105 protein-coding genes, 1 tRNA gene and 2 riboswitches (1 of these 108 only partly in view) are annotated in these 114909 nt (G+C 56.1%); of the genes, 64 read left to right on the top strand and 42 right to left on the bottom strand.

The annotated features are described in order from the left end of the window. Positions 1-122: the 3' portion of a flavin monoamine oxidase family protein gene (locus AAC620_RS10465; protein ID WP_340244823.1), read on the top strand. Its footprint begins 1096 nt before the window's first position; 122 of the gene's 1218 nt are visible here — the last part of the coding sequence; its start codon lies beyond the left edge, outside the window; the stop codon is at positions 120-122. A gap of 2 nt (positions 123-124) precedes the next feature. On the opposite strand, the gene AAC620_RS10460 is transcribed toward AAC620_RS10465, so the two are convergent. Continuing rightward, on the bottom strand, positions 125-979 hold the full coding sequence (locus AAC620_RS10460; RefSeq protein ID WP_340244821.1) for a universal stress protein: 855 nt from the start codon (positions 977-979) through the stop codon (positions 125-127). A gap of 205 nt (positions 980-1184) precedes the next feature. On the opposite strand from AAC620_RS10460, the gene ccoN reads away from it, so the two are divergent. The 8 genes from ccoN (at position 1185) to ccoS (ending at position 9256) form a co-directional block, all read left to right on the top strand. After that, entirely contained in the window at positions 1185-2786 is a 1602-nt protein-coding gene (gene ccoN, locus AAC620_RS10455) for a cytochrome-c oxidase, cbb3-type subunit I (protein WP_340244819.1), read from the top strand. A gap of 14 nt (positions 2787-2800) precedes the next feature. Continuing rightward, on the top strand, positions 2801-3520 hold the full coding sequence (ccoO, locus tag AAC620_RS10450) for a cytochrome-c oxidase, cbb3-type subunit II (protein ID WP_340244818.1): 720 nt from the start codon (positions 2801-2803) through the stop codon (positions 3518-3520). A gap of 15 nt (positions 3521-3535) precedes the next feature. Continuing rightward, complete coding sequence (locus tag AAC620_RS10445) at positions 3536-3739, top strand: cbb3-type cytochrome c oxidase subunit 3 (RefSeq protein WP_317656522.1); 204 nt, start codon at positions 3536-3538, stop codon at positions 3737-3739. Further along, positions 3736-4632, top strand: a complete 897-nt coding sequence (gene ccoP / locus AAC620_RS10440) for a cytochrome-c oxidase, cbb3-type subunit III (RefSeq protein ID WP_340244815.1) — start codon at positions 3736-3738, stop codon at positions 4630-4632. The genes AAC620_RS10445 and ccoP overlap by 4 nt, the downstream gene beginning before the upstream one ends. Before the next feature lie 332 nt (positions 4633-4964). Continuing rightward, entirely contained in the window at positions 4965-6395 is a 1431-nt protein-coding gene (ccoG, locus tag AAC620_RS10435) for a cytochrome c oxidase accessory protein CcoG (protein ID WP_340244812.1), read from the top strand. Next, positions 6392-6883, top strand: a complete 492-nt coding sequence (locus AAC620_RS10430) for a FixH family protein (RefSeq protein ID WP_340244810.1) — start codon at positions 6392-6394, stop codon at positions 6881-6883. Before ccoG ends, AAC620_RS10430 begins: the two co-directional genes overlap by 4 nt. Positions 6884-6890: 7 nt before the next feature. After that, a complete protein-coding gene (locus AAC620_RS10425) occupies positions 6891-9089 on the top strand; it encodes a heavy metal translocating P-type ATPase (protein WP_340244809.1) in 2199 nt (732 codons plus the stop codon). Positions 9090-9097: 8 nt separating this feature from the next. Then, positions 9098-9256, top strand: a complete 159-nt coding sequence (gene ccoS, locus AAC620_RS10420) for a cbb3-type cytochrome oxidase assembly protein CcoS (RefSeq protein ID WP_340244808.1) — start codon at positions 9098-9100, stop codon at positions 9254-9256. A gap of 3 nt (positions 9257-9259) precedes the next feature. Here ccoS and AAC620_RS10415 read toward each other — a convergent pair whose 3' ends face one another. After that, positions 9260-10756 (bottom strand): D-alanyl-D-alanine carboxypeptidase family protein, encoded by a 1497-nt coding sequence (locus AAC620_RS10415; protein WP_340244806.1) that lies wholly within the window; start codon positions 10754-10756, stop codon positions 9260-9262. Positions 10757-11018: 262 nt separating this feature from the next. Here AAC620_RS10415 and hemF point away from each other — a divergent pair, with 262 nt between their 5' ends. Then, entirely contained in the window at positions 11019-11900 is an 882-nt protein-coding gene (hemF, locus tag AAC620_RS10410) for an oxygen-dependent coproporphyrinogen oxidase (RefSeq protein ID WP_340244804.1), read from the top strand. Here the strand turns inward: hemF and AAC620_RS10405 are convergent. Together AAC620_RS10405 and hemE are read right to left on the bottom strand one after the other, a co-directional pair. Beyond that, a complete protein-coding gene (locus AAC620_RS10405) occupies positions 11897-12955 on the bottom strand; it encodes a glycosyltransferase family 4 protein (protein ID WP_340244802.1) in 1059 nt (352 codons plus the stop codon). The two genes, hemF and AAC620_RS10405, sit on opposite strands and share 4 nt — an antisense overlap. A gap of 48 nt (positions 12956-13003) precedes the next feature. Beyond that, complete coding sequence (gene hemE / locus AAC620_RS10400) at positions 13004-14032, bottom strand: uroporphyrinogen decarboxylase (RefSeq protein ID WP_340244800.1); 1029 nt, start codon at positions 14030-14032, stop codon at positions 13004-13006. Positions 14033-14150: 118 nt separating this feature from the next. Between hemE and hemC the strand changes: the two genes are divergently transcribed. Further along, positions 14151-15107 carry a hydroxymethylbilane synthase gene (gene hemC, locus AAC620_RS10395; protein ID WP_340244798.1) on the top strand — a complete coding sequence of 319 codons (957 nt, stop codon included), beginning with the start codon at positions 14151-14153 and terminating at the stop codon, positions 15105-15107. Positions 15108-15185: 78 nt separating this feature from the next. Here the strand turns inward: hemC and AAC620_RS10390 are convergent, their stop codons facing one another. Further along, positions 15186-16655 (bottom strand): ABC transporter substrate-binding protein, encoded by a 1470-nt coding sequence (locus tag AAC620_RS10390; RefSeq protein WP_317656505.1) that lies wholly within the window; start codon positions 16653-16655, stop codon positions 15186-15188. A gap of 294 nt (positions 16656-16949) precedes the next feature. Between AAC620_RS10390 and AAC620_RS10385 the strand changes: the two genes are divergently transcribed. Next, positions 16950-17135, top strand: a complete 186-nt coding sequence (locus tag AAC620_RS10385; RefSeq protein ID WP_317656503.1) for a hypothetical protein — start codon at positions 16950-16952, stop codon at positions 17133-17135. On the opposite strand, the gene AAC620_RS10380 is transcribed toward AAC620_RS10385, so the two are convergent. Next, the gene (locus AAC620_RS10380; RefSeq protein ID WP_340244795.1) at positions 17132-18415 is read right to left on the bottom strand and encodes an acetylornithine deacetylase/succinyl-diaminopimelate desuccinylase family protein; all 1284 of its coding nucleotides are present in this window, start codon (positions 18413-18415) and stop codon (positions 17132-17134) included. The two genes, AAC620_RS10385 and AAC620_RS10380, sit on opposite strands and share 4 nt — an antisense overlap. 118 nt (positions 18416-18533) lie before the next feature. Here AAC620_RS10380 and AAC620_RS10375 point away from each other — a divergent pair, with 118 nt between their 5' ends. Genes AAC620_RS10375 through AAC620_RS10365 form a run of 3 tightly spaced genes read left to right on the top strand, consistent with a single transcriptional unit; the run spans position 18534 to position 20350 of the window. Next, positions 18534-18812, top strand: coding sequence for a hypothetical protein (locus AAC620_RS10375; protein ID WP_340244793.1), 279 nt, complete (start codon positions 18534-18536; stop codon positions 18810-18812). A 42-nt stretch (positions 18813-18854) separates the two neighbouring features. Further along, positions 18855-19457: a DUF1523 family protein gene (locus tag AAC620_RS10370; protein WP_340244790.1), complete on the top strand. Its 603-nt coding sequence runs from the start codon at positions 18855-18857 to the stop codon at positions 19455-19457. An 8-nt stretch (positions 19458-19465) separates the two neighbouring features. Then, a complete protein-coding gene (locus AAC620_RS10365) occupies positions 19466-20350 on the top strand; it encodes a LysR family transcriptional regulator (protein WP_340244788.1) in 885 nt (294 codons plus the stop codon). On the opposite strand, the gene AAC620_RS10360 is transcribed toward AAC620_RS10365, so the two are convergent. Then, complete coding sequence (locus tag AAC620_RS10360) at positions 20347-20691, bottom strand: ArsR/SmtB family transcription factor (protein ID WP_340244787.1); 345 nt, start codon at positions 20689-20691, stop codon at positions 20347-20349. The genes AAC620_RS10365 and AAC620_RS10360 overlap by 4 nt on opposite strands. A 244-nt stretch (positions 20692-20935) precedes the next feature. On the opposite strand from AAC620_RS10360, the gene AAC620_RS10355 reads away from it, so the two are divergent. The 7 genes from AAC620_RS10355 to dnaE all read left to right on the top strand — a co-directional run bounded on the left by AAC620_RS10355 (position 20936) and on the right by dnaE (position 29953). Further along, positions 20936-21274, top strand: coding sequence for an AtpZ/AtpI family protein (locus AAC620_RS10355; protein WP_340244786.1), 339 nt, complete (start codon positions 20936-20938; stop codon positions 21272-21274). Between the two features lie 83 nt (positions 21275-21357). Beyond that, complete coding sequence (locus tag AAC620_RS10350; protein WP_411567109.1) at positions 21358-22137, top strand: F0F1 ATP synthase subunit A; 780 nt, start codon at positions 21358-21360, stop codon at positions 22135-22137. Between the two features lie 56 nt (positions 22138-22193). Further along, positions 22194-22430 carry a F0F1 ATP synthase subunit C gene (locus tag AAC620_RS10345; protein ID WP_050928673.1) on the top strand — a complete coding sequence of 79 codons (237 nt, stop codon included), beginning with the start codon at positions 22194-22196 and terminating at the stop codon, positions 22428-22430. 89 nt (positions 22431-22519) lie between these two features. After that, positions 22520-23068 (top strand): F0F1 ATP synthase subunit B', encoded by a 549-nt coding sequence (locus AAC620_RS10340; protein WP_340244784.1) that lies wholly within the window; start codon positions 22520-22522, stop codon positions 23066-23068. 3 nt (positions 23069-23071) lie between these two features. Beyond that, positions 23072-23647 carry a F0F1 ATP synthase subunit B family protein gene (locus AAC620_RS10335; protein WP_340244782.1) on the top strand — a complete coding sequence of 192 codons (576 nt, stop codon included), beginning with the start codon at positions 23072-23074 and terminating at the stop codon, positions 23645-23647. Positions 23648-23831: 184 nt separating this feature from the next. Continuing rightward, positions 23832-26348, top strand: a complete 2517-nt coding sequence (locus AAC620_RS10330; protein WP_340244780.1) for a GcvT family protein — start codon at positions 23832-23834, stop codon at positions 26346-26348. Positions 26349-26458: 110 nt separating this feature from the next. After that, on the top strand, positions 26459-29953 hold the full coding sequence (gene dnaE, locus AAC620_RS10325; protein ID WP_340244778.1) for a DNA polymerase III subunit alpha: 3495 nt from the start codon (positions 26459-26461) through the stop codon (positions 29951-29953). Between the two features lie 4 nt (positions 29954-29957). Here dnaE and AAC620_RS10320 read toward each other — a convergent pair whose 3' ends face one another. Then, entirely contained in the window at positions 29958-30158 is a 201-nt protein-coding gene (locus AAC620_RS10320; RefSeq protein ID WP_340244776.1) for a SlyX family protein, read from the bottom strand. A gap of 137 nt (positions 30159-30295) precedes the next feature. Here AAC620_RS10320 and hisS point away from each other — a divergent pair, with 137 nt between their 5' ends. From hisS to hisG, 3 genes are read left to right on the top strand one after another with little or no spacing between them, the layout of a single operon-like run. Next, the gene (gene hisS, locus AAC620_RS10315) at positions 30296-31777 is read left to right on the top strand and encodes a histidine--tRNA ligase (RefSeq protein WP_340244774.1); all 1482 of its coding nucleotides are present in this window, start codon (positions 30296-30298) and stop codon (positions 31775-31777) included. Continuing rightward, complete coding sequence (locus AAC620_RS10310; RefSeq protein WP_340244772.1) at positions 31774-32886, top strand: ATP phosphoribosyltransferase regulatory subunit; 1113 nt, start codon at positions 31774-31776, stop codon at positions 32884-32886. The genes hisS and AAC620_RS10310 overlap by 4 nt, the downstream gene beginning before the upstream one ends. Continuing rightward, positions 32883-33572, top strand: a complete 690-nt coding sequence (hisG, locus tag AAC620_RS10305; protein WP_317656485.1) for an ATP phosphoribosyltransferase — start codon at positions 32883-32885, stop codon at positions 33570-33572. The genes AAC620_RS10310 and hisG overlap by 4 nt, the downstream gene beginning before the upstream one ends. Here hisG and AAC620_RS10300 read toward each other — a convergent pair. After that, entirely contained in the window at positions 33569-34000 is a 432-nt protein-coding gene (locus tag AAC620_RS10300; protein ID WP_340244768.1) for a DUF1489 family protein, read from the bottom strand. The two genes, hisG and AAC620_RS10300, sit on opposite strands and share 4 nt — an antisense overlap. 117 nt (positions 34001-34117) lie before the next feature. On the opposite strand from AAC620_RS10300, the gene AAC620_RS10295 reads away from it, so the two are divergent. The 7 genes from AAC620_RS10295 to yghU all read left to right on the top strand — a co-directional run bounded on the left by AAC620_RS10295 (position 34118) and on the right by yghU (position 44724). After that, a complete protein-coding gene (locus AAC620_RS10295) occupies positions 34118-36397 on the top strand; it encodes an adenosylcobalamin-dependent ribonucleoside-diphosphate reductase (RefSeq protein ID WP_340244766.1) in 2280 nt (759 codons plus the stop codon). 153 nt (positions 36398-36550) lie between these two features. Next, positions 36551-37477 carry a lipid A-modifier LpxR family protein gene (locus AAC620_RS10290; RefSeq protein WP_340244764.1) on the top strand — a complete coding sequence of 309 codons (927 nt, stop codon included), beginning with the start codon at positions 36551-36553 and terminating at the stop codon, positions 37475-37477. Between the two features lie 149 nt (positions 37478-37626). Beyond that, a complete protein-coding gene (locus tag AAC620_RS10285) occupies positions 37627-38718 on the top strand; it encodes a Hint domain-containing protein (protein ID WP_340244763.1) in 1092 nt (363 codons plus the stop codon). A 194-nt stretch (positions 38719-38912) separates the two neighbouring features. After that, a complete protein-coding gene (gene rpsD, locus AAC620_RS10280; protein ID WP_340244762.1) occupies positions 38913-39533 on the top strand; it encodes a 30S ribosomal protein S4 in 621 nt (206 codons plus the stop codon). Positions 39534-39664: 131 nt separating this feature from the next. Next, positions 39665-40654: a YcjF family protein gene (locus AAC620_RS10275; RefSeq protein ID WP_340244761.1), complete on the top strand. Its 990-nt coding sequence runs from the start codon at positions 39665-39667 to the stop codon at positions 40652-40654. Between the two features lie 212 nt (positions 40655-40866). After that, on the top strand, positions 40867-43782 hold the full coding sequence (ileS, locus tag AAC620_RS10270) for an isoleucine--tRNA ligase (protein ID WP_340244759.1): 2916 nt from the start codon (positions 40867-40869) through the stop codon (positions 43780-43782). 78 nt (positions 43783-43860) lie between these two features. After that, entirely contained in the window at positions 43861-44724 is an 864-nt protein-coding gene (gene yghU, locus AAC620_RS10265; RefSeq protein WP_340244758.1) for a glutathione-dependent disulfide-bond oxidoreductase, read from the top strand. Here yghU and ygfZ read toward each other — a convergent pair whose 3' ends face one another. Continuing rightward, complete coding sequence (gene ygfZ / locus AAC620_RS10260) at positions 44725-45486, bottom strand: CAF17-like 4Fe-4S cluster assembly/insertion protein YgfZ (RefSeq protein ID WP_340244757.1); 762 nt, start codon at positions 45484-45486, stop codon at positions 44725-44727. A gap of 137 nt (positions 45487-45623) precedes the next feature. Here ygfZ and AAC620_RS10255 point away from each other — a divergent pair, with 137 nt between their 5' ends. Continuing rightward, positions 45624-46829, top strand: coding sequence for a pyridoxal-phosphate-dependent aminotransferase family protein (locus AAC620_RS10255; protein ID WP_340244755.1), 1206 nt, complete (start codon positions 45624-45626; stop codon positions 46827-46829). 1 nt (position 46830) lies between these two features. Here AAC620_RS10255 and AAC620_RS10250 read toward each other — a convergent pair whose 3' ends face one another. From AAC620_RS10250 to deoC, 3 genes are read right to left on the bottom strand one after another with little or no spacing between them, the layout of a single operon-like run. Beyond that, positions 46831-47934, bottom strand: a complete 1104-nt coding sequence (locus tag AAC620_RS10250; RefSeq protein ID WP_340244753.1) for a pyridoxal phosphate-dependent aminotransferase — start codon at positions 47932-47934, stop codon at positions 46831-46833. 15 nt (positions 47935-47949) lie between these two features. Then, positions 47950-50313 carry an aldehyde dehydrogenase family protein gene (locus AAC620_RS10245; protein ID WP_340244751.1) on the bottom strand — a complete coding sequence of 788 codons (2364 nt, stop codon included), beginning with the start codon at positions 50311-50313 and terminating at the stop codon, positions 47950-47952. Positions 50314-50321: 8 nt separating this feature from the next. Then, entirely contained in the window at positions 50322-51335 is a 1014-nt protein-coding gene (gene deoC, locus AAC620_RS10240) for a deoxyribose-phosphate aldolase (protein ID WP_340244749.1), read from the bottom strand. A gap of 133 nt (positions 51336-51468) precedes the next feature. On the opposite strand from deoC, the gene rpe reads away from it, so the two are divergent. Beyond that, complete coding sequence (rpe, locus tag AAC620_RS10235; RefSeq protein WP_340244748.1) at positions 51469-52155, top strand: ribulose-phosphate 3-epimerase; 687 nt, start codon at positions 51469-51471, stop codon at positions 52153-52155. 51 nt (positions 52156-52206) lie between these two features. On the opposite strand, the gene ccrA is transcribed toward rpe, so the two are convergent. Continuing rightward, entirely contained in the window at positions 52207-53502 is a 1296-nt protein-coding gene (ccrA, locus tag AAC620_RS10230) for a crotonyl-CoA carboxylase/reductase (protein WP_340244747.1), read from the bottom strand. A gap of 348 nt (positions 53503-53850) precedes the next feature. On the opposite strand from ccrA, the gene AAC620_RS10225 reads away from it, so the two are divergent. Together AAC620_RS10225 and AAC620_RS10220 are read left to right on the top strand one after the other, a co-directional pair. Next, on the top strand, positions 53851-55818 hold the full coding sequence (locus AAC620_RS10225; protein ID WP_340244746.1) for a protein meaA: 1968 nt from the start codon (positions 53851-53853) through the stop codon (positions 55816-55818). A 122-nt stretch (positions 55819-55940) separates the two neighbouring features. After that, positions 55941-56249, top strand: coding sequence for an H-NS histone family protein (locus AAC620_RS10220; protein ID WP_340244745.1), 309 nt, complete (start codon positions 55941-55943; stop codon positions 56247-56249). A gap of 37 nt (positions 56250-56286) precedes the next feature. Here AAC620_RS10220 and AAC620_RS10215 read toward each other — a convergent pair whose 3' ends face one another. From AAC620_RS10215 to AAC620_RS10205, 3 genes are all read right to left on the bottom strand, one after another. Next, entirely contained in the window at positions 56287-57471 is a 1185-nt protein-coding gene (locus AAC620_RS10215) for a type III PLP-dependent enzyme (protein WP_340244744.1), read from the bottom strand. A gap of 178 nt (positions 57472-57649) precedes the next feature. Continuing rightward, on the bottom strand, positions 57650-58498 hold the full coding sequence (locus AAC620_RS10210; protein WP_340244743.1) for an urea carboxylase-associated family protein: 849 nt from the start codon (positions 58496-58498) through the stop codon (positions 57650-57652). Between the two features lie 95 nt (positions 58499-58593). Next, positions 58594-58725, bottom strand: coding sequence for a hypothetical protein (locus AAC620_RS10205; RefSeq protein ID WP_340244742.1), 132 nt, complete (start codon positions 58723-58725; stop codon positions 58594-58596). Between the two features lie 225 nt (positions 58726-58950). Here AAC620_RS10205 and AAC620_RS10200 point away from each other — a divergent pair, with 225 nt between their 5' ends. From AAC620_RS10200 to AAC620_RS10190, 3 genes are read left to right on the top strand one after another with little or no spacing between them, the layout of a single operon-like run. Continuing rightward, positions 58951-59502 (top strand): ImmA/IrrE family metallo-endopeptidase, encoded by a 552-nt coding sequence (locus AAC620_RS10200; protein WP_340244741.1) that lies wholly within the window; start codon positions 58951-58953, stop codon positions 59500-59502. Continuing rightward, positions 59502-59936, top strand: a complete 435-nt coding sequence (locus AAC620_RS10195; protein WP_340244740.1) for a hypothetical protein — start codon at positions 59502-59504, stop codon at positions 59934-59936. The genes AAC620_RS10200 and AAC620_RS10195 overlap by 1 nt, the downstream gene beginning before the upstream one ends. Beyond that, entirely contained in the window at positions 59891-60556 is a 666-nt protein-coding gene (locus AAC620_RS10190; protein WP_340244739.1) for a hypothetical protein, read from the top strand. Before AAC620_RS10195 ends, AAC620_RS10190 begins: the two co-directional genes overlap by 46 nt. 39 nt (positions 60557-60595) lie before the next feature. Here the strand turns inward: AAC620_RS10190 and AAC620_RS10185 are convergent, their stop codons facing one another. The 11 genes from AAC620_RS10185 to AAC620_RS10135 all read right to left on the bottom strand — a co-directional run bounded on the left by AAC620_RS10185 (position 60596) and on the right by AAC620_RS10135 (position 68891). Next, positions 60596-61375 (bottom strand): succinate dehydrogenase iron-sulfur subunit, encoded by a 780-nt coding sequence (locus tag AAC620_RS10185; RefSeq protein ID WP_317656450.1) that lies wholly within the window; start codon positions 61373-61375, stop codon positions 60596-60598. Positions 61376-61388: 13 nt separating this feature from the next. Beyond that, positions 61389-61688: a hypothetical protein gene (locus AAC620_RS10180; protein WP_340244738.1), complete on the bottom strand. Its 300-nt coding sequence runs from the start codon at positions 61686-61688 to the stop codon at positions 61389-61391. Next, positions 61685-62500: a sulfotransferase domain-containing protein gene (locus tag AAC620_RS10175; RefSeq protein WP_340244737.1), complete on the bottom strand. Its 816-nt coding sequence runs from the start codon at positions 62498-62500 to the stop codon at positions 61685-61687. Before AAC620_RS10175 ends, AAC620_RS10180 begins: the two co-directional genes overlap by 4 nt. A gap of 26 nt (positions 62501-62526) precedes the next feature. Continuing rightward, positions 62527-64335 carry a succinate dehydrogenase flavoprotein subunit gene (sdhA, locus tag AAC620_RS10170; protein ID WP_317656446.1) on the bottom strand — a complete coding sequence of 603 codons (1809 nt, stop codon included), beginning with the start codon at positions 64333-64335 and terminating at the stop codon, positions 62527-62529. Between the two features lie 25 nt (positions 64336-64360). Then, the gene (sdhD, locus tag AAC620_RS10165) at positions 64361-64732 is read right to left on the bottom strand and encodes a succinate dehydrogenase, hydrophobic membrane anchor protein (RefSeq protein ID WP_317656445.1); all 372 of its coding nucleotides are present in this window, start codon (positions 64730-64732) and stop codon (positions 64361-64363) included. A gap of 19 nt (positions 64733-64751) precedes the next feature. Continuing rightward, the gene (gene sdhC, locus AAC620_RS10160; RefSeq protein ID WP_340244735.1) at positions 64752-65135 is read right to left on the bottom strand and encodes a succinate dehydrogenase, cytochrome b556 subunit; all 384 of its coding nucleotides are present in this window, start codon (positions 65133-65135) and stop codon (positions 64752-64754) included. 193 nt (positions 65136-65328) lie between these two features. After that, positions 65329-66360 carry a MaoC family dehydratase gene (locus AAC620_RS10155; protein ID WP_340244734.1) on the bottom strand — a complete coding sequence of 344 codons (1032 nt, stop codon included), beginning with the start codon at positions 66358-66360 and terminating at the stop codon, positions 65329-65331. Between the two features lie 20 nt (positions 66361-66380). Further along, on the bottom strand, positions 66381-66596 hold the full coding sequence (locus AAC620_RS10150; RefSeq protein ID WP_340244732.1) for a DUF1737 domain-containing protein: 216 nt from the start codon (positions 66594-66596) through the stop codon (positions 66381-66383). Beyond that, positions 66589-67143 (bottom strand): NnrU family protein, encoded by a 555-nt coding sequence (locus AAC620_RS10145; RefSeq protein ID WP_340244730.1) that lies wholly within the window; start codon positions 67141-67143, stop codon positions 66589-66591. Before AAC620_RS10145 ends, AAC620_RS10150 begins: the two co-directional genes overlap by 8 nt. Further along, a complete protein-coding gene (locus tag AAC620_RS10140; protein WP_340244728.1) occupies positions 67143-68021 on the bottom strand; it encodes an HpcH/HpaI aldolase/citrate lyase family protein in 879 nt (292 codons plus the stop codon). Before AAC620_RS10140 ends, AAC620_RS10145 begins: the two co-directional genes overlap by 1 nt. A 117-nt stretch (positions 68022-68138) precedes the next feature. Beyond that, on the bottom strand, positions 68139-68891 hold the full coding sequence (locus AAC620_RS10135) for a sulfite exporter TauE/SafE family protein (protein ID WP_340244726.1): 753 nt from the start codon (positions 68889-68891) through the stop codon (positions 68139-68141). A gap of 182 nt (positions 68892-69073) precedes the next feature. Between AAC620_RS10135 and mdh the strand changes: the two genes are divergently transcribed. From mdh to odhB, 5 genes are all read left to right on the top strand, one after another. Beyond that, positions 69074-70036 carry a malate dehydrogenase gene (mdh, locus tag AAC620_RS10130; protein ID WP_317656436.1) on the top strand — a complete coding sequence of 321 codons (963 nt, stop codon included), beginning with the start codon at positions 69074-69076 and terminating at the stop codon, positions 70034-70036. 277 nt (positions 70037-70313) lie between these two features. Continuing rightward, a complete protein-coding gene (sucC, locus tag AAC620_RS10125; protein ID WP_340244722.1) occupies positions 70314-71507 on the top strand; it encodes an ADP-forming succinate--CoA ligase subunit beta in 1194 nt (397 codons plus the stop codon). A 4-nt stretch (positions 71508-71511) separates the two neighbouring features. Continuing rightward, positions 71512-72393, top strand: coding sequence for a succinate--CoA ligase subunit alpha (sucD, locus tag AAC620_RS10120; RefSeq protein ID WP_317656432.1), 882 nt, complete (start codon positions 71512-71514; stop codon positions 72391-72393). A 62-nt stretch (positions 72394-72455) separates the two neighbouring features. Further along, on the top strand, positions 72456-75416 hold the full coding sequence (locus AAC620_RS10115) for a 2-oxoglutarate dehydrogenase E1 component (protein ID WP_340244720.1): 2961 nt from the start codon (positions 72456-72458) through the stop codon (positions 75414-75416). Positions 75417-75421: 5 nt separating this feature from the next. Continuing rightward, a complete protein-coding gene (gene odhB, locus AAC620_RS10110) occupies positions 75422-76921 on the top strand; it encodes a 2-oxoglutarate dehydrogenase complex dihydrolipoyllysine-residue succinyltransferase (protein WP_340244718.1) in 1500 nt (499 codons plus the stop codon). Between the two features lie 74 nt (positions 76922-76995). Here the strand turns inward: odhB and AAC620_RS10105 are convergent, their stop codons facing one another. The 7 genes from AAC620_RS10105 to AAC620_RS10075 form a co-directional block, all read right to left on the bottom strand. Beyond that, a complete protein-coding gene (locus AAC620_RS10105) occupies positions 76996-77937 on the bottom strand; it encodes a 2-hydroxyacid dehydrogenase (protein WP_340244716.1) in 942 nt (313 codons plus the stop codon). A gap of 74 nt (positions 77938-78011) precedes the next feature. Then, positions 78012-79151, bottom strand: a complete 1140-nt coding sequence (gene rodA / locus AAC620_RS10100) for a rod shape-determining protein RodA (RefSeq protein WP_340244714.1) — start codon at positions 79149-79151, stop codon at positions 78012-78014. Further along, on the bottom strand, positions 79148-81115 hold the full coding sequence (gene mrdA / locus AAC620_RS10095) for a penicillin-binding protein 2 (RefSeq protein ID WP_340244713.1): 1968 nt from the start codon (positions 81113-81115) through the stop codon (positions 79148-79150). Before mrdA ends, rodA begins: the two co-directional genes overlap by 4 nt. 2 nt (positions 81116-81117) lie before the next feature. After that, positions 81118-81642 (bottom strand): hypothetical protein, encoded by a 525-nt coding sequence (locus AAC620_RS10090; RefSeq protein WP_340244711.1) that lies wholly within the window; start codon positions 81640-81642, stop codon positions 81118-81120. After that, positions 81639-82586: a rod shape-determining protein MreC gene (mreC, locus tag AAC620_RS10085; RefSeq protein WP_340244710.1), complete on the bottom strand. Its 948-nt coding sequence runs from the start codon at positions 82584-82586 to the stop codon at positions 81639-81641. The genes AAC620_RS10090 and mreC overlap by 4 nt, the downstream gene beginning before the upstream one ends. A 61-nt stretch (positions 82587-82647) precedes the next feature. Beyond that, positions 82648-83688 (bottom strand): rod shape-determining protein, encoded by a 1041-nt coding sequence (locus tag AAC620_RS10080; RefSeq protein WP_317656701.1) that lies wholly within the window; start codon positions 83686-83688, stop codon positions 82648-82650. Positions 83689-83873: 185 nt separating this feature from the next. Further along, the gene (locus tag AAC620_RS10075) at positions 83874-85439 is read right to left on the bottom strand and encodes a 2-isopropylmalate synthase (protein ID WP_340244707.1); all 1566 of its coding nucleotides are present in this window, start codon (positions 85437-85439) and stop codon (positions 83874-83876) included. Between the two features lie 323 nt (positions 85440-85762). Between AAC620_RS10075 and AAC620_RS10070 the strand changes: the two genes are divergently transcribed. The 10 genes from AAC620_RS10070 to gcvP all read left to right on the top strand — a co-directional run bounded on the left by AAC620_RS10070 (position 85763) and on the right by gcvP (position 97298). Next, the gene (locus AAC620_RS10070; protein WP_340244706.1) at positions 85763-86443 is read left to right on the top strand and encodes an SDR family NAD(P)-dependent oxidoreductase; all 681 of its coding nucleotides are present in this window, start codon (positions 85763-85765) and stop codon (positions 86441-86443) included. Beyond that, positions 86437-87966, top strand: coding sequence for a cryptochrome/photolyase family protein (locus AAC620_RS10065; protein ID WP_340244705.1), 1530 nt, complete (start codon positions 86437-86439; stop codon positions 87964-87966). Before AAC620_RS10070 ends, AAC620_RS10065 begins: the two co-directional genes overlap by 7 nt. A gap of 105 nt (positions 87967-88071) precedes the next feature. Next, positions 88072-88623 (top strand): 2OG-Fe(II) oxygenase, encoded by a 552-nt coding sequence (locus AAC620_RS10060; RefSeq protein ID WP_340244704.1) that lies wholly within the window; start codon positions 88072-88074, stop codon positions 88621-88623. A 90-nt stretch (positions 88624-88713) separates the two neighbouring features. Further along, a complete protein-coding gene (gene gltX, locus AAC620_RS10055) occupies positions 88714-90039 on the top strand; it encodes a glutamate--tRNA ligase (protein ID WP_340244703.1) in 1326 nt (441 codons plus the stop codon). A gap of 50 nt (positions 90040-90089) precedes the next feature. Next, positions 90090-90869 (top strand): 5-oxoprolinase subunit B family protein, encoded by a 780-nt coding sequence (locus AAC620_RS10050; protein WP_340244701.1) that lies wholly within the window; start codon positions 90090-90092, stop codon positions 90867-90869. Continuing rightward, the gene (locus AAC620_RS10045; RefSeq protein WP_340244699.1) at positions 90866-91882 is read left to right on the top strand and encodes a 5-oxoprolinase subunit C family protein; all 1017 of its coding nucleotides are present in this window, start codon (positions 90866-90868) and stop codon (positions 91880-91882) included. Before AAC620_RS10050 ends, AAC620_RS10045 begins: the two co-directional genes overlap by 4 nt. Then, on the top strand, positions 91879-92631 hold the full coding sequence (locus AAC620_RS10040; RefSeq protein WP_340244698.1) for a LamB/YcsF family protein: 753 nt from the start codon (positions 91879-91881) through the stop codon (positions 92629-92631). Before AAC620_RS10045 ends, AAC620_RS10040 begins: the two co-directional genes overlap by 4 nt. A gap of 93 nt (positions 92632-92724) precedes the next feature. Next, positions 92725-92816: riboswitch (glycine riboswitch) on the top strand. Between the two features lie 3 nt (positions 92817-92819). Next, positions 92820-92885, top strand: a riboswitch (glycine riboswitch). A gap of 66 nt (positions 92886-92951) precedes the next feature. Next, positions 92952-94055, top strand: coding sequence for a glycine cleavage system aminomethyltransferase GcvT (gene gcvT, locus AAC620_RS10035; protein WP_340244696.1), 1104 nt, complete (start codon positions 92952-92954; stop codon positions 94053-94055). Between the two features lie 17 nt (positions 94056-94072). Then, positions 94073-94435 (top strand): glycine cleavage system protein GcvH, encoded by a 363-nt coding sequence (gene gcvH / locus AAC620_RS10030; protein WP_340244695.1) that lies wholly within the window; start codon positions 94073-94075, stop codon positions 94433-94435. A gap of 22 nt (positions 94436-94457) precedes the next feature. Further along, positions 94458-97298, top strand: coding sequence for an aminomethyl-transferring glycine dehydrogenase (gene gcvP / locus AAC620_RS10025; RefSeq protein WP_340244693.1), 2841 nt, complete (start codon positions 94458-94460; stop codon positions 97296-97298). A 3-nt stretch (positions 97299-97301) separates the two neighbouring features. On the opposite strand, the gene AAC620_RS10020 is transcribed toward gcvP, so the two are convergent. Then, positions 97302-97835 carry a DUF4329 domain-containing protein gene (locus AAC620_RS10020; RefSeq protein WP_340244691.1) on the bottom strand — a complete coding sequence of 178 codons (534 nt, stop codon included), beginning with the start codon at positions 97833-97835 and terminating at the stop codon, positions 97302-97304. 296 nt (positions 97836-98131) lie between these two features. On the opposite strand from AAC620_RS10020, the gene AAC620_RS10015 reads away from it, so the two are divergent. Beyond that, positions 98132-98410, top strand: a complete 279-nt coding sequence (locus tag AAC620_RS10015) for a hypothetical protein (RefSeq protein ID WP_340244690.1) — start codon at positions 98132-98134, stop codon at positions 98408-98410. A gap of 44 nt (positions 98411-98454) precedes the next feature. Here the strand turns inward: AAC620_RS10015 and ettA are convergent, their stop codons facing one another. Next, the gene (gene ettA, locus AAC620_RS10010) at positions 98455-100110 is read right to left on the bottom strand and encodes an energy-dependent translational throttle protein EttA (RefSeq protein WP_317656403.1); all 1656 of its coding nucleotides are present in this window, start codon (positions 100108-100110) and stop codon (positions 98455-98457) included. A gap of 129 nt (positions 100111-100239) precedes the next feature. Between ettA and AAC620_RS10005 the strand changes: the two genes are divergently transcribed. Both AAC620_RS10005 and dacB read left to right on the top strand, forming a co-directional pair. Next, positions 100240-100860: a nicotinate-nucleotide adenylyltransferase gene (locus tag AAC620_RS10005; RefSeq protein WP_340244689.1), complete on the top strand. Its 621-nt coding sequence runs from the start codon at positions 100240-100242 to the stop codon at positions 100858-100860. 62 nt (positions 100861-100922) lie between these two features. Continuing rightward, complete coding sequence (gene dacB, locus AAC620_RS10000) at positions 100923-102404, top strand: D-alanyl-D-alanine carboxypeptidase/D-alanyl-D-alanine endopeptidase (protein WP_340244687.1); 1482 nt, start codon at positions 100923-100925, stop codon at positions 102402-102404. 3 nt (positions 102405-102407) lie between these two features. Here dacB and AAC620_RS09995 read toward each other — a convergent pair whose 3' ends face one another. Together AAC620_RS09995 and AAC620_RS09990 are read right to left on the bottom strand one after the other, a co-directional pair. Continuing rightward, complete coding sequence (locus tag AAC620_RS09995) at positions 102408-103673, bottom strand: SulP family inorganic anion transporter (protein ID WP_340244685.1); 1266 nt, start codon at positions 103671-103673, stop codon at positions 102408-102410. 35 nt (positions 103674-103708) lie between these two features. Further along, a complete protein-coding gene (locus tag AAC620_RS09990) occupies positions 103709-104128 on the bottom strand; it encodes a tellurite resistance TerB family protein (RefSeq protein ID WP_317656398.1) in 420 nt (139 codons plus the stop codon). Positions 104129-104244: 116 nt separating this feature from the next. Here AAC620_RS09990 and AAC620_RS09985 point away from each other — a divergent pair, with 116 nt between their 5' ends. From AAC620_RS09985 to AAC620_RS09975, 3 genes are all read left to right on the top strand, one after another. Next, positions 104245-105825, top strand: coding sequence for a lysine--tRNA ligase (locus AAC620_RS09985; RefSeq protein WP_340244682.1), 1581 nt, complete (start codon positions 104245-104247; stop codon positions 105823-105825). Between the two features lie 71 nt (positions 105826-105896). After that, positions 105897-106331, top strand: coding sequence for a DUF4864 domain-containing protein (locus tag AAC620_RS09980; RefSeq protein ID WP_340244681.1), 435 nt, complete (start codon positions 105897-105899; stop codon positions 106329-106331). Positions 106332-106483: 152 nt separating this feature from the next. Continuing rightward, entirely contained in the window at positions 106484-108778 is a 2295-nt protein-coding gene (locus AAC620_RS09975) for a glycosyl hydrolase family 28-related protein (protein ID WP_340244679.1), read from the top strand. Here AAC620_RS09975 and AAC620_RS09970 read toward each other — a convergent pair. Continuing rightward, positions 108775-109254 carry a pyridoxamine 5-phosphate oxidase gene (locus AAC620_RS09970; RefSeq protein ID WP_340244678.1) on the bottom strand — a complete coding sequence of 160 codons (480 nt, stop codon included), beginning with the start codon at positions 109252-109254 and terminating at the stop codon, positions 108775-108777. The two genes, AAC620_RS09975 and AAC620_RS09970, sit on opposite strands and share 4 nt — an antisense overlap. Positions 109255-109336: 82 nt before the next feature. On the opposite strand from AAC620_RS09970, the gene AAC620_RS09965 reads away from it, so the two are divergent. Next, positions 109337-109933: a carboxymuconolactone decarboxylase family protein gene (locus AAC620_RS09965; protein WP_340244677.1), complete on the top strand. Its 597-nt coding sequence runs from the start codon at positions 109337-109339 to the stop codon at positions 109931-109933. Further along, entirely contained in the window at positions 109926-110414 is a 489-nt protein-coding gene (locus AAC620_RS09960; RefSeq protein WP_340244675.1) for a tRNA (cytidine(34)-2'-O)-methyltransferase, read from the top strand. The genes AAC620_RS09965 and AAC620_RS09960 overlap by 8 nt, the downstream gene beginning before the upstream one ends. On the opposite strand, the gene AAC620_RS09955 is transcribed toward AAC620_RS09960, so the two are convergent. Together AAC620_RS09955 and uvrB are read right to left on the bottom strand one after the other, a co-directional pair. Continuing rightward, complete coding sequence (locus tag AAC620_RS09955) at positions 110406-111662, bottom strand: lytic murein transglycosylase (protein ID WP_340244673.1); 1257 nt, start codon at positions 111660-111662, stop codon at positions 110406-110408. The two genes, AAC620_RS09960 and AAC620_RS09955, sit on opposite strands and share 9 nt — an antisense overlap. A gap of 169 nt (positions 111663-111831) precedes the next feature. Beyond that, entirely contained in the window at positions 111832-114021 is a 2190-nt protein-coding gene (uvrB, locus tag AAC620_RS09950; protein WP_340244671.1) for an excinuclease ABC subunit UvrB, read from the bottom strand. A gap of 443 nt (positions 114022-114464) precedes the next feature. Here uvrB and AAC620_RS09945 point away from each other — a divergent pair, with 443 nt between their 5' ends. Together AAC620_RS09945 and AAC620_RS09940 are read left to right on the top strand one after the other, a co-directional pair. Beyond that, positions 114465-114776: an ETC complex I subunit gene (locus AAC620_RS09945; RefSeq protein ID WP_340244950.1), complete on the top strand. Its 312-nt coding sequence runs from the start codon at positions 114465-114467 to the stop codon at positions 114774-114776. Positions 114777-114836: 60 nt separating this feature from the next. Then, positions 114837-114909, top strand: a tRNA-Arg gene (locus AAC620_RS09940).

Below are 114909 nucleotides of genomic sequence, written 5' to 3'. Positions count from 1 at the left end.
TTACGGGTCAAGCCGCCCTAATGGCGCTCAATGGGGGGAATTATGCCCGCAGTCTTGCAGGCCTATCCACAGAGGTTTTGGGTCAAAGGGCAAGCGCGGCCTTAGCCGCGCTATACCCCTGATTTCAATGCGCCATGAGAATGGGCAGCTTGGCTTCGGCCAAAAGGTCACGGGTGGCCCCGCCCCAAATCGCCTCGCGCAGGCGTGAATGGCTGTAGGCCCCCATCACAAGGAGATCGGCGTTCGTGTCTGTCAGATGCCGTGCGATTTCATCGCTCACGCGGCCCAATCGGCGCGGCACAAGGCTGATATTGGCATGCACCCCGTGGCGGCTCAGCCATGTTGCCAAATCTGCGCCAGGTTCAGCGGGGCTCATGTGACCCCGCTCGGGATCAATGACGAGGATATCCACCTCATCCGCTGCCTTTAACAGCCCCAAAGCATGGCGCACCGCCGATAGCGCCTCGGCGCTGTTGTTCCACGCAATGACAATACGGCGGGCAGGGTTTGGAATATCCACCCCATTTGGCACAACCAAAACGGGTGCCGCCCCATCAAACAGGGCCGCTTCGGCAATCATCGGGGCTTCACTGCCCATATTCGGCCCGTAAGGGAGGGGAAGGATCACCAAATCTGCAAAATGGGCATTCGCGGAAATAACGCTGCCTAGTCCCGCGGATTGGGTGATGGTTGCCTCAACCTCAAAAGAGATATCAGCCTTTTCAAGTAGGGCCTCGGCCCGCGATTTGATTTCGAGCGCGTCTTCGCGTGCGAGTTGCAGGGTTTCATCGCTCATGATCGCCGCGGTGGCCCCCGCCACAAAATACCCTGCCTGAGTTGCGTCCACCCCAAGGCTGAGGGCGCGCAAATGCGCGCCAGTGGCGCGGGCGAAAGGTAAGATCGGGGCAAGGGTGCTGTCCACAGTTTCAGGCTGATCAAGAACGGTCATCACTGTGGGAAAACAGGTTTGGACGGACATGGCGCGTCTCCTTTTGGGATGAATCGTTACGGGCCGAGCTTAGGCCGCGCAGAGCGCATCAGCCTTTGACTTGAGTCAAAAGAAAGCGCGGAAACTCTTGACATGGATCAAGGAGGGATCGCCCCGCATGGGCGATTTGAGGAGCAATAGGAAACAGCTTTACGGGTGATTGATTCACCTCAAGAGCGATACGAAGGGACGATCTATGCTTGATTATGCAAAGCTATTGATCCTTGGTCTGGTTGCGGTTTTGGCCGCGATTGCTGCGCAATATGCCCGCGATGAAGCCTATATGGTGCATGCCGTTTTGGTCATGCTGGTCGCATCGGGGGTGTTTTTGTGGCAATTGCGCCGCACTGGCGAGCCACAGCTTGCTCCAGCCTTGGACGAATATAATGACGGGCCAGTGCGCGCCGCCACCATCGCCACAGTATTCTGGGGCGTGGTTGGTTTTCTCGCTGGCACATATATCGCGTTTCAACTTGCCTTTCCGCAGTTGAATTTCGATTGGGCTCAGCCCTTTGGTAACTTTGGCCGCTTGCGCCCCTTGCATACATCGGCGGTGATCTTCGCCTTTGGGGGTAACGCGCTTTTGGCCGCGTCATTTTACATTGTTCAACGCACCACGGCCGCACGGCTTTGGGGCGGCGGTCTGGCTTGGTTCGTGTTCTGGGGCTATCAGCTGTTCATCGTTCTGGCGGCGACAGGCTATCTGCTTGGCGCAACCCAAAGCCAAGAATATGCGGAACCTGAATGGTATGTTGACCTATGGTTGACCATCGTTTGGGTGGCGTTCTTGGCCGTGTATGTTGGCACGCTGATCCGCCGCCGTGAGCCGCATATTTATGTGGCCAACTGGTTCTTGCTGTCCTTTATCGTGACCGTGGCCATGTTGCATGTGGTCAATAACCTTGCGATCCCAGTGTCGATCTTTGGGTCGCGCTCGGTTCAGGTGTTCTCTGGCGTGCAAAACGCAATGACGCAATGGTGGTATGGCCACAATGCTGTGGGCTTCTTCCTAACGGCGGGCTTCTTGGGGATGATGTATTATTTCATTCCAAAACAGGCCGAGCGTCCTGTCTACTCGTATAAATTGTCGATCATCCACTTCTGGGCGCTGATCTTCCTTTATATCTGGGCAGGCCCTCACCATTTGCATTACACCGCGCTGCCTGACTGGGCGTCTACCCTTGGCATGGTGTTCTCAATCATTCTTTGGATGCCGTCTTGGGGTGGTATGATCAATGGCCTTATGACCTTGTCGGGTGCTTGGGACAAGCTGCGCACAGACCCTGTGTTGCGGATGATGGTCACCTCGGTTGCCTTCTACGGAATGTCCACATTCGAAGGCCCAATGATGTCGATCCGCGCGGTGAACTCGCTGTCGCATTACACGGACTGGACGATTGGTCACGTGCATTCTGGTGCCTTGGGGTGGAACGGGATGATCACCTTCGGGATGCTCTACTATCTCGTGCCCAAACTGTGGAACCGTCAGGCACTGTATTCCCTGCGGGCCGTGTCGTGGCACTATTGGTTGGCGACCATTGGGATCGTTCTCTACGCATCTTCGATGTGGGTCACGGGGATCATGGAAGGTCTGATGTGGCGTGAAGTTGATGCGCAAGGTTTCCTTGTGAACTCTTTCGCAGACACGGTTTCGGCCAAATTCCCAATGTATGTGGTGCGCGGCTTGGGTGGGGTCATGTATCTCACTGGGGCGGTCATCATGGCCTACAACCTCTGGATGACCGTGCGCAAAGGCGCTGCTACGCAGCAAGCCCCTGCCATGGCACCAGCAGAATAAGGAGGGCGTGAGAAATGGCTCTTGAAGGTCACAAGAAAATTGAAACCAATGCCACGCTTCTGCTGACGCTCAGCTTTCTGGTCGTCACCATCGGCGGTATCGTGGAAATCGCCCCCTTGTTCTATCTTGAGAACACAATCGAAGAAGTGGATGGGATGCGTCCCTACTCACCGCTCGAATTGACAGGTCGCGAAATCTATGTGCGTGAAGGCTGCTATGTCTGTCACAGCCAGATGATCCGTCCAATGCGCGATGAGGTGGAGCGTTATGGTCACTACAGCCTTGCGGCTGAATCCATGTATGACCATCCGTTCCAGTGGGGCTCTAAGCGCACGGGGCCAGATTTGGCCCGTGTGGGCGGCCGTTATTCGGATGCTTGGCATGTGGATCACTTGACCGATCCGCAATCGGTTGTGCCTGAATCCGTCATGCCCGCTTATGGGTTCCTATCTGATCGTGTCATCTCGCCTGAGCATGTTGTTGATCTGATGGAAACCCACCGCTTGGTCGGCGTGCCTTACACGGATGAGCAATTGGAAATGGCCCAGCTCGATTTCATCGAACAGGCTACGACCTATGGCGATGCGGGTGTTGTCGCCCGCTATCCGGGCGCGCAGCAGCGTGACTTTGATGGCAATCCCGCCGTGACCGAAATGGATGCTTTGGTCGCATATCTGCAAATGTTGGGCACATTGGTCGATTTCTCGACCTTCACGCCTGACGAAAGCCGCTAATGGAGGGCTGATTTGATGCTTGATGACAGCTACACCCTGATGCGGGTTTTTGCAGGCTCTTGGGGTGCTGTGTTTATGTTTGTCTCTTTCGTGGCGGTGGTGTTTTTCACCTTCCGTCCAGGAAGCCGCAAACTGCACGAAGACACGGCAAATATCCCCTTTCGCCATGATGACAAGCCCGCCGCACGCAGCCCTGCGACCAAGGAGGCACGGCAATGACCGACCATAAAAACGCACATCACGTTGACCCAACCTTGCAAGCGGGTGACCCTGAAACAACGGGCCATTCTTGGGATGGGATCAAGGAGTTCAACAACCCCCTGCCACGTTGGTGGTTGTGGACATTCTACGCCTGTATCGTTTGGGGCTTGGCCTATACTGTGGCCTATCCCGCATGGCCGCTGTTGAAAGAGGCAACGCCAGGTTTGCTTGGGTTCTCGACCCGCGCCAATGTGGTCGATGACATTGCGGAATTTGACGCGATGAATGCAGGTCTGCGTCAAGAGCTTGAGACAGTCGATCTTGCGGCCATCACCCCGCAGGCCACACCTGATCTTTATAATTACGCGATCCAAGGTGGCGCGGCGACCTTCCGCACATGGTGCGCGCAATGTCACGGATCGGGCGCAGCTGGCGTTCAGGCCGCAGGATACCCGAACCTGTTGGATGATGATTGGCTATGGGGCGGAAGTATTGACGATATCCACTACACTGTCACCCACGGCATCCGCAACGAGACAGACCCAGATGCGCGCTATTCAGCGATGACTGCTTTTGAAGGCATGCTCAGCGATGAAGAAATCGGTCAGGTCGTCAATCATGTTCTGGCAATCTCGAATCAAGAGCATGATGCGGGGCTTGCTGCCGCAGGACAGGAGGTGTTCCTCAATAACTGCGCTGCGTGCCACGGGGATCAAGGCCTTGGGGATCGTTTCATGGGCGCCCCCAATTTGACCGATGCAATCTGGCTCTATGGTGGCTCTGCTGAGAAGATCGAGGAGACTGTGCGCTATGCCCGATTTGGTGTGATGCCAAACTGGAATGAGCGCCTGTCCGAAGCCGAGATCCGTTCGGTTGCGCTTTATGTCCATTCGCTTGGGGGCGGTGAATAACCGCCGCCCTCGGGCACAAAGATCCACGTTTCCCTTGCGAAATGTGGTGCGGCGTCGGCCTCGGTCCTGTTCGCGCGTTTCCTACGAGGCCGACGTCTTCCTCCTCAAACCTCTCTCTGCGCAATGTGGAGAGAGGTTTTTTCATGAAAACAAGAAAGCGCGAAACGCGACCAAGTCAAGGATCGCAGCCCGATTTATGTGGCAGATGACAGCCGCCGACCCTTTGGCCCATTGTTTGATTCAAGTCAAAGAAGCACCGCCGTTTTGGCCGTAGTTTGGTTGCGCGAACAATGACCAGACCTATTATCGAATCATCCAAGGATGCGTCAGCTATGACCACCTCTTCAGAGCCGCCAAAGCTATATGCTGCGCGTGAGCCTGTCTTTCCCCGCCGTGTGAAAGGCAATTTCCGCAATTTGAAATGGGTGATTATGGCTATCACCTTGGCGATTTATTATGTCACGCCATGGATACGCTTTGATCGTGGCCCCTCCCTGCCCGATCAGGCGGTTTTGGTCGACTTGGCCAACCGCCGATTTTTCTTCTTCTGGATCGAGATTTGGCCCCATGAATTTTATTTCGTGGCGGGCCTTTTGATCATGGCGGGATTGGGGTTGTTCCTCTTTACCTCCGCCCTTGGTCGGGTTTGGTGCGGCTATTCCTGCCCGCAAACGGTCTGGACGGATTTGTTCTTCACTGTTGAGCGGTGGATTGAGGGCGATCGCAACGCACGCGTGCGTTTGTGGAATGCCAAATGGGATGCGTACAAAATCCGGCTCAGGTTGTTTAAATGGGCGGTTTGGTTGGCGATTGCGGTCGCAACGGGGGGGGCTTGGGTGTTCTATTTCACCGATGCACCGACCCTGCTTGGCGATTTGCTGACAGGGCAGGCCCATATCGTTGCCTATACAACCATCGCCGTTTTGACCGCGACAACCTTTGTGTTTGGCGGTTTCATGCGTGAGCAGGTCTGTATCTACATGTGCCCGTGGCCCCGTATTCAGGCCGCGATGATGGACGAGCATACAATCACGGTCGCTTATCGCGATTGGCGCGGCGAGCCGCGTGGTAAGCATCGCAAGGCAGAAGGCGCAGATCAGTTGGGCGATTGCATCGACTGTAATGCCTGCGTGAATGTCTGCCCTGTCGGGATCGATATCCGCGATGGTCAGCAGTTGGAATGCATCACCTGCGCGCTGTGCATTGATGCCTGCGATGATATGATGGCCAAGGTCGGCAAAGAGCGCGGTTTGATTGACTATATGGCCTTGACCGATGAAGAGAACGAGCGCGCTGGAAATAAAAAAGTTTCTGTGTGGAAACACATCTTTCGTCCGCGCACGATTATTTACACGATCCTGTGGTCGGGCATCGGTATCGGTTTGACTGTGGCCCTGTTTATGCGGGGCGAGATCGACATGACGGTCGCGCCCGTGCGCAACCCGCTTTATGTCACGCTGTCTGACGGAACGATCCGCAACACCTATGATATCCGACTGCGCAACATGACCCATGAGGATGCCGTGTTCGCTGTGAGCGTAGTCTCAGAGGCGGGCTTGGAGATCAGCCTTGAAGGTGAAGATAACACCACTGTCACTGTGCCCGCCGATGAAACCCATTTGCAGCGCGTCTATGTTTACGCAGCCCCCAACAGCCAAGCTGCGCAAACCGAGCGCACGGATATTCGGTTTTGGATTGAAAACCTCGCCACCAATGAGCGCAGTTCGCAAGACAGCAGCTTTGCAGGGAGAGATATGGAATGAGCATTCCGACAAGTAATAACCCCAGTAAAGGCCGCCTGACAGGGGGCAAGGTGTTGATGATTTTTGTGGGATTTTTCGGGGTCATGTTTGCCGTGAATATCTTTATGGCGTTTCAAGCCCTGTCCACTTTTCCTGGGCTGGAGGTCAGCTCCTCCTACGCCGACAGTCAGGATTTCAACATACGCCGCGATGCCCAAGAGGCTTTGCACTGGCAAGCGGCGGTTGAAACGCGGGGGAGTGGGGCAGGGGCGACTGTGATCTTGCATTTGACCGATGCGTCAGGCGCGCCCGTAATGCCCGCGCAGATGGAGGCGCTTTTGACCCGCCCCACGAACCAAACCCAAGATCAGCTTTTGGCCCTGCAGCTCATTGATGGCGCATGGCAGGCACCCGCAGATTTGGATCAAGGGCGGTGGCGTTTGCGCCTGACAGGGCGCGCGGATGACGGCACGGATTACCGCCATAACCTGACCTTTTGGGTGAACTAAACACATCATGGCCAGCACTGATTTCCATTACGAAGAACGGCCAAGACCTGCCGCCTGTCCCGCCTGCAGCGTGGCCCCTTTGGCCGAGCATTTGGCAGAATTGCCAAAAGATGCGGAAATCATGTTGTCCGTGCCCACAATCCATTGCGCGGCCTGTATTTCGGCAGTTGAGCGGGCGTTGAGCAAGATGCACGGCGTGACGGATGCACGGGTGAACCTCACCCTGCGCCGCGCGGCTGTGAAAACTGATGGCACAGTATCGGTCGATGATTTGATCGCGCGTCTGGCGGCTGTTGGTTACGAGGCGCACGAGCTTGATGCAGGTCGCCTGAGCAGCACGGCCGCACAAAGGCAGGGTCGCGATTTGCTGATGCGGCTGGGTGTGGCCTTCTTCGCCATGATGAATGTGATGCTGCTTTCGGTTGCGGTTTGGTCGGGGGCTGAGGGCGTGACCCGTGACATGATGCATTGGATATCAGCCGCCATTGCCATTCCTGCGGTGATTTTTGCGGGTCGTCCGTTTTATGTTTCGGCATGGTCTGCGTTGCGGGTGGGCCGGCTGAATATGGATGTGCCAATCACCCTCGCCATTCTATTGGCGCTTGTAACCTCGCTGTATGAGACAATGCATTCTGGGGCGCATGCGTATTTTGATGCGGCGGTGTCTTTGTGCTTTTTCCTCTTAGGCGGGCGGTATTTGGATTTCAAAACCCGCGCATCTGCGCGATCTGCGGCACAAGAGCTGTCCGCCCTTGAAGTGCCGCGCGCCTTGCGCGTGACGGCGACAGGCGAAGAGGTTGTCGCCGCTGCTGATCTGGCCATCGGTGATGTGATCCGCGTGCGTCCGGGGGGGCGGATCCCTGCGGATGGCGTGGTGACCCGCGGCACATCCGAACTTGATCGCGCGCTCATGACGGGGGAAAGCCTGCCTGCAGCCATTGGTGTGGGTGGGCAGGTCAGCGCGGGCGAGATCAATCTGACGGGCCCGCTAGACCTTCGGGTGACAGCGGCAGGTCGGGACAGTTCGCTTGCGCGTATCGCTGATCTGGTTGCAATGGCAGAAGCGGGGCGCAGCAATTACACCTCGCTTGCCGATCAGGCCGCCAAACTTTACGCGCCATTTGTGCATATCTTGTCCGCTTTAGCGGCTGTCGGGTGGTGGCTCTATACGCAAGACATTCGCGTCTCACTCAATATTGCCGCAGCGGTTTTGATCATCACCTGCCCGTGCGCGCTTGGTCTGGCGGTGCCTGCTGTGACAACCGCGGCTTCGGGTCGTTTGTTTCGGAAGGGCCTGCTGATCAAACATGCAACCGCGCTTGAGCGTCTGGCCGAAGTGGATTGCGTGGTCTTTGACAAAACAGGCACGCTTACCATGGGCGCGCCCGAGGCCATGGGGCTTGATGACTTAAGCGCCGCGCAAAAAGCCATCCTTGCGGGAATGGTCGCAGGGTCAGATCACCCGCTGTCACGCGCATTGGCGGAGGCCTTGGCCGATTTGAAGGTGAATCCCGCCCCGCTTGACGATTTACGCGAAAAGTTAGGGTTGGGGGTCGAAGGGCGCTATCAGGGTCAAATGATCCGATTGGGCCGTGCCGAATGGGTCGGCGCAGAGGCATTGGACGAAACGGCGACCTATCTGGCGATTGGCGATACGCCACCCGTTGCCCTGCGGTTTCGCGATCACATTCGCGATGGGGCAGAGGCTACAATCGCCGCGCTTAAGGCCAAGGGCGTTCGGATTTTGATGCTGTCTGGCGATCAAGAAGGGGCGGTTGCAAGCTTCGCTGCGCGACTTGGCATTGAAGACTACCGCGCCAATGCCAAACCCGAAGAAAAAGCTGCAATGCTGAAAGACCTCGCGGATCAGGGCCATAAGGTGTTGATGGTGGGGGATGGATTAAATGACACAGTTGCTCTGGCCTCGGCCCATGTGTCGATCTCTCCTGCAACCGCCTTGGACGCGGCCCGTGCGGCCTCGGATATGGTGCTGCTTGGGCGCGATTTGGCGCCGTTGCCCGATGCAATGGAGACTGCGAAACGCGCGCGAGCGCGGATCAAAGAAAATTTCACATTGGCTACGGCCTATAACGTGATTGCCGTGCCGATTGCAGTGGCGGGTTTTGCGACCCCCTTGGTGGCGGCCTTGGCCATGTCGGCCTCCTCCATCACAGTGTCCTTGAACGCGTTGCGGCTTAGGGGGTAGGGTGGTTTATGGATATTCTCGCACTTCTCATCCCCGCGTCCCTGTTTCTTGGGGCTGTTGGCTTGGCTGCTTTCTTTTGGTCGCTGAAAGGCGGGCAATATGATGACCCAGACGGGGACGCTGCGCGCATTTTGCGCAGTGATTTTGACGACAAGCCCAAAAGTTAAGTTTTACGGCCCGACCACCATGCAGGCGGTGTCGCGCGCCACAAGCCGTGCGCAGGCGCGAGTGGCCTCATCTTCTGTCATGCCCGCGAATTGCGCCTCAAAGCCACCTTGGCGTTGGGTCACATGGCGCAGGGCCTGTTGCAGCGAAGATTCCGACAAAGCCGTTTGCAGCAGCAAACGCTCGGCGGTGTTCTGGGTGGGGTAACGCCCCAAGGATATCGCATAAAGCCGCTCGCCGGTAGACGTAGCACGGGTCACGATTTCAGGCGCAGAAGGCAATGCGTTCTCAGAAAGTGCCGCCGCCAATTCGATTGGGCGTTGGCTTGGCAAAGGCGCCTCTTCTGGCGCAAGCGCGTCCTCATCTAAACTTGCAAGAGCAGGGCTTGGTGCGTCATCCACGATCACGGGTTGGGTGTCTGCCTCGCTGATGACAGAGGCCGCCCCTTCGGCACTGGGCGCTGCGGCTGTGAGCGCCTCCTCAACTGCCACATCAATCGCGGCGAGTAAGGTTTCACTTGGCGGTGTAATTGGAAGCGGGCGCGGTTGCGGCACTAGGCTGCGCGCAACAACCCCTGAGGGGCGGATCGTGCGCGCGACTGGCCCGCGCTCGTAATCGCTGGCAGGCCCGCTCCCGCCGCCGCCTGAGCCACCTGAATAGACGGGGAAGCCTGCCAATCTTAATTCGGCATGGGCAGGCGCGCGGGCAAAGCCCATATCCAATAACTCCGAGACGCGTTGGTTGCGCCATGCCGTAGATTGGCCGCCAAAGACAGTGGCAATGATGCGCACATCGCCGCGTTGGGCGGAGGCCACGAGGTTAAACCCTGCGGCGCGCGTATAGCCTGTCTTGATCCCATCGGCGCCACGGTAGGCCGACAAAAAGGCGCGGTTCGTATTGCGCACAGTCGCGACACCTGCATCAGTCGAAAGGCGCGAGAACAGGTTATAATATTCTGGGTAGTCATAAACCATGCGCCGCCCAAGCATTGTCATGTCATTGGCGGTCGACAAATGCCCCTCGGCAGTCAGGCCGTTCGCATTGCGAAATGTCGTGCGTGTCATCCCTAGGGCTTCTGCCGTGCGGTTCATGCGCCGTGCAAAAGCCGCCTCTGATCCCTCAATCGCTTCGCCAATGGCCGTTGCCGCGTCATTCGCCGAGCGCACCGCCGCCGCGCGCACCAAATAGCGTAGACGAATTTGCTGGCCCGCGCGCAAACCGAGTTTCGAGGGGGGTTCTGCGGCCGCGTTTTGTGAAACCGTAACCAAGGTGTCCATGGTAATTTCGCCAAGCCGCACCGCCTCAAAGGCGATGTAAAGCGTCATCATCTTGGTCAGAGAGGCGGGGTGCAGCCGTGTATCCGCATTGCGCGAATGCAAAACCTCGCCCGTTCGTGCGTCAATCACCATAGCCGCATAAGGCGCGGCCTTTACGGGTGTCGCAGCGAAAAAGACAACAATTAAAAGCCCCAAGAGGGCGGAAAAAAACCGATTATATGCCACGAGACCTGCTCACTCTGCCTCAATTAACCGTCTGACGCGGTTGTTATCCTCCGACAATACGGCAGAAGTTTGAAAAAATCCATGATAAACTATTGGAAGGTTTCAGCTTTCTTGATCACAAGAAATTTGTGGCGTGGTGCCGGCCCCATGCTTGCATCTGCAAGCGTATTTTTCATATTTCATTCGGATTTTTGCTTTCAGCGCGTGACCTTATGTCAAAGGTGGTGTTAGGTATGCGCAATACAACTGTAGGACGATTTGCATGACCGATCCCTTTGATGAGCGCAAAGCCCGCGCTGCCGCGTGGTTTAGGCAATTGCGCGATGATATCGTGGCTGCGTTTGAAGATTTGGAAGACCGCCACCAGAGCGCCGATGCCGCGGGACGATTTGATGTGTCGCAGACCAAACGTCATTCTGAGGATGGCAGCGATGCAGGGGGCGGCCTCATGAGCGTGATGCGCGGGGGCAGGGTCTTTGAGAAGGTCGGTGTCAATGTGTCCACTGTGCATGGCACATTGGGCGCGCGCGCCGTAGCGGCAATGTCTGCGCGCAAAGATATGGAAGGCCTGCGGGATGACCCGCGTTTTTGGGCTTCGGGTATCAGCTTGGTTGCGCATATGAACAACCCGCATGTCCCTGCGGTGCACATGAATACACGCATGTTCTGGACGCCGCACGGGTGGTGGTTCGGGGGTGGTTCCGACCTCAACCCTTGCATCGAATATGAGGAAGACACCGCGGATTTTCACGCTGTTCTCAAGGCGCATTGTGACAAGCATGGTGACGACATCTATCCCCGTTTCAAAGCATGGGCAGATGAGTATTTCTATGTGCCGCATCGTGGTCGTGCGCGTGGGGTTGGCGGGATTTTCTACGATGATCTGAACACGGGCGATTGGGAGGCGGATTTCGCCTTTACCCAAGATGTCGGTCGTGCCTTTCTGCCTGCATTTTTAGGCGTGGTCGAAAAGCGGCGCGAGATGGCATTTGACGAGGCGGATCGTGACGTTCAGTTGATCCATCGCGGTCTCTATGCCGAATATAATCTCGTTTATGATCGCGGCACAAAATTTGGCCTTGAGACAGGCCATGATGCAAATGCTGTTTTGATGAGCCTGCCGCCTTTGGCGAAATGGGTTTAAGTCTCGTTCAAGAGGCGCTGATAGACTGAGATGATCGCATCTGCTTCGCGTTCTAGCGAAAAGTGATCAACCATATGGGCGCGGGCAGCCGCGCCCATTTTGCTGCGCAACGGTGCATCCTGCAAAAAGTGGTTGATCTGCGTCTCTAGCGCTGCTTGATCTTCAATCCCGACCAAATATCCGGTTTCCCCATCGCGGATCAGTTCTTCGAATGCGCCTGCGCGGGTGGCGACAACTGGAACACCACAGGCCATTGCCTCGAGCGGGGTTAAGCCAAACCCTTCGTATCGCTGCGGGGCCACAAACAGATCCAGCGCCTGATAATAGGGAATAATCTCGTGGGTTGGAACTTCGGTTGGGAAATGAACCCGCCCTGTAAGACCCGCTGCGGCGATCTTTGCCTTTAGCGCTTTCAGATAGTCTTTATGCTGGTCGGTTGCGCGGCCCAAAATAACCGCCTCTGCCCCCTCATGTTGGGGCAGAAGGTTGATCATTGCATCCACAAACCGATCTGTCCCTTTTGAGGGGCGAATACGGCCATAACATCCGATCAATGGCCCTTTGCCAAAGCCAAGCTTGGCTTTCAGCGCGCCGTGATCGGGCGCAGGGCTGAACGCGTGAACATCAATTCCGTGTAAAATCACAGTTGCGGGTCGATCTAAGAAAGCCACCGTTTTCTGAGACGTAGCGATCACATGATCCATGTGGCCAATCAGCCATTTCGTGTAGCGTGTGTGGTTGCGTTGTGATGCGGAGGTGAACAGCAGTTTTAGCCGCTTTCCAAAAACATGCTTCAGCACGATCCCCGCCAACATTTCATTATTGCGCCTTGCGTGCCAGACGCGCGGGCCATGTGGCCCGTTTTTCGGCATTGTAAGCAGATCATTGAGCGGGATTTGTGGCAAGCTTGCGGGCAAGCCGCGCCCCACGGCGGCTATCGCCACCTTTTCAGCTTGATGCGGCACGAGGCGCACAATGGTCGCTGTCACCCCAGACAAGCGTTGCTTGAAATTGGGGGCGAGGATGTCGATTTGATCAATCCGTGGGTGCGCCATGCCCCGAGCGTTACCGCGCAAACGCGGCATGGGCAAGCGCCGCGCGACTTACGCGCGGCGAATTTCCTCAAGCAGAACGTGCACATTTTCAGGATCAGCTTCAGGTGTAATGCCATGGCCGAGGTTGAAAATATGAGGCCCGTTTTTCAACGCGTCCACAATGCGCCGCGCCTCTTGGCGCAAGGCATCACCGCCCGTGATCATCAGCTTGGGGTCAAGATTGCCCTGCACGCAGCCATCCTTTTGTAAATGCTGGGCTGCCCATGTCGCATCAACACTCGTGTCGAGGGCCAAACAATCCGCACCAACAGCCTTTGCGAAGCCAATATATTTGTCGCCCGCCTCACGCGGGAACGCGATGACGGGCAAGCCTGGAAAACGCTGCTTCATCTTTTGGGTTATCTTTTTCGCGGGCTCTAGCGCATATCGGTCAAAAGTCTCGCCTTTCAGCGAGCCTGCCCAACTGTCAAAGATTTTTACGACCTCTGCGCCTGCTTCGACCTGCTTTGAGAGATATTCGATGGTCGCATCAGTCAGCAGATTGATGAGCGCGTCAAAAGTTGCGGGATCTTCTTGGCGCAGTTTATGTGCGGGCGCTTGGTCGGGTGTGCCGCGCCCTGCGATCATATATGTGGCCACTGTCCATGGCGCGCCTGCAAAGCCAATGAGTGTGGTCTCGCTGGGCAATTCTTGCGACAAGATTTTAACGGTTTCATAAACAGGCGCGAGATGGTCGTGGATGTCGTCCTTGCCTTTTAAAGGTTTTAAGCCGTCTGGCCCAGTGATTGTAGAGAGGCGTGGGCCTTCACCCGTGACAAACCACAAATCCGCGCCAAGCGCATCGGGGATCAAGAGAATATCTGCGAAAAGAATTGCAGCATCGAACCCGTAGCGGCGGATTGGTTGCAAGGTGACTTCTGCCGCCAAATCGGGTGTGTAGCACAGCGAAAGAAAATCCCCAGCCTGCGCGCGTGTCGCGCGATATTCGGGCAAGTAGCGCCCCGCTTGGCGCATCAGCCAGACGGGTGGGGTGGGGAGGGTTTCACCGCTCAACGCGCGCAGAAGTGTTTTTGTCATGGTCGATCCGATTTTCTTGTGCCAAATTTCTTTGGATGTAGGCTCAATCCTGTCCTAACCTGCCCAAGCCATGCTGTCTATGGTTGTCATGTCAAGTTGACAGAGTTAGAAAGAACCCATGAAAAACGAACGACCAACTCCCGCCTCTCCGCTGCGCATTGGCACGCGTGGTTCTCCCCTTGCTTTGGCGCAAGCCTATGAGACGCGCGCGCGGCTTGCGGCGGCCTTTGAGCTGCCGCATGAGGCGTTTGAAATTGTGGTCATAAAAACCACAGGTGACAAGGTTTTAGACCGTCCCCTCAAGGAAATTGGCGGCAAGGGTCTGTTCACTCGCGAGATAGAAGAAGACCTGCTATCTGGGGCGATTGATATTGCGGTGCATTCCATGAAGGATATGCCCGTGTTGCAGCCTGAAGGTTTGCTGCTTGATTGCTACCTCCCGCGCGAGGATGTGCGCGATGCATTTGTGTCACTTGAATTTGACAGTCTCGATGCCTTACCTGCTGGCACGAAGGTTGGCTCATCTTCGCTGCGTAGGCGTGCGCAATTGACTGCGCGCCGTCCTGATCTCGAGGTGGTCGAGTTTCGTGGCAATGTGCAGACGCGAATGAAAAAACTGGAGGACGGGGTCGCAGGAGCCACGTTTTTGGCGCAGGCAGGTCTTAACCGATTGGGCATGGCCGATGTCGCGCGTTCTGCTATTTCACCCGAAGATATGCTGCCCGCTGTTGCACAAGGTGCCATCGGGATTGAGCGGCGCGCGAATGATCCCCGCACGGCCGAGATGTTGGCCGCTATTCATGATCGCGACACGGGCATCAGGCTTGCCGCTGAGCGCGCGTTTTTGGCGGGGCTTGATGGCTCATGCGAAACCCCGATTGCAGGTCTGGCCGAGATTGATGGCTCTATGTTGCGTCTGCGCGGCGAGATATTGCGCCCCGATGGCAGCGAGGTTTTAAGCGAGGATCGCAGCGCCCCCATTGCTGAGGCAGCCAAGCTTGGCGCGGATATGGCGCGGGATTTACGCGCGCGCGCAGGTGAAGGATTTTTTGACTGGATCACCGCCAAGGCTTGAGGCGCGCGTGACAAGAGATGAAAAAAGCCCCGCTTCGCAGATGCAAAGCGGGGCTTTTTTAACGGGGCATCGCGCGCCCTAGTCCCAAGAGACGCCTGTCAGATCATTGGCCTGTGTCGGCGAATTTTCCCAAAGACCACGGATACGCGCATCCGCAACCCCTGTTTTGGCCAACTGAAACAGGTAGCCGTTCACATAATCATCCGCGATCATGCGCTGCATTTGTCCGAGCAAGTCGCTACGCGCAGCAGGATCGCTTTCCAAGGTCAGCGCCTCGTTCAGCGCAACAAACTCGGGACGGGCATATTGGAAATAGTAATCCTCTCGCGCATAGATGCCGATATCCATCGGTTCGGTATGGCTGACGATGGTGAGGTCAAAATCGCGACCACGGAACACCTGCTCTAGCCACTGCGCCCATTCTAGATTGGTGATTTCTGTCTCAATGCCAATCTCACGCAGTTGGGCCGCAATGATCTCTCCACCACGGCGCGCATAGGCTGGCGGGGGCAGCATCAGACGCAATGTCACCCCGTCTAGCCCTGCCTCTTGCAGCAAAGCGCGTGCGCGTTCTGGGTCGTAATTCGATTGCGCGGTCAGATCGACATAGTCGGGATTATGCGGCGCGAAATGTGTGCCAATGGGTGTGCCATAGCCAAACATAGCCCCGTCAATAATGTCCTGCCGATTGATCGCGTGCGAAATCGCCTCTCTCAGGCGGATATCATCAAGCGGGCTTTGCTTGTTGTTCATCGCCAGAATTGTCTCGCCTTCGGTCGAGCCGACAATCACGTTAAAGCGTGGGTCTGCCTCGAATTGGGCCAAAGTTTCAGGCGCTGGGAAATTTGGGAAAGCATCGACATCACCTGCCATCAATGCGGCATAGGCGGCATTTGGATCCGTGATGAAGCGGAAGGTTGCGCTGTCGAGCGCGATGGGCGTGCCCCAATACGCGGCATTGCGGGCCAGTTCCACGCGATCCCCTTGCACCCAATCGACAAAGCGGAAGGGGCCTGTGCCAATGGGGTTGGTCGCATTTGTTTCTGCGCTTTCGGGGGCCACGATCACCGCATCCCCCCAAGCCATCTTGAACAAAAAGGCCCCATCAGGGGCGTTTAGCGTAACCACAACGGTGTCAGGGCTTTCTGCGACAACAGAGGCGATACCTGCAAAGAGGGCGGCCTGTGCGTTGGTGGTGCCCTCAGCGCGGGCCCGATCTAGGCTAAAGACCACATCATCCGCATTCATGTCGCTGCCATCGTGAAACTGCACATTTGGCGCGAGGGTGAAGCGATAGGTCAAACCATCGTCTGAAATTTCCCATGACCGCGCAAGCGCAGGTTGCACAGAGCCATCAGGGCCGAACCGCGTCAGGCCTTCAAAAACATTGGCATAGACCACCTCATCAATGGCCGCTGCTGCACCTGCTGTAGGGTCGAGATTTGGCGGCTCAAGCACCATGCCGATTTTGATGCTATTGCCTTGCGCAAAGGCGCATGTGGTGGAAATGATCAACGCCGTTGCGGCGGATGTTAGAAACCGAACCATGTGGCCCTCCCGCGAAAGTTCAGAGGGCCATCGTAGTGCCGCAAGGCTTGGTCTGGCAAGCGTTCTGGTTGTATTGCGGCCCGCTTGCTGTGCCTTTTGGGGGGAATTGCGATAGGCGGAAGGCTGCGCATACTGTCGCAGAACTGTCATTTCCGACTCGCCCGAATCGTAACGAGAGGTTAACGCTCTGAGTCGGATCGGCACTTGCTGGTTCTGATAAGCCCCTCGGCCATAGCGCGAGATACGCTTTGCGGCGACGCGCTGAGACGGGGGTCGAACTCGGGAGATACGCATATGGTATGCGATACAGCACAGACTATCCTCGCCCTGTCTGCCGAAGAGGTCAGTAATTTCGTAAAAGAGCAAGCCAGCAGCCGCAAACTTTCGGGGCTGATGAAGGCTTTGAACGATGCGGCCCTTAAGGGTGACAAGATCGCGCAACGCGCGATTGAGCATATGGGTTTTGTTCTTCAGCCCTAAGCTGTTGGCAGCAATTCTGCCAAGGTCAGCGCCATAACAAGCGCGCTGTCTGCCATGTCATCAACCCCAATCCATTCATCGGGTTGGTGGGCAAGCTCCAAAATACCTGGCCCGTAGGCGATGCAGTTTTTCAACCGACCAATGCGGTCGATATGTTTTTGGTCATAGGTGCCTGGGCTGACCACATATTCCGCTTTTTGGGCCAGCACGCGTTCGATGGCCTGGCCCACCGATTGCACAAGCGGGCTGCTTTCATCCGTCATGCTCGGTTGCACCTCGAACAGATCGGAAATCTCATAGTCAAATCGGGGACGGCTGGCTTTGATTTGCTCTAGCATATCGGTCAATTCCGCTTTGACCGCTGCGATGTCCTCTTCAATCAAAAAGCGGCGATCAATCACGATGCGGCAGCGATCTGCAACACATGGTGCGGGCAGGCCAGTGTAATCCTCAGCCTGTTCAGCCTCGCCCCCATGGATTGAATTGATATTCAGCGTGGATTGGCGCGCCTGCGGCGGCACGACTGGCATGGCAGTGGTTTTCCCTGCGAGGAGTGGCAAAAGATGCGTTTCTATTTCTGCGAGAACCGCGCCCATGTGAGAGATGGCGCTGTCGCCCAAGAATGGCATTGAGCCATGCGCGATGCGCCCCTTCGTTTCGACCTGTGCCCACCAAACGCCACGATGGCCAAGGCAGATGCGGTCTTTTTGCAAAGGTTCGGGGATAATAACATGCTGAACGCGGGCAGGGTCAAATCTGCCCTGCTCGGCCAGATAGGCAACGCCGCCAAAGCCACCTGACTCCTCATCTGCGGTGGCCGAGATTTCAATCGCACCTGCGAATCTTGGATAGGTGGCAATAAAGGCCTCAGCTGCGATGATTGAGGCTGCAAGCCCACCTTTCATATCGCACGCGCCGCGCCCGTAGATGCTGCCATCTTCGAGAACCCCACCAAAAGGCGGCTTCGTCCATCCATGCCCAACCTCCACGACATCGTGATGGCTGTTGAAATGAACGGTGTCCCCCGCTGCGCCGCCCTCATAGCGCGCCACGATGTTCCATCGTGGATATGTATCGCTATCGGCAAGCGCCCCTGTGGCGCGAATTAAGTCAACCGTGAACCCCGCTGCCTCCAAGCGCTGTTTGAGATAGTCGCAAATTTCGCGATAGTTTTGACCAGGCGGGTTGAGGGTGGGGATGCGGATCAAATCTTGGGTCAGTGCGATCAAGTCGTCCCGCCGTGCGGCAATCGCAGTTTCAAGCTGATCTTTGCTGTCCATTTTTGTCCTACCTTTTGTCTTTTTCAGCTTGCTGTGGGAATTTACGCATTGCAAGCCCGTGCAAATTTTTGCGCCGTGCCTATATCAAGGATGAGACACGGATCTGGGAGAACAGGGTGTGATTATTCGCATAGCCTTGCTGATGGCGGTGCTTTTGACAGTGGTCTTTGTATCGCTCTATTTTTATTTGCGTGCAGGCAAGCGTGAGGCCTTAATCGCGGAATGGCAAAAGCGGGATCCGTCTGATGCCGCGAATGAGCATCGTGAGGATTGGATCAATCGCCGTCTGGCAGGGTCTATGCGTAAAATCGCGTTGCGTTTGGCGGTGGTGGTTTATGCTTTGCCACTTGCGGCGCTGTTCCTTTATGTTGGGTTCACCGATCCGTTCGCGCCTTAGGGGGCGCAATGGGAAAATAAACGACAAAGGGGCAGGCGGCGCATGCGTTGGCCACGGATCATAGCATTACTGATATTGGGCGCGCTCCTTGTCGCGTTCTTCCACTATACGCTGCCGCAGCGTGATATTTTGCGGATCACGCAAACAGAAATCATCAGGCAAGATTTTTCAGGCCTCAACCGCATCTTCTACGCGCGCGGCGATACAGGCAGCGCACAACTCGCATCGCGCGATTTGCGTTTGATCAATACGGTCGATGCGCAGGGCGAGGTTCACGTGTTCCGCAATGAGGATACGGGCTTTGGGTGGCCTCCTTATTTCAAGTTGGACAGCTCAGACCTGCAGGCCGAAGCGGCAAACCTGATTTCGACTGCGGCTGACCCGATTTGGGTAGCGGTTACCCATTACGGATGGCGTTCGCGCATTTTGACGACCTATCCCAATGCTGTGGCCTTGCGTCAGGTGGCAGGGCCAGATGTGACGCTGATCCCATGGATGCCGATTACGATTCTCGTCCTTCTTTTGGTTGTCTTGTTAGCCCTATGGCGCTTGTGGGAGCGGTTTGAAGCCCGCATTCTTGATCCGCTTTATGACAGGGCGGCTGTGTTTTGGTCGAAAAGCCGTGATCGTTTGCGCGGCAAGTAAAGGGTGCGATGATGGATGCATGGGATGAGGTGCGCACAGCCTATCATGTGGCACGACTGGGCACGGTGTCTGGGGCCGCAGATTATCTATCGGTGCATCATGCTACAGTGATCCGGCATATAGACGCGCTTGAAGGGCGTCTTGGGGTGCGGTTGTTTCATCGTCATGCACGCGGCTACACCCCCACCGAGGCCGGGCAGGATTTGCTTGCGACTGCCGCTGAAACTGAAGCGCGGTTTTCACAACTGGCCTCGCGTATTGCAGGGCAGGGCGATACGCTGTCGGGGGAATTGGTGCTGACCGCGCTTGGCTTCGTGGCGCAGTTGTTGATGCCCGCATTGGCGGAATTGCAAAACGATCATCCAGATTTGCGCATTCGTTTGGTGACGGATGAGCGCGTCTTTCGGATGGAATTGGGCGAGGCGCATATTGCCATTCGTGCAGGGTCTGCCCCATCGGAGCCTGATAATGTCGTGCAGCCCTTTTTCACGCTCAGGGCGCGTCTTTGCGCAACCAAGTCCTATCTCGAACAGCATGGGCCATTCAGCCTAGAAACAGCGGCGCAGCATCGCTTTGTGGCAACCACTCAAGCCGATAGCCGCGCGCCGTTTTTAAGATGGCTCAAGGATCATGTGCCTGAAGATGCAATCGTGTTTCGGGCCTCCGATTTCGCGAGTGCGATTGAGGCCGTTCATGCGGGGATCGGCATAGGCTTTGCACCCGCCTTTGCCCTTGAGCAAAATGCAGACTTGGTTGAGGTGATGCCCTCACTGGACGAATGGAATTCTTCTGTCTGGTTGGTCACCCATGTCGATTTGCATCGCAGCCCGAAGGTGCAGCGTGTCTTGGCCTATCTTAAAGATAACGCCAAAAATATCGTAGGGACGGTTTAACCGCCCTGCGTATCAACCCCATCAAATTCGCGGGCGAGAAAGGCTTCGAACTCGTCTAGGTGGACGGGTTCGAATTGACCAAACCCCTGCATCCAAACACTTGCGGCGCGCAGCGCGTCAGGCTCGAGTTTGCACCACTTGACCCGTCCCCGCTTTTCTTGGGCAATCAGTCCCGCATGGGCAAGGATGGCGAGGTGCTTTGAGATCGCTGCCAGAGACATCTCAAAGGGTTCCGCCACATCGGTCACTGCCATGTCATCTTCGAGCAGCATCGACAAGATCGCGCGGCGGGTTGGGTCTGCCAAGGCAGCAAAGGTCAGATCTAGGGAACTGGCGCTCATATTGCCATCCTATCCTGCCTTCCGCGGCAATCGTCAACCATTTGGTTGAATATGGGAAATTGTCGAAATTTGCCGCAGACCTTCTGACGGGTGGATTTGACCAACTTGTCGCAGGTAATTTTATTACTTTATATTCAATAGCTTATGCGTTTCTCTGCGGGTGCAAAGTTTCGTTGACTCTGGCGCGGCCTGTTCTTAGGTTCCGCGCGACACCCGAGGGGCGTTTTCTGAAGGTGCTTTGCACATGACCGAGCCATCGCCAAATCCCGACCGCCTTAAGGCGTTGGAAGAAAAACTGGCAAACATTCGGTCGCGCGAAGCCGACAAGAAACCACCGATGGGGGAGCATTATTCCCAAGCGCAGCACGCGTGGCGGATGGTGATTGAACTGGTCAGCGGGTTGTTGATCGGTGTTGGCATAGGCTGGGGCTTGGATAGCCTCTTGGGCACGCGCCCTTGGCTGATGGTCGTTTTTACATTGCTGGGCTTTGTGGCTGGGGTCAAAACGATGATCCGATCTGCGCAAGAGCTTCAGAACCAAGCCCAAGCCCGCGAAAACGCGGATGAGGGCCACGCAAAATAAGGGGATACACCGTGGCTTCGGATGTAACGAATTCTGATCAGAACAAGCCCTCTAATTCGGGCAAGCCGATTGCATTTGTCCTTTTGGCCATCGCGGCTGTGCTTTTCGTCTTGGGTCTACTTGACGATTACGAAGGCGGCTTGGCGATCCACCCGATGGATCAATTCGTCATCTCCCCGTTGTTTGGTGACACGCTGAACTGGTACACGCCGACCAATTCCACGCTCTGGATGGCGCTCAGCGTTATCGCGATTGTGGCGTTGATGGTCATGGGCACGCGCGGTCGCGCCGTGGTTCCATCGCGCGGCCAGTCGGTTGCTGAGCTGATCTATGGCTTCGTGCGTAAGATGGTCGAAGATGTTGCAGGCAAAGATGCGCTGCCCTTCTTCCCCTATATTTTCGCCCTGTTTATGTTCATCTTGCTGTCGAACCTCTTGGGCCTGATCCCAATGAGCTTTACCACCACATCGCATATCGCGGTGACCGCGATTTTGGCGGCGGCGGTATTCCTGACAGTGACCTTGGTGGGTTTCATCAAGAACGGCGCAGGCTTCCTCAGCCTGTTCTGGGTCAGTTCCGCGCCATTGGCGTTGCGCCCGATCCTTGCCATCATCGAATTGATTTCTTACTTCGTGCGCCCCGTCAGCCACTCCATCCGTCTTGCGGGCAACTTGATGGCGGGCCACGCAGTTTTGAAAGTGTTTGCAGGTTTCGCCGGCGCGATGGGCGCCGCAGCCTTCGCCCCAATCTTGGGCATTGTCGCGATCTACGGGCTCGAAGTGCTCGTATCCGTGATCCAAGCCTATGTGTTCACCATCCTAACCTGCGTCTATCTGAAAGACGCGCTGCATCCGCACCACTAAGCGGATCACGGTTCAGGACATCTATTCAGCCAATTCCAACGTAAGGAGAAACGGAAATGGAAGGCAATATCGCAGAACTCGGTCAATTCATCGGTGCAGGCCTTGCCGCTATCGGCTCTGGCGCAGCAGCGATCGGTGTGGGCCATGTTGCAGGCAACTTCCTCGCAGGTGCTTTGCGTAACCCATCTGCAGCTGCAGGCCAGACCGCAACGCTCTTCATCGGTATCGCGTTCGCAGAAGCTTTGGGGATCTTCGCGTTCCTCGTTGCACTTCTGCTGATGTTCGCAGTCTAAGCCTTTAGCGAACCATCCTTACGGCTGGGTCGCTTTGCGCGCAGCGCGCCACAGCGGCCCAGTGTAATCACCGGTTCCAGGAGGACATGATGGCAGAGACTGCCCACAACGTTGCCAGTGCAGCCCATGGTGGTGAAGCCGCCTCGGGGGGTATGCCGCAACTCGACTTCTCCACCTTCCCGAACCAGATTTTCTGGCTCGTGGTTACACTGGTGGTCGTTTATTTGATCTTGAGCCGCGTGGCGTTGCCCCGCGTTGCATCCGTTTTGGCAGACCGCCAAGGCGCGATTGCAAAGGACATTGCCGCTGCTGAAGACCTCAAAGCCAAAGCTGCTGAAGCGGAAGAGGCCTATAACAAAGCCCTCGCAGATGCGCGCGCGCAAGCGCAAGACATCATCGCCCAGACCCGCAGCGAAATCGCGGCTGAATTGGCGGACGCAACTGCAAAAGCGGACGCGCAGATCGCTGCGAAGGCAAAAGAATCTGAAGCGCGTATCGGTGAGATCCGCGCAGGCGCTGTGAAAAACATTGAAGCGGTCGCAAAAGATGCGACAGCCGAGATTGTAACGGCTCTTGGTGGCGGCAAGCCCGATGCCAAGGCGCTGAAAGCGGCCATTGCAGAGCGGATGAAAGGATAAGCCATGACACTGCGTTACGCGACATTGGCAACATCTGCCCTCACCCTAATCGCGGCGCCTGCTTTTGCAGCAGGTGGTGATTACGGCTTTGCGTCTTTCTTCAACACCAATTACGTGGTGCTGATCGGCTTCATCTTGTTCTTGGCGCTGTTGTTCTATTTCAACGTGCCTGCGATGATCCTAAAGATGTTGGATGACCGTGCGGAAACCATCCGTTCCGAATTGGATGAGGCCCGCAACCTACGCGATGAAGCGCAAGCCGTTCTGGCGGCCTATGAGCGAAAAAGCCGCGAAGTGGCTGAACAATCTCAGCGCATTATCGACCACGCCCGCGAAGAGGCCCGTTTGGCTGCCGATGCTGCCAAAGAAGACCTCAAGCAATCCATCGCGCGCCGTCTCAAGGCAGCTGAGGAGCAGATCACGAGTGCCGAAGAAAAAGCGACCCGTGAATTGCGCAACCGTGCTGTCGATGTTGCAATTGCGGCTGCGGCAAAGATTTTGGCCGACAGCACCACTGCAACAGAAGCGAACAAGCGCATTGATGCGGCCATCGCTGAAGTGGAAAGCCGCCTGCACTAAGCAGGTATGCTTGAAAGGTAAAAGTTATGAAAAAGGCCCCCTGAAAGGGGCCTTTTTTTTGTTGATTATGTGGCCTGTGTCACAGATGTCGTTTTCTGTCTTTTTTCGGTCGGGCGGGCGAGGCCGCGCGGCTTGACCTCTGGCAAGAGGGGACAACCACAGATCACGCGCGGGAGCGGATATCATGAAGACACATGTCAAAGCCTTGGTTGTCGGCGGCGGTGCCGTTGGCGCATCTATTGCCTATCATCTTGCAAAAGCGGGATGGCAGGATGTGATGCTGTTGGAGAGGGATGAATTGACCTCTGGCTCGACATGGCACGCGGCCGGACTTTTGCCCTTGTTCAACATGAGCTACGCAACCAGCCATATTCACGACTATTCTGTGAAATTCTATAAGACGCTGGAAGAAGAGACAGGGCTCAACGCAGGGTTTGCTGTGGTCGGTAACTTGCGCATGGCGCAGACCGATGCACGAATGGACGAGTTCCGCCTTTATGCATCGACCGCTGAGACAGTTGGTATCCCCTACGAGTGGTTGACGCCTGCGCAGATTAAAGACCGCTACCCGCTTGTGCGCACAGAAGATCTCAAAGGGGCGCTGTTCCACCCGACTGACGGCTATATCAACCCTGCAGACGTGACCCAAGCCATGGCCAAGGGCGCGCGCCAGCGTGGCGTGATTATCGAGCGCAAGTGGCAAGTTGATGGCTATGAATGGACAGGCGAGGCATGGCGCGTCACTGTCACCAAGATGGTGGAAAAGGGCGGCAATTTGGTTCCGTCTGAGGAAACCCAAGTGATCACTGCCGAACATGTTGTGACCGCAACAGGAAACCATGCGCAGCGCACAGCGAAATTGTTGGGCATCAAAATCCCCGCCATCCCAGTCGAGCATCAATATATCGTCACGGAGCCTGATCCAGAATTGGTGGCCTTCCGTCAAAATGGCGCGCCCGAGCATCCCGTTTTGCGCGATGCAGATGCAAAATGGTATGTGCGCGAAGAACGCGGCGGATGGATCCTAGGGCCTTATGAAGAAGGCGCACCTGCCTGCTTCAAATATGCTGTGCCCGACAGTTTCCGCGCGGATCTCTTCCCGCTCGATCTGGAGCGGATCGAAGAAGAATATATGTCCATGATCCACCGCATCCCGTCCAGTGAGACAGTGGGTCTGAAGGATGATTACAATGGCCCGATCTGCTACACCCCCGATGGGAACCCATTGGTTGGCCCTGCGCCTGGCCTGCGGAACATGTGGTTGGCTGAAGGTTTCAGCTTCGGCATCACCGCGGCGGGTGGCACAGGCTATTATCTGGCGCAGATGATGGTCGAAGGTGAGGCGGAAATCGATATGGCGAGCCTTGATCCCAAGCGTTACGGCCAAGATTGGATGACGACCGAATATGCAGCGCGCAAAAATGAAGAATGCTATGCGCATGTCTATATCCTGCACCACCCTGACGAAGAGCGCGAAGCCTGCCGTCCTTTGCGCACAGGCCCTGCCTATGATCGTCAAAAGGCGCTTGGCGCGCAATTTGGCTGTGTAAACGGATTTGAACGTCCAAACTACTACGGCCCCAAAGATGCGCCGTCTCAATTTGACCATGATGCGCGCAGTTTCCGCCGCGGCGGATGGTGGAACTTTGCCCGCGAGGAAGCGGAAGCGATCCGCAAAACCGCTGGCCTGATTGATGCAACAGCCTTTGCCAAGCATCGTGTGTTCGGGCCTGGGGCGACTGCTTTCTTAGATTGGTTTACCTGTAACGCATTGCCCAAAGTGGGACGGATTAACCTGACCTATGCGCTGACCGATGCAGGCACGACCCGCACCGAATACACTATCATGCGGATTGCTGAGAATGATTACTACCTCGTCTCTGCAGGCGCGTGGGAGGCCTATGACGGCGATTATCTGCGCAAGGCCGAAGAAGATTTCTGGGCCAAAACCCAAAGCACAGGCAACTGGTTTGCGGTCGAGAATGTGACCACGAAATGGGGTGTCTTTGCCCTTGCGGGGCCAAATTCCCGCGCGATCTTGAACGAGCTTGTCCGTGACGCAGAGCCAGAAACACGCCTCTCGAACAAGCGTTCGCCGTGGCTGTCTGTGCGCGACATCGAGCTGGGAATGGTGCCTGTGCGCGCTGCGCGTGTGGCCTATACAGGTGAGTTGGGTTGGGAATTGCACCATCCGATTGAGATGCAAAATCACCTGTGGGATCAACTGATGGCTGCGGGCGAAAAGCATGGGCTCAAGCTGGTTGGTGCGCGTGCGCAGAACTGGCTGCGTCAGGAGAAATCCTATCGTGCCTTTGGCAATGAACTCGGACGTGATGCTACGCCATTGGAGGCGGGCCTAGATCGCTTTGTTGATCTCTCGAAGGAGTTCCATGGCAAGCAAGCAATGCTTGATAAGGGTATCCGCTCTAAATGTGTGACGCTGTTGATAGACGGGCCTCAGGATGCTGACCCATGGGGGCGCGAAGCCTTGTTTGATGGCGAAACCCGTGTTGGGCGTCTGACATCAGGTGGCTATTCCGTGCATTTCGGAAAACAGATCGGCATGGGCTATGTGAAACCTGACTATGCGCAGGTTGGGCAAAAGCTGAAGGTGATGATCATGGGCGCACTTTATGATGCGGAAATTACCGAAGACAGCCCTTATGATCCGAAGAACGTCACGATCCGCGTGGATGGCTGATCCAACCTGATCGAGACAGGGTTCCTCCCGTGAAGGCCGCCTGCATCCCTTTGGAGATGCAGGCGGCTTTTTTGCTTTTCTGCTCGGCGCGCATTTCATAGGTTGGGTTTATGTCAAAGCCTCGATTCATCCATTTGCGTGTGCATAGCGAATATTCGCTGCTTGAAGGGGCGATGCGGATCAAATCTTTGCCGCAATTGGTGGCCGATGCAGGCATGCCCGCTGTCGCAGTGACAGACACCAACAACATGTTCTGCGCGCTTGAGTTTTCCGAATATGCGGTCAAGGCAGGTGTGCAGCCGATTTTGGGGTGCCAGATTGATTTGGCCTATGAGGCAGCAGCGCAGGGCGAGAAACCGCGCCCCCCGCGCGGCATTGTTCTTTTGGTGAAATCGCGTCAGGGTTACTTGAACCTATTAAAGCTGAATTCGCATTTCTACTTGCGCGGCGATGGCCAGATTCCCCATGTCACCCTTGATGAATTGGCGGCGCATAATGAGGGGTTGATCTGTCTTTCTGGTGGCCCTGAGGGGCCGTTTGGCGCGCTTTTATCTGCGGGGCAAATTGCCAAAGCCGAAGGATTGATGGCGCGATTGGCTGAGATCTTTGGGGATAGGCTTTATGTTGAATTACAGCGTCACCCCATAGATCAGGGTCTGCCCGAGGCAGAGGCGCTGAGTGAGCCGCATTTGATTGATATGGCCTATAAGATGGGCCTGCCCCTTGTGGCGACCAATGACGTCTATTTCCCCAAACCAAAAATGTATGAGGCGCATGACGCGTTGATCTGCATCGCGCAAGGGGCCTATGTCGATCAACAAGAACCACGCCGTATCCTGACATCGCAGCATTATTTCAAAACCCCCGAAGAGATGGTGACACTCTTCGCTGATCTGCCCGAGGCGATTGAAAACACGGTCGAGATTGCACAGCGCTGCGCCTATCGCGCGCGCACCCACGACCCGATCTTGCCGCGCTTTGCCGAGAACGAGGTGGAAGAACTGCGCCGTCAGGCCAATGAAGGTTTGCAAGCGCGCCTTGCGGTGATCCCGCATGCGGCATCAGTTGAGGACTATCAAAAGCGCCTCGATTTCGAATTGGACATCATCGAGGGGATGGGCTTCCCAGGCTATTTCTTGATCGTGGCCGATTTCATCAAATGGGCCAAGGAGCATGACATCCCAGTCGGGCCTGGGCGCGGGTCGGGTGCAGGCAGCCTTGTGGCCTATGCCTTGACCATCACCGACCTTGATCCTCTGCGTTATAGCTTGCTGTTCGAGCGCTTCCTCAATCCTGAACGCGTCTCAATGCCCGATTTCGATATCGACTTCTGCATGGATCGCCGTGAGGAGGTGATCCAATATGTGCAGGAAAAATATGGTCGCGACCGCGTGGGGCAGATCATCACCTTTGGGGCGCTGTTGTCCAAGGCGGCCGTGCGCGATATCGGGCGGGTTTTGCAAATGCCCTATGGTCAGGTGGATCGCCTGTCAAAAATGATCCCTGTTGAGGGGGTCAAACCCGTGAGCATCGAAAAAGCCTTGGCCGATGAGCCGCGCTTGCGCGAAGAAGCGCAGGCCGAAGAAGTGGTCGCGCGGCTTTTGGATTATGGGCAACAGGTCGAGGGGCTTTTGCGCAATGCCTCAACCCACGCCGCGGGCGTGGTGATCGGTGACCGCCCGTTGGACGAGTTGGTGCCACTTTACCAAGACCCGCGCTCGGACATGCCTGCGACCCAGTTCAATATGAAATGGGTAGAACCTGCGGGCTTGGTGAAATTCGATTTTCTCGGCCTGAAAACCCTGACTGTGGTGCAAAATGCCATTGATCTGATCCATTCATCGGGCCGCGATTTGCATGTCGCACCAGATGGCCACGCGCTCTATCAACCGCCTGAGGGGGCAGAAAACCAGATCAACGCGATCCCGTTAGACGATGAAGCGACCTATGCGCTCTATGCTTCGGCAAAGACGGTTGCGGTGTTTCAGGTGGAAAGCTCGGGCATGATGGATGCCCTAAGGCGTATGCGCCCCACCTGCATTGAGGATATCGTGGCCCTTGTGGCGCTCTATCGCCCGGGCCCGATGGAGAATATCCCAACCTATTGCGAGGTGAAGAACGGGATCAAAGAGCGGGCCTCGATCCATCCCTTGATTGATCACATCCTCGAAGAGACGCAAGGCATCATCGTATATCAAGAACAGGTGATGCAAATTGCGCAGGTCATGGCAGGCTATAGCCTAGGCGGTGCGGATTTGCTGCGCCGCGCCATGGGGAAGAAGATCAAAGAGGCCATGGATGCCGAACGCCCCAAATTCGTGGAAGGGGCAAAGGCAAATGGGGTCGACAAGGCCAAGGCCGAAGAAGTGTTCGACCTGCTAGAAAAATTCGCCAATTACGGCTTCAACAAATCGCACGCGGCCGCTTACGCGGTTGTCAGTTATCAAACCGCTTGGCTTAAGGCGAACCATCCTGTCGAATTCATGGCTGCGGTGATGAATTGCGATATCCATCTGACGGATAAGCTGTCTATTTACAGCCAAGAGGTGGGTCGCCTTGGCATCGAGATCGTGCCGCCTTGCGTTAATCGCTCGCTTGCTACGTTCTCCGTGTCTGATGGGCGCGTGGTCTATGGTTTGGGTGGCTTGAAAAATGTCGGTGTCGATGCAATGCGCCTGATCGTTGAAGGGCGCGGAGATCAGCCCTTTGCATCGCTCTTTGATTTCGCTCGGCGGGTTGATTTGAAACGGGTGGGCAAGCGGCCGCTTGAGATGTTGGCGCGCGCAGGCGCCTTTGACGAGCTTGATGCGAACCGCCGCCGCGTGTTTGACAGTTTGGATGCGCTGGTCGCCTATTCTGCTGCAATTCATGATCAAAAATCGTCAAACCAGACCTCTCTGTTCGGGGAAGGGGGCGATGATTTGCCTGAGCCACGCCTGTCTAATCCGCCAGATTGGTTGCCGAATGAACGGCTTTCCCAAGAGCATCAGGCGGTTGGTTTCTATCTTTCTGGCCATCCTTTGGATGAATATATGCCAAGCTTGAAACGCTCGGGCTGCTTGTCGCTGCGTGAGGTTGAGGCGCGGGTGCAAGGGGGGGCTTTTGTCACCAAATTGGCAGGGGCGGTTGCGGTCAAGCAAGAGCGCAAAAGCCAGCGCGGCACCCGTTTTGCCTTTGTGGGTCTTTCTGATCCAACGGGACTTTACGAAGTCACAGTGTTCTCTGACCTGCTCGAGTCTGCGCGGCATCTGTTAGAGGCAGGCCAGAATGTGGTGTTGACCGTTGAGGCCACCTATGAAGCGGAGCAATTAAAACTCCTGGCGCGTGCAGTGCAGCCCATTGATGCGGTTGCCGCACAAGGTGGGGCTACAGGCTTGAGGGTGTTTGTCGAGGACGCGACTGCTTTGCCGCAATTGGCCAATGTGTTGGGCGAGGCCAAAAAGACCAATGCATCGCGGGTGACCGGCCTAATTCAATTATGCCTGACAGCCGCCGATCTTCCGGGTGAGGTCGAAGTCCTCTTGGGCGAGGATTACCCCGTCAATCCCGCCATAAAAGGGGCGCTGAAATCTTTGGGCGGTGTCATTGCGGTAGAAGAGGTCTAACCATTCACCAATGGGGCGGTTTTTGATTGGCGGCGGGCATATCGCCTGCGGCTTCACGATCTGCCTCACGCTGCATCAGCATCTCAACACAGGCCGTGAGACGGGTGATTTCCCGATCTTGGCGTGCGACCACCTCTGAGAGGTCATCGACTGTGCGGGTGATATGGGCCAAATGCATTTCCAAATCATCGCGAGAGGCGCTCATGGGGCCTATGATCCTTGTCTGGGATTGTGTCATTGCGTTCGGATGCAAACTAACCTTTGCAGGGGCCCCATGACCACCCCTCTCTTGCCCCTTTGACGCGAGGGCGCTACACCACGCGCGAGATTGAGGATATGGTTATGGCAAAAGAGAAAAAACAGCCCCGCCCTAAAGCAGAGACGCCGCGTGGATTTCGCGATTACTTCGGCGCGGAGGTGTTGGAGCGGCAAGAGATGCTTGCGAAAATTGCCGAAACCTATCAGCGCTATGGCTTCGACCCGCTTGAGACATCCGCCGTGGAAACCGTGGAGGCCTTGGGGAAATTCCTGCCTGACACGGATCGCCCCAATGAGGGCGTTTTTGCTTGGCAGGAGGAGGAAGACGGCGGTTGGGTCGCGCTCCGCTATGACATGACCGCCCCCTTGGCCCGCGTAGCGGCGCAATATCGCAATGATTTGCCAAGCCCCTATCGCCGCTACACCTTTGGCCCCGTTTGGCGCAATGAGAAGCCAGGGCCGGGGCGCTTCCGCCAATTCTACCAATGCGATGCCGATACGGTCGGTGCGGCCAGCGTTGCCGCAGATGCCGAGATTTGCGCGATGCTGTCAGACACGCTTGAGGCTGTGGGTATTCCGCGCGGCGATTATGTGGTGCGGGTGAATAATCGTAAGGTGTTGGATGGGGTTCTGGCGACCATTGGATTGTCCTCCGAGGATGAAACCACCCGCCAAGCTGTACTGCGCACGATTGATAAATTCGATAAAGTGGGCCGCGAAGGCGTGATCCAATTGCTGACCAAGGGCCGTTTGGATGAGTCTGGGGCTTATATCGATGGCGTGGGTCTTGATGCGGCAGCGGCCGATCAGATCGTGGCATTCCTCTTGGCGCGCGCAGACAGCAATGCCGAGACTTTGGTGACGCTGCGCAAACTGATTGGCACATCTGCGATTGGTGAGGCTGGGGTGGCCGAACTTGAAACCATTGCCACGCTGCTTGATGCGCAAGGCTATGGCCCCGACCGGATCGTGATTGATCCTTCGGTGGTGCGTGGCCTTGGCTATTATACGGGCCCCGTGTTCGAGGCGGAGTTGACCTTTGAGATTCTGGATGACAAAGGCCGCCCGCGTCAATTTGGGTCTGTTGCAGGCGGCGGACGTTATGACGATTTGGTCAAACGCTTCACAGGCCAAGATGTGCCTGCAACGGGTGTGTCCATCGGGGTTGATCGCCTCTTGGCCGCATTGCGCGCCAAAGGGCGGATCAGCGGCGCGATGCAGGGGCCTGTCGTGGTGACGGTCATGGATCGCGACCGCATGGCGGATTATCAAGCCATGGCGACTGAGTTGCGCAATGCGGGCATCCGCGCCGAGGTTTATTTGGGCAACCCTAAGAATTTCGGAAATCAGTTGAAATATGCAGATAAACGCGAAAGCCCTGTTGCGGTCATCCAAGGTTCGGACGAGGCCGCGCGCGGCGTGGTTCAGATCAAGGATTTGATCTTAGGGGCTAAGATTGCAGCCAATGCAAGCCTTGAGGAATGGAAGGCGCAACCTGCACAGCGCGAAGTGGCGCGCGGTGATCTGGTCGCCGAAATTCGCGCTATATTGGAGCGTCAGGGATGAGCCAAAAAGCGGCCATTCGTTCGGAGGCGGAGCGGTTTTTTGCGGCATTTCAAGCCGCGGGCGCCGTGGCTTTTGAAGCCGATCATTTGCTGCCTGCTGATACGCTGCTTGATCTCTATGGCGAAGATATCCGCGCGCGGGCCTATGTCACGTATGACCCCAATCGCGGCGAAATGATGCTGCGGCCCGATTTCACCGTGCCCGTGGTGCAGCGCCATATGTCGGACGGGGCGGAGCCTGCGCGTTACAGCTATATGGGCGAGGTTTTCCGCAAACAGGAGGCCAGTCCCGCCCGCGCGAGCGAATATCTGCAAGTTGGATATGAGCTGTTTGATCGTGATGATCCTGCGCGCGCGGATGCCGAAGTCTTTGCCCTTTTTACCACATTGCTTGCCCCATATGGCCTGCGTGCCGTCACTGGCGATATTGGCGTGGTTTTGGCCGCGATATCTGCCCTTGATACAACCGAGCGGCGCAAACGCGCCTTGCGGCGTCATGTGTGGCGCCCGCGCCGTTTTCGGCGCTTGCTAGATCGTTTTTCAGGCCGCAGCGATGCCCCTGCGACCCGTGCAGCATTGATTGCCCAAATGGCGGATTTGGGGCCTGAAGCCATGATTGATGCCACTGAAAATTGGAGTGGTCTACGCAGCCCCGCTGATGTCTTGCGCCGTATGCGCGCTTTGGCCGAGGATGATGATGCGCCCAGTATTTCGGCGGCGCAGGCCGAAGCCTTGGAGCGAGTTTTGTCTTTGCGCGAAACCCTGCCAAACGCAGTCGCACAATTGCGGGATTTGGCTGTGGATTTACCGCAGATCGACAGCGCCATTTCAGGCTTGGTGCGCCGTATTGAGGCGCTGTCCGCCGCAGGTGTCGCCGTAGATGACCTATGGTTCGAGGCCTCATATGGGCGGACGAATATGGAATATTATGATGGGTTTGTGTTCGGCTTTTTCAACGAGACTGACCCGCATATGCCCCCCGTTGCCACAGGTGGACGCTATGATGCGCTGACCAAAATCTTGGGCAATGGCCGTGAGATTGCCGCTGTGGGCGGGGTGATCCGTCCTGAATTGCTGCATGGCCTCTCGCGTCAGGAGGGTGGCATATGACGTTGCGTATTGCGGTGCCGTCTAAGGGGCGGTTGATGGAAAAGACCTTTGATTGGTTTGCAGCGCGCGGGGTTGAGATGCGCCGCGCAGGCTCAGAGCGCGATTATGCCGCCGAAGTTTCGGGCGCGGATATGCAGTTGATGTTGCTGTCTGCGGGAGAAATTCCGCGCGAAATGGCGGCGGGCCGCATTCATTTGGGCGTGACAGGCACCGATCTTGTGCGTGAGAAGATCCCCGCATGGGATCAGTCGGTCGAAGAATTGGCCGAGCTTGGATTTGGCTTTGCGGATTTGGTTTTGGCTGTGCCGCAATGCTGGATTGATGTGGATTGCGTGGATGATCTGGACGCTGTTGCCGCAGATTTCCGCGAGGCCCATGGGATGCGTTTGCGGATCGCCACGAAATACCATCGTCTTGTGCGGGACTATCTGCGCGCTGCAGGGGTTGCCGATTATCAATTGGTCGACAGCCAAGGCGCGACCGAGGGCACCGTGGCGCATGGCACGGCGGAATTGATCGCTGATATCACCTCAACAGGGGAAACCTTGCGGGCCAATAACCTGAAAATCCTGTCGGATGGGATGATCTTGCGCAGCCAAGCGATGCTGTTTCGGGCGCGCGGCGCAGATTGGACAGATGGTGCCCGAGCCGCCCTTGATGGGCTTAAAACCAAGCTTTCGATCTAAAGAACGCCGATTTCAGCCAAAGCGGTTTGCAATTCACGCGGCAAAGTTTCTTCTTCTGCGCGATTGGCGTTTAAATCGCGGGGGCTGTCTTCGGGTTTGAGGTAGCGCCACCCTTGAAACGGGCGTTTGGGCGTGGGTGTCACGCGGGTGACATCCCGTTCCAAAACGATGCCGCAGCGCCTGATCCCATCGCCGCGATCAACCTCCTCGAGGGCCAAGATTTTTTGGCGGCACAGGATCAATCCTTTGAACACCCAATAAAGCGACCCGCCTGCAAGAATTTCTGCCTCACGCTTGGGCCACATCCGTGTCACATGGCGCGGCAGGCCCGATGGCCCCAAGGCGCGCGGGTTCTTTTGCCAGTTCAAAAGATCCTGCACCTCTTCGGCGCCGACACATAATTTGACCAGATTTATGGTGCTGCTCATATCTCTTCCCCAAAGTCCCTCAAGATATGGTATGCTATTTTTCACAAGGTTCAAGTTGACCGCTTGCGCCAAGGCCCCTAGTTTGTGTTTCCCCATCTGATCGTGAAAGTCTGCGCTATGTCTCGTTTTGCCGCCCCGATTGCTGAACAAATTTGGGATATGAAATATCGCCTTAAAGAGGCGGATGGCACACCCATTGACCGCACTGTCGAGGACACTTGGCGGCGGATCGCGCGGGCTTTGGCCTCGGTGGAGAAAGATCCCGCCTATTGGGAAGAAAAATTCTACGAAGCCCTTGAGGATTTCAAATATCTACCCGCTGGTCGCATCACGGCGGGTGCGGGAACGGGGCGCAGTGTCACGCTTTTCAATTGCTTTGTCATGGGCACAATCCCCGACAGCATGAGCGGCATTTTTGATATGCTCAAAGAGGCGGCTTTGACGATGCAGCAGGGGGGCGGGATCGGCTATGATTTCTCGACCATCCGACCCAAAGGCGCGGATGTTAAGGGGGTGGCCGCGGATGCCTCTGGCCCGCTGAGTTTTATGGATGTTTGGGATTCCATGTGCCGCACGATTATGTCGGCTGGCTCGCGCCGCGGCGCGATGATGGCAACAATGCGCTGCGACCACCCAGACATCGAAGATTTTATCACCGCCAAATCTGATGCGGCGCGGCTGCGGATGTTCAATGTCTCTGTTCTCGTCACCGATGCCTTTATGGAGGCGGTCAAAGCGGACGGGCCTTGGGAATTGGTGTTTGACAACAAGGTTTACCGCACGGTGCAGGCGCGTGACCTGTGGAACCAGATTATGCAATCGACCTATGATTACGCTGAGCCAGGTGTGATTTTCATCGATCGCATCAACCAATCCAATAATCTGGCCTATTGCGAAACCATTGCGGCAACCAACCCGTGCGGCGAACAACCTTTGCCGCCCTATGGGGCGTGTTTGCTTGGCTCTGTGAACCTTGCGCGGCTTGTGCGCGCGCCCTTTGAGGCGGATGCGGCCCTTGATCTTGAGGCGCTGAAGGATTTGGTGCGGGTCGCTGTGCGGATGATGGATAACGTGGTGGATGCCAGCCGTTTTCCACTCGAGGCACAGGCGCGCGAGGCCCAAGCAAAGCGGCGCATTGGTTTGGGTGTGACGGGTTTGGCCGATGCCCTTTTGATGCTTGGCCTGCGCTATGGCGCCGATGACGCAGTGGCGCAATCCGAGATTTGGATGAAGGAAATTGCCCATGCGGCCTATTGGGCTTCGGTTGAATTGGCGCGGGAAAAAGGTGCATTCCCCTTATTTGACGCCGAGGCGTTCTTGGCGTCCGGGAATATGGCGCAGATGGATCAAGATTTGCGCGAGGCGATAGCCAAAGATGGCATCCGAAACGCGCTTTTGACCTCGATTGCGCCCACAGGCACCATCAGCCTTTATGCGGGAAATGTCTCCTCTGGGATTGAGCCCGTTTTTGCCTATAGCTACACGCGCAAAGTGTTGCAGCGGGATGGGTCGCGCAGCGAGGAGGAGGTGACCGATTACGCGGTCAAACTTTGGCGCGAAAAACAGGGTGACGCAGAATTGCCTGCGTTTTTTGTAAATGCGCAAACCCTTGCCCCTGCTGATCATGTGCGCATGCAGGCGGCCGCGCAGAAATGGGTGGATAGTTCCATCTCAAAAACCATCAACGTGCCGCAAGATATCAGCTTTGAGGCTTTCAAAGATGTCTATCTGCAGGCTTATGAAACGGGCTGTAAGGGGTGCACCACTTATCGCCCCAATGATGTGACGGGCAGTGTCCTGAGTGTTTCTGAGGCAGAAGCAAAGCCAGATGGCGCCACCGCGCGCGAGGCCGCTACGGGCGAAGTGGTTTATATCTCCGAGCCGCTAGAGCGGCCGCAGACCCTAGAGGGCAATACCTATAAACTGAAATGGCCCGATAGCCCGCACGCGATTTATATCACGATCAATGATGTCGTGCTCAGCGGTCATCTCAGGCCGTTTGAGGTTTTTATCAATTCCAAGAATATGGAACATTACGCGTGGACAGTGGCGTTGACGCGGATGATGTCGGCTGTCTTCCGCCGCGGCGGTGATGTGAGTTTCGTGGTAGAAGAACTCAAAGCCGTGTTTGATCCGCGCGGGGGGGCATGGATTGGGGGTAAATATGTGCCCTCGATCTTAGCGGCGATTGGCGGTGTTATCGAACGGCATCTGATCTCAATCGGGTTTATTTCGGGCGAGGGGATGGGGTTGAAAACCGACCCCACCGCCGAGGTTTATGATTTGGGCGCAGGCCGCACAGGGGCGGCAGAGTGTAATTCCTGTGGGTCTTCTGCGATGCGGATGAGCGAGGGGTGCATGACCTGCACCGATTGCGGCTATTCAAAATGCGGCTAAGTCCCTGTGGATAACACAGCACAGTCATAAACAAATTTTAGACACAATTTTATTATTAACTGCCTTGTGAACGCGGCTGGCCGTAATCTGGCCCCGTCATGTTTATTGTGCGCTCTCCTTTGGCCAGAGTGACGTTTGCAAGGATTTTTAATAATGCGATTTGGTTCCAAAGGCGTCCTGCTTGGGCTGTTGATCATTGCGCGGGGCGCTTTGCCTGTGGCCGCTGAAGATGCGGGATTTACCTATCTTGGCAATGGGCGGTTGCTGAACAATGATGTCATTGGGGATGGCGAAGATCGGTGGCGCACAGGCTCCTATTCCATCAGCGTGCTTTACGGATCAGAATGGCAGGGTGATTTGACCTCACGCCCGCTCGATGTCATCGAATTCCGCCTGCGCGGCGAGGCGATTGCACCTGCCAATATCACGACCCCTGCGCTGAATGATCGCCTCTATGCGGGCGTGTTGGCCTTTGGGGTGCATAGCCATTTCAATTGGCGCGGTGCCGATATTGCGATGGGCGCGGATATTTTGGGGATTGGCCCACAGACAGGCATTCGCGAGTTGCAGCGCGATTTGCATGAGGCGTTAAACCAACCCGTTGTGAATGCGGGCAATCGTGAATTGCAAAACAAGACCCTGTTGGATCTAAGTTTTGAGGCGAATAATGAATATGCTATCTCCGAAGGGGCCTATCTGCGCCCGTTCCTTGGTCTGACTTACGCGGCAGAGGATTTGGCCCGTGTTGGGTTTGACCTGACATTGGGTCAATGGGGGCAAAACGGGTTGCGCCTACGAGATCCAATCACGGGTCAGCGGTTCAGTGGTATCGCCTCTGAGGAGGACAATGGGCTATCTTTGGTCTTGGGTGCGGATTGGGCCTATGTGGATGCCTCTGAATACTTACCCGCGGGCCATGGTGCTGATGCACAAGATGAGCGCCACCGCCTACGCGGGGGTGTGCATTATGGCCAAAACGGCTACACGGCGTTTTATGGGGTGACCTATCTCTCGCCCGAATTTGCCGGCCAAACTACGGGGCAGGTTGTTGGGTCGGTCAGCCTTGGATGGAATTTCTAACCCCCCTCCTTGAACATAGGTCTATGTGCGAAAATTCGCCAAAGCGCGTCAAAGGGGATTCACAGAACGAATCACCCATGCTAGCTTGCCTCCCAAGCCGAAACATAAACGGCACGCATTGAGGCAAGTAAGGCAGGCATCGCATTAGCATGGGGTTGCGCGGTGCGTTCATCATTTCTTGGGCGCAGACGCGGATCGAGGGAGACTCGGACTATAATAAGAAAGATCTGGCTGAAGGGATGAGTTGGAGCTGGCACGGTCGTGCCTTCCCGCTTGAAGGCAAAGACGCCGCCCTTGTTCTGACATCCAGCCGTGATCTTCTCCAACTTCGTGCCAAAGCGGCGCGGGTCGTGCATAAGTTCATGCAAAGACCCGCGCCCCTGCCTCACGTGTCGAGCGACCTTGACGATCCCCTGTATCGTGATGCGATGGTGCTGTCGGATGGCGTGCGGTTTTTTAGTGCCGTTCCCCTGACCCTTGAGGATAGCCGCGAAACGGTATTGCTCTTTCCCGATGGCATGCCACCCGCGCGCCAACATTTGACAATCATCTCTTTGGGGGGCGGGTTTTCCGCCCGCTTTCGGCGCCAAGGCCCTGTTGTTTGCTTTGTCAAAGGCACGCGATTAGCCGCACTCAAAGGGGAAATTGCGGTCGAGGATGTGCGGGCAGGGGATTATCTTGTCACCCGCGACAATGGTTTGAAAGAAGTCCTTTGGGTGGGACAGCGCAGCCTGTCAGGCGCGCAACTTTTTGCCATGCCGCATCTTCGCCCAATTCGATTGCCGCAGGGTCTTTTTGGGAAAGGCAAACCTGAACCCGATCTCTTGGTGTCCCCTGATCATCGCGTATTGATTAAATCGCCCGAGGCGCGGGCGCTTTGGGGCGAAGATGAGGTCATGATGCGCGCACAGGATTTGGTAGGGGATTTGGGCGCACGGGTGGATCACCGCGCGGCCTCTGTCACATATTTCCACGTTATGCTTGAGGGGCATCAGGTCTTGATTGCAAACGGTGTCGCGGTTGACAGTTTCCACCCCGCTTATGCGGCACTGCCCGAGGACGAGATGGATGCCGATGCGGCCGCCTGCCTAGATGACCTTTATGAACGTCATCCTGATCTTGCGGGCCATCCTGATCTTTTTGGCCCTGCTGTGCGGCGGATGTTGGGCGCGGCTGAAGCCGCGATTTTATCCGCCCATCTTGGGCCATCGCGTGGGATTTACGGCTTAAGCTACGCTTGATTTTCCCCATGCGCTTGACAGCGCGAGGAATCCCCTATAGCCCGCGCGTCACTGAGGCACCGTTTGCGGTGCTTCTTTTCATTGGTGTTGGTGGCCCCCGCAAGGGAACGCCTGTCGGCCAAAGCGAAAGCAGCGGCAAAGGACAACGCCCTTCATAGCCCCGATCTGGGGCGTTCTAACGAAGGAGATCAGCCGTGACCAAACGCACGTCTGCCAAGTATAAAATTGACCGCCGCATGGGCGAAAACATTTGGGGTCGCCCCAAATCCCCAGTAAACCGCCGCGAATATGGCCCAGGCCAGCATGGTCAGCGCCGCAAGGCGAAACTGTCTGACTTCGGCACGCAGTTGCGCGCCAAGCAGAAGCTGAAGGGCTATTACGGCGATTTGACCGAAAAGCAATTCCGCCGCATCTATGCAGAAGCAGAGCGCGTAAAAGGTGATACAGGTGAAAACCTTATCGGCCTGTTGGAGCGCCGCTTGGACGCCGTTGTTTACCGCGCGAAATTCGTGCCAACCGTTTTTGCGGCCCGCCAATTCGTAAACCACGGCCATGTTTTGGTGAACGGCAAGCGCGTCAATATCCCATCCTACCGCGTGAAGGAGGGTGATGTTGTTGAGGTGCGTCAGAAATCCAAGCAATTGGCAACAGTTCTGGAAGCTGTGCAATTGGCAGAGCGTGATGTGCCTGACTATGTCGAGGCCGACCATTCCAAAATGACCGCGACTTTCGTGCGCACCCCTGGTTTGGGCGATGTGCCATACCCTGTCGTGATGGAACCAAACCTCGTGGTTGAATTCTACGCGAAGAACTAATCTTCGTCGCCACAAGTTCAGAAGATCAAAAGCGCGCCCTCTGTGGCGCGCTTTTTTGTGACTGTTCCTCTGCAGGGTTCTTTGCTTATGCTCTCCCTTGCGGGTGACGGAGAAGTGAGGAGGGGGGGCGTATGGCCACGCGGAAAAACCCAATCATCTTGGATGAGGAAACGGCGGGCGTTGGTGGCGCATCCCCCGTGGACGCGCCTGCGATTTTTGACGCGCCATCCGCCGCGCCCGATGAACGGCCCGTGCCCCAAAAGATGTCAGGCGCATCGCGATTTTTGCTGTGGTCGGCGGGCGGCCTTGTCAGTGCGCTTTTGATCAACGCTGTTTGGAGGTTTGTTCTTGATATGATGGCGCGCGGCACAATCTGGGGGCAGGTGGCCCTTGCGATTGTGGGCCTGTTTTTCGTGGCTGCAATCGTCTTTGCGATCAGCGAATGGCGGGCCTATGCACGGCTGTCACGCATGACGGCTTTGCAGGCTGAGGTCCAATCGGCCTTGACCGCCCAAAACCTTGCACAGCTTTCCGCTTTGATCCCCAAACTGCGCGCGCTTTATCGCGATCGCATGGCCGTACAGGACGCAGCAGACCACCGTTTGCAGAGTGTCGAGGATGTGCTTGATGCAGATTTGCGAATGGGCGTGATTGAGACAGCGTTTTTGGAAGGGCTAGATGCACAGGCCCGTGCGGAGGTGGCTCAAGCCACCCGCCGTGTCGCCAGTGTCACGGCCCTCGTCCCGATGGGGTCGCTTGATATGGTCATCAGCTTTTGGATCAATCTGCGGATGATCCGCCGTGTGGCCGAGATTTATGGTGGGCGCGCGGGCACCTTTGGCGCCATGCGCTTGGCGCGGTCTGTGATTGCGCAACTTGTGGCGACAGGGGCCATTGCCCTTGGGGATGATTTGCTCAGTTCTACTTTGGGCGGGTCATTGGCAGGGAAATTATCGCGCCGCTTTGGTGAAGGCGTCTTAAATGGAGCGATGACCGCGCGGCTTGGGGTGATTGCGATGCAGCTTTGCCGACCTTTGCCCTTTCACGCCTTACCGCGTCCTGCTTTGCGCAGTGTTTTATCCGAGGCATTTTCTGGGCTTTTCACGGGGTCAAAGGGCTGATCGCGCAAAGCGCGACTTTACCCCGCGCGCCTGCAGCGATATAGGGCTAAACATGAGACGGATGAACACGCAGATTTCCCTACGAATTATCTGCCCGGCGCTCTGATCAGCAGGGCCGCCGGGACTAAGGTGTTGAGCTATCGCGCCGCTCTTTCCCCTCTCATTGGTCATGGCCTGCCATGACCCGTTTCAGCCAATAGGACGTCCTTCCCATGTGTGCCGATCTTCCCGACTATAAAGACACGTTGAACCTTCCCCAAACTGATTTCCCGATGCGCGCAGGCCTGCCACAGCGCGAGCCTGATTGGCTGGCCCGTTGGGAGAAAATTGGCGTTTATCAACGCCTGCGCGACAAGGCGGCAGAGGCGGCTAAGGCAGGCGCGCCGCGCCCGCCATTCGTGCTGCATGATGGCCCCCCCTATGCCAATGGCAATCTGCATATCGGTCACGCACTGAACAAAGTGCTGAAGGATATGGTTGTGCGCAGCCAACAGATGATGGGCCATGAGGCGCGCTACATTCCTGGTTGGGATTGTCACGGCCTGCCCATCGAATGGAAGATTGAGGAGGCCTATCGCGCGAAAGGCCAAGATAAAGACAAGATTGACGTTGTCGATTTTCGTCAGGAATGCCGCCGCTTTGCCGAAGGGTGGATTGATGTGCAGCGCGCGGAGTTCAAGCGCCTTGGCGTAACAGGGAATTGGGACAAGCCCTACCTCACCATGGATTTCCGCGCCGAGGCGGTGATCGCGGGCGAGTTTATGAAATTCCTGATGAATGGCGCGCTTTATCAAGGCTCGAAGCCCGTCATGTGGTCGCCTGTTGAAAAGACCGCATTGGCCGAGGCGGAAGTGGAATATCACGACCGCCAGACCGATGCGATTTGGGTGCCGTTCAAGGTACAAAATTCTGGCGCGCTTGGTGGTGCTTTTGTCGTGATCTGGACAACCACCCCTTGGACGATTCCGCAAAACCGCGCGATTTGTTTTGGCCCTTCGATTTCCTATGGGCTCTATGAGGTCACCGCGACCCCTGACGAATGTTGGGCCAAGGTTGGTGATCGCTATCTTGTAGCTGATAAACTGGCCGAGGATGCGCTTGGCGCGATGCGTCTTGAGGCGGGCCACTACACGCGCCTGCGCGACATCAGCGCCGATGAATTGGCCACGCTTGTCACCCATCACCCGCTGCATGGGGCTGAGGGCGTGAATGGCGAATGGGATTTTGAGGTCAAACTTTTTGCAGGCGACCATGTCACCGATGATGCGGGCACGGGTTTCGTGCATACCGCGCCAAGTCACGGGGATGATGACTATCAAATCGGTCTCAAGCATGGGCTTGAGATGACCTATAATATTCTGGATGACAGCAGCTTCCGCGCTGATCTGCCCTTCTTTGCAGGGCTTCGCGTCATCGAAGAAAACGGCAAGGCGGGTAAGGCCAATAAGGCCGTGATCGACAAGCTGGTTGAGGTTGGCGGCGTGCTGGCCCGCCGCCGCATCACCATCTCGGACGCGCATAGCTGGCGCTCAAAGGCGCCTGTGATCCGCCTGAACCGTCCGCAATGGTTTGCAGCCATCGACCGCGAGATTGGCGGGGATGACACCTATGGCAAAACCATCCGCGAACGCGCGCTGCGCTCGATTGATGAATTGGTGACATGGACACCTCAGACCGGGCGCAATCGTCTGCATTCGATGATCGAGGCGCGGCCCGATTGGGTTTTGTCGCGGCAACGTGCATGGGGTGTGCCGCTCAGCTGCTTTGTCAAAAAAGATGCACAGCCAAGTGACCCCGATTTCTTGCTGCGCGATGACGCGGTGAATGCCCGCATCCTTGAGGCCTTTGAGGCTGAGGGCGCAGATGCATGGTATAAGGAGGGGGCCAAAGCCCGCTTCTTGGGCAATGAATATGACCCAGATGCCTATGAGCAGGTCTTTGATATCTTGGATGTTTGGTTTGACTCTGGCTCGACCCATGCCTTTGTCTTGCGGGATCGCGAGGATGGCTCAGAGGATGGGATTGCGGATCTCTATCTCGAAGGCACAGACCAGCATCGCGGGTGGTTCCATTCCTCGATGTTGCAGGCTTGCGGCACAATCGGCTGTGCGCCCTATCGCGGTGTGCTCACCCATGGCTTTACGCTCGATGAGAAGGGCATGAAAATGTCCAAATCCTTGGGAAATACGGTCGCGCCGCAGGCGGTGATTGACCAATATGGCGCCGATATTCTGCGGCTTTGGGTGGCGCAATCCGATTATACGGCGGATTTGCGCATCGGGCCTGAGATCTTGAAGAACGTGGCCGACAGCTATCGCCGTTTGCGCAATACGATGCGGTTTATGCTTGGCTCCTTGGGTGACTTAACGGAAACCGACCGCACAGAAGCCGCCGATATGCCCGAGTTGGAGCGCTTCATCCTGCATCGTTTGTCAGAGTTGGATCGGATCGTGCGCGAAGGCTATGCAAAATATGATTTCCAAGGCGTGTTCCAAGCGCTGTTCAATTTTGCGACCACTGATTTGTCGGCCTTTTACTTCGATATCCGCAAAGACGCGCTGTATTGTGATGGTGATACTGCGCAACGCCGTGCGGCACGCACAGTTTTGGATCACCTATTCCAACGCCTGACCACTTGGCTTGCGCCGATTTTGACCTTCACCATGGAGGAGGTCTGGCTTGAGCGGAACAAAGACCCTGAGGCCTCAGTGCATCTGGTGGATTTCCCCGACACCCCTGCGGCGTGGTATGATGCAGACTTGGCCGCGAAATGGGCGATGATCCGCCGTGCGCGCCGCGTGGTGACAGCCGCCCTTGAGGTGCAGCGCCGTGACAAGGTGATTGGGGCCTCCCTAGAAGCCGCGCCTGTGATCTACGTGGCAGATGCCGCAATGCGCGCAGCGCTGCAATCCGTGCAGTTCGAGGATTTGGTCATTACCTCTGCGGTCACGCTGAGTGATGAGGCGATACCCGCGGATGCCTTCACTTTGCCCGAAATTGAGGGGGTTGGTGTGGTCTTTGCCAAAGCGGATGGCGAAAAATGTGCGCGCTGTTGGAAAATTCTGCCTGATGTGGGCAGCCACAGCCATGCCCATGTTTGCGGGCGCTGCGACAGCGCGTTGACCTGAAAATCGCAATCTCGTGACTTGGAACCTGACCCGAAAGGGTTAGGTTCCTTTTTATGTTCAAGAAATGAGGGACGGATCATGTCGGAAAATGCGCCATATACCCCGCCAAAGGTTTGGGTTTGGGACAAGGAAAATGGCGGCAAATGGGCGGGTCTGAACCGCCCGATTGCAGGGCCTACCCATGACAAGGATTTGCCGCGGGGGGATCATCCGTTTCAACTTTATTCATTGGCTACACCGAATGGGGTGAAGGTCACCGTCATGTTCGAGGAATTGCTCGCCGCGGGTCATGCGGCGGAGTATGACGCGTGGCTGATCCGTATCGGGGATGGCGATCAATTCGGGTCTGGCTTTACTGAAGTGAACCCCAATTCGAAAATTCCCGCGCTAATGGATTATTCTGGCCAAACCCCTGTGCGCGTTTTTGAATCGGGCGCGATTTTGATGCATTTGGCCGAAAAATTTGGCGCCTTTTTGGGCCGCCCAGAGGATCGGCCAGAACTTTTGTCGTGGCTTATGTGGCAAATGGGAAGCGCGCCCTATTTGGGCGGCGGTTTTGGGCATTTCTATGCCTATGCCCCCTTTGCGCAAGAATACCCGATAAATCGTTTCGCGATGGAGGTGAAGCGCCAGTTGGATGTGCTTGATCGTCATCTTGCAGGGCGCGATTGGATGGTGGGGAATGAGATAACCATTGCCGATATTGCCATTGCCCCATGGTATGGCCGCCTTGTGCGCGGTGAGGCCTATGACGCGGGCGAGTTTCTCTCTGTGCATGACTATAAAAATGTGGTCGCTTGGGCCGAGCGCTTCTATGCCCGCCCTGCTGTGCAGCGCGGTGCGATGGTCAACCGCACCTATGGCCCGCTTGAAGGGCAATTGCACGAACGTCATTCTGCCGATGATTTCCTGAACCGCACGCAGGATAAAATCGGCGGGTGATTACTCGGCGAAATGCACCTCGGCTGCGCCCGCCCGCATAACAGCTTGGGCGCGGTCAAAACGTAAATACGCCAGTGCTTGATCCCCAGAAATGCTATGAAGCTGCCCGACCTCGCGGCCGTTCGCGGTGATGAGGTCGCCTTCCGCAGCTGTGCCGCTGACCGTGACCCACGCCAGCCCTTTGCGCAACTCGGTCTTGTGTTTCATCCGCGCTGTCACCTCTTGGCCGACATAGCACCCTTTTTTGAAATCCACACCATTTAGCCGCTCAAATCCAAGTTCTAGGATATAGCTGTCATTGGGGATCAGTTCGCGCCCATGTTCAGGGATCAAATGGGCAATGCGCGTGGTTTTCCATCCTGCCGCATCCCATAAGTTGGGCAAGCCAGACTGGCCATAGGCGCGCCAACCAAGGGCAGGGTCACGTGGATCAGCATATGCCCCTTGTGGCAGGGTGCCATGCCCCACGGCCACTGTCATATCCGAGAGGGTCAGTGCCACATCTGCGCGCAGCTTATACATCGACAAGCGCTGCATCAGCGGTGCGGCCAAATCACCGTCCACATCAAGCAAAACGCGATCATCGCGAGTCAGCATGAAAAAATCAGCCAGATACTTCCCTTGCGGGCTCAGGATCGCGCTGTAGCGCAGCCCTTCGGCATCTTCAGGGAGGGCATTGGTGGTCAAACCTTGCAAGAATTTCTCGCGTTCAGACCCTGATACCTCAATGATTTTACGATTTTGTGGCTGCTCTTTAATCATGGCGCTGTTTCCCTTGTCTTGACCAGAGAGCTAATCATTCTTGCGCTCTTGCCAAGGCCGTCAGAGTAATTGAAATTGCACCAAGACGCAAAAGCCTGTGCCTTGCTTTTTGCCGATTTCAACAAAGGGACACTTCCATGAGCCTTGCCAACGGTCGTCACTATCTTGCCATTCCTGGCCCTTCGGTCATGCCTGATCGCGTATTGCAGGCCATGCATCGTCCCGCGCCGAATATTTACACGGGCGAGTTGGTCGAAATGGTGCATGGGCTGATCCCTGATCTCAAGGCGGTAGGCCGTGCGCAAAAGGCCAATGTGGCGATTTATATTGCCAATGGTCATGGTGTCTGGGAGGCGGCGCTGTGCAACACGCTGTCGCGGGGCGACAAGATTTTGGTGCTTGGCACGGGGCGCTTCTGCCTTGGATGGGGCGAATTTGCGGCGGGTCTGGGTATTGACTGCGAGATCATTGATTTTGGCCCTCAATCCGATATCGACATGGCCCGCGTGGCTGAGGCCTTGGCGGCAGATAAGGCCCATGAGATCAAGGCCGTTCTCGCGGTGCAGGTGGATACCTCTAGCAGTGTGCGCAATGATATTTTGGCCCTGCGGCAGACCTTGGATGCAGCGGGGCACCCCGCGCTGTTGTTCTCTGACAACATCGCTTGTCTCGCCTGTGATGCGTTTGAATTTGACGCATGGGGCGTGGATGTGATGGTCACAGGCAGCCAAAAGGGTTTGATGACCCCGCCCGGGATTGGGTTTGTTTATTTCTCGGAAAAAGCGGATCAAGCGCGGGAACGGGCAAATTGTGTGACGCCCTATTGGGATTGGCGGCCCCGTGTGAATCCGACCGAATTTTATAAATATTTCAACGGCACTGCGCCGACCCATCACCTCTACGGGTTGCGTGTGGCTTTGGACATGATCTTGCATGAAGAAGGGTTGGAGGCCGTTTGGGCGCGCCATGCGACTTTGGCCCGTGCCGTATGGGCGGCCTTAGATCGTTGGGGCGCGAATGGCCCTGTTGCGGCCAATATTGCTGATCCTGCGAAACGCTCACATGCTGTGACCACCGTGGATATGGGCAAGGGGAATGGTGCTAAGATGCGGGATTGGATGACGGCCACGGCGGGCGTGACACTGGGCATCCCGTTGCAGGGGTTGCGTCCCGACCCTGCGCGTGCAGTTGATTTTTTCCGTATCGGCCATATGGGGCACGTGAATGCGCATATGGTTTTAGGTCTGTTGGGCAGTTTGCAAGCAGGTATGAAGGCGATGCAGATCCCGCATGACCCAACTGGGTTAGAGGCCGCGATTGAGGTCATTGGCGAAGCAGGCTGATCTAGCCGAGGGCGGCAAGTGCCTTTGGCAATTCTGCCTCAAGATGTGCCAACATCGCGGCATCCCCGCATGAGATGCGGATTGTGCGATTGAGCGGGGCAATCGCGGGCATGCGGAGAAATACGCCGCGCTTGGTCAACTCGTTGAGAAGCGCCGCTGCATAGGCGCCATCGCGCCCGCAATCCACCGCCACGAAATTCGTGGCCGAAGGCAGCGGCGTTAAACCATTCTCTTGCACGATACGGGCAATCTCGGTGCGAGCTTGGGTGATTTTCTCAACGGTTTGGTTGAGGTAATCTTGATCCTTCAGGGCCGCCAAAGCGCCCGCTTGCGCGATACGCCCCATCCCAAAATGGTTGCGGATTTTGTCAAAGGCACGGATCAGCTCGTGATGGCCGATGGCATAACCCACGCGAAGCCCCGCAAGACCATAGGCTTTGGAGAAGGTGCGCATTCGGATCACGCGGGGATGGCTGACATCCATCGCAGGAATGGCCTCGTGCGGCGCGGTATCGGCATAAGCCTCGTCCAAGATTAGCACCGTCTCAGGGGGCAGCGCGGCGATAAGCCGTTCGATTGCCTCGGCCTTGTGCCATGTGCCCATAGGATTGTCGGGATTTGAAAGATAAAGCAGCTTTGCACCGGTCGCCCGCGCCGCGGCAAGCAGTGCTTCAGGGTCTTCGTGATCGTCTTTGTAGGGCACAGTCGTAACCTGCCCACCGAATCCCGCGACATGGTAAAGAAAAGTGGGGTAAGCCCCAAGCGAGGTAACGACAGCATCCCCCTCGGCCACCAACAGCCGCACCAAATATCCAAGTAACCCGTCTATCCCTTCGCCAACCACGATGTTTTCAGGCGCGACCCTATGGTGCGCTGCAAGGGCATGCCGCAAATTATGGAGTTCAGGATCGCCATACATCCACACATCGCGCGCTGCGGCCTGCATTGCGGCGATCGCCTTGGGCGAAGGGCCAAAAACACTTTCATTGGCGCCAAGCCTTGCGACAAAGCCAAAGCCCTGCGCGCGCTCTTGCGCCTCGGGGCCGACAAACGGCACTTTTGCGGGCAGGCTATCAATAAGCTTGGTGTAGCGTGGGCTGGTCATGAAATGGCTTGATCCTCAGGCCCCGTATGGAACCCAAACGGTTTTGACTTCAGTTGCTTCTTCCAAAAATACCACGCCCTCACAAGCGGGATTGCGCCAATCGGGGCTTTTGCCCTTAAAGCCTGCCAGACCCCAACTGCGCTTGACGTTGAGAGAGGCCTTCGTGTCAATGAGATGCGCCTCTATATTTGCATTAAAATTCCAGATTGCATCAACGGCCATATGCGCTGCTAAATCTGCGGCCATCTCGGATGGGTCGCCCGTCACAATATTGATCACGCCTGCGGGCACATCGGAGGTGTCGAGCACTTGATAGAAATCGGTCATCGCAAGACCACCTTCCAAACTGGGCAGGAGAACCACGCGGTTCCCCATCGCGACCGCAGGCGCAAGAAGCGAAATTGCGCCCAAGAGCGGGGCGTTTTGCGGGGCTATGATGCCAATCACCCCGACCGCCTCGCGTAGCGCCATCGCCAAGCCGCGCAAGGGCACGGCCCGCGCTTCGCCTGCGAATTTGTCGGCCCATGCGGCATAGCTGAACAGGCGGCTTAGGCTTGTTTCAACCTCCGCTTTGGCGGTGGCTTTGGATTGTCCTGTGAGATCACAGAGACGTTCCGCAAATTCCTGTCCGCGCGCCGCCAAATTCTCGGCGAGGTAATACAGGATTTGCGCGCGACTATGGGCGGGCATCGTGCCCCATCCTGACGCGGCTTCCGCAGCCTCAACGGCGTTGCGAATATCCTTGCGGTTGCCGCGGCCCAATTGGCCAAGCATGTCGCCCGATTTTGACCAAATTGGAATGACATGGCCGCCATCAGGGCGCGCTTGTTTGCCGCCGATGTAGAGTTTGGCGGTGCGGTCTATCGCGGGTGTATTCGCCTGCTTGGGCGTTGCGGGGGCGGGGTGGCGCACTGGCTTTTCAATTTTGGTCAGGGGCAGCGGTGCCTTCATATAGGCGCGCAGCCCCTCAACCCCACCTTCACGACCAACCCCTGATTGACGCACCCCGCCAAAGGGCGCGGCAGCGTCAAACATATTGGTGCCATTGACCCAGACAACACCCGCTGCCAATTTCGGGGCAATATCAAGCGCAAGGCTGATATTCTCACTCCAGATTGACGCGGCAAGACCGTAACGCGTGTTATTGGCAAGGCTCACGGCCTCCTCAGGGGTGCGAAACCGCGCGGCCACAAGAACGGGGCCAAAAATTTCTTCCTGCATCAGGGGGTGGGCGGTGCCGAGATCGGTGATCAGCATGGGCGGCAAAAAGCAGCCTGTCTCAGGCAAGACACATTCAGGGCTGAACGCATCAACACCCGCCACCATGTCGCGCACGCGGGCGGCTTGGCTGTCATCGACCATCGCGCCGATGTCGATGGATTTATCCAGCGGATCACCCACGCGCAGTTTTGCCATCCGCGCGCGAATTTTGGCGTAGACCTCATCGGCCACGCTGTCCTGAACCAACAGGCGTGACCCCGCGCAACAGACCTGCCCTTGATTGAACCAAATCGCATCAACCAAGCCCTCAACAGCGCTGTCGAGATCGGCATCATCAAAGATGATGAAGGGCGATTTGCCACCCAATTCGAGGCTGAGTTTCGTGCCTGATCCTGCGCGGGCTTGATAAATTTTGCGCCCAACTTCGGTTGAGCCTGTGAAGGCCAATTTGTCGATGCCTGCATGCGCGGCCAAATAGGCACCCGCTGTGCCATCCCCTGTTATGATGTTCACAACACCTTTGGGCAGGCCAACCTCCTGACAGATTTCTGCGAATAGAAGGGCGGTCAACGGGGTGAACTCGGCAGGCTTTAACACAACCGTATTGCCCGCGGCCAAGGCAGGGGCAATTTTCCACGCGAGCATCAAAAGCGGAAAGTTCCAAGGAATGATTTGCCCACAAACGCCAAGCGGTTGATGGTCTTCGGCCACAGTTCCGCGCAATTGGGCGAGGCCTGCATGATAGTAGAAATGCCGTTGAGCAAGCGGAATGTCGACATCGCGTGCCTCGCGGATTGGCTTGCCATTGTCGAGAGTTTCGAGCACTGCAAAGAGGCGACTGTGTTTTTGCAAAGCCCGCGCCAAAGCATAAAGGTAGCGCGCACGCGCATGATCGCTGAGCCGTGACCATGGCCCAAAGGCCTTTCGTGCCGCGCTAATGGCCGTGTCTATCTCGGTTTCAGTTGCTTGCGCGATATGCGCCAGAACCTCGCCACGGGCAGGGTTGCGGGTTTCGAAATGATCTTGGCCCTTAGTAAAGCTGCCATTGATGAAATGTCCAAACTGGCCATGATGCCCCGCAATCCATGCGCGCGCCTCAGTATCGGCTTCGGGCGCGGTGCCATAGTCCATGGTTTCGAAAATTTCGGTGATATTCATGATCTGCCTCAGGCCATCGGGTGATTGTAACGGGCGGAATAAGCACCCGTGGCTTGGTGTTCGAGTTGGCGTTCAATATCGCCAAGAAGAGAGGACGCGCCAAAGCGGAAAAGTTGCGCGGACATCCAAGCTTGTCCCAATTCTTCTTTCATCAGCGCCAGATAGGTCAGCGCGTCCTTCGCTTTGGAAATGCCACCTGCGGGTTTGTAGCCGACCTTAAACCCTGTGCGCGCCTCATAAGCGCGGATTGCGCGGATCATGGTTAGGCTGACGGGCAGGGTGGCATTGACCGCTTCCTTACCGGTTGAGGTCTTGATGAAATCTGCGCCCGCCATCATGCAAACGAGGCTTGCGCGCGTGACATTGCGCAATGTTCCAAGTTCGCCTGTGGCTAGGATCGCTTTGACATGGGCCGCGCCGCAAGCTGTGCGAAACTCTCGCATCTCGTCATAAAGCGCCTGCCAATCCCCCTCGAGGACATGGCGGCGCGAAATCACAATATCGATTTCTTGCGCGCCCGCGGCAACGCTTTCCTTGATCTCTGCCACGCGCAGATGAAAGGGCGACAACCCCGCAGGAAAACCTGTGGATACCGCTGCCACAGGGATGCCGCTGCCCTCCAGCGCCTTAAGCGCGGGCTCGACCATGTCGTGATAGACGCAGACCGCCCCCACTGTGATCTGCGGCAGTCCCAGACGCTCTAGAATATCTGCGCGCACGGGCTGCTTGGCCTTTTCACAAAGCCGCGCCACCCGCGCCTTGGTGTCATCGCCTGACAATGTGGTCAGGTCGATCATCGTTACGGCGCGGGCAAGCCATGCTGTTTGATATGCCTTTTTCACGCTGCGCCGTGTGCCAATTGTGGCTGCGCGCCGTTCAATTGCAGATCGATTTGCTGTAGCACGCGCAACCCAATCAAGGTCGAGCGCCATTCCCTCGTTGCGGGGGAGGTGCAATTGCGGCAGCTGCGCATGGCCCGTCTGGTGGCCCGTTGCGGCAAAAGTTTTGGTGGTTTGGGTCATGTTTTGGCGTCACTCATACAGTCAGCTTTTACGCTTACACGCGCGGCGATGCTTGGCAAGGTGGTGACAGGGGTAGAATTGAGCGTTAAGGGAGAGACAACGCTTTAGCCCAAACATTTGAAAGCCCTGCCCGATGTCCTTTGATCGCTCGATAAAAATCGCCCCGTCTATTCTCTCTGCGGATTTTGCCAATTTTGGTGCAGAGATCCGCGCCATTGAGGCGCAAGGGGCGGATTGGGTGCATATCGATGTCATGGATGGGCATTTCGTGCCGAACCTCACCTTTGGCCCGCCTGCGGTGAAGGCCTTTCGCCCTCATGTGAAAACGGTCATGGATGTGCATCTGATGATCGTGCCTGTTGACCCCTATATTGATGCCTATGCGGATGCAGGGGCAGATATTTTGACCGCGCATATTGAGGCGGGCCCGCATATTCACCGCACGCTGCAGGCCATTCGTGGTGCAGGCATGAAAGCTGGGGTGGCGTTGAACCCTGGAACACCCGCCGACAGTGTCGCGCATCTTTTGGATTTGTGTGATTTGGTTTGCGTTATGACGGTCAACCCAGGCTTTGGCGGGCAGAAATTTATTGATCTGACGGACAAAATCTCGCGTCTGCGCGCGATGATCGGGGATCGTCCGATCCATATTGAGATCGATGGGGGCGTTGATCCCGTAACCGCACCATTGGTGGCTGCCGCGGGCGCGGATGTGTTGGTCGCAGGCTCAGCCGTTTTCAAGGGCGGCTCGGTCGATCGCCCTGAGGTTTACGGCGACAATATCGCGTCTATCCGAAAAGCGGCCGCATCCGCGCAATAAAAAAGGCGCGCAAAACTGCGCGCCTTTGGATTAGTTTGTCTGAAAGAGGGGCTATGCTTTATTGGGGCCCGCCTCAAGCACATCTTCCAAGGTGCGCAGGCCTGTGCGGGGCGCTTGAACCAACACCGACATATTGCCGGGCTTGTGTTGGTTGTTCAGCATTTTGCTATGCGCATCGGGCAATTCGGCCCATGGCATGACCTCGGACATACACGGATCAAGACGGCGCTCGCACATTAGGCGATTGGCGGCTGCAGCTTGCTTGAGATGGGCAAAGTGGCTGCCTTGCAGGCGCTTTTGATGCATCCACATATAGCGCACATCAAAGGTGCAGTTGAACCCTGTTGTGCCTGCACAGATAACAACCATGCCGCCCTTTTTGCACACGAGAGTTGAGATGGCGAAGGTCGATTCACCTGGGTGCTCAAACACCATATCGACATTCACGCCTTTGCCAGTGATGTCCCAAATTGCTTTGCCAAAGCGGCGGGCCTCTTTTAGCCACGCGTTATATTCTGGGGTGTTCACCTTGGGCATTTGACCCCAGCAGTCAAATTCCTTGCGATTGATCACACCTTTTGCGCCAAGGCTGAGGACGTAGTCGCGCTTGCTTTCATCTGAGATGACGCCAATCGCATTCGCGCCTGCAGTGTTGATCAACTGAATGGCATAGACACCAAGCCCACCTGATGCCCCCCAGACCAGAACATTCTGGCCAGGTTTTAACTCATGCGGGTGATGGCCAAACAGCATACGATAGGCCGTGGCAAGGGTCAGGGTGTAGCACGCGGATTCTTCCCAAGTCAGGTGCTTGGGGCGTGGCATTAACTGCTGAGCCTGCACACGGGTAAACTGGGCGAATGACCCATCGGGGGTTTCATAGCCCCAAATGCGCTGTGTCGGCGAGAACATTGGATCACCGCCATTACATTCTTCGTCATCCCCGTCATCTTGGTTGCAGTGGATGACGACCTCGTCCCCTACTTTCCAAGATTTCACTTTGTCGCCAACGGCCCAAACAATGCCTGCGGCATCAGAGCCTGCGATGTGATAGGGGGCGCCATGCCCATCGAAGGGGCTGATCGGTTGACCCAAGCCCGCCCAAACGCCGTTATAGTTTACACCTGCAGCCATAACCAAAACCAATACTTCTTGGCTGTCGATGCTGGGTGTTTCTACGACCTCAAGTTGAAATGCTTTGTCGGGCGTGCCGTGGCGCTCTTTCCGGATGGCCCATGCGTGCATTTTTGGCGGCACATATCCCATCGGAGGCATCTCGCCCATATCATAGAGGTCTTTTTCGGGCGCCTCATAGTAGAGGGGCGTCTGATTGCTGTCCAAAGCCATTGGGGCCTCCGTAAATTGCGCCCCAAGGGGCGTGTGGTGCTGCGATGCGGAATCGCTGATGTGCTATTGCAGCATTGAATAGCAAGGGCTGCGCAACAATTCAAATAAAAATACAAATTTTGAGAAATAAAATGTCTCACATGGTGCGGCGTCTCGCCTTTTTAGTCGCATCAGCTTGCCAAGATCATAGGTAGATATTCTTCAATATATTGATTTTATTATAAATTATTTTGGGCCGTTGAGCGCGTGCCTTCATTCTGCATTGCAGCGAATTGACAGAGACATAAAGTTTTCCATATACCTCTATTTAAGTAAGGATGTTGCTAAAGACGAATCTGGAGGGCGCTGATGGCCGAGATGCAGAAAGATAAGCCTTGGTTGATCCGCACCTATGCAGGTCATTCTACGGCCAAAGCCTCGAACGCGCTGTATCGGAGCAATCTGGCCAAAGGCCAGACGGGCCTATCCGTTGCCTTCGATTTGCCTACCCAAACGGGATATGACAGCGACCATGCGCTTGCGCGCGGTGAGGTGGGTAAGGTCGGCGTGCCCGTCAGCCATTTGGGCGATATGCGCACCCTGTTTGAGAATATCCCACTGGAGCAGATGAACACCTCAATGACCATTAACGCGACCGCGCCTTGGCTTTTGGCGCTCTATATCGCGGTGGCTGAGGAGCAGGGCGCCGAGGTGGCGGCCCTACAAGGCACAGTTCAAAACGATCTCATCAAAGAATACCTGTCGCGCGGGACATATATTTGCCCCCCTGCGCCGTCTCTGCGGATGATCGCAGATGTGGCTGAGTATTGTTATACGCATGTGCCAAAATGGAATCCGATGAATGTCTGCTCGTATCACCTGCAAGAGGCGGGTGCGACACCCGAGCAAGAACTGGCATTCGCCCTTGCGACAGGGATTGCGGTTCTTGATGCGCTAAAGCCCCGCGTGGCAGCAGAAGATTTCCCCGCACTTTGTGGTCGCATCTCCTTTTTTGTGAATGCGGGCATCCGTTTTGTGACCGAGATGTGCAAGATGCGCGCTTTTGTTGATCTCTGGGATGAAATTTTGGAACAGCGCTATGGCGTAGAAGACCCTAAATTTCGCCGCTTCCGATATGGGGTTCAGGTGAACTCTCTCGGCCTGACAGAGCAGCAGCCTGAAAATAATGTCTATCGCATCCTGATTGAGATGCTCGCCGTGACATTGTCGAAACGCGCCCGCGCGCGGGCGGTGCAATTGCCTGCATGGAATGAGGCCTTGGGCCTGCCGCGCCCATGGGATCAGCAATGGTCGATGCGGATGCAGCAGATCATGGCCTATGAAACCGATTTGTTGGAATATGGCGACCTTTTTGACGGCAACCCTGTGGTGGATGCCAAGGTCGAGGAATTGAAATTAGGTGCGCGGGCGGAATTGGCCAATCTCGACTCGATGGGCGGCGCGATCATGGCGATTGATTACATGAAAGCACGTTTGGTCGAAGCGAATGCTGACCGTGTGGGGGGGATTGAGCGGGGCGACACCACTGTTGTCGGCGTCAACCGCTTTACGCAATCAGAGCCTTCGCCTTTGGTCGATGAGGAGGGCGGGATCATGGTTGTTGATCCTGCCGTTGAGGCCGACCAAATCGGGCGCCTTACTGCGTGGCGCGCCGCACGTGATGGCGCCGCTGTCGAGGCAGCTTTGGCGCGATTGCGCGATGATGCAATTGCAGGGCGCAATGTCATGCCCGCCTCGATTGACGCCGCAAAAGCGGGCGTGACGACTGGCGAATGGGCCGAGGTCATGCGCGCCGTGCATGGTCAATACCGTGGCCCAACGGGTGTTTCGAAATCTGTGTCGAACAAGACCGAAGGTCTGGAGGATATCCGTGCCGCCGTGGATGCGGTCAGCGATAAACTGGGCCGCCGTCTTAAGTTTATGGTGGGCAAGCCCGGACTTGATGGGCATTCCAACGGGGCGGAACAAATCGCCTTCCGCGCGCGCGATTGTGGAATGGATATCAGCTATGAGGGTATCCGCCTGACGCCCGAGGAAATCGTTCAAGCGGCCCTTGCGGAAGAACCCCATGTTATTGGCCTGTCGATCCTATCAGGCAGCCATGTGCCTCTGATCGAGCAATTGATGGGGCATTTGGAGGCTGCAGGATTGGGGCATTTGCCTGTGGTTGTCGGCGGCATTATCCCAGAGGCGGATGAAAAGCGCCTTTTGTCTATGGGCGTTGCGCGGGTTTATACACCCAAGGATTTCGAATTAAACCGCATTATGTTTGATATCGTGGCCTTGGTTGAACCCCGTTCCGTTGCGGCTGAGTAAATAATAACGCGCTAGATTTTCAATAATTATAGCGCGCGCATTAAATATATTCTTGTTGCCAATATAAAATAACAGGCTTAATCCTTCTGCCAGTTTGAAATTCCAAACGGGTTGGAAGCATTATGTCTATTGATCTTTCAAAAATGTCGAAAGATGAGCTTGTCGCACTTCAAAAAGATGTCGCAGCGGCAATTAAAGATTTTGATAAACGGAAAAAGAAAGAAGCCCTGATTGCAGCCCAAAAAGCGGCACAAGAATTTGGGTTTAGCCTTGAAGAGGTGTTCGGCGGTCGTAAAGCGGGTGCTAAAGTTGCGCCACGCTATCGTAACCCCAGCAATCCTGACCAAACATGGACGGGCCGTGGCCGCAAACCCCTTTGGGTTGTGGATGCGTTGAATTCTGGAAAATCTTTGGATGATCTAGCGATCTAAAATGAGCAAAGCCGCCCAAAAAGGGCGGCTTTTTCTTTTAAATGGCAACCACATCTAAAGGTGGAAAGCCGTTAAATCCTACGGATGCATAGGTTGACGTATAGGCCCCGCAGGCGCGGATGATGATTTTATCTCCGCCCTTCAGCCCAAGCGGCAATTGCACCGGCCGCTTTTCATAGAGAACATCCGCGCTGTCACAAGATGGGCCTGCAAGAATGCAGGGGCCCGTGACTTCGTGGTCGCGCTCTGTGATGAATTGATAGCGGATCGCCTCATCCATTGTCTCGGCAAGGCCTGAGAATTTGCCGATATCAAGATAAACCCAACGGCATAGGTCATCGGTTGATTTGCGCGAGACAAGCAGCACCTCTGCGGCGATCATGCCCGCCTCACCGACCAGACCGCGGCCAGGTTCAGCCATGATTTGCGCCACATCCCCAAAGCGGGCGTGAACCTGATCCATAACGGCGCGGGCATATGCGGTGGGGTGTGGGATGTCATCGCCGTAAAAGGCGGGGAAACCGCCCCCGATATTGAGCAAGTCCAAACCATGCCCTGCGGCTTGCGCGGCGTGCCAAACGGCAGCGATCTGATCCAGCGTATCAGCCCACATCATCGGATCACGGGTCTGGCTGCCCACATGGAAGGACAGGCCGCGCGGGGTCAAACCAACCGCCTGGGCGTGCTCGATCAAGCCCAATACAGTCTCGCGGCTTGTGCCAAATTTGCGTGTCAGCGGCCAATCGGCACCTGAGGCTTCGACAATCACGCGGATATAGACCTGGGCATTCGGGGCATGAGCTGCGATTTTGTCCAACTCTTCCACAGCATCGGCGGCAAAGAGCGCGATCCCTTGCGCATGGGCATAGGCAATATCGGCAGGGCGTTTAATCGTGTTGCCGTAAGAGATATGCGCAGGCCGCGCGCCATGTTCCAGGCAGGCCTCAATCTCGGCGCGAGAGGCCGCATCAAAATGCGCGCCAAGACCCACAAGACGGGTCAAGATTTCAGGCGCAGGGTTGGCTTTGACCGCGTAATGAATATCCGCATGGCCCAAGCCTGCTTTGAGTGCGTGATACTGCGCTTCGATCCGCTCCAGATCCAGAACAAGGGTCGGGCGATCAAAGCTTGTGCTGCGGATATAGCCCAACAGACGGGCATCGGGATCAACGGGTTGAGAAATAGCTTCGCAAACCGAAGGCTCGGCAAATGTAGCGTTCATAGGCATCTCCAATAGACATGGGCCGAAACTCGACCAGACGTTCCAAGGGAGACGTTACCGTCGCTACATTAACCGCGTGGGTGCTAGCCCACCTCGCCAGAGGCGCGTGCGTTGGCGTCTGTGCGCGGGCGTTTGCATCACCTGCGATCAAATAGCAAGAAGTTTTTTGCAGCCCGCCTCACAAACCATGGCTGCGGTCGTAACCGTTGGCGGGGCGGGGGGTAAAATGGGCGGTCAACTCGCTGTCAAACACCTCCACCAACATCGGGTGGCAGGTGGCGCTATCCGAGGAATGCTCCGCCCCGCAATCCCCACCCGGACAGGCAGAGAGCGCGCCCAAAAGATCCATCTCGGCCAGAAAATCCAGATGATCCCCCGCCCGCGCGGGCGTGGCCTTCATGAAATATTGGCCCGTATCACGGGTGAACCCTGTGCACATAAACACGTTGAGCACGTCATGCACCGCCATCTCGGCCTCGGCCAAAGATAGGCCGCGATGGGCCGCCAGCGCACGGGTCAGGTTGGAATGGCAGCAATGATGATATTGCCCCCCAGACAGTAAGTTATGCGTATAGGGGTCACAGCGCGTCCCGATCACATCATGCACCGCGCCGCCAAAATCATCGCGCCCATACCACCCTAAACTGTCCTCAAGCATCAGGGCCATGGCGCGCAGATGCGGCAGGTTGGAATAAAGCGTGTGGCCTGTGCTGACATGGCTGCCATGAATGGCGCGGGTTTTGCCCGAAAAGAACCGTTCGGACAGATCATGCGCATTCCATAGGTTAAGATCCCCCACCTGCGCCCCTTGCGGCAGGGAGATGCGGAAGGATTGCCCTGCCTTCACCTCGAAACAGGCCGCCTCGCGTGGGGGGATCAGCACCTCGGCCGTTTTGCGCCAGTGCTTGCGTGCGCGCGCCATGCGGGCGGGGTCAGGCGCGGGCAGGCTATCGGTGGGATAGCAGATCACAGGCGTCACCGCGCGGCGCGCCTCGGCATCCTGTGGGGCCGTGATGTGGTCTGTCATATTACGCCCTCCTGCATGGGGTTTGACCCGTTTTAGCGGCAAGGCGGGCGTGGGGCCAAGGGGGAATGACATCCCCCTTTGGCAAGGGACGGTGCCTAGGGTGTGTAATAGCCAAAAATCCCCTCAAGATCGGGGTCATCCAGACTGGGGGGTGTCTTTTGATGCGGCTTGGCCCAAGCAAACGGCCAAATCAGCGGCCAAACGGGGAACTGCAACATATGGATCATCTTTTTGCCCTTTCATCAGGCTGAGGTGATCCTCCCTATGGGGATGGTTATAGCATAAAATTTGTGTATATTATAAAAAATTATATATATCGGGTGTGTTGTGCTGGCTCAACGAAGTGTATATATGTGCGCAAGCTTGCTGCGAGGTTTATCACGACCTTCGGAGCGCGGGTAGTTGCACTGAACTGCGTCTAGGTTCTCTTATCAAACGATTGAAGGTGCCTAATGAACGAAGCAATTAACTATGAAAACCCTATTCCAACACGCGCCACCCAAAGCAGAATATTTCAGTTTGCCGAACAACTGCGTGAGCAAAGCAATATCAAAAGTGGTTTTGACCTGCCAGCCTTGATCAAGGCAAACAATGGTGAGATTAGCTATATTGATTTTCTTGATGCTAATCAGACAGATGCGATTGTCGTAGAACCCGATGGTTCATTTAAAATTTTCCTTTCGTCTCATACGGGGGTTTTACGCGATAATTTTACAATTGCTCATGAAATCGGGCACCGAGTTTTGCATTGGCCCCGTGTTCGCAAACAGCATCAAGGCAGCGGTATGCGTGCAACGAGGCAGGTCGTAGAAGATCAACCCGACTCTAAAAGGTGCGAAATGGAGGCAAACTGGTTTGCTGCTGCATTTCTGATGCCTCGCGATCAATTCCAAGAGGCCTATTCTCAAGGCATTGATTTTGCATCAGAAAAATTTGGTGTAACTAGGTCGGCTATTATAATTAGAGAGAAATCTCTGAACGATCGAGGAGAATTTTCTAATTAATGAACGATGATGCGCAGACTAGATGTGCTGATTTTCGAGTAAGATTATTTCTTTCAGTTGATTTAAGTGGTTCAACAGCATTCAAGAATTCAAAAGTTGGTAAAGGCTCTGATGGAGTTCATCCTAAATGGGTGAATGAATTCAACAGATTTTACGATCGATTTCCAAAAGAGTTTCAGTCGAAGTATCGATCGGCCTATAGCCTAGATTTAGGAGGGGATGAGCCTCTGCGCCTTTGGAAAGCAATTGGTGATGAACTGATTTTTTGCGGAGTTATAACGAGCATCAAGTCTGCAGAGTGTGCAATAAAAGCGTTCACGGGGACGATGTTTGAATTTCGCAAGATTTATGGACAAGAAGTGATGCCTCTTGATCTGAAGGGGGCAGCGTGGATTGCCTACTTTCCCGAACCGAACCGAACCGAACAGTTCTAGTTCATAATGGAGATGGCAATCAAGCCAGTGAGGATGACCCTATTGCCAGTGAAGCATTAGAGAAGAAAGCGGATCATCACCCCCACCGGTATGACTTTTTAGGAACTTCCATTGATGAGGGGTTCCGCGTTGGAAGCTTAGCTAGCCCTTCAATGTTCACTTTAAGTGCGCAGTTGGCTTTATTGTTGTGTGATCCGAATGGATCGCTTCCGCTTTACTACGACGGAGGGGCGCTACTAAAGGGCGTAGTAACTGGGATAGATTATCCAAGGATCTACATCTTAACCACTAGTAATATGCCCACTGAAGAACTTCTTATAGCACAAAGGGAACTTGTTGGAAGTTTAGGAAGTGAAAAAGAAAAGCTGAAAAGATATCTTTCAGAATTCTGTAAAGTTAATGGTTGGGAATGCGCAGCACTTCCCATAACTTGGGATGGAGAAGGTCAACCTTATCGCCCACCCGAATTTTACTCAGAAATCCAGCAAAAAATAACAGAGCACTTGAAGAGCCAAAATACACTGATTGATTTGGAGCCTGACTGCAGCGAACAAGAGGGTCCAACTCAAGAATTGGATGAGCTTACCGAAACTCTAAGTCCGATAACTAATCAGGACTGATGCAGATATAAGGGGCCTTTCGGCCCCTTTTCTTTTCCCTCACAACTGCCGTTCCACCATCATCTTCTTGATATTGGCGATGGCCTTGGCGGGGTTTAGGCCTTTGGGGCAGGTTTTGGTGCAGTTCATGATCGTGTGGCAGCGATAAAGTTTGAACGGATCTTCCAACTCGTCTAGACGCTCGCCCGTGGCCTCGTCACGGCTGTCGATGATCCACCGATAGGCGTGCAGAAGCGCCGCTGGCCCAAGGTAGCGGTCGCCGTTCCACCAATAGCTGGGGCAGGAGGTGGAGCAGGAGGCGCACATCACGCATTCATAAAGCCCGTCCAATTTCTTGCGGTCTTCGATGGATTGGCGCCATTCCTTTTCGGGGCGCTGCGTTTTCGTCTCAAGCCATGGCATGATCGAGGCGTGCTGCGCGTAGAAATGGGTCAGGTCGGGGATCAAATCCTTAACCACGGGCATATGGGGCAGCGGATAGATTTTCACATCGCCCTTGATCTCATCCATGCCATAGATACAGGCCAATGTGTTGATCCCGTCAATATTCATCGCGCAAGACCCGCAAATCCCCTCGCGGCAGGAGCGGCGGAAGGTAAGTGTCGGGTCGATCTCGTTTTTGATCTTGATCAGCGCGTCCAAAACCATCGGCCCGCAGCTGTCCATATCCACCCAATAGGTGTCGACACGGGGGTTTTGCCCGTCATCGGGGTTCCATCGGTAAATCTGGAATTTGCGCAGGTTCGTGGCCCCCTCGGGCTTGGGCCAAGTTTTGCCCGTTGTGATCTGCGAATTCTTTGGAAGTGCGAGTTCTACCATGGTCGTCTCCGTCTCACTGGCTGCCCGTTTCGGGGTAGAGGGGTGTTTCGGGCGCTTGGCCCGTCAATCTGGTCACGCAGGTGGTATAGACATCTTCTGGGTCGCGCCCTGCGAGGTAATCCGAGGACAGGCCGATTTGCACACCCGCAGATGTGCCGCCTGTGCCAACGCCAACCGCGATTTGGGTTTGGGGTCGTGTTGCCGCGTCTGCGCGTTGGCGGCATTGCGCCTCGGCCTGCTCCATAGTGGGCGGCGCGGGGGGCGTGCAGGCGGCCATCAGCGCCGCCGCAAGAAGGGGCAGGGCGCGCATCATGGTCGTGTCTCCTGCACCCAATCGGTGGGATGGGTTTCATAGCCAAGCGCCACCAAATCCGCGCCGAATGTTTCGGCATAGTCTTCGGCAATGGCGCGGGGCAATTCATCGCGCCACCGCGCGGGCGCGCCCGAGTCGATATGGATATCCAACGTCTCGCCAATGCGGTCACGATGGGTCATTGATCCGAACAGGGAATGATCGAGAAAACATGCGCGCCCAATGTCGATGGCCTCCGCATCAAAACCCAAGAAGTGCAGAATATCCGCGAAAAGCGCGCCGTCCTGATCTGCCATCAAATCCTCATAACGGATTTCGGCAAATGTATCGCGGTTGTAATCCCATGCGGTCATTTCCGCCATGGTCTGTGCGTGCCGCCCTGCCATTTCAAAGCGCAATTGTGCGGCCAGATCGGGCAAGCTGCGCATATGCGCGAGATAGGATTTCCCGCCAAGCGCGGGGTCGGGGCTTGCCAATTGCGGTTCGCGTGCATCGGGCACGCGGGCGTGATAGCGCGCGCCTGAGATCAGCACATCGCGCGGGTCGCGGATCAGGTGCAGCCCCCGCATGTCGCCGCGGCTCAGGGTTTCGGGTGCGAAATCAGAGGACCAATGCGCGATCACATTGCGCCCCTCATCCGCCGCGGCGGTTTTTCCAAAACCAAAAGGAAGGCCGAGCTTATAGCACATCGCCCAAAACACCCATCGCATCCACAGCGTGCCTGTCTTGTGGTGGGTGCCAATGCAAATCAGGCGCACAGGGGCGGCGGGCGCAGTCATATGGTCTGCGCCCGTCTGGAAATCGGTGGTCATGGCCTGCAGTCCCACCGCATTCTCCCCTAGTAAACCCGCGCCTTCGGCGCGATTTTCTTGAGGTCAATCCCGCCTTCCTCATGTGTGGTTAGCGGATCAAGATGAACGGGGCGATAATCGAGCGCCACTTTTTGACCCTCAACCACCGCAAGGCTGTGCTTGCGCCATGTTTTGTCATCGCGGTCGGGATAATCCTCATGCGCATGTGCGCCACGGCTTTCTTTCCGCGCCTCAGCCGAGACGATGGTGGCCAAGGCGTTTGGCATCAGGTTGGTCAGTTCTAATGTTTCCATCAGGTCTGAGTTCCACACGAGGCTGCGATCGGTGACTGATAGGTCATCCATCTTGGCGGCAACCGCCTCCATTTTCGCGCATCCTTCCGCAAGGGTCTTGTCGGTGCGGAAAACGGCCGCATCGGCCTGCATGGTTTTCTGCATCTCAAGGCGCAATTCGGCTGTAGCGACCGTGCCCTTCGCATGGCGCAACCCGTCAAAGCGGGCCAGAGCTGCATCAAGGCTGGCTTGGTTCAATGCGGGATTGGGGGTGTCAGGATTGACAACCTTGCCCGCGCGGATTGCAGCAGCGCGGCCAAAGACCACAAGGTCGATGAGCGAGTTTGACCCAAGGCGGTTGGCCCCATGCACCGAGGCGCAGCCTGCCTCACCCACGGCCATCAGGCCGGGCACGACCGCATCTGGATTATCCTTGGTTGGGTTTAGCACCTCGCCCCAGTAATTGGTGGGGATGCCGCCCATATTGTAATGCACAGTCGGCAGCACGGGGATTGGTTCGCGGGTTACGTCCACGCCAGCAAAAATCCGTGCGCTTTCCGAGATGCCTGGTAGACGCTCTGCCAGGGTTTCAGGCGGCAGGTGGTTGAGGTGCAGGAAGATATGATCCTTTTCTTTGCCAACGCCACGGCCTTCGCGGATTTCCATTGTCATACAGCGTGAAACGACATCACGTGACGCAAGATCCTTATAGGTTGGGGCATAGCGCTCCATGAAGCGCTCACCCTCGGAGTTGGTCAGATAGCCGCCTTCGCCGCGCGCGCCTTCCGTGATCAGGCAGCCCGCGCCGTAAATCCCTGTGGGGTGGAATTGCACGAATTCCATATCCTGTAGGGGCAGGCCCTGACGCGCGACCATGCCGCCGCCATCGCCTGTGCAGGTATGCGCTGAGGTTGCGCTGAAATAGGCGCGGCCATAGCCACCTGTGGCCAGAACGACCATCTTGGCATTGAACGCGTGTAGCGTGCCATCGTCCAATTTCCAAGCCAGAACGCCTTGGCACTGGCCGTCTTCTGACATGATCAGATCAGTCGCGAAATATTCGATGTAGAAATTCGCGTTATTCTTCAACGACTGGCCATAGAGCGTGTGCAAAATCGCGTGACCTGTGCGGTCTGCCGCGGCGCAGGTGCGCTGCACGGGCGGGCCTTCGCCAAATTCAGTGGTATGGCCGCCAAAGGGGCGTTGATAAATCTTGCCCTCTTCGGTGCGCGAGAATGGAACGCCGTAATGTTCCAACTCGTAAACCGCCTTGGGCGCTTCGCGGGCGAGGTATTCCATCGCATCCGTATCGCCAAGCCAGTCCGACCCTTTGACTGTGTCATACATATGCCACTGCCAACTATCAGGCCCCATATTGCCAAGTGAGGCTGCGATGCCCCCTTGTGCCGCAACAGTGTGAGAACGGGTTGGGAAAACCTTGGTCACACAGGCGGTCTTAAGACCCTGCTCTGCCATGCCCAAGGTCGCACGCAGGCCCGATCCGCCCGCGCCAACAACGACAACGTCATAGCTGTGGTGATGAATTTCGTAGGAAGCGGTCATGTTCCGTCTGCTCCTGTTTGTCTATTCAGAACGCGAGTTTTGCAATCGCGAAAAGCCCGATCGCCATCAGCCCGTAGGAGATGATCGAAAAGGCGATGAGAAGGCCTTTGCGGGTCAAGCCGCCGGTGTAATCCTCAACCACCACTTGGATGCCTAGGCGGAAATGGTGCAGGCCCACGATCAACATCAGCGCGATAATCAGCGCGCGCAGCGGATGACCTAGGGCTGCGATCACCGCGTCATAAGGCTGGCCCAAAAGTGGCCCGAAGGTGAACACAAAAAGCGGGGTCAGAACCATGAGCGCCACCGAGGTGAGGGTCATTGTCCAAAAATGTTCTGTGCCTGAGCGAGCAGAACCAAGGCCGATCACGCGTTTGCGGTCTGTTGCGAATTTCATAACCTATGCCTTTCCTGCCTTAGACAAAGATGAGGGTGAGAATGGTCAGCACCACCGCGCCCGCAATCATAGCCCACCCCATGCGGTCTGCTGCCTCAAGCTGTAGCCCGCGGCCAGTGTCCCAGATGAGGTGACGCAGCCCGCCAAGCGTGTGATACCACAGCCCCAATACGGAAAGCGTCATCACGACATCTCCAAGCAGCGATGTCATCAGCCCGTCTACGAGATCGAAATAGGCCTTTCCTGTCGCTGCGGCCAAGAGCCACCAAACGATAAGAAAAGCCGAGCCAAGCATCGCGATACCCGTGATGCGGTTTAGGATTGATGTCGCGGAATTGAGCTGTTTGCGATAAATCTGCAAATGCGGCGACAAAGGGCGATTGCCCCGATTTACGTCTGCCATTCTGGGAACCCTCTCAGGTTGTCTTGGTCTGGTCGTCTGTTCAACGACCATCCATACCCGAATTTTCGCCCCTGTCACGGGGGGAGTGAACGCTAACAGGTGAATTAAGGGCAGAATTAGGTGATTTATTGCCGCAGTTGGCCCTTTGTGATCACATTGAGAAATCCTGTGATCACTAAATTTCTGTGGAATCTCAGCGTGGCATGAGTGTCCAGTAATCCAGATCAAGCAACACATGGGGCAGATATTTGCCTGCCTCATCGCGCAGCTGTCCTGCGGTGCCTGCCGCGCTGGTGGCAACCAATCGAAGGCGCAGCGCGCCGATATCTGGCGATGCAGTCTCAGCTTTGTCCAACACTTCAGACCATGCGCGGATTGTCGTGCCTGAAAAGCATGGGTTGGCATGGGCGCCTGCGTTTATGCCCGCAATCATCTGCGCATTGGCCAAGCCATTAAAGGACAAAGCCCGCGCCATGGAGATGACATGGCCCCCATAGATCAATCGCTGGCCGTCATCACGGAAGGTCGCGTCAAAATGCACTTTTGCCGTATTCTGCCACAGGCGGGTGGCCATCATATGTTCGGCCTCCTCGATGGTGACGCCGTCCACATGGTCGATCACCTCGCCAATTTCATAATCCCCCCAAAGATGCGGCTCTCCTGCCAGAGTGGTTGGGTAATTGGCGAAAGTAAGGCCTTGGGGAATAGCCAAATCATCTGGTGCAATGACCTTTGCCAAATATGGGATCACGGTTTCTGGTGCGGCGGCATCAAGATTGTTTTTGCGCACCATGACCCAACGCACATAATCAAGCACCACATCGCCATTTTGATTGCTGCCTTGTGTGCGCACATAGACCACGCCAGATTTGCCGTTGGAATTTTCCTTGAGGCCAATGACCTGACTTTTTGAGGTCAGGCTGTCACCTGCGTAAACGGGCTGCAAAAACCGCCCCTCAGCATAGCCCAAATTAGCAACGGCATTGAGCGAAATATCTGGCACGGTTTTGCCAAAGACGATGTGGAAGGTGATCAGGTCATCCAATGGGCTTTGCGCCAGCCCGCAGGATTGGGCAAAAGCGTCAGAGGAATGCAACGCGTGGCGTGCAGGATAGAGCGCGTGATAGAGAGCCCGCTCTCCACCCGAAACTGTGCGTGGAACGGCATGTTCAATCACTTGGCCGAGGCGATAATCCTCGAAAAAATTGCCAGAATTGGTTTTCATGCCGCCATTCCTTTGCGTGTTTATTGCTGACCGAGTTTCATATCGGGGTGATAGGCATCTGCGATTGTTTTCGTCACTGCCTGCGCGCAGCGCATTTTGTTGGTGCTTGGATCAAAGGCATAGGATGGGCTGCCATAGAGCACCCATCCCTTCGCTAGCGCATCTGACACTTTGTGGCAGAAGGCCGATGTGTCCTCTTCAGTGAGAAGCCTATAAATTACGTTTGCCTCAGCCATAGGGGAAATACCCCAGTAATGTGTGGATATAGCCCACAATGCCCGTCACGATGATCCCGATGACAAAGGCCAAGATGTCCTTGACGATACTTGGATTGGCGGGACGCACCCAATCGCGACCTTGGCGGTTGATGATGATGACTGAGGCCACGGCCCAAGCCAACATTCCCCCAAACAGAATGATTGAGGCCAAATCGCCATTCACCAAGAGATGGGCAATGGCCCAAGCCTTAATCGCAGACAGTTGTTTGTGGCGGATGCGGGCCGAGAGGGTGCCCGACATGTGCGAAAGCGCGAACAGCCAAAACGCGATCAGCACCAAAAGATTGTTGATATGAGTGAAGAAGGCTGGGGGTGACCAAATCTGCACCACGGGTGCTGCACGATAGCCGATGATCATCAGCACAACACCTGCAAGCATCGCAAGGGTCAGGATCAGCCGACCTTTTGGATCCCCCATGTTGGCACGAAAATCAGGTGCAAGCCGTTTGACCCAATGCCCGCCCGCGAACAGGACAAGCCCAAGGATGAGAAGGAGATAGCCCATTAAATTTGCTCCAATTCTGCAATTGCTTCTGCTTTTGCAAGCATGGCACGGGCTGTCTCAACATGGAGGTTTTCAACGATCTTACCATCTACAACCGCGACCGCCTCGCCACGCGCGATGGCGGCATCATAGGCGTCTATCTGTCGGCGGGCGAGGTCAATTTCAGGCTCAGACGGAGAAAAGACCTTATTAGCAATCTCAAGCTGCGCGGGATGGATCAACGTTTTTCCATCCATGCCCCAATCGCGCCCCTCAAGGCATTCGGCATGAAGACCATCTTCATCCTTGAAGGCGTTATACACCCCATCAATACAAACAATCCCATGGGCGCGTGCGGCCATGAGGCAGGATTGCAGCGCGAAATGCATCGCGCCTCTGGTGCGCGATCCTAAATCCTTGGCCAAATCATTCGTGCCCATGATGAAACCCGCCATGCGCGGGGCTGCGGCAATTGCGGCGGCATTCAAGATGCCCAGTGGCGTTTCCATCATCGCCCAAATCTGGGTATCCCGCGCTGCGGGTAATGTGTCGAGTAGGGCCGCAACCGCCTCAATATCCGCGGCGGTGTTCACTTTTGGCAGTAAGATCGCTTCAGGGCCAATCGCGGCAAGAGCCACCAGATCATCCTTGCCCCAGACTGTGTCGCTGCCGTTGATCCGCACGATTTGTGCGCGCTTGCCATAGCCGCCCTGTTGCAGGCGATTTTTAAGAATGTCACGCGCTGATATTTTCTCGTCAGGGGCGACCGCATCCTCAAGATCAAAGATAATCGCATCAGTTTGAAGCGTCTGCGCCTTCTCCAAGGCACGTTCCTTAGAGGCAGGAATATAGAGAACGGAGCGATAAGGGCGGGCGCTGCGTGCGGATGGATCGGACATATGGCCCCCTTTGGGCTGATTGATTCTGCATTGCAGCATAAAAAGCAGGATGGGCGCGCGACCGCAAGTTACGTTTTGACGCATCTATAAGAAATTTTATTGCGCACGCATTGCTGGTCAGAATAGCCCATCGTAAACTAACTTCACGCCCGTCAGCACCAATGCGACATAGGTGATGCCAAAAAATAGCCGCTCTGGGATGGCGTGATGGGCCTTAACACCCACCCACGTCCCGAAAATGGCAACAGGGGCAAGCAGCGCCACATCGCCCATCAAGTCCCATGAGAAGAGGCCAAGATAGGCGTAGCTTGCGAATTTCATCAGGTTGATTGCCCAAAACACAATAACCGTGGTTGCTTGGTATAAAGTCTTTCCCACATTGCGTTGCGACAGCATAAACACCGCTACCGCAGGCCCGCCTGCGTGGGAAATAAAGCTTGTGAAGCCTGCTGCGATGCCCGCGATGATGCCATCCCGACTTGAGAAATCGCGCGGTTGCGGGGAAATCCATCCCCGCGCGCGCGCCAATTGAAACAGCGGAAAGAGCAATGCAATCGCCCCAATCATGAGGCGCAGCGCATCAGCTGAGATGATTTTGAACAGTAAGATCCCAGCGATACAGCCAAAGACAGACCCAATCACAAGCACCCGGGTTGAGGGGCCATCCCATTGCTTCCAATAGGGTTTGAGGGCTGAGAAATCCATGATGATAAGAAGGGGCAGCATAAGGGCCAAGGCGTGGGTTGGCTCGAGAACGACAGCGAGAATCGCTGACGAAACAAACCCAATGCCAGACCCAAATCCGCCCTTTGACATGCCTGCGACAAAGACCGCAAATGCCGCCAGCAGCCATAGCCATCCCTCTAGCATTTTGCCCTCTTTGTTCGCTGAATTATGACCAAAATACAGTGTTTTGAGTGAAGGGAAACCCCCGATACTTGGGCCGCATATGGTGCGTCATGCGCTTTGTGCCGCAGCGCAGAGACTTGCAACGAGGCAGGGGCGGATGTAGGGGTCGCTTCAGTTTCAACACGGATCCGGAGACATTTCTCATGGCCAGACCTAAGATTGCACTGATCGGCGCAGGACAGATTGGCGGCACGCTTGCCCATCTCGCGGCGCTAAAAGAATTGGGCGACGTTGTCCTTTTTGATATCGCCGAGGGCACCCCACAGGGCAAAGCCCTTGATATCGCCGAATCTGGGCCTTCTGAAAAATTCGATGCCAAGCTCAAGGGCACGAATGATTACGCCGATATCGCGGGCGCTGATGTGTGCATTGTGACTGCAGGTGTTCCTCGTAAGCCTGGCATGAGCCGCGATGATCTCTTGGGGATCAACCTCAAAGTCATGAAATCTGTTGGCGAAGGCATTCGCGATCATGCGCCCAATGCCTTTGTAATCTGTATCACCAACCCATTGGACGCAATGGTTTGGGCCTTGCGCGAGTTTTCTGGCCTGCCGCATGAAAAGGTTTGCGGCATGGCAGGCGTTTTGGACAGCGCGCGCTTCCGCCATTTCTTGGCGGAAGAGTTTGATGTGTCCATGAAAGACGTGACTGCGTTTGTTTTGGGCGGCCATGGTGACACGATGGTGCCGTCTGTGCGCTACTCAACAGTTGCAGGTGTTCCTTTGCCTGACCTGATTGAAATGGGTTGGACAACGAAGGATCGCTTGGATGCCATCGTGCAGCGCACCCGCGATGGTGGGGCTGAAATCGTGGGCCTTTTGAAAACGGGCTCTGCATTCTATGCGCCTGCGACATCCGCGATTGAGATGGCCGAAGCCTATCTCAAGGACCAGAAGCGTGTTTTGCCATGCGCGGCCTATTGTGATGGCCAGTTTGGCTTGAAAGGCATGTATGTGGGTGTTCCCACAGTCATCGGTGCAGGCGGTGTTGAGCGTATCGTTGAGATCAAGCTGACCAAAGACGAGCAAGCGATGTTCGACAATTCTGTCGCTGCCGTGAAGGGTCTTGTGGATGCTTGTAAAGGCATCGATGAGAGCCTCGCTTGATCTAAGTGAAGAATTTCAAAACTTATCTAAAAGGCGGCGCTTTGCGCCGCCTTTTTTGGTTTTGATGAATGGTGAGTCGGCAAAGTTAATACACCCTTAAGGCGAATAGGCCGCAGCCCTGCCTTGGAAACCCGTTTGTGATCACGCTTATTTTTTCTGTGATCACAAATGTCGAATTTTGCGCTTAAAACTAAGCTGTTGGGCAGATTGCCGTTTATTTCATGCGGCGGGATGTGCTTACACGCCGTGAAACGACAGCAACACACGGGACAGTTTCATGAACATTCATGAATATCAGGCGAAAGCCTTGCTTCGCCAATACGGCGCACCGGTCAGTGATGGCCGCGTTGTTCTGAAAGCCGAAGAGGCCAAAACCGCAGCGGGCGAATTGGATGGCCCGCTTTGGGTGGTCAAGGCGCAGATCCACGCAGGCGGTCGCGGCAAGGGTAAGTTCAAAGAATCTGATGCGGGCGAAAAAGGCGGCGTGCGCGTTGCCAAGTCGGTCGAAGAGGCCGCAGCCGAAGCCAAAAAGATGTTGGGCCGCACTCTTGTGACCCATCAAACTGGCCCAGTCGGCAAAGTTGTGAACCGCATCTATATTGAAGATGGGTCGGGCATTGAGCGCGAGCTTTACCTCGCCCTTTTGGTGGATCGCCAATCGAGCCGTATCTCCTTCGTCTGCTCCACTGAGGGCGGCATGGATATCGAAGATGTGGCCGCAAAGACACCAGAGAAAATCCTGTCTTTCGCTGTTGATCCTGCCACTGGATACCAAGCCTTCCACGGGCGCCGCATTGCCTTTGCGCTTGGCCTTGAAGGCAAGCAGGTCAAAGAATGCGTAAGCCTGATGGGCATCCTCTATAAGGCCTTCGTTGAGAAGGATATGGAGATGTTGGAAATCAACCCGCTGATCGTCACGGATGAGGGCAGCCTCAAGGTGCTGGACGCGAAAGTTGGTTTTGATGGCAACGCCATTTATCGCCATGCAGATATTGCTGCGCTGCGCGATGAGACCGAAGAAGACGCCAAAGAATTGGCCGCGTCCAAATTTGACCTGAACTACATCGCGCTTGATGGCGAGATTGGCTGTATGGTCAACGGCGCGGGTCTTGCAATGGCCACAATGGATATCATCAAGCTCTATGGCGCTGAGCCCGCGAACTTCCTTGATGTGGGCGGCGGTGCAACCAAGGAAAAGGTGACCGAGGCGTTCAAAATCATCACCTCTGACCCCAACGTAAAAGGTATTCTTGTGAATATCTTTGGCGGCATCATGCGCTGCGACATCATCGCCGAAGGCGTTGTGGCCGCAGTGAAAGAGGTGGGTCTGCAGGTGCCACTGGTCGTGCGCCTTGAAGGCACAAACGTGGAGAAGGGCAAGGAGATCATCAACACTTCTGGCCTCAATGTGATCGCGGCTGACAATCTGTCGGACGCGGCCCAGAAAATCGTTAAAGCGGTGAAAGGCTGAGCTTATGGCTGTTCTTGTCGATGAAAATACAAAAGTCATTTGTCAGGGTTTCACGGGAAGCCAAGGCACATTCCACTCGGAACAGGCGATTGCGTACGGCACGAAAATGGTTGGTGGCGTGACCCCTGGTAAAGGCGGTCAGACCCATCTTAACCTGCCCGTTTTTGACAGCGTGCATGAGGCGAAAGCCAAGACCGAAGCAAACGCATCGGTGATCTATGTGCCACCGCCCTTTGCGGCTGACTCCATCCTTGAGGCGATTGATGCTGAGATGGAATTGATCATCTGCATCACCGAAGGCATCCCTGTGCTGGATATGATGAAGGTCAAGCGTGCTTTGGAGAATTCATCCTCCAAGTTGATCGGGCCAAACTGCCCCGGTGTGATTACACCTGACGCCTGCAAAATCGGCATCATGCCGGGTCATATCCATCGCCGTGGGTCGGTTGGTGTGGTGTCGCGCTCTGGCACCTTGACCTATGAGGCGGTGAAGCAAACCACAGATGTGGGTCTGGGTCAGTCCACTTGTGTCGGCATCGGGGGTGACCCCATCAAAGGCACCGAACATTTGGATGTGTTGGAATGGTTCTTGGCGGACGATGAAACCCAGTCGATTATCATGATCGGTGAAATCGGTGGTTCCGCGGAAGAAGAAGCGGCGCAATTCCTCAAAGACGAAGCCAAGCGTGGCCGCAAGAAGCCTGTGGCGGGCTTTATTGCAGGGCGCACGGCCCCTCCAGGCCGCCGTATGGGCCATGCTGGCGCAATTGTTGCCGGCGGCAAAGGTGGCGCAGAAGATAAGATCGAAGCGATGAAATCCGCAGGGATCGTGGTGGCAGACAGCCCCGCAACCCTTGGTGAAGCGGTTCTCAAAGCAATCGGTTAAACACAGTTGCCTCGCGCGCTCAATTTGATCGTGCGGGGCTATTCCATTTCTCAGGTGCGGTCATGACTGAACAAAGCCCGAATGATATCTTCCACGCCTCAAGCTTCATGCAAGGGCACAATGCCGAATATCTCGAACAGCTTTACGCGCGTTATGCGCAAGACCCAAATTCGGTCGAAGAAAGTTGGCGGGTGTTTTTTGCTTCGCTTGGCGATGCACCAGCTGACGCAAAGGCCGAGGCCGCGGGCCCCTCTTGGGCGCGTGGTGACTGGCCGTTGCAGCCTGCCGATGATTTGACCCATGCGCTCACGGGCGAGTGGCCTGCCGCAGCGGTCGAAGTCAAAGGCGCAGAAAAGAAAATCCGCGAAAAGGCGGCAGATGCAGGCATCGAGTTGACTGATGCACAGGTGCAGCGCGCTGTTTTGGACAGTATCCGCGCGCTTATGATCATCCGCGCCTATCGTATCCGTGGTCATTTGATTGCCGATATCGACCCGCTTGGCATGCGTGACCAGACCCCCCACCCAGAACTTGATCCGCGCAGCTATGGTTTCACCGATGCGGATATGGATCGTCCGATTTTCATCGACAATGTTTTGGGCCTGCAAATGGCCTCAATGCGCCAGATCATGGAGATCGTGAAGCGCACTTATTGTGGCACATTCGCGCTGCAATATATGCACATCTCAGATCCCGAGCAGTCCAGTTGGCTCAAAGAGCGGATTGAGGGTTATGGCAAAGAGATCGCCTTCACCCGCGAGGGCCGTAAGGCCATCTTGAACAAGTTGGTCGAGGCCGAAGGTTTTGAGAAATTCCTCCATGTGAAATACATGGGCACAAAGCGTTTCGGCCTTGATGGTGGCGAGGCGTTAATCCCCGCGATGGAGCAAATCATCAAACGCGGTGGCGCGCTTGGCGTGAAAGAAATCGTGATTGGCATGCCCCACCGCGGGCGCCTCAGCGTTTTGGCCAATGTGATGGGCAAACCTTACCGCGCGATCTTCAACGAATTCCAAGGCGGCAGCTTTAAGCCTGAAGATGTCGATGGATCAGGGGATGTGAAATATCATTTGGGCGCGTCTTCGGATCGCACTTTTGATGATAACACTGTCCACCTTTCCTTGACCGCGAACCCAAGCCACCTTGAGGCGGTTAACCCCGTTGTTCTGGGCAAAGTGCGCGCCAAGCAAGATCAGTTGGGCGACACAGAACGTCACCAAGTTTTGGGTATCCTTTTGCATGGTGATGCGGCCTTTGCGGGGCAGGGTGTGGTTGCAGAAGGCTTGGGGCTTTCGGGACTGCGCGGTCACCGCACAGGCGGCACAATCCATATCGTGGTGAATAACCAAATCGGCTTCACCACTGCGCCCCATTTCAGCCGTTCCTCGCCCTATCCGACAGATATTGCTTTGATGGTTGAGGCGCCGATTTTCCATGTCAACGGGGACGATCCCGAAGCCGTTGTTCATGCTGCAAAAGTTGCTACGGAATTCCGTCAGAAATTCGGCAAAGATGTTGTGATTGATATCTTCTGCTATCGCCGCTTTGGTCACAACGAAGGCGATGAGCCGATGTTCACCAACCCGATGATGTATAACCGCATCAAGAAGCACAAAACGACCTTGCAGCTCTATACCGAGCGTTTGGTGCAGGACGGGCTGATCCCCGAAGGTGAAATCGAAGATATGAAGGCGGCCTTCCAAGCCCGTCTGAATGACGAGTTTGAGGCAGGTAAGGAATATAAGCCCAACAAAGCGGATTGGCTTGATGGCCGTTGGAGCCATCTCAATCGTGAGGGCGAGGATTACCAGCGCGGTGAGACGGCAATTAAGCCCAAGACGATGAAAGAGATCGGCAAGGCCTTGGTGAGCGCGCCCCAGAATTTCGTGCTGCACAAGACTGTGGCGCGTCTTTTGGAAACGAAACAAGAGATGTTCGACACGGGCCAAGGGTTTGATTGGGCGACTGCCGAGGCTTTGGCCTTTGGCAGCTTGCTGACCGAAGGATATCCAGTTCGCCTTGCAGGCCAAGACAGCACCCGTGGCACATTCAGCCAGCGCCATTCGGGCCTGATCCATCAGGAGAGCGAGGAACGCTATTATCCTCTCAATAACATTCGTGAGGGCCAAGCGCGCTACGAGGTCATTGACTCGATGCTGTCCGAATATGCGGTGCTGGGCTTTGAATATGGCTACAGCCTTGCGGAACCGAATGCCTTGGTCATGTGGGAAGCGCAATTTGGCGATTTCGCCAATGGCGCGCAAATCATGTTTGACCAATTCATCTCATCGGGCGAAAGCAAATGGTTGCGGATGTCTGGATTGGTGATGCTGTTGCCGCACGGGTTTGAGGGCCAAGGCCCCGAGCATTCCTCCGCGCGTCTTGAGCGGTTCTTGCAAATGTGCGGTCAAGACAACTGGATTGTGGCCAATTGCACCACACCCGCCAATTATTTCCATATCTTGCGCCGCCAGATCCATCGCAGCTTCCGTAAGCCATTGGTTCTGATGACGCCGAAATCCCTTTTGCGGCATAAGAAGGCCGTCTCACGGGCGGAGGAGTTCACAACGGGGTCTTCCTTCCACCGCGTGCTGTGGGATGATGCCCAATATGGCAATTCGGATCTGAAGCTGAAATCAGACGATAAAATCCGCCGTGTCGTGATCAGTTCAGGCAAGGTTTATTATGACCTGCTTGAAGAGCGCGATGCGCGTGGTCTGGATGATGTCTATCTCTTGCGTCTTGAACAGTTCTACCCATTCCCTGCGATGTCGCTGATGAAGGAATTGGAGCGCTTTAAGACCGCAGAGATTGTCTGGTGTCAGGAAGAGCCGAAAAACCAAGGGGCTTGGACATTCGTTGAGCCAAATCTTGAATGGGTTCTGACACGGATTGGGGCAACCCATAGCCGCGCCACTTATGCAGGCCGCGCCGCATCGGCTTCGCCTGCGACTGGCCTAGCCTCACAACATAAAGCACAGCAAACCGCGCTCATCAACGAAGCGCTGACGATCGAAGGGTAAAGACAATGGCGACAGAAGTCCGCGTGCCCACTTTGGGCGAATCCGTGACCGAGGCCACCGTGGCAACTTGGTTCAAAAAACCAGGGGATACAGTCGCGCAGGATGAGATGCTGTGCGAATTGGAAACCGATAAAGTGACCGTTGAGGTTCCTGCCCCCGCCGCAGGCACATTGGGCGAGATCGTTGCGGGCGAGGGCGAGACGGTTGGCGTTGATGCCTTGCTCGCTACGATTGCCGCTGCGGGTGCTGGCGCTACCGCTGCGGCCCCTGCCGCAAAGCCAGCGGCCGCTGCTTCCTCGGGTGCATCGGTCGATATTATGGTTCCGGCGTTGGGCGAGTCTGTGACCGAAGCCACCATCGCCACATGGTTCAAACAGGTTGGCGATACGGTCGCGCAAGACGAGATGCTGTGTGAATTGGAAACTGACAAAGTGTCGGTCGAGGTTCCCGCCCCCTCTGCAGGTGTTTTGGCGCGCATTGATGCGGCCGAAGGTGCGACCGTAAATGCAGGCGGGCAGCTTGGTGTCATTTCCACCGATGGCGCGGCTGTCGCCGCCCCTGCCGCAGCACCCGCTCCGGCCCCTGCTGCCGCTGCACCGACAAGCAGCGGTCGGGATGTAGAAGATGCCCCATCAGCCAAGAAACTGATGGCGGAAAAAGGCATTGACCCCGCGGCTGTTCAAGGCTCGGGCAAGGATGGACGCATCATGAAAGAAGATGTTTTGAAGGCCGCAATCGCCCCCGCTGCAGCGCCTGCTGCTGCCCCTGCCGCCGCTCCGCGTGCGCCTGTGGCCGCAGAGGATGCTGCCCGCGAAGAACGGGTCAAAATGACCCGTCTGCGCCAGACCATCGCAAAGCGTCTGAAGGATGCGCAAAACACCGCAGCGATCCTGACCACCTATAACGAGGTGGACATGACCGAGGTGATGGCCCTGCGCAACGCCTATAAAGACGAGTTCGAAAAGAAGCACGGCGCGCGTTTGGGCTTTATGTCCTTCTTCACCAAGGCCTGTATCCACGCCTTGAAAGAGGTGCCTGAGGTGAACGCTGAAATCGATGGCACCGACATCGTCTACAAAAACTTCGTGCATATGGGCATCGCGGCAGGCACCCCACAGGGTCTGGTTGTGCCTGTGATCCGTAACGCCGATCAGATGTCCTTTGCCGAAATCGAAAAGGCGATTGCCGAAAAGGGCAAGCGCGCGCGTGATGGCAAGCTGTCGATGGCCGAGATGCAGGGCGGCACGTTCACCATTTCGAATGGTGGGGTTTACGGCTCGCTCATGTCTTCGCCCATTTTGAACCCGCCACAATCGGGTATCTTGGGGATGCATAAAATCCAAGACCGCCCCATGGTCATCAATGGCGAAATCAAAATCCGCCCGATGATGTATCTGGCGCTGTCCTATGACCACCGCATTGTCGATGGCAAAGGTGCGGTGACCTTCCTTGTCCGCGTCAAGGATGCACTGGAAGACCCACGCCGTTTGTTGATGGATCTCTGATCCCCACAAACGATTGAGAACACGACCGCGAAACGCCCCCGTTCTGGCTGCATAGGATGGGGGCTTTTTGCTGCCTAATACCCGGCGGCGCGATCCACCAGATGTAAGAATGGCTCACCCACCTCACCACGGCGGATATTCTCGGCAATGGTTTCCGATGCCGTCTCGGCCCTTGTGGCAGAGGCGATATGCGGGGTTACAGTGACGCCCGGATGGCGCCAATAGGGATGTGAGGCAGGCAGGGGTTCGATGGTGAAAACATCCAAAGTTGCCGCTGCGATCTTGCCCGTATCAAGCGCGGCCAAAAGCGTGGCATCCTCGATCAAACTGCCGCGTCCTGGATTGATGATCTTGGCCCCGTGGGGCAGGGCGGCGAGGGTGGTTTGATTGATCAGCCCGCGCGTGGCGGCGGTGTCGGGCAGAAGTGTCACCAATATTTCGGCATGACGCAATGCATCGAAAAGCCCGGCTTCACCGTGATAGCAGGCGATGCCTTCGATTGATTTGGGGCTTCGTGACCAGCCCGCGACATCAAAGCCAATTCGCGCAAGGCTTTGCGCTGCGGCCGCGCCCAATACACCAAGACCCAAGATGGTCACCTTGCGATCCCGCGCCAAGGGCGGCACCAAATTGGGGCGCCAGACCCCATCTTGCCCTGCAAGGAAATCGTCAATCATGAGGTGATAACGCAGCACATGACCCGTGACGAATTCGAGCATACCTTGCGTCAGCCCGTAATCGACCATACGGGCGAGCGGCATGGTGATTGTTTTATTGCCGACAATATCCTCAACCCCTGCCCAAAGGCTCAGCACGGCCTTTGCGCGGGCGAAAGGGGTAAAATCCTGTAGCCCCGAATTGGGGGCGTAGATGATATAATCCACCTCAGCTGGGTCAGCTTCAGTGGTTAGGCCCGTGGCATCAACCCCTGTCTTCTGCAACGCCTTGCGCAGTGCGGGTTCATATTCCGCCCATTTTTCAGATTTTGCAGCGAAAAGTATGGTGGGGGATGGCATGGCCTGCTCCTGATATATGAGATGCGATTAGGGCTATCAGAGGGTGAAGGGCGGGAAAACCCGCCAATTTCACTTTAGCGTGGGCGATGGATATGGGCCGATTGCACCAAACCAAACGCAGCTAAAAGCACCATCATTGCTGAGCCGCCATAAGAGACGAGCGGCAAAGGCACGCCGACCACGGGGGCCAATCCCATGACCATTGCCATATTGATTGCGAAATAGAGGAAAAAGGTTGCAGCAATCCCAATGCTAAGCAGCGAGGCAAAGCGATCTTTGGTGGAAAGGGCCGTCCAAATACACAAGGCCACAATCAGTAGATAGATAAACAGGAGGGAGGATGCACCGATAAAGCCAAATTCCTCAGCCAAGGTCGTGAAGATGAAATCGGTGTGTTTTTCGGGCAAAAAGTTTAAGCGGCTTTGCGTGCCTTCCATAAATCCCCGTCCAGAAAACCCGCCCGATCCAAGCGCGATCTGACTTTGGGTGATGTGGTATCCTGCGCCAAGCGGGTCTTGGGTTGGATCAAGGAAGGTGTCGATGCGGCGGAATTGGTAATCTTTGATCAATTGCCATGATGTGCCGCGTGATGCGAACACAGCAAAGACCGCGCCCACGCCCGCCGCAATCAACCCACCAAAATAGGCCCAGTGAACGCCCGCGGCAAAAACCACCGCGCCACCGCCCAAAAGCAGCAGGAGGGCTGTGCCCAAATCGGGCTGCTTGAGCGTCAAGAAAACGGGCACCAAGATCAGGAGCAGGGGCGGCAGGATATAGAGCGGATGCGATTTCTTCGTGGTATCGAGGCGCGCATAATAGGCGGCCAAGACCATCACGATGGTGATTTTCGCCAATTCTGAGGGTTGTAAGCGGAACCCACCAAGGTCAATCCATCGTTGTGCGCCCATACCGACCGTGCCGAAAAACTCGACCACGAGCAGCAACACAAGCGAGAACGCATAGCCCAGCCATGCCACCATCCGCCAAAAGGCAATTGGGATCAGGGCGATGATGAACATCGCGGCCATGCCAAGCGCGAAACGCTGCACTTGCGGAATGACCCAAGGCCGTGTTGAGCCCCCCGCAACCGAATAAAGCATCATAAACCCGATGCAGGCCACAAGGGCCAGAAGCAACACAAGCGGCCAGTTGAAATACAGCACCTTGCGCCATCCGCTTGGCATCGTATTGATCTGGTAGAGTGAAAAACTCATGCGCGGCTTGTCCCTGTGGTGCCAGATGTTGGGGCATCTGGACTGCCGCGCCGCGGCAAAAGGGTCATGGCGGCGTGACGCTCTTGCACTGCCGCGCGTTGGTTTGCGGGATATGCGTCAAGTGGGGGCAGATCATCAAACATCGCATAAAGCAAAATGTCGCGCGCAAGGGGCGCTGCTGCCGCCGACCCACCGCCGCCATGTTCCACAATCAGGGCAATGGCATAGCGTGGTGCATGGGCGGGGGCATAGCCCACAAAAAGGGCATGATCGCGCCGCTCCCACGGCAGGTCTTCATTGCGGATCACGCCTGCGGCCCGCTCGGCGGCGGTGATATTGCGCACTTGGCTTGTGCCTGTTTTTCCCGCAATCAAATAGTCCTGCAAAATTGTGCGGCTGCCCAAGGCCGTGCCGCGCGCGCCATTTGAGACTTCAAACATCCCATCGCGAATTTTTGCCAGATTGGCAGGATTTACATCCAAAGGCGTGATGGCAGGGTAATCAGGTTCTACCCCGTCTACGCTGCGAATAAGACGCGGATTAAGGTTGAGGCCAGAGGCAAGGCGCGCGGTCATTACAGCCAGTTGCAACGGTGAGTTAAGAACAAAGCCCTGACCGATTGACGCGTTGAGCGTGTCGCCCATCACCCATGGCTCGCCACGGTTGGATAATTTCCAATCCATCGTGGGTGCAATGCCCGTGGCCACGCCTGAAAGGGGCACATCATGGCGCACGCCGCAGCCCAGCCGTTCGGCCATGGCGGAAATGGCATCAATGCCAACGCGTTGCGCAAGATCGTAATAATAGACGTCACAGCTTTGCGCGATGCTTTGCACCATACCCATGTGACCATGGCCGCCCCGCTTCCAGCAATGGAAACGCCGGTTGCCCAACTGTAGGGATCCCCCACAAAACACAGTGTCGGAAGGATCAATTAACCCTGCCTCTAGCGCGGCCAAGGCCACAACCATTTTATAGGTCGATCCGGGCGGGTAGAGGCCTTGGGTGGCTTTATTGGCCAAGGGGCGGTAGGGGTCGGTGTTCAGCGTTTCCCAGATGGACGATGGGATGCCGCGCACAAAGAGGTTCGGATCATAGGTAGGTGCTGAGGCCAAGGCGAGAATGTCGCCATTTTGGGTGTCAATCACCACCGCGCCCGCACTTTCGCCCTCAAGCCGCGCTTCGGCATAGTTTTGGAGATAGGCATCAACCGTCAGTTGCACATCCGCACCAGGTTGGGCCTCGCTGCGGTCAAGCTCGCGCATCACGCGACCTGCGGCGTTCACCTCGACCCGCTTGCTGCCCGCGCGCCCGCGCAAGACATCCTCAAGCCGCGCTTCGACATTGTAGCGCCCGACTTGGAAATCTGGGATTTGCAGCACGGGATCCGTGTCCCCTGTTGTCTCAAGATAATAGTCCGAGACAGGCCCCACATAGCCCACAACGTGAGAGAAATCTGCCCCAAGCGGGTAATCCCGCGACAATCCCACATCAGGCGTGATCCCTGGAAGTGCGGGGGCATTGACCGAAACCAGAGAGAACTCCTCCCATGATAGACGATCTGCAATGGTGACAGGCACGAAGGGCGGGCGGGACATCATCTCGTCACGTGCGCGATCTAGTTTCGCGCGGTCGATATTCACAATGCGGCTCAAGCGCGACAGCACCAAATCCACATCCCCCGCATCCTCGCGCACCATCGTGATGCGGTAATTGGGCGAGTTGTCTGCCAGAACTGTGCCATGGCGGTCGTAGATCACCCCACGCGCAGGGGGCAACAGGCGGAGGTTGATCCGATTTTCTTCGGCCAAAAGTCGAAAATCATCAGCCCGCTCAAGTTGCAAATAGCGCATGCGCCCTGCCAGCACGAGGCAGGTGGTGCTCATAAGTCCACCCAAAACCAACGCGCGGCGGGACATTTGCGCGTTATTATCTTGGTTTTTGCGTTTCCGACTTCGGGCCATGGTTAAACATTGTCTGGGTCTGCGGCGGATAGTCTATCCAAACCGAGCAAATATTTCGAGATGACAACCAGCGCGGGGTAGGCTGCGATGGTCACAATCGCGTGCAAGATCACCTCACCAAAGGGGGGCTGATCCGCCAAAAGCAATGTCAAAAGCACCCGCTCGGCCAAAGTAACAGCCAAGATCACGGCGGTTACTGTGCCGAACTCGCTGAGAAATGTCATGTTTTCGATTTGCGGCTGGCGCTTGCGCAGACTTTCGGTGGCTAAGACTATCAGCAGCGCACCCAAGCCGACAGGCGCATGGGTCAAAAAGTCTGAGATCAGGAAAACGATGGCAATAGCCCCAAGCGGGACAACATTGGGATGCCTGAGCAGCCAAGCAAGGGTTAGGCCCGTGATCATGTCAGGGCTCAGACTGCCTTCGTCAAAACCTAAGGGCAGGATTTGCCACAGAAGGATGAACAGGCAAAGCGCCAGATAATAAGCCCGATAAATCCATATGCGGAGGGTCAAAGGGTCGGTCATGTGCCATCCCCCTCCGTGTCTTGTGCTGCGGCGGTTTCCGGCACGGGGTCGGCTTCGATCTGATCCCCTGTTTCCCTATTTTCTGGCAAGGGGGGGCCGATCAATGTGTCGCTGTCATTGAGCGGCACAACATCGGGGTTGCGCATGACCCGGAGGAAATTCAGCCGACTAAAATCAGCAGCAAGCCGTGCGCGCAGGTCGCGTTCTGGGTCAACGACCACTTGGCCAACCAACAGCCCCGCAGGGTATAATCCGTCCGCGCCTGATGTCACGATACGATCCCCTGCGGCGATGTCTTCGGGGGTTTCGATGAAATCAATAAGCGGGGCTGCGCTGTTGTCGCCTGTCAGCAGAGCCTGCTGCCCAGACGGTTGGATCAACACCGGCACGCGGCTGTTGCTATCGGTCAGCAATAAAACGCGCGCCGTGCGCTCCCCAAGGCCCGCGATCCGTCCGACCAAGCCAAGCCCGTCCATGGCGGCCCATCCGTCTTCCACCCCATCGCGCGCGCCCACATTCAGCAGAACCGAGCGGCGGAACGGCGATCCGCTATCCGCCAAAACAATCCCTGAAATCCAAGTCAGCGATGGGTCAGGCTGAACGCGGTTCAAATCCAAAAGGCGGGCATTTTCTTGTTCAAGCTGAATCGCCGCCTCGCGCCATGCGCGCATCTGTTGCAACTCGCGGCGCAGCTGTTCGTTCTGTTCGTAGAGGCGCGCGTAGGATTGGAAATCATCGACCATCCGCGCAAGCCCAGTAACGGGTGCCATGGCCCATTCCATGTTTGGAACGATACGATCTACCACAGCGGCGCGGATGCGTTCTGCGCGCGGGTTATCAATGCGCCACAACAAAATGAACCCAAAGAGGGTGATGATCAGAATGACCACCAAAAGGCGGCGTGTTGGATTGGCGAGATTTTCCTCGTGTCTATCCCGTGCCATATCCGCATAACCTTGTCATCTCGCCTCAACCTCTCTGCCCGTAGGCAGAAGACTGACCCAATCACGACTCGTAATCAATGGCGTGGCGGAGTTGCTTTTCATATTCAAGCGCCTTTCCCGTGCCAAGCGCCACGCAGTTGAGGCTTTCATCCGCAACGGAAATGGCGAGGCCAGTCTGTTCACGCAGCGCCAGATCAAGTTCGCCCAAGAGTGCACCGCCACCTGTCAGCATAACCCCGCGATCTACGATATCAGCCGCCAAATCTGGCGGTGTCGCTTCAAGCGCGCTCATCACCGCCTCGCAAATCTGTTGCACAGGTTCAGACAGCGCCTCAGCCACATGGGCTTGGTTCAGTTCAATCTCTTTTGGAACCCCGTTCAAAAGGTCACGGCCACGGATTGCCATCACTTGCCCTTTGCCATCACGCGGCATGATTGCCGTGCCGATGGTTGTTTTGATCCGCTCAGCTGTGCTTTCTCCAACAAGCAAGTTATGCTGACGGCGCAGATAGGAGATGATCGCCTCATCCATGCGGTCGCCGCCGACCCGAACGGAGCGGGCATAGACCACATCTGCAAGTGACAAGACCGCCACCTCCGTGGTGCCGCCGCCAATATCAACAACCATGTTGCCCGTTGGGTCTGTGATGGGCATCCCTGCGCCAATGGCGGCTGCGATGGGTTCTGAGATCAGGCCCGCCTTGCGCGCGCCTGCGCCCAACACGGACTGACGAATTGCGCGCTTTTCAACGGGGGTGGCCCCGTGCGGCACGCAAACGATAATCTTTGGCTTAGTGAAAGTTGTGCTTTTATGCACTTTGCGAATGAAATGTTTAATCATCTCTTCCGCAACATCAAAATCTGCAATCACCCCGTCCCGCATCGGACGGATCGCCTGAATGGAACCAGGGGTGCGGCCCAGCATCAGCTTAGCATCTTCGCCAAAGGCCAGTGCCTTCTTCACGCCGTCCTTGACTTGATAAGCCACCACGGAGGGTTCGTTAAGAACAACGCCCTTGCCACGCACATAGACCAGCGTGTTTGCGGTGCCCAAATCAATCGCCATATCGGCAGTGAATAGTCGTCCAAGTCCAAAGGCCATAATGTGGCGATCCCAAATAGTCATCCTACGCAGCCGAGGTTGACCCGTTAGCAGCCGATCATCCTCTGAACCGCATATAGGCAAAGGCCCATGGTAAGGTAAAGAACAATAAGGGCGTTTTTGCCAAACCGCCGATGGTTGTAGCAAAAATCCGCCCCAAATGTGGGGCGGATTTAAGGATTGGCTTAGTTTGCGTCCCGATAGGAAACTTCCTTGCGGTCGCCGCCCGCTTTTCCACGCCGCAGGATCAGACGATTGAGCGCGTTGATATAGGCTTTCACGCTTGCCACAACGGTATCGGTATCTGCTGATTGCGCGGTTGCAATGCGTCCATCTTCTTCCATCCGCACCGATACGGTGGCTTGCGCATCGGTGCCTTCGGTCACCGCATGCACTTGATAAAGTTGCAAACGGGCCGAATGTGGGAAGGCTTGTTTGACAGCATTAAAGGCGGCATCCACAGGGCCATCACCCGTTGCCACGACAGTTTTTTCCTCATCGCCCACACGGATCACCAGATCCGCATTTTGGGGGGCTTCGGTGCCGCAGATGACACGCAGGAATTTCAGTTCCAAATGGTCAGAGGCATCAATGGCACCTGCATCTGTCACCAAGGCGATGATATCATCGTCAAACACTTCTTTCTTGCGGTCTGCCAATGCTTTGAAGCGCACAAATACATCGTTGAGCTGATTATCGGCCAATTCAAAGCCCAAATCCTTGAGCTTCGCGCGCAAGGCCGCGCGACCAGAGTGCTTGCCCAGTGGCAGCGATGTCCCAGAGAGGCCGATATCCTCGGGGCGCATGATCTCGAACGTATCGGCCGATTTCAGCATTCCATCTTGGTGGATGCCAGATTCATGCGCAAAGGCATTTTTGCCGACAATCGCCTTGTTGAACTGCACAGCAAACCCTGAAACTGTGCTAACGCGGCGCGAGATGTGCATGATTTTCTTAGCATCCACGCGGGTGTGATAGGGCATGATGTCATTGCGCACGCGCATGGCCATCACGACCTCCTCAAGGGCGGTGTTTCCTGCCCGCTCACCCAAGCCGTTGATGGTGCATTCAATCTGACGCGCCCCGCCCTCCACTGCGGCCAAGGCATTTGCGGTCGCCATGCCGAGGTCGTTGTGACAATGGGTGGCGAAGATGACATCCTCTGCGCCAGGCACATCCGCGATAAGGCGCTCAATCAGGCGCGCGCTCTCGCGGGGGGCTGTGTAGCCGACTGTGTCGGGGATGTTGATGGTGGTCGCGCCTGCCTTGATGGCAATTTCTACAACGCGCTTCAGATACTCCCATTCGGTGCGGGTGGCGTCCATCGGCGACCATTGGATATTGTCGCAAAGATTGCGCGCATGGCTGACTGTCTCGTGGATGCGCTCGGCCATTTGATCCATCGAGAGGTTCGGGATCGCGCGGTGTTGGGGCGAAGTGCCGATAAAAGTGTGGATGCGCGGGCTTTTGGCGTAGCGAACCGCCTCCCAACAGCGGTCAATGTCTTTGAAATTCGCACGCGCCAGGCCGCAGATCGTGGCATTTTGGGTTTGCTTGGCAATCTCGGAGACAGCCGCAAAATCACCCTCGGAGGCAATTGGAAAGCCCGCCTCGATGATATCAACACCCATCTCGTCAAGAAGGGCTGCGATCTCGAGCTTTTCAGCGTGGCTCATGGTCGCGCCTGGGCTTTGTTCGCCATCACGCAATGTCGTGTCAAAAATCAAGACGCGGTTTTTATCGTTCGTCATTGGGTTCTCTCCCCAGCCAGTCTTTTGCGGCCCTGTGCATCTGCAAAGCGGCCTTGTCAATCAATGATGCTTTGTTTTGGTGAAGCTTTCGGCGCTAAATCCCCCCTGAGCGGTCGCGCCGACTGGCACGCTCAGAGGCGGCTAAGAAGAAGCGCTAGCAATGCGTTTAGTCCGCCTGCTGGGCGGCTGTGCATCGCTGTCATATGTGTCGCGTTCTTGGTCATGATGTGCAGACTATGCCGCGCAAGATCAGGGATGAAAACCCCCTTTTTCACCCCAATGTCAAACTTGCCCCGCCTGCGCCGCCCCCTACATCACGCCCTATGACAGAGAATAGATTTCAGCGCGTTCTCATTGTGGGCGCATCAGGTGGCATCGGGCGTGCAATGGTTAACCATTACCGCGCAAGCGGTGCTGAGGTGTCTAGCCTGTCGCGCCGCGAGGACGGCTTTGATCTGACCGTGCCTACCACAGTCGAGGCCCATTTGGCGGCGCAAACTGGCCCATTTGATTTGGTCATTGTCGCCACAGGGGCGCTTGAGATTGACGGCAAAGGCCCTGAGAAATCTTTAAGCCAAATCAATGCAGACGCGCTTGCGCGGCAATTTGCGATCAACGCCATTGGCCCCGCTTTGATCTTGCGCCATGTGTCGCGCTTGATGGATCGGCAGGGCGCGGGCGTCTGTGCCGTCCTGTCCGCGCGGGTGGGATCGATCGGGGATAACCGCGCGGGCGGGTGGTATGGCTATCGGGCGGCAAAGGCTGCGGTCAATCAGATCGTGCGGACAGGGGCGATTGAATTGGCGCGCAGTCACAAAGGCGCGGCCTTGATTGCCCTACATCCTGGCACGGTGCGCACAAAATTCACCGAAAACTATCTTGGGCGCCATCCCGCCGTTGCGCCCGAGGAGGCCGCCGCGAATATCGCGCGTGTTTTGGCAGGGATCGGCACCGCGCAAACAGGTCAGTTCTTCGATTGGAAAGGCGAGCCTGTGCCATGGTAAATTTCCCGCCCCGCTTGATCCTGATTTTAGGGGATCAATTAAGTCACGCTACAGCCGCGTTGCGCGAAGCAGATAAATCCCGCGACATCGTGGTCATGGCTGAAGTGTGGGATGAAGCGAGCTATGTGCCGCATCATCCCAAAAAAATTGCCCTGATCTTCGCCGCAATGCGCAAATTCGCGCAAGAATTGCGGAATGATGGGTGGACTGTCGCATATACCCGCCTTGACGATGCGCAAAATGCGCAATCCTTGGTGGGTGAAGTTATCCGCCGCGCTGCTGAAACGGGCGCACAAGAGGCGATTGCCACAGCCCCTGCCGAATGGCGTGTGATTGCCGCCTTGGAAGATTGCCCAATCCCGGTTCATCAATTCCCTGATGATCGTTTTTTGTGCCATGCCTCAGAATTCGCCGATTGGGCCGAAGGGCGTAAAGAATTGCGGATGGAGTTTTTTTACCGCGAAATGCGCCGCAAAACAGGGATTTTGATGGCGGGTGATCACCCTGAAGGGGGAAAATGGAACTTCGACCATGACAATCGCGAACCGCCAAAGGAGGGGCTGTCCAATCGCATGCCCCCGCAATTTGAACCAGATGAAACCGTCCTTGAGGTGCTTGATCTGGTTGAGGCGCGATTTGGCGCACATTTTGGCCGCTTGCGCCCCTTTTGGTTTGCGACAACCCGCGCCGAGGCTTTGGTTGCGTTAGAGGATTTCATCCAGAACCGCCTCCCCGATTTTGGGCGGTATCAAGATGCAATGGTGCAGGGCGAGGCGTTTCTGAACCATTCGATCTTGTCGATGTATTTGAACATTGGGCTGTTGAATTGGCGCGAGATTTGCGAGGCGGCTGAGGCTGCCTACCGCACAGGAGCGGCGCCCCTAAATTCGGTCGAGGGGTACATTCGCCAGATTATTGGATGGCGTGAATATATTCGCGGCATTTATTTCCTTGAGGGGCCAGATTACACATCGCGCAACGCGCTTGGGCATAGCCGCAGCTTGCCTGCGTTTTACTGGTCGGGCGACACGGATATGGCCTGTCTGCGGGATGCGATCCTGCAAACCTGTGACCATGCCTATTCGCACCATATCCAACGCTTGATGGTGACGGGGAATTTTGCGCTTCTTGCGGGGGTTGATCCCAAAGAGGTGCATGAATGGTATCTGGCGGTTTATGCCGATGCCTTTGAATGGGTCGAAGCCCCCAATGTGATTGGGATGAGTCAATTCGCCGATGGCGGCATTGTGGCCTCAAAACCATATGTCTCGGGCGGCAATTATATCCATAAGATGTCAAATCATTGTGGGCGTTGCGCCTATAAGGTGAAAGAAAAAATTGGGACGCAAGCCTGCCCCTTTAATGCGTTTTATTGGCATTTCTTGATCCGAAACGAAGAAAAATTCGCAAAAAACCCCCGTATGGCGCAGATGTATCGCGTTTGGGCGAAGATGGATGCCGACACACGCGCCGCAACCCTTGAGACAGCCGAGGCCAATTTGGCGCGGCTTGATCAATTGTGAGGATCATTTTGGGGCTTCCCAAACCCGTAGGATTTTGCACATAGCTTAACGGTGCCGCCTGCCTATCATTGGGATCGGGGCAGGGTGGTGCGATGGGTTTCTGACATGATTGATGTTTACGCTGCTCCCGCGGCATTCACCGAGGCTGAATGTCTGCGTATTTTGGATCAGATCGCGTCTACCCCCACCCGCGATGCGAAACTGGTGGGACAAGCGCAGCACCATAATGTGCGCCGTGCGGATCTGGTTTGGTTGGACGAGGTTGAGGGATGCGAATGGGTGACCGAGCGCGCGATTGATCTGGTGCGCGTGGCCAATCGTGAGATGTTTGATTTCGACATCACCGATTTTTCCGAAAGCCCACAGGTTGCCCGATATGACAGCAGCCGCGAAGGCCATTTCGATTGGCATTCCGATATTGGGGATGGCCGATTGGCCGCGCGGCGCAAATTAACCATTGTCATCCAACTTGATGCAGGGGCGGGATATCAGGGGGGGGATTTGCAGATCATGCCAAGCAACCACACTGTGACTGCCGCGCGCGGGCGTGGGGATGCGGTCATGTTTCCGTCTTTTATGTTGCATCGGGTGACGCCCGTCACCAAAGGAACGCGCCATTCGCTGACCTTGTGGTGCCACGGGCCAAGCTTTCGCTAATGGGATTTCGCAACATCTCACCCGCAGCGATATGGACAAATCTGATGGGCTGTGAAACACGGGGCGCTTGAAACACAGGAGGTTTTGAGCATGACAACAGTCACCCGTTTTGCGCCGTCCCCAACTGGCTATTTGCACGTTGGCAACCTGCGCACGGCTTTGTTCAATCACCTGATTGCGCGGCGCACAGGCGGCAAATTTATCTTGCGCCTTGATGATACGGATCCCGAACGCTCAAAGCAGGAATATGCGGATGCGATCCGCGAAGATTTAGAGTGGCTGGGCCTGACTTGGGATCAAGAGGAGCGCCAATCGGCGCGGCTTGATCGATACGAGGCCGCAGCCCAAGACTTGCGTGACAAAGGACGATTTTACGAGGCGTTTGAAACGCCCACAGAACTCGACCTTAAGCGCAAAAAACAACTGAATATGGGGCAGCCGCCCGTCTATGATCGCGCTGCGCTTAAATTGAGCGAGACCGAGCGCGATGCATTGCGCGCGGAGCGTGGTATGGGCGTTTGGCGGTTCTTGCTTGATCAAGAACGGATCGAGTGGACGGATGGCATTTTGGGCGATTTGTCGATTGACGCGGCCAGCCTGTCTGACCCTGTTTTGATCCGTCAAGATGGGCAGTTTTTGTATACATTGGCCTCGGTGGTCGATGACACAGATATGGGCATCACCCATGTCGTGCGCGGGTCGGATCACGTGACCAACACAGCGACACAAATCCAGATTATGGCGGCCCTTGGCTTTGCTGCGCCCAACTTCGCGCATCATTCACTTTTGACAGGCCCGCAGGGTGAGGCGTTATCGAAACGCCTTGGCACTTTGGCCTTGCGCGATTTGCGTGCGGCAGGGGTGCATCCTATGGCGTTGTTGTCTTTGATGGCGCGGCTTGGATCCTCCCAACCTGTTGAGATTGCAAGCAGTCTTGATGAGTTGGCTGCAGGATTTGATTTGGCGCATTTCGGCGCGGCCCCCACAAAATTTGATGTTGATGATTTATATCCGCTGACCGCACGCATTCTGGCAGCGCAAGATTTAAGCGTGGTGGCAGATGCGGTGCGGGCTGCGGGGGTGCCAGATGATCTCGCACCCCTATTCTGGCAGGTGACGCGTGAAAACATCACCACGCTACATGATCTGGCGGGGTGGTGGCAGCTGTGCCGTAATGGTGCGGCCCCATTGGTAGATGCAGAGGATCAAGCATTCATTGCCGAGGCCCTCGCCCTGCTGCCTGAGCCACCTTACGGGCCAGAGGCATGGTCGAACTGGACGAACGCGGTGAAAGAGGCCACGGGACGCAAGGGGAAATCCCTTTTCATGCCGCTGCGCAAAGCTGTGACCGGGCGTGAGCGCGGGCCTGAAATGGCCGATCTTTTGCAGTTGTTGCAAAACAAGCCCACGCTGTAAGCGCCTGTTGAAAGCACTGCCTTTTTCATGCCACCCTAATCACCATTGGGGTGGCAATTAGAAAGGTTCAGGTTCCCGTGAACGCGCAAGCCGCAAAACCGCCAAAATTCCCCGAGATTTGCCAGACGGGTTATGCTGGACTGGTTGTGCGCTTTGGCGATCAATTGAATGAAGCAGGCAATCGTGCAAGCCTTGCCTTCGCTGCTGAGGTGACTGCCGCAGGTCTGGCGGGGGTTTTGGAAGTCTCAACCGCCCTGCAATCCGTTCTTTTGAGGTATGATCCCCTGCTTGTATCCCCTGAAGCACTCCGCGCGGATCTCGCGGCGGCTCTTACGCAGCGCGATTGGTATGCTGCATCCCTGCCTCAGGGGCGCACGCTTTGGGAGGTGCCTGCCTGTTTTGGCGGTGCATATGGCCCAGAATTCGAACAGGCTTGTTCGCTCGCAGGTGTCAGGCAGGCTGAGGCGGTTGCAGAATTGTGTGCAACCCCGCTTCGGGTTCAGGCAATCGGGTTTGCGCCGTCACAGCCCTATTTGGGAGAGTTGCCACCCAATTGGAACTTCCCCAGACAGGCAACCCTAAATCCGCAGGTGCCAAAAGGGGCGTTGGTTGCAGCAATCCGCCAGATTGTTCTGTTTTCCGTGCCATCGCCAACGGGCTGGCTGCATATTGGTCAAACGGGTCTTAGCCTGTTTGACCCCGCGCGTGACCCCGCCTTTATGTTGCGCGCGGGAGATGAAATTGCACTTCGGCCTGTTTCTGAGGCAGAATTTGAGACGTCATGTGCCGCCGCGCCATATGGCGGTGCTGTGCGGCGGGCGTTGCCATGACGGCAACGTTTCTTGTTCACCAAGCAGGGCCTGCCGTGACTGTGCAGGATTTGGGGTGGCACGGCTATGTCGCCCAAGGTGTATCGCGCGGCGGGGCGATAGATATTTTGGCGATGGCAGAAGGCGCGGCCTTGTTAGGGCAATCGCCCAACTTTGCAGCGTTAGAGATGGCAGGGTTCGGCGGTGTCTTTAGTGCCACCCGCGACTGCGTCATTGCGCTGACGGGGGCCGAGATGCGCGCGGATTTGGACGGGCGTGCCTTGGCATGGAACGCGACCCATGCTGTGCCTGCGGGCGCGAAACTGAAGATCGGGCCCGTCATGCGCGGTGTTTATGGGTATCTCCACATATCAGGCGGATTTGAGCCACCATTGATCTTGCAGGGGCGCGGAACGCATTTGGCCGCAGGCCTGCGCGCGGCAATTTGCGTGGGGGCGGAACTGCCCTTTGGCGCATCCTCCGCGACCCGCGCAGGCCTGTGCCTAGATGTGGCAGATCGCAGTGCGGGCGGTGTCATTCGCATTTTGCCAACCCTACAAAGTGATATGTTCGGGGCTGATCTGTTAGCGGCGTTTCAAAATACAAGTTTCACGCGCGACCCGCGCAGCAATCGGATGGGGGTGCGCTTGGCCGCGCCCGATGCGCCCAATTTCGCACCTGAGGCCGCGCGCAATATCCTTTCTGATATTGTGATGGAGGGGGATATCCAGATCACAGGCGATGGAACACCTTATGTCTTGATGGCCGAAAGCCAGACGACAGGGGGCTATCCACGGATCGCGCAGGTTCTGCCTTGTGATTTGCCGCGCTTGGCGCAACTCTCAAGCGGGGCCGAGGTCACGTTTCAAATGATCAGCCATGGCGAGGCGGTAGAGATTGAGCGCGCCGCACAGGCTGCGCGCGCACAACTTGGGGCCATGTGTAAGCCAGTTTTGCGTGACCCGCGCGAGGCGGGTGATCTTTTGGAAATGCAATTGATCAGCGGTGTCACCGCAGGGGAGGACGAGGGATGAAGGTCGATCTCAATGCCGATTTGGGCGAAGGTTTTGGCCCTTGGCCAATGGGTGCGGATACGGCGATGATGGATGTGATTTCATCGGCCAATATCGCCTGCGGCTTTCACGCGGGCGATCCCGATCAGATGCTAAAATCCATGTCAGCCGCAGTGGCGCGTGGCGTGGGCCTAGGCGCGCATCCGGGGTTTCCTGATTTGCAAGGGTTTGGACGGCGCCCGATGCAGATGAGCCATGCAGAGGTGGCCAATATGGTGACCTATCAAACAGGCGCTGCCATGGCGATGGCGCGCGCGGCGGGGGGGCGCTTGCGCCATGTCAAATTGCATGGGGCCTTGGCCAACATGGCCGCTGATGATGCGGCCCTTGCACGCGCCGCCTATGAAGGGGCGTTGCGGGCGGATCCTGACCTGATCGTTATGGTGATTGCTGGCACAGATCAGGAAGAAGCTGCCCTTGCCATCGGTGCGCCAATCGCGCGCGAGATTTTTGCGGATCGGGCCTATTTGCCAAATGCCCGCCTGCAAGATCGCAAAATTGCAGGCGCGGTGATCCATGATCCAGAGCAGGTCGCGACTCGCATTTTGGCGATGTTGCAGGAGGCCGCGATTATTGCCGAGGATGGAACCCGCATCCCCACACAAATTGATACAATCTGCCTGCATGGGGATACGCCGCAGGCGGTTGAGATTGCCCGTAATTTGCGCAGTTGCCTTGAGGCGGAGAATATCCAAATCGGGCAATTTTAATTGCTTCTGTGAAGGTTCTGCCGTTTTTTGCGGCGCAATAGTCGTAAATGGTGCGATTGTTCTTGATGCCCTGCGCGGCATTACTTATGGTAGATGCATATACAGGGAGACATTGCGCCACTTGCGCAAGGCCGAAGGAGCAACCGCCCCGGTAAACTCTCAGGCAAAAGAACCTGTATGTGCGAAAACTCTGGAGAGTGATGCGGTATTGCGCATCCGCCGAAGGGATAACGATCTCAGGCGAAAGGACAGAGGGGGCATCGACAGCCGATTTTTCGGCGTAACCGATTCCGAGTATATCTCGGGGTGTTGGAGGGTTGATGACCACGGGGCTTTTGGAACTGCCACTTAATGGGCTTCACGCAGAGCTAGGCGGAAAATTCGTGCCTTTTGCGGGCTACTCTATGCCCGTGCAATATGCTGCGGGCGTGATGGCCGAACATCTTTGGACGCGCGAAAAGGCGGGACTGTTCGATGTCTCGCATATGGGGCAGGTGCGGCTGCCCTTAGATCAAGCTTCGGCACTTGAGCGGATCGCGCCCATTGAGGTTGAAGGCCTCGCAGAAGGCCGCCAGCGCTATGGTTTCCTTACCAATGAGGCGGGCGGTTTGGTCGATGATTTCATGATCGCGCGCTACGCAGATTGTTTCGTTATCGTGATCAATGCCGCGCGCCGCGCCGAGGATTTGGCACTGTTTGAGAAACATTTGACGGGCTTTGAGGTCATCACTGACCGTGCCCTTTTGGCTTTGCAGGGGCCACTGGCCCAAAGCGCGCTTGCGCGTCTGCTGCCTGATGTGGCGACACTGCGCTTTATGGATGTGCGCAGATTAACATGGCAGGGTTCCGATCTGTGGCTGAGCCGCTCTGGCTATACGGGCGAGGATGGGTTTGAGATTTCCGTGCCTGTGGCCGTCTGCGATGCCTTCGCCCGCGCATTATTGGCGATGGATGAGATTGCGCCCATTGGTTTGGGGGCGCGTGACAGTCTACGGATGGAGGCGGGCCTGCCCCTATATGGCAACGATCTTTCCGAAACCATTTCCCCAGTTGAGGCAGGCCTCTCTTGGGGCATTTCCAAATCACGCCGCCCCGATGGGGCCAAGGCGGGCGGTTATTTGGGTGTTGGGGTAATTGCCTCTCATCTTGCGGGCGAAGCTGCGCGCAAACGGATCGGTCTTGTGCCAGAGGGGCGCGCGCCGATGCGCGGCGGTGTGCCCCTGTTTTTGTCAGAGACAAGCCAAACACAAATCGGCGAGATCACTTCGGGTGGGTTTAGCCCAAGCCTGGGTCACCCTATTGCGATGGCGCTGGTGCAATCTGACGCGGATGCAGATGCGCCAATCTGGGGCGAATTGCGTGGCAAACGACATCCTATCCGGCAGGTTGATCTGCCATTCTTCAAAACATCCTACAAACGATAAGACAGGGAGACATCCAAATGCGTTTCACAGAAGAACATGAATGGTTGTTGGTCGATGGTGATCTGGTTGTGGTCGGCATCACCGAACATGCGGCCACTCAATTGGGTGATGTGGTTTTCGTAGAATTGCCAGAGCTTGAGACTGCAGCCGCGAAGGGTGATGAGGTGGTGGTTATTGAATCTGTCAAAGCGGCCTCTGACATCTTGGCCCCGCTGGATGGTGAGATTGTCGAGGTCAATGACGCCTTGGTTGATAACCCCTCTTTGGTCAATGATGACCCCACCGGTGAGGCGTGGTTCTTCAAGATGAAGGTAGACGATCTCTCTGCGGTCGATGCCTACATGACCGAGGATGAATACAAAGATTTCATTGGCGAATAAGCCCCCCGAGCAGGTGTGAGACATGACAAAATGGATGCGTGAAACCTATGATCCGACCGATTTTGGCAATCGCCGCCATATCGGGCCTTCCCCTGCCGAAATGGCAGAGATGTTAGAGGTGATCGGTGCACCAGATTTGGATGCGCTGATTGATGAAACATTGCCGAAGGATATTCGTCAGACCAAGCCACTTGAATGGGCGGCAATGTCTGAGGCGGAATTGCTGGCGCATATGCGCGAGATTGCAGCCAAGAATAAGGTCATGGTTTCGATGATTGGGCAGGGGTATTACAACACCCATACCCCGCCTGCGATCCAACGCAATGTCTTGGAAAACCCTGCTTGGTATACGGCCTATACTCCCTATCAGCCTGAGATCAGCCAAGGCCGCCTTGAGGCCCTGCTCAATTTCCAGACGATGGTTGCTGACTTAACGGGGCTTGAGATTGCCAATGCTTCGCTTCTTGATGAGGCCACCGCCTGCGCCGAAGCGATGGTGATGGCCGAGCGCGTTACAAAATCAAAGGCGCGTGGTTTCTTCATCGACCAAAATTGCCACCCGCAAAATATTGCCGTGATGCAGCGCCGCGCAGAACCTTTGGGGATTGAGGTGATTGTGGGCGATCCGAAGGATATGGACGCAAGCACGGTCTTTGGTGCGATTTTCCAATATCCAGGCACATTTGGGGATCTCCATGATCCATCTGCGCAAGTTGCGGCCTTGCATGCTGCAAATGCCGTGGCGATTGTTTGCACGGATTTGCTGGCCCTAACAGTTCTGCGCGAGCCTGGGGCGATTGGCGCCGATATCGCGGTGGGCTCAGCGCAACGCTTTGGCGTGCCGCTGGGATATGGTGGCCCGCACGCAGCATTTCTTTCCTGTCGCGAGGCCTATAAGCGGGCCATCCCGGGTCGGCTTGTTGGCGTATCGGTTGACGCGCAGGGGCGCCGTGCCTATCGCCTCTCCTTGCAGACGCGCGAGCAGCATATTCGCCGCGAGAAAGCCACCTCGAATGTCTGCACCGCGCAGGCGCTTTTGGCCGTCATGGCCTCGCTTTATGCGGTGTTCCACGGCCCGCGCGGATTGCGCGCGATTGCGCAGCGGGTGCATTTGCACGCAGCGCGTCTCGCCAAAAGTCTTGAGGCGGGCGGCTTTGCGCCGCTGACACAAAGCTATTTTGACACGATCACAGTCAAGGTCGGGGCCAAACAATCGCGGATCATGGCGGCGGCTGTGGCGCGGGGGATCAACCTACGTGATGTTGGTCAAGATCGGATTGGCATTTCCGTGGATGAGGTGACAACCGAAGCCCATTTGGCCGCGGTCTGTGAGGCGTTTGGCACACCGCTTTTGGATGCGGTTGAAGCGCCATCTATCCCTGACGCGCTCTTGCGGGAAACAGAGTATCTCACCCATCCGATTTTCCACATGAACCGCGCGGAATCCGAGATGATGCGGTATATGCGCCGCCTTTCGGATCGTGACTTGGCACTGGATCGTGCCATGATCCCGCTTGGCTCTTGCACGATGAAGCTGAACGCCGCGGTCGAGATGATGCCAATCACATGGCCCGAGTTTGGTGGGCTGCACCCCTTTGCGCCACAAGATCAGGCCGAGGGCTATGCGCAAATGCTGGCGGCCCTGTCGAATTATCTGTGCGAGATCACAGGCTATGATGCGATGTCGATGCAGCCCAATTCGGGTGCGCAAGGTGAATATGCAGGCCTTTTGACCATTGCCGCCTATCATCAGGCGCGCGGGGATCATCACCGCAAGATCTGTTTGATCCCTGTTTCCGCGCATGGCACCAACCCTGCCTCTGCACAGATGGCGGGAATGGATGTCGTTGTGGTCAAATCTGCGGAAAACGGCGATGTTGATCTTGAAGATTTCCGTGCCAAGGCCGAGGCGGCGGGTGATCGTCTGGCTGCTTGCATGATCACCTATCCGTCCACCCATGGCGTGTTTGAAGGCACGGTGCGCGAGATTTGTGAGATCACCCATGCCCATGGGGGCCAGGTCTATTTGGATGGTGCGAACCTCAACGCCATGGTGGGCCTGTCCAAACCCGGTGAGATCGGGGCAGATGTGAGCCACCTGAATTTGCACAAAACCTTCTGCATCCCGCATGGTGGTGGCGGGCCAGGCATGGGGCCGATTGGCGTGAAGGCGCATCTTGCCCCCTATCTGCCGGGACATCCAGAATTGCACAGCAACCAAGGGCCTGTGTCGGGCGCGCCCTATGGTTCGGCTTCGATCTTGCCGATTTCTTATGCCTATATCAAATTGATGGGCGGGGCAGGTCTGACACAGGCCACCAAAATCGCAATCCTCAATGCCAATTACATCGCCAAGCGCCTATCGGATGCCTATCCGATCCTGTTCACGGGGCAGGGCGGGCATATCGCGCATGAATGCATCCTTGATTGTCGCCCCTTTGCCGAGGCGGGCGTGACAGTCGATGATATCGCCAAGCGTCTGATGGATAACGGGTTCCACGCGCCCACGATGAGTTGGCCTGTGGCAGGCACATTGATGGTCGAACCAACCGAAAGCGAAACCAAGGCGGAGATTGACCGCTTCTGTGATGCAATGCTCGCTATTCGGGCGGAGATTGCCGATGTCGAGGCGGGCAAAATCGCCGCCGAAGACAGCCCCTTGCGCCATGCGCCCCATACGGTCGAAGATTTGGTTGGCCCATGGGAGCGCGCCTATAGCCGTGAGGTGGGTTGCTTCCCTGCGGGGGCGTTCCGCGTTGATAAATATTGGCCGCCCGTGAACCGCGTGGACAATGTCTATGGCGACAGGCATCTGATTTGCACCTGCCCGCCCGTCACAGATTATCTGGACGCAGCCGAATAGGCCCTAACCCCCGAAGCGGCGATACAGCTGATCGAGCGTGTAGGTTTTGGCCGCTTCGGGATGTGGGTCTGAGACAACATTTGGGTCTGCGGGCAGACAATTCTCGCCGCAGACCTGACGCATCACGCCCGTCTCGCCATCAATGAACCATAACCGCCCCGCAGGGGTGGCGACCCATCCATTCGTGCCACGGCTCATATCGCCCTCAACATCAATCGTGGAGGGCACCTCATTATCATAGCGCGGATCAAAAGCCGCATGGGTGTGCCAAGAGGATATAATCCGCATCCCCGCAGGCGCATCCATCATCGCGCAACTGTCGCGCCCGCCCCAACTGGATTTCGAACTGGACAAGCGCCCCGCTTGATCGCGCAGGACATAGCCACAGACCTCGCGGTTATAGGTGATGGAATGGCGATTCATGGAGTGCATCAGCGCCATGACGAATTGCTGTTCATCCGCATCTTGCGCATGGGCGGCGTTGACGCTCAGGATGCAACCCAACAGCGCGATAACAAAAATGGCAAATTTGGGCATTACAAAACCCCTTCACGCCTGATTTGTTCAATCATAGCCTGCCAATCGACATAGGCAAAGCGTCACCCGAGGATTTCGGCGGCTTGGCGGAATTAGACCACGACTTTAGAAAATTCAGGATTACTCAAAAATCCCATAGGTTTTTGTGCAAGTTCTCCATATCGATAGTCAGTGAGGTTTGATGGAGCAGAATTAAAACTTTTTATCAAATATAATAAAAATATTTATATAATATATATCTTGTAATAAAATCATGTTAATTGAACGATCCGTCAGTTGGACAGAAAGGATACTCAGTGACGAAACTTTATGATTACGCCAGAGGCCAAATAATGATGGAAGTGATCCGATCTCTTGGCACTAACGCCGCACGATTAGATCGTGTGGAGTTAGCAGTTAAATGCTTGAATAAAATCAAGGCAATTGACGCGCCGAAGGCGGTGTTAGAAAAAATTGGTGAGATTACGAGATGTTTGGAACATGCTAAATGCGCAGCAACGCCAGATGAGCAGTTAGATCAGGCGGTTGCCTCCATCTCTTCACTGACATTAGAACATCTTTGGGATGATGATTAAGGTTCCCTAAAAAAAGCCGCCCGCAATGGGGCGGCTTTGTTATCTCACCGCGCGAATTTCTTGTATTTCACCCGTTTCGGCTCAAGCGCGTCTGGCCCGAGGCGGCGTTTTTTGTCTTCTTCGTAATCGGAGAAGGCGCCTTCGAACCATTCCACATGGGCCTCGCCCTCAAAGGCGAGGATATGGGTGCAGATGCGGTCAAGGAAGAAGCGGTCGTGGCTGATCACCACGGCGCAGCCTGCGAAATCGGTCAGCGCATCTTCGAGCGCGCGCAGGGTTTCCACGTCCAAATCGTTGGTCGGTTCGTCCAACAAAAGAACATTTCCGCCTGATTTCAAAAGCTTGGCCATATGCACGCGGTTGCGTTCGCCCCCTGACAGAAGGCCCACTTTCTTTTGCTGATCCCCGCCTTTGAAGTTGAAGGCCGAGCAATAAGCGCGGCTGTTCATCGTGGCATCGCCCAGTTCGATGATCTCGGCCCCGCCCGAAACCTCCTCCCAAACTGTTTTTTCTGGATCCAGTGCATCGCGGGATTGGTCGACATAGGACAGTTTGACCGTATCGCCATATTCAAGCGTGCCCGCGTCAGGCCCTTCTTGGCCCGTCAGCATCCGAAACAGCGTGGATTTACCCGCGCCGTTCGGCCCGATCACACCCACGATCCCGCCAGGGGGTAAGCTAAAGCTGAGATCTTCGATCAACAGCTTGTCCCCATAGGCCTTGGTCAGGTTTTCGATTTCGATCACCTTTTGACCCAAGCGTGGGCCATTGGGGATGACGATCTGCGCGCGGCTGATTTTATCGCGCTCGGATTGGCCCGCCAATTCTTCATAGGCGTTGATACGGGCCTTTTGCTTGGCCTGACGCGCCTTTGCGCCCTGTCTGATCCATTCCAATTCGCGCTCAAGAGTTTTCTGGCGCGATTTATCCTCGCGGGCTTCTTGCTCAAGGCGCTTGGCTTTTTGCTCCAACCAGCTTGAGTAATTGCCTTCGTATGGAATGCCGCGGCCGCGGTCGAGTTCGAGAATCCAGCCCGTGATGTCGTCCAAAAAGTAACGGTCATGGGTGACGATCAAAATCGTGCCTTTGTAGTCGATCAAATGCTGCTGCAACCAAGCGATGGTTTCGGCGTCCAAGTGGTTGGTCGGTTCGTCCAACAGCAGCATATCAGGCGCTTCAAGCAACAATTTGCACAGCGCCACGCGGCGGCGTTCCCCGCCTGAAAGATGCTCTGGCATTGCCTCATCGGGCGGGCAGCGCAAGGCCTCCATGGCCACATCAATCTGGCTGTCGAGATCCCACAGGTTGTTGCTGTCAATCTCATCTTGCAACGCTGCCATTTCATCGGCGGTTTCATCCGAATAGTTCATGGCCAATTCGTTAAAGCGATCAAGCTTGGCTTTTTTCTCGGCCACACCCAGCATGACGTTTTCGCGCACTGTGAGGGTTTCATCGAGTTGCGGCTCTTGGGGCAGATAGCCCACCTTTGCGCCTTGCGCGGCCCATGCCTCGCCAGAGAAGTCCTTGTCCCAGCCCGCCATAATCCGCAGCAATGTGGATTTACCTGCGCCGTTGACACCGACCACACCGATTTTCACACCGGGCAAGAAGCTGAGGCGGATATTCTCGAAGCATTTCTTGCCACCAGGATAGGTCTTAGAGACACCGTCCATGTGGTAGACATATTGATAGGAGGCCATGCGTGCGTTGTCCTTTGAGAGTAGATTTTGTCCTCTTCTAATGGGGATGGCTGCTTTCGGCAATCGCTTCGCCTGCTTTCCTTGCGGCTTTGCTTCGTGATAGAGGCGAAGGTGGTCGTCTGATTTGTCGTGGAAGTTTACCCTGTGTTTCGCCACACCTTGCCTTTTGCCCCTGAGGCTGCACGCATTGGCCTCTTTGGTGGTTCGTTTGATCCGCCACATGCGGGGCATTTGCATATCAGTCGTGAGGCGCTCAAGCGGCTGCGGTTGGATCAGGTTTGGTGGTTGGTCAGCCCAGGTAATCCGTTGAAATCTCGCGGGCCTGCGCCCCTTGATGCGCGGATTAACGCTGCGCGGGCCTTGCAAGCGGGCCATCCGAAACTGCGGGTCACGGGCATTGAGGCGCAGCTTGGCACAAGGTTCACCGCGCAGACCTTGCGACACATGCAGGCGCTTTATCCAAAGCTGCGGTTTGTGTGGATGATGGGGGCTGATAATTTGGCCCAGTTTCACCTGTGGCAGGATTGGCAGGAGATCATCTCAAGCCTACCGATTGCTGTTTTTGCGCGTCCGCAAGCGGGGTTGCCTGCCCGCTTCTCGAAAGCTGCGCGCGCGTTCGATGCCGCGCGGGTGGCGCCTGAATTGGCCTATAGCTTGGCCGATTACGAAGCCCCAGCTTGGACTTATCTCACCCTACCTTTGCGCAGTGAAAGTTCATCGCAATTGCGCGCAGCGGGTGTATGGTCTTGAGAACCCCGTTCGGGCTTGGCTTATTGTGCGGCAAGATTGGCAAGGGATAACGAGGTGGGCAGATGATCACGCGGCGCGGGGTTTTGGCGGGTGGTATCTCGGCTGCGGCAAGCGCGGCCTATGGGCAGGCCCCGTTGTCCTCCCTCGTGCCGATGCCGCGTCCGACCGCGCCCACCCCCGCAGGGGCCACAGGTCTTGAGAACCTTATTGCCGCAAGCCCCTATCAAGGCGCGGTGGCGGCTGTTGTGGCCGATGCGCGCACGGGCGAGATATTACAGGGCCATAACGCCAGCACAAACTTGCCCCCCGCAAGCACGATGAAGGTTTTAACCACGCTTTACGCGTTGGAGGCCCTTGGCGCAGGATATCGATTTGCAACGCGGGTTTTGGCCACGGGAAATTTGCGAAACGGGCGGCTTGAAGGGGATCTGTGGCTGTATGGCGAGGGGGATCCCCATTTGGACACCACGGGACTTGCCACGCTGGTCACGGGCCTGCGCGACATAGGTCTGCGCGAGGTGACAGGCGCGCTGCACCTCGTGGATACATCCCTGCCGTCCATTCCCCTCATCGATGTGACACAGGCCGATTATGCGGGGTATAATCCTGCAATTTCGGGTCTGAACTTGAATTTTAACAGGGTCTATCTGGCATGGGAGCAGGGAACGAATGGCCTACAGGTTGGGCTTGATGCCCGCGCAGATGACTTGCGCCCTGCGGTTTTGGGAATTGGCTTGACGGTCGCGGATCGCGCGGCCCCTGTTTTGGACTACCGCGCGGAAACCGCAACGGCGCGCGAGGGTTGGTCGGTGGCCAGATCGGCCCTTACGGGTGAGGGGGGCCGTTGGTTGCCTGTGCGCAATATGGCCGCCTATGTGGGCGAAGTTTTTGCCTCGCTGGCGCGATCCTCTGGTATCGTGCTGAGCAGGGTGCAGCGCGCAACGGCCGTGCCGTCTGAGGCTGTGGTGCTTTCGGAAATTTCAAGCGCGCCCCTTGATGCGATGCTGCGCTCTATGCTGCGCTATTCGACAAATCTCACGGCTGAGGTCGTAGGATTGCGCGCAACACAGACCCTAACGGGGGCGGCCAATCCAAGTTTGCGCCAATCTGCCGATCACATGGCGGCATGGCTTGAAGGGCGCTATGTGTCGGGGCGCGCTGAGTTACATGATCATTCTGGCTTGCAGGATTTAAGCCAGATGACGCCTGTGCAAATGGTGCAGGCTTTGGTTGCGGCGGGGCCAAGGGGGCGCTTGCGAAACCTGTTGCGGGCGCATCGCGTGAATGACGAGGTGCAAGCCCAAATTGGCACCGCCGAGATTGTGACGAAGACAGGCACGTTGAATTTTGTCTCGACCTTAACCGGCTATATTGAGGGCCCCAATCGGCCCTTGGCCTTTGCAATTTTCAATGCGGATTTGCCCCGCCGTGCGGCGCTTGGCCCTGAGGAGCGCGACCGCCCCCCCGGTGGGCGGACATGGATAGGTCGCGCCCGCACATTGCAAAATGATATGCTGGTGTCATGGCTGCGCGGCTTTGGCTGACATTTACCGATCAGGCGGCGTCCAATCTTGCGGCGGAACCTTGCGCCGCTTCAGTCTCAGCGCAAGGCCGATGGCCACACCCGTAGCGATTGCAACGGTTAGATCCGTGAAGACTGTCAAAACGAGCGTTAGCACAAAGAGGCCACGATCAGAGACGGGCCCCGCTGTTACATAGCTGCGCCAATGATGCGGTTCGGACATATTCCAAGCTGTCAGCAACAGAAGCCCGCCCAAAGCGGGCAGGGCCAAGTAATTTGCTAAAGGCGCTGCAAAAAGAAAGACCAACAAGATGACCCCCGCATGCACCATCCCCGCAACAGGGGTTGTGCCGCCTGCGCGAATATTGGTCGCCGTGCGTGCAATCGCACCCGTTGCGGGAAGCGATCCAAAGGCCGCACATGCCAGATTGGCGACACCTTGCGACATCAATTCTGCATTTGGGCGATGCACATTCTTGGTCATCCGATCTGCGACCATAGCCGATAAAAGCGACTCGATCCCTGCCAGAAAGGCGATGATGAGGGCAGAGGGCAGCAATTCCAATACGCGCTCATAGGTGATCTGCGGCAGGGTCGGCCACGGGAATTCGGTCGGTAATGCGCCAAAGCGACTGCCGATTGTCGCCACATCAGGTAGGGACATAAACGCCAGTCCAGACGCCCCTGCGACAGCCAAAATCAAGCCCGGGAAGCGTGGAAAGAACCGCCGCAACAGGACGATGGCCGCCATGGTTGCAAGGCCAATCGCAAAGCTTGGCAGCGCGATTTGATCACGCGCCTGCCAAATAGCCGCCAGTTTTCCCAAGAAATGCGCCGGCGCATCATTTAAGGGAATTCCCAAAAAATCGGGCAGTTGGCTTGTGGCGATAATCACCGCAATGCCAACGGTAAATCCGTTGATCACGGGTTCTGGCACATGCGCGATGAGGCTGCCTGCGCGAAACAGTGCAGCGAGCGATAGGATCACGCCTGCGATCAGCGTGGCCAAAACCAAGCCATCCATCCCATGTTGAGAGATGACATCATAGACCACAACGATGAAAGCGCCTGTCGGCCCGCCAATTTGCACATGGCTGCCGCCAAGGGCGGAAATGAGAAACCCGCCCACAATCGCGGTGATCAGCCCATGAATGGGTTCTGCGCCCGAGGCGATCGCAATCGCAAGACACAGGGGAATAGCCACCATCGCCACAGTGACGCCTGCAAAAACGTCACGCGTTGCTGCCGCTGCCGTATAGCCCGGCCACGTGCTTAGGATTTGTGGTTTCATGGTGCCGCCATCGAATCGCGGCGAAAATTGCCGCCTTAAAGTGTAATATGCCGCGCGCGCGCGCCGCGTTCAATCGCCGCCGCAGCGAGACGATCAATGTCCAATTGATAGCGGATTTCCATCAGCATACGCAGTTCCGTTTGTCCCAATAACCCATCTGCGGCGGCCACATCGCAGCACAGTGCATATGCGGTTTCATGGAGCTTTTCTGGCAAGGCTTGGTTCACAAGACCAAACAGCGCATCCAAGCCATCTTCCTCTTCGAACAGGTCGAACACAGTTTTTGAGACATTTTGCATCCGATCTGCATCGTAATTGGCAAAGACGGGCAGGTTATTCACCAAGGCCTCGATGGTGACCAGCTCAGCGGTGCCGACTGACTCATCCGAGAGCGAGACTGCCATCATGAGCGCAACGAGCGCGTCTTGCGCAGAAAGGGAGGTTTCGGAGCTCATGCGGGATCCTTTCAGGGTTCTGTTTTGGGTTTAGATTATTGACCCCGCTCGGTTGCCGCAATAGGTGCAGGGGCAATGCGGCCAATCGATGCCGCGCTTGTGATGGATGAAGCCAAATGTCTGATTTTCGTGATGCCGCCCTCAGTTCCAAAGCTTGGCCTTTTGAGGAAGCGCGCGCGATTTTGAAACGGTATGAAAAAGCCCCGCCTGAAAAGGGCTATGTGCTGTTTGAAACGGGCTACGGCCCCAGTGGCTTGCCACATATCGGCACATTTGGCGAGGTGCTGCGCACCACAATGATCCGCCGCGCCTTTGAAGCGATCAGCGATATTCCAACGCGACTCATTTGTTTCTCGGACGATCTTGACGGGATGCGCAAGGTTCCGGGCAATGTGCCTAACCAAGACATGCTGCGTGAGCATCTGCAAAAACCGCTGACATCCGTGCCTGATCCGTTCGAAGAATTTGACAGTTTTGGCGATCATAACAACGCCATGCTGCGGCGGTTTCTTGATACATTTGGTTTTGAGTATGAGTTTTATTCGGCGACTGAATTCTATCGGTCAGGCCAGTTTGATACGGTTCTCAAGCGTGCTGCGGAGCGCTATGAAGACATCATGAAGGTGATGTTGAAATCGCTGCGCGAAGAACGCCAACAGACCTACTCCATCTTCTTGCCGATCCACCCTGAAACGGGCCGCGTGCTGTATGTGCCGATGAAAGAGGTGAATGCGCAGAACCATACGATCACCTTCGATGATGAGGATGGGCGTGAATGGACGCTGCCCGTGACGGGCGGCAATTGCAAATTGCAGTGGAAGCCTGATTTTGGCGCGCGCTGGGCGGCGTTGGGCGTTGATTTTGAAATGTATGGCAAAGACCATTCCACAAACACGCCGATTTATGACGCGATTTGTGAAATCTTGGGCACACCTGCGCCGCATCATTTCACCTATGAATTGTTCTTGGATGAGACGGGTCAGAAAATCTCGAAATCGTCTGGCAACGGGATTTCGATTGATGAATGGCTCAGCTACGCCTCGACCGAGTCCTTGAGCTATTTTATGTTTGGCAAACCCAAAACCGCCAAGCGGCTTTATTTTGATGTGATCCCCAAGGCCGTGGATGAATATCACCAACAATTGCGGGCATATCCTGATCAGGACTGGGCGCAGAAATTATCCAACCCTGTGCATCACATTCATAACGGCACTGTGCCTGCCTCCGATATGGTGGTCAGTTTTGCGATGTTGCTCAATCTGGCCTCTGTTGCTGGGGCGGAAGACAAGGAAACCCTATGGGGGTTCATCCGCCGTTATGCGCCTGATGCCTCGCCTGAAACCAATCCAGATATGGATCAAGCGGCGGGTTTTGCGGTGCGGTATTACAATGATTTTGTGAAGCCAGAAAAAACCTTCCGTCTGCCCAATGACACAGAGCGCGCTGCCCTTGAGGATCTTGTTGCGCGGCTCAAGGTCTATGATGGGCCGATTGAAGATGAGGCGCTGCAAACGCTTGTCTTTGCGGTTGGCAAAGATCATGGGTTCGAGCCGCTGCGCGATTGGTTCCGCGCACTTTATGAGGTGTTGATGGGCGCAAGCCAAGGCCCGCGCTTTGGCGGGTTCATCGCGCTTTATGGTGTGAACGAGACAATCGCGCTGATTGAGGCAGGATTGCGCGGCGATTTGGCGGCATGAGGCGCAATTGACCTTTACCTTTTGACCTCTACCTCTTTCCCACAAGGGGTAGAGGTCAAAGGTCATTAGGCGTGATCCGTCATTATGTCATCACTTTGATTTTGGTTCTGGGGATGGGCTTGGCCGTTGCGCCGCGCGCGGCGTTGGCGCAGTCTGCACCTGAGATTGATAATCGCGTTGAAGCGACCATTGCCGCCCAGCTTGAAGCCTTTCGCGCCCAAGACATCCCCCGCGCATGGAGCTATGCAAGCCCCCTTATTCAAAATTTATTCGGCGATCAGGATCAATTTGCCCGCATGGTCGAGCAAGGTTATCCCATGGTGTGGCATCCGCTGACCTATCGGTTTGGAGCGGCGCGTATGACCCAAACTGGCGTTTTTCAGCAGGTCGAAGTGATTGATCGCGATGGGCAAAGCCATCTTTTGATTTACGAAATGGTCGAGATTGCGGGTGATTGGCGGATCAATGGTGTCCATTACATGCCGCAGCCGCCCGCCTCGGTCTAAGGGTTAAGACGTTTTTAACACGTTTGACGTAGAACCCCTCCGCAACGCATCTATCAAACCAATATTTTACATTCTGCGAGGTTCCGTTCAGGGCTTTGCGGGATATGCGCTTTGTAGGGTCTTGGCGGAACTCCACAAAAAATGGGGGTTCCATGAACCAAGTGATCACCGAAGGCCTGCAACTTATGCCGCCCGCTTTTGCCGAAGGTCTGGCGCAATGGTCGCGCGAAGATGGGCGCCCGAACCAAGACACCTATGCCACCGCCGCCAATGCGGCCCTTGTGGCGGCTGATGCAGATTTCGGCACCTGTCTGGAAATCGTAAAAATTGAAAGCACCACGCGCCTTCGGTTCACGGGGGAAACCCCCATTCGGGCGGGCCTCTATTTGCAAATCCGCGCGCGGATCAAACTTATTTCTGGCACGGCTGCAGTGGCGCGCATTGGCGCTTGGGCGGGCAGTGCGGCCAATACCAATATCGCGGGGGTTGCCCAATTCGGCCCCAGCCGTGCCGTGGACACATTCGGCGAAGTTGTCGAGCTATCTGCCATTGTGGGTGTGGGCGCGCGCACAGGCGTGGATATGGTTTGGGGCGGTTCCGCCGTGTTTGGCCATTTTGGGATTGATATTCTCGGTGATAACGGCGGTGTGTTTCGGATCGAGGATATCGAGATCACAGATGCCACCGATATTTATTATCGCGAGTTGATGGATTGGGTTGATGTCACCGATTTTGGCGCCATCGGTGATGGGATCACGGATAGCCGCGCCGCCTTTGCTGCGGCTGATCAAGCCGCACAGGGGCGCGAGATCCTCGTGCCTGCGGGGGTGTATTTTATCGGCTCAACACTTGGGCTTGATGCGCGGGTGCGCTTCGAGGGGCGGGTTGTGATGCCTGATGCTGCGCGCTTGGCGCTGAACCAGAATTTTGATCTTAATGGCTATGCGGATGCTTTTGGGGATGCAGAGCTGGGCTTGCGCAAGGGGATACAGACCTTGCTCAACCAATCGGATTTCGAAGGGTTCGATCTCAATGCCCGCCGCGTGATCCTGACCGAGCCTTTGGATGTTCAAGCCGCCGTTGGCACGCGCACCACCTATGCCAACCGCCGCGTTCTACGGAACGGGCAATTGACCCCTGACAATTCCCCTGCATGGGATGATGATTTTGTGGTGGCTACGGCGCAATGGTCGGTGAATGACCCGCGCAAGCTGACCAATATTGCCAATGTGGCGCAAATCCCTGTTGGATCCTTGGTCACGGGCGCGGTCGGGGTCGGGCGCGAGGTTTATGTGCGCGCGCGCGATATCGCGGCGGGCACAATCACGCTTTCGCTGCCTTTGGGCGTGCCGCCCCAAACCCAAAGCTACGGGTTTCGGCGCTTCAAATATCTGTTGGATTTTTCTGGATTTCAAAACCTGCAACGCTTTGTCATCACCGACATCGAGTTTCTTTGTGCGGATCGTGCAAGTGCCATCATGCTGCCGATTGATGGTTTGGTGGTGCAGGTTCAAGATTGTTTTTTCACAGGCCCGAAAGATCGCGGCATCACATCGCCAGGTGAGGCCTGTCAGGGGTTGCAGGTAGAACGCTGCCAATTCCTGTCCAAGGAACAGGCTGAGCGGGTTGAGGATCGGGTGAGTATCGCGATTAACATAAACTCAAATGACGCAAAAATTCGTGACAATCGCGTTGTGAAATTTCGCCATTTCATGCTCGCTGCAGGGACGGGCTATCTGATTTCTGGCAATCACTTTTTCCAAGGCGATGATGTGCCAAATGGGGTGCGCAGCGCGGGTTTGATCTTTACCGGTATCAATATTCGGTCGACTGTGAACGGCAATTATATTGATAATTGCTCCATTGAGTGGATCAATGAACATGACCCCGCGCCAGAACTGTCGAGCGAGTTGTCTTTCGGGGCGATCACGATCAATGACAATATTTTCATGTCGATCCGCTCTGCCCCTTGGTTCAGCTTCCTTGTGATCCGCCCGCAGGGCCCGGGCCATTACATCAATGCCCTCTCAATCTGTGATAACTCGTTTAAGCATATCCAAGGTGCGCCGCTTGAGCGTGTTGATGCCGTGGATAGCAGTGTGGCGCCTTTAGATGGCAGCCGCACCAAGAATTTCTTGATGCAAGGCAATACCTTTCACGGGATTGTGCGGGATACCCAAAACCCCGTGACGCTTGCCGTCACGGAAAACAGCCCGCAGCAGGTTTGGGAGGCGGATTTGCGCGATTGGCTGCCTTTTGAGGGTCAGGCGCGGGTTGCGGCCTCTGCCCTGCCTGAGGGGCCGTTGCGCAACAGCGCCAATGTTGTCCAATACGTCACCCCCTATGCTACCACGCGGCATGGGGTTGGGCGCGGCTCAATTCGCCTCAACTGGCCGCAGCCTGTGCGTGGCACTGTGCAATTGACCGCGCGCTGTGACACGCCCTAAGGCCGCAGATCATCGGGGGTAAGATGAAAGGCCTGACCAAAGCCGCCATTTAAAAACGCGGCTTTGACGGTGAATTCCACCATACGGAAATCGCCAAAATCAAAATAGAGCTTTGCTTTGGGATAGGCGGCCAGATAGGCCGCCTTTTTTTCGGCCTTGTCACAGGGCAGGGCATAGGTTTCTAAACTCAGGCGGGGGTGGGTCAAAGGATCGCCGCGATCAGGCACAGAACCGATCAATAGCCCACAGTTTGGCCGCTCTGCCAAGGCGCGACTATGCGCGGAGAGATCTGAAATAAGACTAAGAATTTGTGCCGTCTCAGGCAGCCAGACATAGGCGACACGGCTGAGGGTGGGCGCGCCTGTCTGCCGGTCAGTGACCCCAAGCGCCGCATAGTTATGGTCTGCCAATATCCCACGGGCCAATGCGCGCGCCGCATCATCGGTTGGGCGTATGGGGTTGGTCGCTTTTTCCATTGGCCCGCGCCTTTCGCTTGCAAGTTTTGCCTCTGCGCGCCACGGTCTGCGCAGCAAAGGGAAAAGAAGGGAGACCCGCATCATGGCATTGATCCGCCCGCTTGAGGAAGAGGAAATGGAGCGCGATCTGGCAGATCACGTTCAGTTTTTCAAAGGGCCGTTGGGGGTGATCCCAAATTCTGTGCGGACCATGGCACATCGTGCGCCAATCGCGCGGGCCTTTACCGATTTGAACGTGGCGGTCATGACGGATTACGGCGCGGTCACGCCTGAATTCAAACGCCTGCTTGGGTATGTGTCCAGTCAGGCATCAGGCTGCCTGTATTGTCAGGCCCATATGATCTTGGCCTCCGAGCGGTTCGGCGCGTCAGAAGATCGGTTGAACGATGTGTTCACCTTTGAAGATAGCCCCCATTTTACCGAGGCCGAGAAAGCCGCCTTGGCCTTTGCGCAGGCGGCAACCCTTGTGCCAAATGCGGTGACACCAGAAATTGGCACACGCCTTAAGGCGCATTGGGGTGAGGCCGCTGTGGTCGAGATCATGGCCGTTGTCGCGCTGTTTGGATATCTTAATCGTTGGAATGACAGTATGGGATCCGCCCTCGAAGATCTTCCAATCAGCAAGGGTGAGGCGCGTTTGAAAGACGCCACAGGGTGGAGTGTCGGCAAGCATGTCTGAGCGTCCCCAAGCCCCGCATCAGATGAAGATCGTGTTGTTCCAACCTGAGATACCCGGGAACACGGGCACGATTGGGCGCACTTGCGTGGGCTTGGATATGGAATTGATCTTGATCCGACCTTATGGGTTTGAGCTATCGGAGAAATCAGTGCGCCGCGCGGGATTGGATTATTGGAAATGTGTGCGCCTGACAGAATATGATGATTGGGAAGCGTTTATCGCAGCGCGCAAGCCGCGCGCGGATCAGTTGTTTCTCTTTGAAAATGATCGGGCGCAATCGGCCTATGAGGTCGAATTTCCCCCAGATGCCTATTTGGTTTTTGGCCGTGAGACGACAGGGCTGTCTCCTGAGATTATCGCAGCCCATGAGGATCGGCTTGTCTCCTTGCCGATGTATTCCCCGCATATTCGCTCTTTGAATCTGGCAAATATCGCTTGCGCGGCGGCCTACCAAGCCTTGCGCAGTCACGCTTTAGCGTAAAGCGGTCAGCAGGGTTTGCGAGGGTTGGCCTGTGATGGGCCATCCTCTTTCAGCCTCAAAGGCGCGAATGGCGGCTTCGGTTTGGCGGCCAAATACGCCATCAATCGTGCCAATCTCATAGCCACGCGCCTTAAGGCCCTCTTGGATGGCGCGGCGATCTTCGATCAGCAGTCCATATTGATCTGGTGGGAATGGCGTGGATATAGGCCCCGCCCCAGTCAGCCGCCCTGCGAGGTAGATGACACCAAGCGCGTAATTATCCGATGCATTATATCGCAAGAGTGCGCTGAAATTGGGTGAAACGAGGAACCCAGGCCCGTTTGGCCCTGAAGGCAGCAGTAGGGCGGCATTACCCAAATCGCGGGTGGGCGTCACCACAGGCACCACCCCGCGCGCAATCCAAGTGGCAAGCGTGCTTGGCGCGCCGCGCCCGGAAGGCCCCGAATATCCTTGGGGCAGGCGCACCTCGCAACCCACGCCAAATTGGCTTTGCCATGCGCCCCCTTCGCGCAGATAAGCGGCGGTTGAGGCCAAGGCATCTGTGGGATCAATGCCCCAAATATCTTTCTTGCCATCACCATTGAAATCCACCGCATGGGCCGCAAAGGTGGTGGGAATGAATTGGGTATGCCCCATGGCCCCTGCCCATGATCCTTTGAGGTTTTCGGCGGTTGTATGGCCTTGCTGTAAAATCCGCAGAGCAGCAAAAAGCTGCGCCTCGAAAAAGGCCGCGCGCCGTCCGTCATAGGCCAGGGTCGATGTGGCTGAGATCACGGGAATATCCCCGCGCTTTGCACCAAACTCGCTTTCAACGCCCCAAATTGCCGCCACCACTTCGCGCGGGACGCCATATTGGTCTTCGATGCGGCGCAAGAGACGCGATTGATTGGTGAAGGCCGCGCGGCCCGAAGTTACCTTGGCCTCAGAGGCGACAAGGTTCAAATAATCCTCGAAACTGCGAGAGAATTCTGCCTGATTGCGGTCGCGGGTCACAACACCTGGTAAATAGCCTGTGCCACGAAAAGCCTGCGAAATGGTGACGGGGTGTATTCCCCGTGCCTCGGCGCGGGATTTGAAATTGGCCACCCATTGGGCATAGCCTGCATTTGGGGTTGGTTGCAGATCAGGTGGGGTTGGGCGCAGGAAGTTTTGACCTGCTTGGGTCAAGCCATCCAACGGGTTTGGCACGCACCCGCCAAGCAGGGATGCGCCCGTGGTTAGCATCATCATGCGTCTGGTGAGGGTCATGCTCGCGGCCTCTTGTTCTTATGCGCATCCTTCTACCAAATTCTTCGCGCAAGGGCGACAAGAATGCGGGATGATGATCCACAAAATTGGCAGATGTGCCGTTTCAGAGGCCTTTGTCTGCGCGGCTCAAAAGGCGAGTTTGGGCCGTGAGGGCGCGCAGGCTGCCGCCCTATCTGCGGCGCTTGACCCCGCCCCGTTGTCCTGGTCGCCCTGCGGTGCTGCGCCCTTTTGCGGCGCTTGCCGCCTCGACCGCTTCATCCACGGCAGATTGGCGGGCCAGCGGGTCATCCGCAACAGCCAGTTCCACCGCCTCTAGGCGCTTGACCTCATCGCGCAAGCGCGCGGCCTCTTCGAATTCCAAATTCTCTGCCGCTTTGCGCATCTGTGCGCGCAGCCCATCGAGATGGGCAGCCAGATTTGCACCCACCATAGGTTTGTCGACCTTTGCGGTGACGCGGCTCATATCCACATCGCCTTGATACAGCCCCGCCAAGATATCCTCGACATTCTTCTTCACTGTCGCGGGGGTGATCCCGTGTTCCTCGTTATAGGCGATCTGCTTGGCGCGGCGGCGATCCGTTTCCGCAATGGCGCGTTCCATGCTGCCTGTGATGCGGTCAGCATACATGATGACGCGGCCATCCGCATTGCGCGCGGCCCGTCCGATGGTTTGAATGAGCGAGGTTTCAGAACGCAAAAAGCCCTCTTTGTCGGCATCCAAAATTGCGACAAGCCCACATTCAGGAATGTCCAATCCTTCGCGCAACAGGTTGATCCCGATTAGAACGTCAAAGGCGCCAAGGCGCAAATCGCGCAAAATCTCGATCCGTTCGATTGTGTCGATATCGCTGTGCATATAGCGCACGCGCACGCCTTGTTCATGGAGATATTCGGTCAAATCTTCGGCCATGCGCTTGGTCAATGTTGTGACAAGCACACGCATGCCCTTGGCCGCGACTTGGCGGATTTCATCCAACAGATCATCCACTTGCGTCTCAATTGGCCGGATCTCAATTTGCGGGTCTAACAGGCCCGTTGGACGGATCACTTGTTCGGTAAAGACGCCGCCTGCCTGTTCCAATTCCCAAGCAGCAGGGGTGGCCGAAACAAAGATAGATTGTGGCCGCATCGCGTCCCATTCTTCGAATTTCAGCGGTCGGTTATCCATGCAAGAGGGCAGGCGGAACCCGTGCTCGGCCAAAGTAAATTTGCGCCGATAGTCCCCGCGATACATGCCCCCGATCTGCGGCACCGTAACATGCGATTCATCGGCAAAGACGATGGCATTATCTGGAATATATTCAAACAAGGTGGGGGGCGGCTCGCCCGGGGCGCGGCCTGTCAAATAGCGCGAATAGTTCTCAATCCCGTTGCAGACGCCCGTGGCCTCAAGCATTTCGATATCGAAATTTGTGCGCTGTTCAAGGCGCTGTGCCTCAAGCAGTTTCCCGTCAGCCACAAGTTGATCCAAGCGCTGGCGCAATTCTTCTTTGATGGCCTTCACCGCCTGTTGCATGGTTGGGCGTGGGGTGACGTAATGCGAATTGGCGTAGATGCGGATTTTGTCGAATTTATCGGTGCTTTGACCCGTCAGCGGATCAAATTCGGTGATGCCTTCGAGTTCCTCACCAAAAAACGAGAGACGCCATGCCCGATCTTCGAGGTGCGCGGGCCAAATCTCTAGACTGTCGCCGCGCACGCGGAAGGAACCGCGCTGAAACGCTTGATCATTGCGCCGATATTGCTGCGCCACCAAATCCGCCATGACCTGCCGTTGATCATAGTCTTGTCCTGCGAACAGATCGACTGCCATAGCCGTATAGGTTTCGACCGAGCCGATGCCGTAAATACAGGACACCGATGCCACGATGATCACATCGTCCCGTTCCAACAGCGCGCGCGTGGCGGAATGGCGCATTCGGTCAATCTGTTCGTTGATCTGGCTTTCTTTCTCAATGAACGTGTCCGTGCGCGGGACATAGGCCTCGGGTTGGTAGTAATCGTAATAGCTGACGAAATACTCGACCGCGTTATCGGGGAAAAAGTTTTTGAACTCCCCATAAAGCTGAGCTGCCAAGGTCTTGTTATGGGCAAGTATGATTGCGGGGCGCTGTGTTTCTTCAATCACCTTGGCCATGGTGAAGGTCTTGCCCGTGCCAGTTGCCCCCAACAAAACTTGGTTGCGATCCCCATCTGTTACGGCGGCTGCAAGCTCGGCAATCGCGCGGGGTTGGTCGCCCGCGGGGGTAAACTCGGTCTGCATCACAAAACGCTTGCCGCCTTCGAGTTTTTCGCGTGCCAAACGATCGCTATTGGCGCGTCCCTCGCGCGGGGACGCAGCGCGTGGCAAATCGGGCATAGAGCTTGGCGAATTGTTATGCATTTTGGCCGTTCCACAAGTCACACGCATGGTCTGTGCGCAGGGTCTATCCTATCGCGCTGCGCGCCAAGGACAAGCGATAGAGGGCTCATTCATTGAGGCGCTGTGAGGTTTCCGAAAAGTTAATCAACTCAGAACAATTTGCCGCAAATTTATACAACTTTAAGGAGAAATTTTGATTGCATCCGAGAGAAAATTTCCGTAGCTTTTTCTTGCAAGCAGCAAATTGATTGTCGGTCGGGATCGCACCACCCACCCCTCGCTCCCTAGATCTCGGCCGGCAATTCAATTTTGGGGTATTTCACGCTGCCCGCGCTCATCTTCATCTTGCAACTTCCGCGCGTTTTGCCGATATGTGAGGCAGTTTTGATGGTTGAACGATACCCCGAACGCTCAGAACCAATAGAATGACGGAGCAAGCCATGGTCGCGCGCATTTACAAACCCGCCAAAACCGCAATGTCCTCGGGCACTGCAAAAATCAAGGATTGGGTTCTAGAATTTGCTCCTGAGAGCGCGCGCGAGATTGATCCACTGATGGGGTGGACATCAAGCGGCGATACGAAAGCGCAAGTGCGCCTTTATTTCGACAGCCAAGAAGCGGCCGAGGATTACGCCCGCGCCCATGGGATTGAAGCCGTGGTGTTGCGTCCCAAATCGCGCAAGCCAAATGTGCGCGCAGGCGGCTATGGCGAAAATTTCGCCACCAACCGCCGCACGGTTTGGACGCATTAACCCAACATCCCCCTTTGCCCGTTTACGCAGGCCCCAAGATTGGGTAATCAGCCCGCATGCGGTCCCTTAGCTCAACTGGATAGAGCAGCTGACTTCTAATCAGCAGGTTCGGGGTTCGAGTCCTCGAGGGATC

This window comes from Roseobacter sp. HKCCA2468 (assembly GCF_037805105.1).
Lineage (GTDB): Bacteria > Pseudomonadota > Alphaproteobacteria > Rhodobacterales > Rhodobacteraceae > M30B80.
Note: the sequence above shows the minus strand (reverse complement) of the source record. Positions and strands in the feature narration are given on the sequence as shown.

Coding starts and splice junctions, on each gene's coding strand:
- AAC620_RS10255 (WP_340244755.1), top strand. CDS start 45,624: ATGAGCCTTGCCAACGGTCGTCACTATCTTGCCATTCCTGGCCCTTCG.
- odhB (WP_340244718.1), top strand. CDS start 75,422: ATGGCGACAGAAGTCCGCGTGCCCACTTTGGGCGAATCCGTGACCGAG.
- AAC620_RS10425 (WP_340244809.1), top strand. CDS start 6,891: ATGGCCAGCACTGATTTCCATTACGAAGAACGGCCAAGACCTGCCGCC.
- ccoS (WP_340244808.1), top strand. CDS start 9,098: ATGGATATTCTCGCACTTCTCATCCCCGCGTCCCTGTTTCTTGGGGCT.
- AAC620_RS09960 (WP_340244675.1), top strand. CDS start 109,926: ATGTCTGAGCGTCCCCAAGCCCCGCATCAGATGAAGATCGTGTTGTTC.
- uvrB (WP_340244671.1), bottom strand. CDS start 114,021: ATGCCCGATTTGCCACGCGCTGCGTCCCCGCGCGAGGGACGCGCCAAT.
- AAC620_RS10340 (WP_340244784.1), top strand. CDS start 22,520: ATGGCAGAGACTGCCCACAACGTTGCCAGTGCAGCCCATGGTGGTGAA.
- AAC620_RS10430 (WP_340244810.1), top strand. CDS start 6,392: ATGAGCATTCCGACAAGTAATAACCCCAGTAAAGGCCGCCTGACAGGG.
- AAC620_RS10300 (WP_340244768.1), bottom strand. CDS start 34,000: ATGAGCAGCACCATAAATCTGGTCAAATTATGTGTCGGCGCCGAAGAG.
- AAC620_RS10275 (WP_340244761.1), top strand. CDS start 39,665: ATGGCCACGCGGAAAAACCCAATCATCTTGGATGAGGAAACGGCGGGC.
- AAC620_RS10380 (WP_340244795.1), bottom strand. CDS start 18,415: ATGGACAGCAAAGATCAGCTTGAAACTGCGATTGCCGCACGGCGGGAC.
- AAC620_RS10220 (WP_340244745.1), top strand. CDS start 55,941: ATGTCTATTGATCTTTCAAAAATGTCGAAAGATGAGCTTGTCGCACTT.
- mreC (WP_340244710.1), bottom strand. CDS start 82,586: ATGGCACGGGATAGACACGAGGAAAATCTCGCCAATCCAACACGCCGC.
- AAC620_RS10155 (WP_340244734.1), bottom strand. CDS start 66,360: ATGAAAACCAATTCTGGCAATTTTTTCGAGGATTATCGCCTCGGCCAA.
- AAC620_RS10065 (WP_340244705.1), top strand. CDS start 86,437: ATGGTAAATTTCCCGCCCCGCTTGATCCTGATTTTAGGGGATCAATTA.
- AAC620_RS10320 (WP_340244776.1), bottom strand. CDS start 30,158: ATGAGCGCCTCTCGCGATGATTTGGAAATGCATTTGGCCCATATCACC.
- AAC620_RS10175 (WP_340244737.1), bottom strand. CDS start 62,500: ATGACCACCGATTTCCAGACGGGCGCAGACCATATGACTGCGCCCGCC.
- AAC620_RS10115 (WP_340244720.1), top strand. CDS start 72,456: ATGACTGAACAAAGCCCGAATGATATCTTCCACGCCTCAAGCTTCATG.
- AAC620_RS10330 (WP_340244780.1), top strand. CDS start 23,832: ATGAAGACACATGTCAAAGCCTTGGTTGTCGGCGGCGGTGCCGTTGGC.
- AAC620_RS10345 (WP_050928673.1), top strand. CDS start 22,194: ATGGAAGGCAATATCGCAGAACTCGGTCAATTCATCGGTGCAGGCCTT.
- AAC620_RS10285 (WP_340244763.1), top strand. CDS start 37,627: ATGGGGTTGCGCGGTGCGTTCATCATTTCTTGGGCGCAGACGCGGATC.
- AAC620_RS10070 (WP_340244706.1), top strand. CDS start 85,763: ATGACAGAGAATAGATTTCAGCGCGTTCTCATTGTGGGCGCATCAGGT.
- sdhC (WP_340244735.1), bottom strand. CDS start 65,135: ATGGCAGACGTAAATCGGGGCAATCGCCCTTTGTCGCCGCATTTGCAG.
- AAC620_RS10150 (WP_340244732.1), bottom strand. CDS start 66,596: ATGGCTGAGGCAAACGTAATTTATAGGCTTCTCACTGAAGAGGACACA.
- AAC620_RS09955 (WP_340244673.1), bottom strand. CDS start 111,662: ATGACCCTCACCAGACGCATGATGATGCTAACCACGGGCGCATCCCTG.
- AAC620_RS10135 (WP_340244726.1), bottom strand. CDS start 68,891: ATGCTAGAGGGATGGCTATGGCTGCTGGCGGCATTTGCGGTCTTTGTC.
- hemF (WP_340244804.1), top strand. CDS start 11,019: ATGACCGATCCCTTTGATGAGCGCAAAGCCCGCGCTGCCGCGTGGTTT.
- hemC (WP_340244798.1), top strand. CDS start 14,151: ATGAAAAACGAACGACCAACTCCCGCCTCTCCGCTGCGCATTGGCACG.
- ccrA (WP_340244747.1), bottom strand. CDS start 53,502: ATGGCTTTGGACAGCAATCAGACGCCCCTCTACTATGAGGCGCCCGAA.
- AAC620_RS10075 (WP_340244707.1), bottom strand. CDS start 85,439: ATGACGAACGATAAAAACCGCGTCTTGATTTTTGACACGACATTGCGT.
- AAC620_RS10290 (WP_340244764.1), top strand. CDS start 36,551: ATGCGATTTGGTTCCAAAGGCGTCCTGCTTGGGCTGTTGATCATTGCG.
- AAC620_RS10185 (WP_317656450.1), bottom strand. CDS start 61,375: ATGGTAGAACTCGCACTTCCAAAGAATTCGCAGATCACAACGGGCAAA.
- AAC620_RS10145 (WP_340244730.1), bottom strand. CDS start 67,143: ATGGGCTATCTCCTTCTCATCCTTGGGCTTGTCCTGTTCGCGGGCGGG.
- hemE (WP_340244800.1), bottom strand. CDS start 14,032: ATGACAAAAACACTTCTGCGCGCGTTGAGCGGTGAAACCCTCCCCACC.
- AAC620_RS10180 (WP_340244738.1), bottom strand. CDS start 61,688: ATGATGCGCGCCCTGCCCCTTCTTGCGGCGGCGCTGATGGCCGCCTGC.
- sdhD (WP_317656445.1), bottom strand. CDS start 64,732: ATGAAATTCGCAACAGACCGCAAACGCGTGATCGGCCTTGGTTCTGCT.
- AAC620_RS10385 (WP_317656503.1), top strand. CDS start 16,950: ATGGTATGCGATACAGCACAGACTATCCTCGCCCTGTCTGCCGAAGAG.
- AAC620_RS10080 (WP_317656701.1), bottom strand. CDS start 83,688: ATGGCCTTTGGACTTGGACGACTATTCACTGCCGATATGGCGATTGAT.
- gcvT (WP_340244696.1), top strand. CDS start 92,952: ATGACCACGGGGCTTTTGGAACTGCCACTTAATGGGCTTCACGCAGAG.
- AAC620_RS09990 (WP_317656398.1), bottom strand. CDS start 104,128: ATGAGCTCCGAAACCTCCCTTTCTGCGCAAGACGCGCTCGTTGCGCTC.
- AAC620_RS10365 (WP_340244788.1), top strand. CDS start 19,466: ATGATGGATGCATGGGATGAGGTGCGCACAGCCTATCATGTGGCACGA.
- AAC620_RS10445 (WP_317656522.1), top strand. CDS start 3,536: ATGCTTGATGACAGCTACACCCTGATGCGGGTTTTTGCAGGCTCTTGG.
- ccoP (WP_340244815.1), top strand. CDS start 3,736: ATGACCGACCATAAAAACGCACATCACGTTGACCCAACCTTGCAAGCG.
- AAC620_RS10360 (WP_340244787.1), bottom strand. CDS start 20,691: ATGAGCGCCAGTTCCCTAGATCTGACCTTTGCTGCCTTGGCAGACCCA.
- sdhA (WP_317656446.1), bottom strand. CDS start 64,335: ATGACCGCTTCCTACGAAATTCATCACCACAGCTATGACGTTGTCGTT.
- AAC620_RS10200 (WP_340244741.1), top strand. CDS start 58,951: ATGAACGAAGCAATTAACTATGAAAACCCTATTCCAACACGCGCCACC.
- AAC620_RS10040 (WP_340244698.1), top strand. CDS start 91,879: ATGAAGGTCGATCTCAATGCCGATTTGGGCGAAGGTTTTGGCCCTTGG.
- AAC620_RS09965 (WP_340244677.1), top strand. CDS start 109,337: ATGGCATTGATCCGCCCGCTTGAGGAAGAGGAAATGGAGCGCGATCTG.
- mdh (WP_317656436.1), top strand. CDS start 69,074: ATGGCCAGACCTAAGATTGCACTGATCGGCGCAGGACAGATTGGCGGC.
- hisG (WP_317656485.1), top strand. CDS start 32,883: ATGACGTTGCGTATTGCGGTGCCGTCTAAGGGGCGGTTGATGGAAAAG.
- sucC (WP_340244722.1), top strand. CDS start 70,314: ATGAACATTCATGAATATCAGGCGAAAGCCTTGCTTCGCCAATACGGC.
- ettA (WP_317656403.1), bottom strand. CDS start 100,110: ATGGCCTCCTATCAATATGTCTACCACATGGACGGTGTCTCTAAGACC.
- AAC620_RS10195 (WP_340244740.1), top strand. CDS start 59,502: ATGAACGATGATGCGCAGACTAGATGTGCTGATTTTCGAGTAAGATTA.
- AAC620_RS09975 (WP_340244679.1), top strand. CDS start 106,484: ATGAACCAAGTGATCACCGAAGGCCTGCAACTTATGCCGCCCGCTTTT.
- ygfZ (WP_340244757.1), bottom strand. CDS start 45,486: ATGATTAAAGAGCAGCCACAAAATCGTAAAATCATTGAGGTATCAGGG.
- AAC620_RS10460 (WP_340244821.1), bottom strand. CDS start 979: ATGTCCGTCCAAACCTGTTTTCCCACAGTGATGACCGTTCTTGATCAG.
- gcvP (WP_340244693.1), top strand. CDS start 94,458: ATGACAAAATGGATGCGTGAAACCTATGATCCGACCGATTTTGGCAAT.
- rodA (WP_340244714.1), bottom strand. CDS start 79,151: ATGAGTTTTTCACTCTACCAGATCAATACGATGCCAAGCGGATGGCGC.
- mrdA (WP_340244713.1), bottom strand. CDS start 81,115: ATGGCCCGAAGTCGGAAACGCAAAAACCAAGATAATAACGCGCAAATG.
- AAC620_RS09995 (WP_340244685.1), bottom strand. CDS start 103,673: ATGAAACCACAAATCCTAAGCACGTGGCCGGGCTATACGGCAGCGGCA.
- AAC620_RS10140 (WP_340244728.1), bottom strand. CDS start 68,021: ATGTCCGATCCATCCGCACGCAGCGCCCGCCCTTATCGCTCCGTTCTC.
- AAC620_RS10250 (WP_340244753.1), bottom strand. CDS start 47,934: ATGACCAGCCCACGCTACACCAAGCTTATTGATAGCCTGCCCGCAAAA.
- hisS (WP_340244774.1), top strand. CDS start 30,296: ATGGCAAAAGAGAAAAAACAGCCCCGCCCTAAAGCAGAGACGCCGCGT.
- AAC620_RS10370 (WP_340244790.1), top strand. CDS start 18,855: ATGCGTTGGCCACGGATCATAGCATTACTGATATTGGGCGCGCTCCTT.
- gltX (WP_340244703.1), top strand. CDS start 88,714: ATGACAACAGTCACCCGTTTTGCGCCGTCCCCAACTGGCTATTTGCAC.
- AAC620_RS10390 (WP_317656505.1), bottom strand. CDS start 16,655: ATGGTTCGGTTTCTAACATCCGCCGCAACGGCGTTGATCATTTCCACC.
- sucD (WP_317656432.1), top strand. CDS start 71,512: ATGGCTGTTCTTGTCGATGAAAATACAAAAGTCATTTGTCAGGGTTTC.
- gcvH (WP_340244695.1), top strand. CDS start 94,073: ATGCGTTTCACAGAAGAACATGAATGGTTGTTGGTCGATGGTGATCTG.
- deoC (WP_340244749.1), bottom strand. CDS start 51,335: ATGACCCAAACCACCAAAACTTTTGCCGCAACGGGCCACCAGACGGGC.
- AAC620_RS09970 (WP_340244678.1), bottom strand. CDS start 109,254: ATGGAAAAAGCGACCAACCCCATACGCCCAACCGATGATGCGGCGCGC.
- AAC620_RS10060 (WP_340244704.1), top strand. CDS start 88,072: ATGATTGATGTTTACGCTGCTCCCGCGGCATTCACCGAGGCTGAATGT.
- rpe (WP_340244748.1), top strand. CDS start 51,469: ATGTCCTTTGATCGCTCGATAAAAATCGCCCCGTCTATTCTCTCTGCG.
- ileS (WP_340244759.1), top strand. CDS start 40,867: ATGTGTGCCGATCTTCCCGACTATAAAGACACGTTGAACCTTCCCCAA.
- AAC620_RS10020 (WP_340244691.1), bottom strand. CDS start 97,835: ATGCCCAAATTTGCCATTTTTGTTATCGCGCTGTTGGGTTGCATCCTG.
- AAC620_RS10245 (WP_340244751.1), bottom strand. CDS start 50,313: ATGAATATCACCGAAATTTTCGAAACCATGGACTATGGCACCGCGCCC.
- AAC620_RS09985 (WP_340244682.1), top strand. CDS start 104,245: ATGTCTGATTTTCGTGATGCCGCCCTCAGTTCCAAAGCTTGGCCTTTT.
- yghU (WP_340244758.1), top strand. CDS start 43,861: ATGTCGGAAAATGCGCCATATACCCCGCCAAAGGTTTGGGTTTGGGAC.
- AAC620_RS10205 (WP_340244742.1), bottom strand. CDS start 58,725: ATGATCCATATGTTGCAGTTCCCCGTTTGGCCGCTGATTTGGCCGTTT.
- AAC620_RS10225 (WP_340244746.1), top strand. CDS start 53,851: ATGGCCGAGATGCAGAAAGATAAGCCTTGGTTGATCCGCACCTATGCA.
- AAC620_RS10210 (WP_340244743.1), bottom strand. CDS start 58,498: ATGACAGACCACATCACGGCCCCACAGGATGCCGAGGCGCGCCGCGCG.
- AAC620_RS10105 (WP_340244716.1), bottom strand. CDS start 77,937: ATGCCATCCCCCACCATACTTTTCGCTGCAAAATCTGAAAAATGGGCG.
- ccoN (WP_340244819.1), top strand. CDS start 1,185: ATGCTTGATTATGCAAAGCTATTGATCCTTGGTCTGGTTGCGGTTTTG.
- AAC620_RS10090 (WP_340244711.1), bottom strand. CDS start 81,642: ATGACCGACCCTTTGACCCTCCGCATATGGATTTATCGGGCTTATTAT.
- AAC620_RS10405 (WP_340244802.1), bottom strand. CDS start 12,955: ATGGCGCACCCACGGATTGATCAAATCGACATCCTCGCCCCCAATTTC.
- AAC620_RS10310 (WP_340244772.1), top strand. CDS start 31,774: ATGAGCCAAAAAGCGGCCATTCGTTCGGAGGCGGAGCGGTTTTTTGCG.
- dnaE (WP_340244778.1), top strand. CDS start 26,459: ATGTCAAAGCCTCGATTCATCCATTTGCGTGTGCATAGCGAATATTCG.
- AAC620_RS10045 (WP_340244699.1), top strand. CDS start 90,866: ATGACGGCAACGTTTCTTGTTCACCAAGCAGGGCCTGCCGTGACTGTG.
- AAC620_RS10335 (WP_340244782.1), top strand. CDS start 23,072: ATGACACTGCGTTACGCGACATTGGCAACATCTGCCCTCACCCTAATC.
- ccoO (WP_340244818.1), top strand. CDS start 2,801: ATGGCTCTTGAAGGTCACAAGAAAATTGAAACCAATGCCACGCTTCTG.
- ccoG (WP_340244812.1), top strand. CDS start 4,965: ATGACCACCTCTTCAGAGCCGCCAAAGCTATATGCTGCGCGTGAGCCT.
- AAC620_RS10215 (WP_340244744.1), bottom strand. CDS start 57,471: ATGAACGCTACATTTGCCGAGCCTTCGGTTTGCGAAGCTATTTCTCAA.
- AAC620_RS10355 (WP_340244786.1), top strand. CDS start 20,936: ATGACCGAGCCATCGCCAAATCCCGACCGCCTTAAGGCGTTGGAAGAA.
- dacB (WP_340244687.1), top strand. CDS start 100,923: ATGATCACGCGGCGCGGGGTTTTGGCGGGTGGTATCTCGGCTGCGGCA.
- AAC620_RS10295 (WP_340244766.1), top strand. CDS start 34,118: ATGTCTCGTTTTGCCGCCCCGATTGCTGAACAAATTTGGGATATGAAA.
- AAC620_RS09945 (WP_340244950.1), top strand. CDS start 114,465: ATGGTCGCGCGCATTTACAAACCCGCCAAAACCGCAATGTCCTCGGGC.